Origin of the sequence: Micromonospora sp. NPDC005087 (assembly GCF_042872965.1) — a bacterium.
Taxonomy (GTDB): domain Bacteria; phylum Actinomycetota; class Actinomycetes; order Mycobacteriales; family Micromonosporaceae; genus Micromonospora.
In genome coordinates this window covers 111,188-224,802 of sequence record NZ_JBIALB010000010.1, presented here as the reverse complement: position 1 = coordinate 224,802, position 113,615 = coordinate 111,188, and the positions used below count along the sequence as shown (strand labels likewise).

General features: G+C 73.2%; 102 protein-coding genes, 3 tRNA genes and 4 pseudogenes (2 of these 109 running past the window's edge). 37 read left to right on the top strand and 72 right to left on the bottom strand.

From position 1 onward, the window contains the following. The 6 genes from ACFYPS_RS23535 to rsmD form a co-directional block, all read right to left on the bottom strand. Positions 1–393, bottom strand: partial view of a phosphate acyltransferase PlsX gene (locus ACFYPS_RS23535; protein ID WP_354966944.1) — the 5' portion only. It extends 594 nt beyond the left edge of the window; the window shows 393 of its 987 coding nt (coding positions 1–393); its start codon is at positions 391–393; its stop codon lies beyond the left edge, outside the window. A gap of 114 nt (positions 394–507) precedes the next feature. Next, on the bottom strand, positions 508–681 hold the full coding sequence (rpmF, locus tag ACFYPS_RS23530) for a 50S ribosomal protein L32 (RefSeq protein WP_074317731.1): 174 nt from the start codon (positions 679–681) through the stop codon (positions 508–510). Between the two features lie 5 nt (positions 682–686). Beyond that, entirely contained in the window at positions 687–1,250 is a 564-nt protein-coding gene (locus tag ACFYPS_RS23525) for a YceD family protein (RefSeq protein WP_354966945.1), read from the bottom strand. A 110-nt stretch (positions 1,251–1,360) separates the two neighbouring features. Then, positions 1,361–1,858, bottom strand: a complete 498-nt coding sequence (locus ACFYPS_RS23520) for a hypothetical protein (protein WP_354966946.1) — start codon at positions 1,856–1,858, stop codon at positions 1,361–1,363. Positions 1,859–2,093: 235 nt separating this feature from the next. Continuing rightward, on the bottom strand, positions 2,094–2,576 hold the full coding sequence (gene coaD / locus ACFYPS_RS23515; RefSeq protein ID WP_354966947.1) for a pantetheine-phosphate adenylyltransferase: 483 nt from the start codon (positions 2,574–2,576) through the stop codon (positions 2,094–2,096). After that, entirely contained in the window at positions 2,573–3,136 is a 564-nt protein-coding gene (gene rsmD, locus ACFYPS_RS23510; protein ID WP_354966948.1) for a 16S rRNA (guanine(966)-N(2))-methyltransferase RsmD, read from the bottom strand. The genes coaD and rsmD overlap by 4 nt, the downstream gene beginning before the upstream one ends. Before the next feature lie 305 nt (positions 3,137–3,441). Between rsmD and ACFYPS_RS23505 the strand changes: the two genes are divergently transcribed. Further along, complete coding sequence (locus ACFYPS_RS23505; protein WP_387327002.1) at positions 3,442–4,389, top strand: LPXTG cell wall anchor domain-containing protein; 948 nt, start codon at positions 3,442–3,444, stop codon at positions 4,387–4,389. Between the two features lie 99 nt (positions 4,390–4,488). Here the strand turns inward: ACFYPS_RS23505 and recG are convergent, their stop codons facing one another. Together recG and ACFYPS_RS23495 are read right to left on the bottom strand one after the other, a co-directional pair. Continuing rightward, complete coding sequence (gene recG, locus ACFYPS_RS23500; protein WP_354966950.1) at positions 4,489–6,687, bottom strand: ATP-dependent DNA helicase RecG; 2,199 nt, start codon at positions 6,685–6,687, stop codon at positions 4,489–4,491. Continuing rightward, a complete protein-coding gene (locus ACFYPS_RS23495) occupies positions 6,684–8,297 on the bottom strand; it encodes a DAK2 domain-containing protein (protein ID WP_354966951.1) in 1,614 nt (537 codons plus the stop codon). The genes recG and ACFYPS_RS23495 overlap by 4 nt, the downstream gene beginning before the upstream one ends. A gap of 296 nt (positions 8,298–8,593) precedes the next feature. Between ACFYPS_RS23495 and rpmB the strand changes: the two genes are divergently transcribed. Together rpmB and ACFYPS_RS23485 are read left to right on the top strand one after the other, a co-directional pair. Then, a complete protein-coding gene (gene rpmB, locus ACFYPS_RS23490; protein WP_007456456.1) occupies positions 8,594–8,785 on the top strand; it encodes a 50S ribosomal protein L28 in 192 nt (63 codons plus the stop codon). A 180-nt stretch (positions 8,786–8,965) separates the two neighbouring features. Continuing rightward, positions 8,966–10,222, top strand: a complete 1,257-nt coding sequence (locus ACFYPS_RS23485) for an ATP-grasp domain-containing protein (RefSeq protein WP_354966952.1) — start codon at positions 8,966–8,968, stop codon at positions 10,220–10,222. 38 nt (positions 10,223–10,260) lie between these two features. Here ACFYPS_RS23485 and ACFYPS_RS23480 read toward each other — a convergent pair whose 3' ends face one another. Both ACFYPS_RS23480 and ACFYPS_RS23475 read right to left on the bottom strand, forming a co-directional pair. Then, positions 10,261–10,722 (bottom strand): GNAT family N-acetyltransferase, encoded by a 462-nt coding sequence (locus ACFYPS_RS23480; protein ID WP_354966953.1) that lies wholly within the window; start codon positions 10,720–10,722, stop codon positions 10,261–10,263. 29 nt (positions 10,723–10,751) lie between these two features. Continuing rightward, positions 10,752–11,684 carry a thiamine-phosphate kinase gene (locus tag ACFYPS_RS23475; protein ID WP_354967063.1) on the bottom strand — a complete coding sequence of 311 codons (933 nt, stop codon included), beginning with the start codon at positions 11,682–11,684 and terminating at the stop codon, positions 10,752–10,754. Between the two features lie 153 nt (positions 11,685–11,837). On the opposite strand from ACFYPS_RS23475, the gene ACFYPS_RS23470 reads away from it, so the two are divergent. Then, positions 11,838–12,071, top strand: coding sequence for an Lrp/AsnC ligand binding domain-containing protein (locus tag ACFYPS_RS23470; protein ID WP_013284547.1), 234 nt, complete (start codon positions 11,838–11,840; stop codon positions 12,069–12,071). Positions 12,072–12,080: 9 nt separating this feature from the next. Further along, a complete protein-coding gene (locus ACFYPS_RS23465; protein ID WP_387326999.1) occupies positions 12,081–12,758 on the top strand; it encodes a DUF3515 family protein in 678 nt (225 codons plus the stop codon). A gap of 53 nt (positions 12,759–12,811) precedes the next feature. Here ACFYPS_RS23465 and ACFYPS_RS23460 read toward each other — a convergent pair whose 3' ends face one another. Both ACFYPS_RS23460 and ACFYPS_RS23455 read right to left on the bottom strand, forming a co-directional pair. Then, a complete protein-coding gene (locus tag ACFYPS_RS23460; protein ID WP_354966955.1) occupies positions 12,812–13,912 on the bottom strand; it encodes a D-alanine--D-alanine ligase family protein in 1,101 nt (366 codons plus the stop codon). 197 nt (positions 13,913–14,109) lie between these two features. Next, positions 14,110–14,328, bottom strand: a complete 219-nt coding sequence (locus ACFYPS_RS23455; protein WP_354966956.1) for a hypothetical protein — start codon at positions 14,326–14,328, stop codon at positions 14,110–14,112. Between the two features lie 211 nt (positions 14,329–14,539). Here ACFYPS_RS23455 and ACFYPS_RS23450 point away from each other — a divergent pair. Then, a pseudogene (locus tag ACFYPS_RS23450) lies at positions 14,540–15,334 on the top strand (helix-turn-helix transcriptional regulator); the annotation flags it as partial. Positions 15,335–15,337: 3 nt separating this feature from the next. Next, a pseudogene (locus tag ACFYPS_RS23445) lies at positions 15,338–15,539 on the top strand (DUF397 domain-containing protein). Between the two features lie 8 nt (positions 15,540–15,547). On the opposite strand, the gene ACFYPS_RS23440 reads toward ACFYPS_RS23445, so the two are convergent. The 5 genes from ACFYPS_RS23440 to ACFYPS_RS23420 all read right to left on the bottom strand — a co-directional run bounded on the left by ACFYPS_RS23440 (position 15,548) and on the right by ACFYPS_RS23420 (position 20,882). Continuing rightward, a complete protein-coding gene (locus ACFYPS_RS23440) occupies positions 15,548–16,597 on the bottom strand; it encodes an ROK family protein (protein ID WP_387326997.1) in 1,050 nt (349 codons plus the stop codon). Positions 16,598–17,070: 473 nt separating this feature from the next. After that, positions 17,071–17,859, bottom strand: coding sequence for a putative protein N(5)-glutamine methyltransferase (locus tag ACFYPS_RS23435; RefSeq protein WP_387326995.1), 789 nt, complete (start codon positions 17,857–17,859; stop codon positions 17,071–17,073). A 146-nt stretch (positions 17,860–18,005) separates the two neighbouring features. After that, positions 18,006–19,124, bottom strand: coding sequence for a cystathionine gamma-lyase (locus ACFYPS_RS23430; RefSeq protein WP_354966960.1), 1,119 nt, complete (start codon positions 19,122–19,124; stop codon positions 18,006–18,008). Positions 19,125–19,131: 7 nt separating this feature from the next. After that, positions 19,132–20,151: an NAD(P)H-dependent glycerol-3-phosphate dehydrogenase gene (locus ACFYPS_RS23425; protein ID WP_354966961.1), complete on the bottom strand. Its 1,020-nt coding sequence runs from the start codon at positions 20,149–20,151 to the stop codon at positions 19,132–19,134. Next, the gene (locus tag ACFYPS_RS23420; protein WP_354966962.1) at positions 20,148–20,882 is read right to left on the bottom strand and encodes a lysophospholipid acyltransferase family protein; all 735 of its coding nucleotides are present in this window, start codon (positions 20,880–20,882) and stop codon (positions 20,148–20,150) included. Before ACFYPS_RS23420 ends, ACFYPS_RS23425 begins: the two co-directional genes overlap by 4 nt. Positions 20,883–21,008: 126 nt before the next feature. Here ACFYPS_RS23420 and cofC point away from each other — a divergent pair, with 126 nt between their 5' ends. The 5 genes from cofC to ACFYPS_RS23395 are packed head-to-tail and all read left to right on the top strand — an operon-like array spanning position 21,009 to position 26,707. Next, positions 21,009–21,656 carry a 2-phospho-L-lactate guanylyltransferase gene (gene cofC, locus ACFYPS_RS23415; RefSeq protein ID WP_387326993.1) on the top strand — a complete coding sequence of 216 codons (648 nt, stop codon included), beginning with the start codon at positions 21,009–21,011 and terminating at the stop codon, positions 21,654–21,656. Between the two features lie 23 nt (positions 21,657–21,679). After that, the gene (locus ACFYPS_RS23410; protein WP_354966964.1) at positions 21,680–21,877 is read left to right on the top strand and encodes a cold-shock protein; all 198 of its coding nucleotides are present in this window, start codon (positions 21,680–21,682) and stop codon (positions 21,875–21,877) included. Between the two features lie 54 nt (positions 21,878–21,931). Then, positions 21,932–24,298: an RNA degradosome polyphosphate kinase gene (locus ACFYPS_RS23405; protein WP_354966965.1), complete on the top strand. Its 2,367-nt coding sequence runs from the start codon at positions 21,932–21,934 to the stop codon at positions 24,296–24,298. 25 nt (positions 24,299–24,323) lie between these two features. Next, positions 24,324–25,844: a CYTH and CHAD domain-containing protein gene (locus ACFYPS_RS23400; protein WP_354966966.1), complete on the top strand. Its 1,521-nt coding sequence runs from the start codon at positions 24,324–24,326 to the stop codon at positions 25,842–25,844. Further along, positions 25,832–26,707, top strand: a complete 876-nt coding sequence (locus ACFYPS_RS23395) for an NUDIX hydrolase (RefSeq protein ID WP_354966967.1) — start codon at positions 25,832–25,834, stop codon at positions 26,705–26,707. Before ACFYPS_RS23400 ends, ACFYPS_RS23395 begins: the two co-directional genes overlap by 13 nt. Positions 26,708–26,732: 25 nt before the next feature. Here the strand turns inward: ACFYPS_RS23395 and ACFYPS_RS23390 are convergent, their stop codons facing one another. From ACFYPS_RS23390 to leuC, 4 genes are all read right to left on the bottom strand, one after another. Beyond that, positions 26,733–28,613 carry an endonuclease/exonuclease/phosphatase family protein gene (locus tag ACFYPS_RS23390; protein WP_354966968.1) on the bottom strand — a complete coding sequence of 627 codons (1,881 nt, stop codon included), beginning with the start codon at positions 28,611–28,613 and terminating at the stop codon, positions 26,733–26,735. A 141-nt stretch (positions 28,614–28,754) separates the two neighbouring features. Beyond that, positions 28,755–29,465: an HU family DNA-binding protein gene (locus ACFYPS_RS23385; RefSeq protein ID WP_387326989.1), complete on the bottom strand. Its 711-nt coding sequence runs from the start codon at positions 29,463–29,465 to the stop codon at positions 28,755–28,757. A 172-nt stretch (positions 29,466–29,637) separates the two neighbouring features. Continuing rightward, on the bottom strand, positions 29,638–30,225 hold the full coding sequence (leuD, locus tag ACFYPS_RS23380) for a 3-isopropylmalate dehydratase small subunit (RefSeq protein WP_354966970.1): 588 nt from the start codon (positions 30,223–30,225) through the stop codon (positions 29,638–29,640). 14 nt (positions 30,226–30,239) lie between these two features. Then, on the bottom strand, positions 30,240–31,685 hold the full coding sequence (leuC, locus tag ACFYPS_RS23375) for a 3-isopropylmalate dehydratase large subunit (protein ID WP_387326987.1): 1,446 nt from the start codon (positions 31,683–31,685) through the stop codon (positions 30,240–30,242). 49 nt (positions 31,686–31,734) lie between these two features. On the opposite strand from leuC, the gene ACFYPS_RS23370 reads away from it, so the two are divergent. Then, positions 31,735–32,421 carry an IclR family transcriptional regulator gene (locus tag ACFYPS_RS23370; RefSeq protein WP_036374687.1) on the top strand — a complete coding sequence of 229 codons (687 nt, stop codon included), beginning with the start codon at positions 31,735–31,737 and terminating at the stop codon, positions 32,419–32,421. A 210-nt stretch (positions 32,422–32,631) separates the two neighbouring features. Here the strand turns inward: ACFYPS_RS23370 and ACFYPS_RS23365 are convergent. From ACFYPS_RS23365 to ACFYPS_RS23350, 4 genes are all read right to left on the bottom strand, one after another. Then, positions 32,632–32,704 (bottom strand) — tRNA-Glu (locus ACFYPS_RS23365). Positions 32,705–32,858: 154 nt separating this feature from the next. Beyond that, positions 32,859–32,931: transfer RNA gene (locus ACFYPS_RS23360), tRNA-Glu, on the bottom strand. Positions 32,932–33,065: 134 nt separating this feature from the next. After that, a tRNA-Gln gene (locus ACFYPS_RS23355) sits at positions 33,066–33,137 on the bottom strand. Between the two features lie 108 nt (positions 33,138–33,245). Continuing rightward, a complete protein-coding gene (locus ACFYPS_RS23350; protein ID WP_354966972.1) occupies positions 33,246–34,049 on the bottom strand; it encodes a fumarylacetoacetate hydrolase family protein in 804 nt (267 codons plus the stop codon). 174 nt (positions 34,050–34,223) lie between these two features. Between ACFYPS_RS23350 and ACFYPS_RS23345 the strand changes: the two genes are divergently transcribed. Together ACFYPS_RS23345 and ACFYPS_RS23340 are read left to right on the top strand one after the other, a co-directional pair. Continuing rightward, positions 34,224–35,669, top strand: a complete 1,446-nt coding sequence (locus ACFYPS_RS23345) for a hypothetical protein (RefSeq protein WP_387326984.1) — start codon at positions 34,224–34,226, stop codon at positions 35,667–35,669. Positions 35,670–35,703: 34 nt separating this feature from the next. After that, a complete protein-coding gene (locus tag ACFYPS_RS23340; protein ID WP_387326982.1) occupies positions 35,704–36,570 on the top strand; it encodes a 3-methyladenine DNA glycosylase in 867 nt (288 codons plus the stop codon). Between the two features lie 26 nt (positions 36,571–36,596). Here ACFYPS_RS23340 and ACFYPS_RS23335 read toward each other — a convergent pair whose 3' ends face one another. From ACFYPS_RS23335 to ACFYPS_RS23295, 9 genes are all read right to left on the bottom strand, one after another. Further along, complete coding sequence (locus ACFYPS_RS23335) at positions 36,597–37,193, bottom strand: TetR family transcriptional regulator (protein ID WP_354966975.1); 597 nt, start codon at positions 37,191–37,193, stop codon at positions 36,597–36,599. 73 nt (positions 37,194–37,266) lie between these two features. After that, positions 37,267–38,265, bottom strand: a complete 999-nt coding sequence (locus tag ACFYPS_RS23330; RefSeq protein ID WP_387326979.1) for an aldo/keto reductase — start codon at positions 38,263–38,265, stop codon at positions 37,267–37,269. 114 nt (positions 38,266–38,379) lie between these two features. Continuing rightward, complete coding sequence (arfB, locus tag ACFYPS_RS23325; protein WP_121654221.1) at positions 38,380–38,805, bottom strand: alternative ribosome rescue aminoacyl-tRNA hydrolase ArfB; 426 nt, start codon at positions 38,803–38,805, stop codon at positions 38,380–38,382. Positions 38,806–38,839: 34 nt separating this feature from the next. Further along, positions 38,840–39,136, bottom strand: a complete 297-nt coding sequence (locus tag ACFYPS_RS23320) for a hypothetical protein (RefSeq protein WP_387326975.1) — start codon at positions 39,134–39,136, stop codon at positions 38,840–38,842. Positions 39,137–39,246: 110 nt separating this feature from the next. Next, on the bottom strand, positions 39,247–40,107 hold the full coding sequence (locus tag ACFYPS_RS23315; RefSeq protein ID WP_387326972.1) for a S1C family serine protease: 861 nt from the start codon (positions 40,105–40,107) through the stop codon (positions 39,247–39,249). 39 nt (positions 40,108–40,146) lie between these two features. Then, entirely contained in the window at positions 40,147–41,106 is a 960-nt protein-coding gene (locus tag ACFYPS_RS23310; protein ID WP_354966979.1) for a VWA domain-containing protein, read from the bottom strand. Then, positions 41,103–42,122: a DUF58 domain-containing protein gene (locus tag ACFYPS_RS23305; RefSeq protein ID WP_354966980.1), complete on the bottom strand. Its 1,020-nt coding sequence runs from the start codon at positions 42,120–42,122 to the stop codon at positions 41,103–41,105. The genes ACFYPS_RS23310 and ACFYPS_RS23305 overlap by 4 nt, the downstream gene beginning before the upstream one ends. Continuing rightward, a complete protein-coding gene (locus tag ACFYPS_RS23300) occupies positions 42,119–43,168 on the bottom strand; it encodes a MoxR family ATPase (RefSeq protein WP_354966981.1) in 1,050 nt (349 codons plus the stop codon). The genes ACFYPS_RS23305 and ACFYPS_RS23300 overlap by 4 nt, the downstream gene beginning before the upstream one ends. A 233-nt stretch (positions 43,169–43,401) precedes the next feature. Next, positions 43,402–43,857, bottom strand: a complete 456-nt coding sequence (locus ACFYPS_RS23295) for a hypothetical protein (RefSeq protein ID WP_387326968.1) — start codon at positions 43,855–43,857, stop codon at positions 43,402–43,404. Positions 43,858–44,250: 393 nt separating this feature from the next. Here ACFYPS_RS23295 and ACFYPS_RS23290 point away from each other — a divergent pair, with 393 nt between their 5' ends. Further along, positions 44,251–45,246, top strand: a complete 996-nt coding sequence (locus ACFYPS_RS23290; RefSeq protein ID WP_354966983.1) for an endonuclease/exonuclease/phosphatase family protein — start codon at positions 44,251–44,253, stop codon at positions 45,244–45,246. 55 nt (positions 45,247–45,301) lie between these two features. Here ACFYPS_RS23290 and cimA read toward each other — a convergent pair whose 3' ends face one another. After that, complete coding sequence (gene cimA, locus ACFYPS_RS23285) at positions 45,302–46,885, bottom strand: citramalate synthase (RefSeq protein ID WP_387326965.1); 1,584 nt, start codon at positions 46,883–46,885, stop codon at positions 45,302–45,304. 339 nt (positions 46,886–47,224) lie between these two features. On the opposite strand from cimA, the gene ACFYPS_RS23280 reads away from it, so the two are divergent. From ACFYPS_RS23280 to ACFYPS_RS23265, 4 genes are all read left to right on the top strand, one after another. Beyond that, a complete protein-coding gene (locus tag ACFYPS_RS23280) occupies positions 47,225–47,785 on the top strand; it encodes a peroxiredoxin (protein ID WP_089017338.1) in 561 nt (186 codons plus the stop codon). A 2-nt stretch (positions 47,786–47,787) separates the two neighbouring features. Continuing rightward, positions 47,788–48,318 (top strand): carboxymuconolactone decarboxylase family protein, encoded by a 531-nt coding sequence (locus ACFYPS_RS23275; protein ID WP_387326962.1) that lies wholly within the window; start codon positions 47,788–47,790, stop codon positions 48,316–48,318. 137 nt (positions 48,319–48,455) lie between these two features. Then, positions 48,456–48,914 (top strand): PRC-barrel domain containing protein, encoded by a 459-nt coding sequence (locus tag ACFYPS_RS23270; RefSeq protein ID WP_354966986.1) that lies wholly within the window; start codon positions 48,456–48,458, stop codon positions 48,912–48,914. Between the two features lie 56 nt (positions 48,915–48,970). Beyond that, a complete protein-coding gene (locus tag ACFYPS_RS23265; protein ID WP_354966987.1) occupies positions 48,971–49,711 on the top strand; it encodes a tyrosine-protein phosphatase in 741 nt (246 codons plus the stop codon). Between the two features lie 10 nt (positions 49,712–49,721). Here the strand turns inward: ACFYPS_RS23265 and ACFYPS_RS23260 are convergent, their stop codons facing one another. Continuing rightward, positions 49,722–50,819: a branched-chain amino acid aminotransferase gene (locus ACFYPS_RS23260; protein WP_354966988.1), complete on the bottom strand. Its 1,098-nt coding sequence runs from the start codon at positions 50,817–50,819 to the stop codon at positions 49,722–49,724. A gap of 162 nt (positions 50,820–50,981) precedes the next feature. After that, positions 50,982–52,013 (bottom strand): 3-isopropylmalate dehydrogenase, encoded by a 1,032-nt coding sequence (locus tag ACFYPS_RS23255; protein WP_354966989.1) that lies wholly within the window; start codon positions 52,011–52,013, stop codon positions 50,982–50,984. A gap of 227 nt (positions 52,014–52,240) precedes the next feature. On the opposite strand from ACFYPS_RS23255, the gene ACFYPS_RS23250 reads away from it, so the two are divergent. Together ACFYPS_RS23250 and ACFYPS_RS23245 are read left to right on the top strand one after the other, a co-directional pair. Beyond that, positions 52,241–53,083, top strand: coding sequence for an FAD:protein FMN transferase (locus tag ACFYPS_RS23250; RefSeq protein WP_354966990.1), 843 nt, complete (start codon positions 52,241–52,243; stop codon positions 53,081–53,083). A gap of 368 nt (positions 53,084–53,451) precedes the next feature. After that, positions 53,452–53,808: a hypothetical protein gene (locus ACFYPS_RS23245; RefSeq protein WP_089017345.1), complete on the top strand. Its 357-nt coding sequence runs from the start codon at positions 53,452–53,454 to the stop codon at positions 53,806–53,808. An 84-nt stretch (positions 53,809–53,892) separates the two neighbouring features. On the opposite strand, the gene serA is transcribed toward ACFYPS_RS23245, so the two are convergent. The 5 genes from serA to ACFYPS_RS23220 form a co-directional block, all read right to left on the bottom strand. Beyond that, a complete protein-coding gene (gene serA / locus ACFYPS_RS23240) occupies positions 53,893–55,491 on the bottom strand; it encodes a phosphoglycerate dehydrogenase (RefSeq protein WP_354966991.1) in 1,599 nt (532 codons plus the stop codon). Positions 55,492–55,866: 375 nt separating this feature from the next. Further along, positions 55,867–56,880: a ketol-acid reductoisomerase gene (ilvC, locus tag ACFYPS_RS23235; RefSeq protein WP_354966992.1), complete on the bottom strand. Its 1,014-nt coding sequence runs from the start codon at positions 56,878–56,880 to the stop codon at positions 55,867–55,869. Between the two features lie 56 nt (positions 56,881–56,936). Next, positions 56,937–57,452, bottom strand: a complete 516-nt coding sequence (gene ilvN, locus ACFYPS_RS23230) for an acetolactate synthase small subunit (RefSeq protein ID WP_089017348.1) — start codon at positions 57,450–57,452, stop codon at positions 56,937–56,939. A gap of 81 nt (positions 57,453–57,533) precedes the next feature. Beyond that, positions 57,534–59,417: an acetolactate synthase large subunit gene (locus ACFYPS_RS23225; RefSeq protein ID WP_354966993.1), complete on the bottom strand. Its 1,884-nt coding sequence runs from the start codon at positions 59,415–59,417 to the stop codon at positions 57,534–57,536. A gap of 183 nt (positions 59,418–59,600) precedes the next feature. Beyond that, entirely contained in the window at positions 59,601–61,955 is a 2,355-nt protein-coding gene (locus ACFYPS_RS23220; RefSeq protein ID WP_387327035.1) for a putative bifunctional diguanylate cyclase/phosphodiesterase, read from the bottom strand. 128 nt (positions 61,956–62,083) lie between these two features. Here ACFYPS_RS23220 and ilvD point away from each other — a divergent pair, with 128 nt between their 5' ends. After that, positions 62,084–63,931, top strand: a complete 1,848-nt coding sequence (gene ilvD, locus ACFYPS_RS23215) for a dihydroxy-acid dehydratase (RefSeq protein ID WP_354966995.1) — start codon at positions 62,084–62,086, stop codon at positions 63,929–63,931. A 37-nt stretch (positions 63,932–63,968) separates the two neighbouring features. On the opposite strand, the pseudogene ACFYPS_RS23210 reads toward ilvD, so the two are convergent. Beyond that, positions 63,969–64,463, bottom strand: a pseudogene (locus tag ACFYPS_RS23210) (ROK family protein); the annotation flags it as partial. Here ACFYPS_RS23210 and ACFYPS_RS23205 point away from each other — a divergent pair. Genes ACFYPS_RS23205 through ACFYPS_RS23195 form a run of 3 tightly spaced genes read left to right on the top strand, consistent with a single transcriptional unit; the run spans position 64,445 to position 66,623 of the window. Continuing rightward, positions 64,445–64,849, top strand: a complete 405-nt coding sequence (locus ACFYPS_RS23205) for an ABC transporter permease subunit (RefSeq protein WP_354967064.1) — start codon at positions 64,445–64,447, stop codon at positions 64,847–64,849. The pseudogene ACFYPS_RS23210 and the gene ACFYPS_RS23205 sit on opposite strands and share 19 nt — an antisense overlap. Beyond that, positions 64,846–65,883, top strand: a complete 1,038-nt coding sequence (locus ACFYPS_RS23200; protein ID WP_354966996.1) for an asparaginase — start codon at positions 64,846–64,848, stop codon at positions 65,881–65,883. Before ACFYPS_RS23205 ends, ACFYPS_RS23200 begins: the two co-directional genes overlap by 4 nt. Continuing rightward, complete coding sequence (locus ACFYPS_RS23195) at positions 65,880–66,623, top strand: copper homeostasis protein CutC (protein ID WP_354966997.1); 744 nt, start codon at positions 65,880–65,882, stop codon at positions 66,621–66,623. The genes ACFYPS_RS23200 and ACFYPS_RS23195 overlap by 4 nt, the downstream gene beginning before the upstream one ends. An 86-nt stretch (positions 66,624–66,709) precedes the next feature. On the opposite strand, the gene ACFYPS_RS23190 is transcribed toward ACFYPS_RS23195, so the two are convergent. The 7 genes from ACFYPS_RS23190 to ACFYPS_RS23160 form a co-directional block, all read right to left on the bottom strand. Continuing rightward, on the bottom strand, positions 66,710–67,246 hold the full coding sequence (locus ACFYPS_RS23190) for a hypothetical protein (protein WP_354966998.1): 537 nt from the start codon (positions 67,244–67,246) through the stop codon (positions 66,710–66,712). 148 nt (positions 67,247–67,394) lie between these two features. Beyond that, positions 67,395–69,080: a SulP family inorganic anion transporter gene (locus ACFYPS_RS23185; RefSeq protein ID WP_354966999.1), complete on the bottom strand. Its 1,686-nt coding sequence runs from the start codon at positions 69,078–69,080 to the stop codon at positions 67,395–67,397. After that, complete coding sequence (locus ACFYPS_RS23180; RefSeq protein WP_074317640.1) at positions 69,077–69,415, bottom strand: helix-turn-helix transcriptional regulator; 339 nt, start codon at positions 69,413–69,415, stop codon at positions 69,077–69,079. Before ACFYPS_RS23180 ends, ACFYPS_RS23185 begins: the two co-directional genes overlap by 4 nt. 142 nt (positions 69,416–69,557) lie before the next feature. Then, complete coding sequence (locus tag ACFYPS_RS23175) at positions 69,558–71,999, bottom strand: glycoside hydrolase family 2 protein (protein WP_387326951.1); 2,442 nt, start codon at positions 71,997–71,999, stop codon at positions 69,558–69,560. Continuing rightward, the gene (locus tag ACFYPS_RS23170) at positions 71,996–72,838 is read right to left on the bottom strand and encodes a carbohydrate ABC transporter permease (protein WP_089021695.1); all 843 of its coding nucleotides are present in this window, start codon (positions 72,836–72,838) and stop codon (positions 71,996–71,998) included. The genes ACFYPS_RS23175 and ACFYPS_RS23170 overlap by 4 nt, the downstream gene beginning before the upstream one ends. A 65-nt stretch (positions 72,839–72,903) precedes the next feature. Continuing rightward, the gene (locus ACFYPS_RS23165) at positions 72,904–73,923 is read right to left on the bottom strand and encodes a carbohydrate ABC transporter permease (protein ID WP_387326948.1); all 1,020 of its coding nucleotides are present in this window, start codon (positions 73,921–73,923) and stop codon (positions 72,904–72,906) included. Positions 73,924–74,010: 87 nt separating this feature from the next. After that, the gene (locus ACFYPS_RS23160; RefSeq protein WP_354967002.1) at positions 74,011–75,291 is read right to left on the bottom strand and encodes an extracellular solute-binding protein; all 1,281 of its coding nucleotides are present in this window, start codon (positions 75,289–75,291) and stop codon (positions 74,011–74,013) included. Between the two features lie 412 nt (positions 75,292–75,703). Here ACFYPS_RS23160 and ACFYPS_RS23155 point away from each other — a divergent pair, with 412 nt between their 5' ends. After that, a complete protein-coding gene (locus tag ACFYPS_RS23155; protein WP_354967003.1) occupies positions 75,704–76,723 on the top strand; it encodes a LacI family DNA-binding transcriptional regulator in 1,020 nt (339 codons plus the stop codon). Positions 76,724–76,745: 22 nt separating this feature from the next. Here ACFYPS_RS23155 and ACFYPS_RS23150 read toward each other — a convergent pair whose 3' ends face one another. Next, positions 76,746–79,313 (bottom strand): EAL domain-containing protein, encoded by a 2,568-nt coding sequence (locus tag ACFYPS_RS23150; RefSeq protein ID WP_354967004.1) that lies wholly within the window; start codon positions 79,311–79,313, stop codon positions 76,746–76,748. 218 nt (positions 79,314–79,531) lie between these two features. Here ACFYPS_RS23150 and ACFYPS_RS23145 point away from each other — a divergent pair, with 218 nt between their 5' ends. Continuing rightward, on the top strand, positions 79,532–79,909 hold the full coding sequence (locus ACFYPS_RS23145) for a PH domain-containing protein (protein WP_354967005.1): 378 nt from the start codon (positions 79,532–79,534) through the stop codon (positions 79,907–79,909). 9 nt (positions 79,910–79,918) lie between these two features. Here ACFYPS_RS23145 and ACFYPS_RS23140 read toward each other — a convergent pair whose 3' ends face one another. Continuing rightward, the gene (locus ACFYPS_RS23140; RefSeq protein WP_387326942.1) at positions 79,919–80,845 is read right to left on the bottom strand and encodes a 2-hydroxyacid dehydrogenase; all 927 of its coding nucleotides are present in this window, start codon (positions 80,843–80,845) and stop codon (positions 79,919–79,921) included. A gap of 174 nt (positions 80,846–81,019) precedes the next feature. Between ACFYPS_RS23140 and ACFYPS_RS23135 the strand changes: the two genes are divergently transcribed. The 3 genes from ACFYPS_RS23135 (at position 81,020) to ACFYPS_RS23125 (ending at position 85,721) form a co-directional block, all read left to right on the top strand. After that, the gene (locus ACFYPS_RS23135; protein ID WP_354967007.1) at positions 81,020–82,855 is read left to right on the top strand and encodes a SpoIIE family protein phosphatase; all 1,836 of its coding nucleotides are present in this window, start codon (positions 81,020–81,022) and stop codon (positions 82,853–82,855) included. Positions 82,856–82,918: 63 nt separating this feature from the next. Then, a complete protein-coding gene (locus tag ACFYPS_RS23130) occupies positions 82,919–84,091 on the top strand; it encodes a PQQ-dependent sugar dehydrogenase (protein ID WP_354967008.1) in 1,173 nt (390 codons plus the stop codon). A 61-nt stretch (positions 84,092–84,152) separates the two neighbouring features. After that, a complete protein-coding gene (locus ACFYPS_RS23125) occupies positions 84,153–85,721 on the top strand; it encodes a metallophosphoesterase (protein WP_354967009.1) in 1,569 nt (522 codons plus the stop codon). Between the two features lie 27 nt (positions 85,722–85,748). On the opposite strand, the gene ACFYPS_RS23120 is transcribed toward ACFYPS_RS23125, so the two are convergent. The 6 genes from ACFYPS_RS23120 to ligA form a co-directional block, all read right to left on the bottom strand. Continuing rightward, positions 85,749–88,106: a pyruvate dehydrogenase gene (locus ACFYPS_RS23120; RefSeq protein WP_387326937.1), complete on the bottom strand. Its 2,358-nt coding sequence runs from the start codon at positions 88,104–88,106 to the stop codon at positions 85,749–85,751. Positions 88,107–88,248: 142 nt separating this feature from the next. After that, the gene (gene gatB / locus ACFYPS_RS23115) at positions 88,249–89,748 is read right to left on the bottom strand and encodes an Asp-tRNA(Asn)/Glu-tRNA(Gln) amidotransferase subunit GatB (RefSeq protein WP_387326934.1); all 1,500 of its coding nucleotides are present in this window, start codon (positions 89,746–89,748) and stop codon (positions 88,249–88,251) included. 13 nt (positions 89,749–89,761) lie between these two features. Beyond that, positions 89,762–91,237 carry an Asp-tRNA(Asn)/Glu-tRNA(Gln) amidotransferase subunit GatA gene (gatA, locus tag ACFYPS_RS23110; RefSeq protein ID WP_387326932.1) on the bottom strand — a complete coding sequence of 492 codons (1,476 nt, stop codon included), beginning with the start codon at positions 91,235–91,237 and terminating at the stop codon, positions 89,762–89,764. A 76-nt stretch (positions 91,238–91,313) separates the two neighbouring features. Continuing rightward, entirely contained in the window at positions 91,314–91,619 is a 306-nt protein-coding gene (gatC, locus tag ACFYPS_RS23105; protein ID WP_354967013.1) for an Asp-tRNA(Asn)/Glu-tRNA(Gln) amidotransferase subunit GatC, read from the bottom strand. Between the two features lie 170 nt (positions 91,620–91,789). Then, positions 91,790–94,429: an EAL domain-containing protein gene (locus ACFYPS_RS23100; protein WP_354967014.1), complete on the bottom strand. Its 2,640-nt coding sequence runs from the start codon at positions 94,427–94,429 to the stop codon at positions 91,790–91,792. 148 nt (positions 94,430–94,577) lie between these two features. Then, positions 94,578–96,713 carry an NAD-dependent DNA ligase LigA gene (gene ligA, locus ACFYPS_RS23095; RefSeq protein WP_354967015.1) on the bottom strand — a complete coding sequence of 712 codons (2,136 nt, stop codon included), beginning with the start codon at positions 96,711–96,713 and terminating at the stop codon, positions 94,578–94,580. A 198-nt stretch (positions 96,714–96,911) separates the two neighbouring features. Here ligA and ACFYPS_RS23090 point away from each other — a divergent pair, with 198 nt between their 5' ends. Beyond that, positions 96,912–97,451, top strand: coding sequence for a type II toxin-antitoxin system PemK/MazF family toxin (locus tag ACFYPS_RS23090; RefSeq protein ID WP_354967016.1), 540 nt, complete (start codon positions 96,912–96,914; stop codon positions 97,449–97,451). Between the two features lie 72 nt (positions 97,452–97,523). On the opposite strand, the gene ACFYPS_RS23085 is transcribed toward ACFYPS_RS23090, so the two are convergent. The 7 genes and pseudogenes from ACFYPS_RS23085 to ACFYPS_RS23055 form a co-directional block, all read right to left on the bottom strand. Continuing rightward, positions 97,524–98,531 (bottom strand): ADP-ribosylglycohydrolase family protein, encoded by a 1,008-nt coding sequence (locus ACFYPS_RS23085; RefSeq protein WP_354967017.1) that lies wholly within the window; start codon positions 98,529–98,531, stop codon positions 97,524–97,526. A 30-nt stretch (positions 98,532–98,561) separates the two neighbouring features. Next, complete coding sequence (locus tag ACFYPS_RS23080; RefSeq protein WP_354967018.1) at positions 98,562–98,930, bottom strand: VOC family protein; 369 nt, start codon at positions 98,928–98,930, stop codon at positions 98,562–98,564. Between the two features lie 36 nt (positions 98,931–98,966). After that, the gene (locus ACFYPS_RS23075) at positions 98,967–99,971 is read right to left on the bottom strand and encodes a methionine synthase (protein WP_354967019.1); all 1,005 of its coding nucleotides are present in this window, start codon (positions 99,969–99,971) and stop codon (positions 98,967–98,969) included. A gap of 64 nt (positions 99,972–100,035) precedes the next feature. Further along, complete coding sequence (mnmA, locus tag ACFYPS_RS23070; protein WP_354967020.1) at positions 100,036–101,109, bottom strand: tRNA 2-thiouridine(34) synthase MnmA; 1,074 nt, start codon at positions 101,107–101,109, stop codon at positions 100,036–100,038. 98 nt (positions 101,110–101,207) lie between these two features. Next, positions 101,208–102,383: a cysteine desulfurase family protein gene (locus ACFYPS_RS23065; RefSeq protein WP_387326924.1), complete on the bottom strand. Its 1,176-nt coding sequence runs from the start codon at positions 102,381–102,383 to the stop codon at positions 101,208–101,210. Positions 102,384–102,556: 173 nt separating this feature from the next. Beyond that, entirely contained in the window at positions 102,557–103,213 is a 657-nt protein-coding gene (locus ACFYPS_RS23060) for a class F sortase (protein WP_387326921.1), read from the bottom strand. Next, positions 103,210–104,041: pseudogene (locus ACFYPS_RS23055) on the bottom strand (DUF4397 domain-containing protein). Before ACFYPS_RS23055 ends, ACFYPS_RS23060 begins: the two are co-directional and overlap by 4 nt. Before the next feature lie 231 nt (positions 104,042–104,272). Between ACFYPS_RS23055 and ACFYPS_RS23050 the strand changes: the two are divergent. Both ACFYPS_RS23050 and ACFYPS_RS23045 read left to right on the top strand, forming a co-directional pair. Continuing rightward, complete coding sequence (locus ACFYPS_RS23050; RefSeq protein ID WP_354967023.1) at positions 104,273–104,875, top strand: sigma-70 family RNA polymerase sigma factor; 603 nt, start codon at positions 104,273–104,275, stop codon at positions 104,873–104,875. Then, a complete protein-coding gene (locus tag ACFYPS_RS23045) occupies positions 104,829–105,623 on the top strand; it encodes an anti-sigma factor (RefSeq protein ID WP_354967024.1) in 795 nt (264 codons plus the stop codon). Before ACFYPS_RS23050 ends, ACFYPS_RS23045 begins: the two co-directional genes overlap by 47 nt. A 162-nt stretch (positions 105,624–105,785) precedes the next feature. Here ACFYPS_RS23045 and ACFYPS_RS23040 read toward each other — a convergent pair whose 3' ends face one another. From ACFYPS_RS23040 to ACFYPS_RS23025, 4 genes are all read right to left on the bottom strand, one after another. Continuing rightward, positions 105,786–106,745: an electron transfer flavoprotein subunit alpha/FixB family protein gene (locus tag ACFYPS_RS23040; RefSeq protein WP_121652417.1), complete on the bottom strand. Its 960-nt coding sequence runs from the start codon at positions 106,743–106,745 to the stop codon at positions 105,786–105,788. A gap of 15 nt (positions 106,746–106,760) precedes the next feature. Then, positions 106,761–107,540 carry an electron transfer flavoprotein subunit beta/FixA family protein gene (locus ACFYPS_RS23035; protein WP_354967025.1) on the bottom strand — a complete coding sequence of 260 codons (780 nt, stop codon included), beginning with the start codon at positions 107,538–107,540 and terminating at the stop codon, positions 106,761–106,763. A gap of 200 nt (positions 107,541–107,740) precedes the next feature. After that, on the bottom strand, positions 107,741–108,139 hold the full coding sequence (locus ACFYPS_RS23030; protein ID WP_354967026.1) for a hypothetical protein: 399 nt from the start codon (positions 108,137–108,139) through the stop codon (positions 107,741–107,743). 2 nt (positions 108,140–108,141) lie between these two features. Further along, positions 108,142–108,939: a GNAT family N-acetyltransferase gene (locus tag ACFYPS_RS23025; protein ID WP_387326916.1), complete on the bottom strand. Its 798-nt coding sequence runs from the start codon at positions 108,937–108,939 to the stop codon at positions 108,142–108,144. A 41-nt stretch (positions 108,940–108,980) separates the two neighbouring features. Between ACFYPS_RS23025 and ACFYPS_RS23020 the strand changes: the two genes are divergently transcribed. The 3 genes from ACFYPS_RS23020 to ACFYPS_RS23010 are packed head-to-tail and all read left to right on the top strand — an operon-like array spanning position 108,981 to position 110,137. Further along, complete coding sequence (locus ACFYPS_RS23020; RefSeq protein WP_354967028.1) at positions 108,981–109,373, top strand: DUF202 domain-containing protein; 393 nt, start codon at positions 108,981–108,983, stop codon at positions 109,371–109,373. Further along, positions 109,370–109,699 (top strand): DUF202 domain-containing protein, encoded by a 330-nt coding sequence (locus ACFYPS_RS23015; RefSeq protein WP_354967029.1) that lies wholly within the window; start codon positions 109,370–109,372, stop codon positions 109,697–109,699. The genes ACFYPS_RS23020 and ACFYPS_RS23015 overlap by 4 nt, the downstream gene beginning before the upstream one ends. 27 nt (positions 109,700–109,726) lie before the next feature. After that, positions 109,727–110,137 carry a PLDc N-terminal domain-containing protein gene (locus ACFYPS_RS23010; RefSeq protein ID WP_387326912.1) on the top strand — a complete coding sequence of 137 codons (411 nt, stop codon included), beginning with the start codon at positions 109,727–109,729 and terminating at the stop codon, positions 110,135–110,137. A 78-nt stretch (positions 110,138–110,215) separates the two neighbouring features. On the opposite strand, the gene ACFYPS_RS23005 is transcribed toward ACFYPS_RS23010, so the two are convergent. The 3 genes from ACFYPS_RS23005 to ACFYPS_RS22995 form a co-directional block, all read right to left on the bottom strand. After that, a complete protein-coding gene (locus ACFYPS_RS23005) occupies positions 110,216–111,025 on the bottom strand; it encodes an ABC transporter permease (protein ID WP_354967030.1) in 810 nt (269 codons plus the stop codon). Continuing rightward, complete coding sequence (locus ACFYPS_RS23000; protein WP_354967031.1) at positions 111,022–111,993, bottom strand: ATP-binding cassette domain-containing protein; 972 nt, start codon at positions 111,991–111,993, stop codon at positions 111,022–111,024. The genes ACFYPS_RS23005 and ACFYPS_RS23000 overlap by 4 nt, the downstream gene beginning before the upstream one ends. A 172-nt stretch (positions 111,994–112,165) precedes the next feature. Beyond that, positions 112,166–113,615 carry the 3' portion of an acetolactate synthase gene (locus ACFYPS_RS22995; protein WP_354967032.1) on the bottom strand. 173 nt of this gene lie beyond the right edge of the window, so the window shows 1,450 of its 1,623 coding nt (coding positions 174–1,623); its start codon lies beyond the right edge, outside the window; the stop codon is at positions 112,166–112,168.

Below are 113,615 nucleotides of genomic sequence, written 5' to 3'. Positions count from 1 at the left end.
GGCGACGAGGGCGGGTTGACGGATCTCGGGCCAGCGACCGAGGCCGAGCACGGCAGCGGTGACGGTGGCACCGGTGGCGCCTGCGGAGACCAGGGCGTCGGCGGTGCCGTCGCGGACGGCGGTGACGGCGGCCCGGACGGTGCTCTCCGCGCGGGCGGCGCTGGGATGGTCGGCCATGCCGACGGCGTCGCGGACCGGCCGCACCGTGATCCGGGCACGTTGGGCCGGATCGAGGGCAGCGATCAGCTCGTCGGCGACCTCAGCCGGGCCGACGAGAAGGAGATGCAGGTCAGGGTCGGTGCGCACGGCTCGCAGAGCGCCGTCAACCACGACGGCGGGAGAGTCGTCCCCGCCGAGGAGGTCAACGGCGATCCGCGCGGTGCCCGGCTCCACTGGAACGCCGACCGGAGTGGGCCGGCCGGCGTCGGAGGGAGCCGGGGCACCGGGCGAATGCCAGGGTGCGCGCGCCGCCCGACCTGGGATCGGGGGCGTCACTCGGCGTCCAGGTCAGACCTCGATGACCTGGCGGCCGTTGTAGGTGCCGCAGACGGAGCAGGCGGCGTGCGGCAGCTTCGGGGACTTGCACTGCGGGCACGCGACGGTCGCGACCACGGTCGCCTTCCAGTTCGCCCGGCGGGACCGGGTGTTGCTGCGCGACATCTTGCGCTTCGGGACGGCCACGGTTCTTACTCCTCTGTACGGGTCAGTTGCGACAGGCCCACCCAACGCGGGTCGATCTGCTGGTGACTGTGGTCGGCCGGCAGATCGTCCCAGTGCGTCCCGCATTCGGGGCACAGTCCTGGGCAGTCCTCCCGGCAGAGCGGGTTGGTCGGCAGCGTGAGCACCAACGCGTCCCGCAGCGCCGGCTCCAGGTCGATCAGATCGCCCTGCATCCGGCCCACCTCGTCCTCTTCGGTCGTGGCGTCCGTGGTGCTGTTCTCGTACGCGTACAGCTCCTGGATCGTCACGGCCATCGAGTCGTTGATCTCGCGCAGGCAGCGCCCGCACTCGCCCCGGACGGGACCGGTGATGGTCCCGGAGACGAGCACGCCCTCGGACACCGACTGCAACCTCAGGTCGAGGTCGAGGTCCGCGCCCTCCGGAACGCCGATCAACTCCACACCGAGGTCCGCCGGTGCCGGCACGACCCGCTGGACCGTACGCAACGCGCCAGGCCGGCGCGGCAGGTCCCTCGTGTCGAGGACCAGCGGCGACCTGGGGTCGAGTGTCGATGGCGAGTGTTTGGGCATAGTCAGACTCCGGCCGGTGTGAGGCCGACAAAAAAGGTTACCTGGACGACCGCCGGACCGTCGAACCGGGGGCGACGCCCGCCCAAGAATGTCGGCTGGTGAGGTGCCGCTCAGAAGGGTAGCGGGCGTTCCGCCTCATCCCCACCGAAGGTGCCGATCTCCCGCAGCGCGTGCATCTTGTCGCGGCCACGCTCTATCGAGGCGAGCGCCCTGGTAAGGAACTGCTCGAAGTTGGCCAGCGCGGTGTCGACGTAGTCGTCGACCTCCTCACGCAGGCGCTGCGCCTCGGCCCGGGCCTCGGCGACGATCCGGGCCCCCTCGTGCTCGGCGGAGACGGTGATCTCGTTCACCGAGACGAGGCGGGCGTGTTCCGCCTCACCCTCGCTGATGATCCGGTCCGCCTCGCGCTTGCCGGCTTCCATGATCTTGTCGCGCTCGTCGAGCAGCGCGCCCGCGCGACGCAGGTCGGCGGGGAGGTCGGCGCGCATCTCGTCGAGGGCCGCGATCATCTCGCCCCGGTCGACCATGCAGTTGTTGCGCGACATCGGGACGGAGCGGGCCTGCTCCACCATGGCGATCAGTTCGTCGATGCGATCGAGCGGGTCCACCGGTACCTCACTCCTGTCGTTCGTCGGCCGACCTCCATGATGCGGGCTACGGCCGGTTCCCCGCTCTACCAATCATGTCGTGCCCGCCCCACACCTGCCCGATCCACCCCGACCCGGCGCGTCGCGGCATCGTCACACGACGCGACCGCGCGGGAAAGGGCCCCGGCGATCCTGCACGCACCGGCCGACAACTGTCACAAAGGCCACGATTCAGGATCGCAACCGCGCCGAATGGTCAGGAGCGGGGGCCGAGGCGGGACTGAAGGGCTTCGCGGACCAGGTCGGGGACGTGGGCGGAGATGTCGCCGCCCCACTTGGCCACGTCCTTGACCAGACTGGAGGAGAGGAAGGAGTAGAGCGGGTTGGTCGGCATGAACAGCGTCTCGACGCCGGCCAGCCCGATGTTCATCTGGGCCATCTGCAGCTCGTAGTCGAAGTCGCTGACCGCCCGCAGGCCCTTGATCAGCACGCTCGCCTGCTGGGCCCGGCAGAAGTCGACCAGCAGCCCACGGAAAGACTCGACCCGCACGTTTCCGTACGAGGCGGTCACCTCGCGGAGCATGTCGATCCGCTCATCGACGGTGAAGAGGCCACTCTTCGACTGGTTTATCAGCACGCCGACGATCACCTCGTCGAAGAGCCGGCTGGCCCGTCCGATGATGTCGAGGTGTCCGTTGGTGACCGGGTCGAACGAGCCGGGGCAAACCGCGCGTCTCATGATCGGCGACCGTACCAAAGGGTGGTCTCGCCGTAACGGCGACTGCGCTCGGCCGTGATCCCGTCCACCCACTCGACCGGCCCGGTGCGGCCGGACCGCTCCACCACCACCAGCGCGTCGCTCGCCAGCCAGCCACCGTCGACCAGGGTGGTCAGCAGCGCGGTGATCTCGGCGTCCGGCACCGCGTACGGCGGGTCGGCGAAGACCACGTCGTACGGCCCGCCGTCCGGGCCGGCGGCCAGCACGGTCGCCACCCTGCCGGTCACCAGGCGGACGGCGGGGCCGGCCCGCAGGGCCGCCACGTTCTCGCGGATCACCCGGGCCGCCCGAGGGTCGGACTCGACCAGCAGCACGTGCCGGGCGCCACGGGAGAGCGCCTCCAGCCCGACCGCGCCGGAGCCGGCGTACAGGTCGGCGAAGCGGGCGCCGTCGAGATCGGCCTCGGCCTGGACGGCGCTGAACAGCGCCTCCCGGACCCGGTCGGAGGTGGGTCGGGTGCCGGCGCCGGGGGGCGCGGCGATCCGCCGGCCGCCGAGCGTCCCGGCCACGATCCGGGTCACCGTCTCCTCCTGCTCATGACCCCGACGCTACGCGAGCCGACGGAGACCGCGATCGACACCGCCCGTATCGCCCCAGCAACCACATGATCACGGTTCGTGTATCGATGATCTCATATTCATAACATCAGTCTTAGCTAATCCTGAGCGCTGTATCACGCACGGCGATCTCGCTAGGGTCTGCCGGGTGCCGGCGGGAATCCACCGGCCCACGGCTCGGGAACGCATCCCTCGATCCGGACGTGCAGTGACCGTCCACTGTCGTTCCCGTGCCACGCCCCTAACGCTTCAGCACTCCGGGAGTACCAGTGATCCGTCCGAAGTCTCCGTTCCGGCGTACCGCGGCCGTCGCCGCCGGCGCGCTGATCGGCATCGGCGCCATGACGACGTTCGCCGCGCCGGCCAGCGCCCACCACCCCGAGCCGTCCGGCACCTACTGCCTGGCCGCCGACGGCAAGGCCACGGTCACGTGGAAGGTCGGCAACAGCGAGAACATCGATGCCGAGATCACCTCGGTCAAGTCGACCATCGGCGACGAGTTCACTGATGGCGACCTGAAGGTCGGCGCCACCCTCCCGGCGAAGGGTGGGGACCTCCTCACCGGAACCCAGACCCACACCTTCACCGAGAAGAACCCGAAGATCGAGCTGACCGTCGAGGCGCGCTGGGAGCGTCCGGACCGGATCGTGACCGAGCACCGGACGGTGGCAGCCACCGAGGCCGGTACCTGCGCCGCGGAGCCCACCCCGACGCCGACCGCCACCCCGACGGAGTCCCCCAGCCCGACCCCGTCCCCCACCACCGCGTCTCCGTCGCCGAGCCAGCCGCCGGCCGAGAGCCCGAGCCCGACGCCGACCGTCACGCCGGCGCCGGCCGAGCCGGTGGGCACCGTCGAGTCGACCTGCGACAGCCTCACCTTCACGATCGAGAACCCGGCCGACGGTGAGACCGTCGTCCTGACGCTGACCTCGAACAAGGGCGATGCCAAGACGCTGACCGTCGAGCCCGGCAAGACCGGCTCCGTCTCCTTCGACGCGACCGAGGGCCTCACCGTCACGCCGGCCGCCGACGGCCTTGACGACACCGAGCCGATCGCGTGGGAGCAGCCGGCCGAGTGCGACGAGGGTGAGGGTGGCGGCCTGCCGCTCACCGGCACGAACACCACCCTGATCGCGGGCGGCGCCGTCGTCCTGCTGGCTGCCGGTGCGGGCCTGTTCCTGGTTGCTCGCCGTCGCCGGCTCCGGTTCACCGTCTGAACCGAACCGCGCTGAACCCCGAGGGCGCGTCGACCACCCGGTCGGCGCGCCCTCGGGCGTTTCATCCGCGTGCCAAGCGCCTCGTGGCGGGTCGAGACGTCAGCCCTTCTCCAGGTACTCCGCGCGGTCCTCGTCGACCAGGGCGGTGACCGACGCGGCCAGCGCCGGATGCCGGGTCAGGTCCGGGTCGTCCTCGACCAGGGCGATCGCCTCGGCGCGGGCGTCGCGGATCAGGTCGGCGTCGCGCAGCAGGGACAGCAGCCGCAGGTGTGAGCGGCGCCCGGACTGGGTGGCGCCCAGCACGTCGCCCTCACGACGCTGCTCCAGATCCAGCTCGGCGAGCTTGAAACCGTCGCTGGTGGAGGCGACGGCGTCCAGCCGTTCCCGGGCCGGCGACCCCTCAGCCGCCTCGCTGACCAGCAGGCAGAGCCCCGCCGCGGCGCCCCGGCCGACCCGACCGCGCAGCTGGTGCAGTTGGGAGACACCGAAGCGGTCGGCGTCCAGCACGATCATCACGGTCGCGTTGGGTACGTCCACACCCACCTCGACCACGGTGGTGGCCACCAGCACGTCCAGGTCGCCGGCGGCGAAGGAGCGCATCACCGCGTCCTTCTCGTCGGCCGGCAGCCGGCCGTGCAGCACCCCGATCCGCAGCCCGTGCAGCGGCCCCTCAGCCAGCAGCGGGGCCACCTCGGTCACCGCCAGCGGTGGCCGGCGGCCGTTGTCGTCCACCGGCGGCGGCTCCTCGTCGCTGACCGGCCCCTCTCCGATTCGCGGGCAGACCACGTACGCCTGATGGCTGGCGGCCACCTCCTCGCGCAGCCGGCGCCAGGCCCGGTCCAAAAAGGCCGGTTTCTCGGCGGCCGGCACCACGTGCGAGGCGATCGGCGAGCGCCCCCGGGGCAGCTGGGAGAGGGTGGAGACCTCCAGGTCGCCGTAGACCGTCATCGCCACCGTGCGCGGGATCGGGGTGGCCGTCATCACCAGCACGTGCGGCGGCTGCTCGGCCTTGGCCCGCAGCGCGTCGCGCTGCTCCACCCCGAAGCGGTGCTGCTCGTCGACCACCACCAGGCCGAGGTCGGCGAAGTCCACACCCTCGTAGAGCAGCGCGTGGGTGCCGAGCACGATGCCGGCGGCGCCGGTGGCCACCTCGCCGAGCGCCCGGCGGCGAGCGGCCGCGCCCAGCGAACCGGTGACCAGCTCCACCCGGGTGGCGTGCTCGGCGGAATCCAGTTCGCCGGCCCGCCCGAGCGGCCCGAGGAGGTCGAGCATGCCGCGGTGGTGCTGTGCGGCCAGCACCTCGGTGGGCGCCAGCAGCGCCGCCTGGCCGCCCGCGTCCACCACCTGGAGCATCGCCCGCAACGCCACCACCGTCTTGCCCGAGCCCACCTCGCCCTGCAACAACCGGTGCATCGGGTGCGGGGCGGCCAGGTCGGCGGCGATCTCCACGCCGACGTCGCGCTGGCCGGCGGTCAGCTCGTACGGCAGCCGGGCGTCGAAGGCGTCCAGCAGCCCACCCGGGTGCGCCGGGCGGGGTCGGGCCGGCCAGTCGGCGGCCCGGTGCTTGCGCTGCACCAGCGTCAGCTGGACGGCGAACGCCTCGTCCCACTTGAGCCGGTGCCGCGCCCGGTAGAGATCCTCCTTGCTGCTCGGCCGGTGGATCTCCCGCAGCGCGCTGCCCAACCCGACCAGGTTGCGGCTGGCCCGCACCGTGGCCGGCACCGGATCCTCCGGCGGGGTGAAGGTGTCCAGCACGACCCGCACACAGCGGGCGATCACCCAGGTCGGCACCGCCGCCGCGGCCGGGTAGACGGGGATCAGCGCGCCGGCGAACTCCTCGATCTCGTCGCTGACCGCCGCCTCGCCGTCGCCGCCCTCGCCGAGCAGGACGTACTCCGGGCCGTTGAGCTGGCGCTTGCCCCGGAATTCGGTGACCTTGCCGGCGAACAACCCCCACCGGCCCGGACGCAGCTCCCGCTCGCGCCACGCCTGGTTGCCGAAGAAGGTCAGCGTCAGCAACCCGCCGGAGCCGTCGCCGACGGTCACCTCCAGCAGGTTGCCCCGGCGTTGGCGCATCGGGCGCACCGCGGTGCGCTGCACCTGGGCCAGCACGGTGACCTGCTCGCCGACGTCCAGCGAACGGATGTCGGTGTGCTCGCCACGCTCGTCGTAGCGGCGCGGGAAGTGGTAGACGAGGTCACCCGCGGTGTGCAGGTCGAGGTGAGCGGCCAGCGCCTTGGCCGTCTTGTCCCCGACCAGCTTCTTCAGCGGGGTGTCCACCGTGGCCGGTTCGCTCATTCGACCCCCACCAGGAGCGGATAGTGCGGTTGCCCGCCCGGGAACGCCTGCACCTCGACGAACGGCCAGCGCCGCGCGACGTGCGCGCGGACGGCATCGGTGAGCCCGGCCGGCGCGTCCACCCCGGCCAGCAGGGTGACCAGCTCCCCGCCGCCGCCGAGCATCCGGTCGACCACCGCCGCGCAGATGTCGGTCAGGTCGGCGCCGATGAGGTGCACCTCCCCCTCCACCAGCGCCAGCACGTCCCCCGGGCGGCACGGGCCGGCGACGGTCAGCGCCTCCCGGCTGGCGTGGCAGACCTCGGCGTAGCGGCAGGCGCCCGCCGCCTCGGCCATCGCGATCACGTCGTCCTCGAAGCGGCGGGCGCCGTCACGGACCGCGAGGGCGGCCAGCGCCTGCACCGGCGAGCGCGTCGGCACCACGCTCACCTTGATGCCGTAGCGGTGTGCCTCGCGGGCCGCCGCGCTCGCCACCGCCTCGGTGTTCGGGTCGTTGGGCAGCACCACGACCCGCGCCGCGCCGGTGCTGCGCACCGCGTCCAGCAGTTCCCCCGTGGACGGGTTGCCCGGCACCACGGTGGCTCCCTCCGCGGCGAACAGCCCGGCGATCCCGACGCCGGTGGCCACCACCACGGCGGCCCGACCGTCCGTGGCCGGGCCGGGCGACGGCTCGGGCTGGTCGGCGAAACGGGTCACCGAGATCCGGTACGGGCGGCCGGCGGCGACCCCCGCCTCGACCGCCGCGCCCACGTCGTTGACGTGGACGTGGACGTTCCAGGTGCCCTCCGGCTCGCGCCCGTCGCCGACGACGACAAGCGAATCCCCCAGCGCCGCCAGCGCCCGGCGCATCCCGGCGACCGCCTCGGCCGGGGCGTCGAGCAGGAACTGCACCTCGTAGGCGTACTCCTCGGAGCCGGTCTCCCGGGCGACCGTGGCGGCGGGCCGGGCGGCGCGCGGCGCCGGCGCGGCGCGCACGGCGATCTCCCCGGTGAGCACCTCGACCAGGGTGTCGAGCAGCACGCAGAGGCCCCGGCCGCCCGCGTCGACCACACCGGCGCGGGCCAGCGCCGGCAGTTGCTCCGGCGTGCGGGCCAGCGCCTCGGCCGCCGCCCGCGCGGCGGCCCGGGCCACCACCGGCAGGTCGTCGCTGTCCGCCCGCTCGGCCGCGGCGGCGGCCGCGCCGACCACGGTGAGCAGAGTGCCCTCCACCGGCCGGGCGACCGCGGTGTACGCGGCCACGGTGGCGGCGCGCAGCGCGGCGGCCAGCTCCCGGCCGCGTACGGACGGCACGGCGGCGGCCGCGTCGGCGAAGCCGCGCAGGATCTGCGAGAGGATCACCCCGGAGTTGCCGCGCGCGCCGAGCAGCGCGCCCTGGGCCATCAGCCGCAACGCGTGCCCGTGCGCGGTCGGACCGCTGTCGGGGAGCGTGTCCAGGTCCATGGCAAGGGCCTGCTGGGCCGAGGTGAGGGTGAGCACCAGGTTGGTGCCGGTGTCGCCGTCGGGCACCGGATAGACGTTGAGCTCGTCGATCTCGCCCTGGTGGCGCTTCAGCGCGGTCAGCCCGGTCGCACACCACCGGCGGACCGCGGCGGCGTCGAGGGTGTCCAGCACGGCCAGAAGCCTACTGGCGCACGCCGACAGCCGTCGGACTCGTCCGGCGTGTCCGTTCGCCCCGGCTCCGGCGCCGATCCCGGCTCGGGCGGCCGGGACGGTGGCCTCGGGTATTGTTGCCGCCGGACCGGCCCACCACCCGGCGGACGGGCGCACCAGCACCTGCCGGCCGAGCCGCGGGCGATCGCCCGACCGGGCCGGTTGGCCGGGTCGGCGGGTCATCGGGTAACCTGACCAGGTTGCCCGGGCAGCGCCTGCCGGCGACCTCATGAACGTTTCAATCCCAGGAGTATCCCGTGGCTAGCGTGTGCGACGTCTGTGGCAAGGGACCGGGCTTCGGCCACAACGTGTCCCACTCGCACCGGCGGACCAACCGCCGCTGGAACCCGAACATCCAGTCGGTGCGTACCCCGGCCGGTGGCGGCAACACCAAGAAGTTGCAGGTCTGCACCTCGTGCATCAAGGCCGGCAAGGTCACCCGCGCCTGACGCGGTAGCACCCACCTTCTCGTACGGCTCAGCCGGCGGACCCCTACGGGTCCGCCGGCTCTGTCGTGTCCGCGCCAGGGTCGCTGACGACTACGCGACGCGGCGGCCGCCCCGGCCGCCCGCCCGGTTAGGGTCGCGCTGCGCCGGCCGTCCGGTCCGGCCCGGGTGAAGGGGTGACGGGTGCAGCTGGACCTGAGCCGGGACGAGATGGTCATGGTGGGTTTCGCGCTGGATCTGCTGCGCGGGCTCGGCGACCTGCTGCCCGCCGGCAGCGTGGTCGTGGTCGAGGAACCCGACCTCATCCGCCGCCGTGACGTTGAGCGGCGCTGCGCCGCGCTGCCGTTCGTCTCCCGGGTGGTGGCGGCCGAGTACCAGACCGGCCTTGACGCGGCGGCGCTGCTGGCCCGGGAACCGGGGCTGACCGCCGCGCGGCTGGTGGTGCCCGGTCAGGAGTACGGCGTGCTCGCCGCGGCCCGGCTGGCCGACGCCCTCGGCCTGCCCGGCGCCGGTGTGCAGGCCGCCGAGATCTTCACCGACAAGCACCGGATGCGGCTGCTCGCCGCGGCGGCCGGCCTGACCAACCCGGCGTTCGCGGTGGTCGACACGGCCGCCGAGGCGACCGGGTTCGCCCACCGGCAGGGCGGGCGCTGCGTGCTGAAGCCCACCCGCCGCGCGGGCAGCCTCGGCGTGCAGATCGTCACCGACTCGGCGCTGGTCGCCGCCGCCTGGGCCGCCAGCGCCGATCCGGAGACGCCGCCCGACGCCATCGCCGAAGGCCTGCCCACCGCGGTCCTCGCCGAGCAGGTGCTGACCGGCACCGAGCACAGCGTGGAGTTGCTCATCTCCGAGGGCGAGGTGCGCTTCTGCAACGTCACCGACAAGCGGGTGCTGGCCGGTGGGCGGCCGGTGGAGACCGGGCACACCGTGCCGTCCGCGCTGCCCGAGGACGCCCGACGGGAGCTGCTCGACGTGGCCACCCGGCTTGCCGGCGCCGCCGGCTTCCGCACCGGCGTGCTGCACAGCGAGTGGATCCGCACCGACGCCGGCCCGGCGCTGGTGGAGTGCGCCGCCCGGCTCCCCGGCGACCTGATCGCCGTACTGATCTCGGTTGCCTACGAGTGCGGTTTCGTCGCCGCGTACCTGCGCACGCTCCGGGGGGAACGCCCGGCGCTGCCGGCCGGCCCGCGCGGCGCGGCGGCCGTGGAGTTCCTGCTCGCTCCGCCCGGCGCCGTCACCGCCGTGGACGGGGTACGCGCGGCCAGCCGGGTGCCCGGCGTGCTGGACGTCGGGGTGGGCGTGACGGTGGGTGACCGGGTGGCCGAGGTCACCTCGTCGGCGCGGCGCAGCGGCCAGGTGCTGGCCTGGGGCGCCGACCCGGCCGAGGCGACCGCGGCGGCCGCCCGGGCCGCCGCCCAGATCCGGATCACCACCGGCTGAACGTCGGCCACCGGGCGCTCGGTCGGCGACCGTCCGGGTCAGAGGGTGCGGCCGAAGGAGACGCAGCCCTCCGCGTCCTTGTAGAAGCCGAAGTTCGGGATCTGCTCGTAGCCGGCGGAGTTGTACATGGCGATCGCCTCGGGCTGCCTGTCCCCGCACTCCAGGACCATCCGCTTGCGGCCCTGCTCACGGGCCGAGCGCTCGACGGCCGCCAGCACCCTCCGGGCAACGCCCCGCCCACGGGCCGCCGGGGCGGTGTACATCCGCTTCAGCTCTGCGGTGTCCGCGCCGTGGCTGCGCCAACCGCCACAGCCGACCGGCTCGCCGGCCAGGTAGGCGACGAGGAACGCGCCGTCCGGCGGCACGAACTCGGCCGCGTCCACCGGGGTGTCGTCGCCGGTACCGCCGTAGCGGGCGCCGAGGTCGGCCAGCGCGTCGCGGATCAACTGCTGCGCCACCGGCGCGTCGAACCGCACCACCCGGATCTCGATCTCACTCACGGTATCCAGGGTACGGCGGGCGCGGGACCTCACCGGAAGTGGTCCCAGCCCCTCGGCCCCTCGTAGGGGCCGCCATCGACGGTGACCCCGGCACCGGCCGTGACCAGGCCGATCGCCCGCCAGTCCGCCGGCAACGCCACCGCCGGGGGGAAGGTCGCGGCCAACGCGTGATCCTCGCCGCCGGCCAGGATCCAGGTGTACGGGTCGACGCCGAGCGCCTGCGCGGCGTCGGCCATCTGCCGGGGCACCTCGAACGCGTCCCGGCGCACGTCGATCGCCACCCCGCTGGCCGCCGCCACGTGCCCGAGGTCGGCGAGCAGCCCGTCCGACACGTCGATCATCGAGGTGGCGCCGAGCCTGGCGGCCTGCGGTCCGGCCGAGTACGGCACCTGCGGCCTCCGGTACGCCTCCACCAGCAGCCGGGGGGTGCGGAAGCCGCGGGTGAGCACGGTCAGGCCGGCCGCCGCGTACCCGGTGCGGCCGGCCAGGGCCAGCACGTCACCGGGGCGGGCGCCGGAGCGCACCACGGGCGGACGGCCGCCGAGGTCGCCCAGCGCGGTGACCGCGACGGTCAGGGTCGGGCTGGACGACATGTCCCCGCCGACCACGCTCGCGCCGACCGTGGCCGCCTCCGCGGCCAGCCCGTCGGCCAACTCCTCGGCCCAACTGGTCTCCAGGTCCGCCGGCATGCAGAGGGCGACCAGCAGGGCGGTTGGTGTGGCGCCCATCGCGGCGATGTCAGCCAGGTTGGCCGCCGCGGCCCGGTGTCCGACGTCCCGGGCGGAGCACCAGTCCCGCCGGAAGTGCCGGCCGTCGACCAGCACGTCGGTGGAGGCGGCGACCCGGGCGTCCGGGGCGGCCACCACCGCCGCGTCGTCCCCTGGGCCGAGCAGGGTCGTCGGTCCGACCGACAGGCGGGCGGTGATCCGCCCGATCAATCCGAACTCGCCGATCCCGCCCACGCTGGCGACACCGCCGGCGTTCCGTCCGTTCTGCCCGGCACCGCCGTGCTCGCTCACTGCTGCTCCTTGACCACCGATAGGGATCAGACCTGGTCCGTAAGGTAGTTTCACCCTTCGGGCCGCCCCTGGGCGGCGACGGACGGAGGTCGAGTCGTGGTACAGGCGTACATCCTCATCCAGACCGAGGTCGGCCGCGCACGTGACGTGGCCGGTCTCATCGCGGACCTTGCCGGCGTGGTACGCGTCGACGCCGTCACCGGGCCGTACGACGTGGTCGTCCTCACCGAGGCGAACACCGTCGACGAGCTCGGGAAACTCATTGTCAGCAAGGTGCAGATGGTGCCCGGCATCACTCGCACCCTCACGTGTTCGGTGGTGCGGCTGTAAGTGGACGAGATGGCTACCTCCTCCGCCGCTGAGAACGACGACCGGCTCGACGGGACGCGCGACGGTACGCCCGAGCCGGCTGACGGTATCCGCGAGCCGGCCGAGCCGGCCGGCGACGCGCCGGCTGGCCGGGACCGGACCATCCGAGGCGCGGCCCTGCTGGCCACGTTGATCGCGTTGCCGGTCACGCTGCTGGTGGCCGTGCTGGCCTTCACCAGGCTCTCCCCGGCCGAGCCGGCCGCCGCGCCGAGCCCCACCGCCGCCCGGGTGCAGTCCACCGCTCCGGTGGAGATGGCCGCCCCGGCGCTGGCCGCCCGCCCGGCCACGGTGTGCCGTGCCCTGCTCTCCCAACTGCCGCCGACCATCCGCGACCGGGCGCAGCGCCCGGTCACCGCAGGTCCGGAGCAGAACGCCGCGTACGGCGATCCCGCGATCACCGTGGCCTGCGGCGGCACCGAGCCGGCCATCCCGCCCACCGACGAGGTCTGGACGGTCAACCGGGTCTGCTGGCACTCCGTCGAGCAGGACGACGCAACCGTGCTCACCGCGGTCGACCGGGAGACGCCGGTGACGGTGCGCGTCCCACGCTCCTTCGAGCAGCCGTTGCAGTGGGTGGCGCCGGTCTCCAGCGCGATCGTCGCCTCGGTGCCCTCCGGCGGCGACGTTCCCGCCGGCTGCCGGGCCTGACCCGACGACGTTCCGCCTGAGCGGGGCGTCGCGGGCCGGCCGGCGGCCACGGCTCAGTGCAGGCCGACGCCGCGCCGCTGGGCGGTGCGGATCAGGCGGTTGACCAGCTTCGGATACTCCAGGCCGGACGCCGCCCACATGCGCGGGAACATCGACGTCGGCGTGAACCCGGGCATGGTGTTGATCTCGTTGAGGTAGACGTCCAGCTCGGGGGTGACGAAGAAGTCGGCCCGGGCCAGGCCGGCGCAGTCCAGCGCGGTGAACGCGCGGACGGCGTACTCCTGCACCTGGCGGGTCACCCTCTCCGGGAGCCCGGCCGGAATGTCGTACTCGCAGGAGTCGTCGAGGTACTTCGCCTCGAAGTCGTAGAAGTCGTGGTCGGCGACGACGCGCACCTCGGCCAGCACGGACGCCTCCGGCGAACCGCCGGCCTCCCCCTCCAGCACGCCGCACTCGATCTCGCGGCCGACGATCGCGGCCTCGATGATGACCTTCGGGTCGAACTGCCGGGCGGTGGCGACCGCCTCGTCCAGCTGCGCCCAGTCGGTGACCCGGGTGATGCCGAACGACGAGCCGGCCCGGGAGGGCTTGACGAAGACCGGCAGGCCGAGCCGCTCCCGGTCCTGGTCGCTGAGCGTCATCCCGTTGCGCAGCACCGCGTACGGGCCGACCGGGATGCCCTCGACCGCGCAGAGCTTCTTGGTGAACTCCTTGTCCATCGCGGCGGCGGAGGCGAACACGTTCGCCCCGACGTAGGGGATGCCGGCCATCTCCAGCATTCCCTGGATGGTGCCGTCCTCGCCGTACGTGCCGTGCAGCACCGGGAAGACCACGTCCACGTCGGCCAGCGCGCGAGGGCCCTCGGTCGGGTCGAGCACCATCAGCCCGTTGCCGGTCGGGTCGGCACGCAGCACGATGTCCGCTCCGGACTCGGCGGTGATCTCGGGCAGTTGGCGGGAGTTGATCGCGAGCTGCGCGGGGTCGCCGTTGGTCAGCACCCACTGGCCGGCCCGGGTGATGCCCACGGGCACCACCTCGTACTCGTCGGGGTCGAGCGCGCCGAACACGCTGCCGGCGCTGACGCAGGAGATGCCGTGCTCCGGGCTGCGGCCGCCGAAGACGATCGCCACGCGGGTCTTGCCTGGGGTGGTCACTCCGGTCACCTCTTCGTACGCGACTGCGGCTGGTCGTGCTCGCCGATGGCGCTCACCCGGTTGACCTTACTGTGCGTGGCGGTAGGGCGAGGCGATACCCGGCGAGCCGCGGCTCGACACGGCAATCGGTCAACAGAGGATATACGGTGCGTGATGGGATGTTGACCGGCGGCGCGACGCCGGCCGGTGCTGGCGCGTCAGTCCCGGGCGTGCCGGCGACCGACGGCGATCACCTTCACGCGCTGGCGGCCGGCCCGCACCATGCCCAGGGCCATGAACGCGCCGGCGATCCGGTCGGCGGCCTCCCGACTGCTGGCACCGACCACCTGCCGGCGCCGCTCGGGTGCCGTCCGCTCGTTGCGCTCGATGCCCTCGACGGCACGCACGTCGGTGAGCACCACCAGGAAGCGGGTCATTGTCGGCCGTCCGGGTGTACGGCGGGGGGCTCCGGACCGGTACGCACGTCGTCTCCTTCCGGCGGGCCGGGATGGCGGCGGCACGCGACGATCGGGTACGGCGGAGAAACCCGATCGCCGCGCGCCCCATCCCCTCCGGTCGCTCACCGCCACCGTCGCCACGACAACCGGCAGTGAGGACGCGATGACAGATTGACACGTGTAGAGCCACCACCGGGAAGCCGCCGGGCTGACGCTCGAGACCGCCGCGGATGAGATCAACAGCACCCGCAGCACCCTCTCGCGGTACGAGAACGCGCAGACACTGATCAGCCCGGCCACCGTGCGCGCCCTGCTCACCTCGTACGGGGTGGGCGCCGACGAGGTGGCCGCCGCGGTGCAGCTCGCCAAGGACGCCCGCAAGCCGGGCTGGTGGGTGTCGTACTCCTACCTGCTGGACCCGCGCACCATCGACTTCATCGCTCTGGAGGCCGAGGCCACCGCCATCGCCAACTTCGAGCCCTCGGTGGTGCCCGGCCTGCTGCAGACCGCCGACTACATCCGTGGGGTGATGCGCGGCGGCCCGCACACCCTCGGCGACGACCTGGTGGAGCAGCGGGTCAAGGTCCGCCTCGATCGGCAACAGCGGCTCACCGGCGACGACCCGCCCATCCTCGACGCGATCATCGACGAGGGCGCGCTACTCCGCCCGGTCGGCGACCAGTCCGTGATGGACGGGCAGTTGCGCCATCTGGTGAAGATGGCCGAGCTGCCGAACATCTCCGTCCAGGTGATCCCGCTCTCGGCCGGCTACCACCGGGGCACCCGGGGCTCGCTGCACATCCTGGAGTTCGCCGACCCGGAGGACCCGATCATCGCCTCGGTGGAGACCGTCGCCGGCCAGATGATCCTCGACCGTGCCGGCGAAACGCGTACCTGCACCAAGATCATGGAGCACCTAAGGAGCGTGGCGCTCAGCCCGGCGGACAGCCGCAAGCAGCTCCTGACACTCCTGAAGGGACGGTAGGACATGACACCGACGATCACAGCGGCGCTGGCCGCGGCGGCGTGGCGCAAGAGCAGCCGCAGCGGCGACCAGGGCGCCCTGCGTGGAGGTGGCCGCGATCCCGCGGCTGGTGGCCGTCCGCGACTCCAAGGACCCGACCGGCCCGGCCCTGCTCTTCCCGCCGGCCGCCTGGACCGCCTTCGCCCAGGCCCCGCCCCGGCGCTGACCGGCGGCTCACGCGACCAGCGGGCTGGACTCCGGTACGGCGCGCAGTGCCTCCAGGGCGGCGATGGCCACGCCCCGGGCGCCGGCCATGTCCCGCTCCGGCACCAGGGCGAAGGTGGCCACGGCGGCCTGCTCCTCGCGGAGCACGGTGTGCTCGCGGACGGTCGCCAGGAACCAGTCGCGGAACTCCGGCGCCGCCTCCACCACCCCACCGCCGACGAAGTACGCGTGCGGGTCGGTGAAGTTGGCCGCCACGGTGAACAGCCGACCCAGCGCCATCGCCTGCTGGGTGAAGAGGTCCCGGGCCAGCGGGTCCCCCTGCTCGCCGTAGCCGCGGACCAGCTTCGCCGCGCGGGCGACCGGCTCGGCGGCGAGCGGGTGGTCGGGGTACCGGGTCAGCCAGTACGGCAGCAGGTTGCGTTCGATGCCGGTCAGCGAGGCGACGCTCTCGACGTCCCCGGTGAAGCCGCAGGCGCAGGTGGGCTCCGGCTGCTCCGGGCCGAGCAGCCCGGTCAGCGGGATGTGCACGTGACCCAGCTCGCCGGCCATCCCGGCCGCGCCGGCGATCACGCGCCCGCCCTCGACAACGCCGCCGCCCAGGCCGGTGCCGACGATCGCGGAGACCGACGACCGGTTCATCGCCTCGGCGCCGAAGTACACGTGGTGGGCGTAGAGCGCGGCCGCGTTGCCGTCGTTGTGGTAGACCACCGGCAGGCCCAGCCGCCGCTCCAGCGCGCCCCGCACGTCAAAGCCACGCCAGGCCGGCTGGGAGAAGTTGGTCGAGCCACGCGACGAGATGACGCCGGTGGCACTGGCCGGGCCCGGAGTGTCCAGCCCCACCGCCCGGACCAGCTCGCGGGGCACGCCGGTCTGCGCCAGAGCGCCGTCCAGCGCCCGGGCCAGCGCCTCGATCGCGGCGTCCGGGCCGGCCCGCACCTCGCTGGGGATCTCCAGCAGACCGTCCACCAGGAACCGGCCGTCCACCGTCAGCACGGTGGCGTTGTTGCTGGTCCCGCCGTTGTCCAGCCCGACGACCACCGGCACCCCTGCGCTGCCCACCGAAACCGCCCTCCGCCGTCATGAGTGTGAGCCGAGGCTAGTGCCAACACCGCTCCCCCGCCACGCCCGGCCTCCCCGGCCGGGTGGGGACACCCGCTGGCATCGCTGATCGCGGCGAGGTCGCATGTCGCGGGACTTCGCCTCGGTGCCGTTCGTTGGCGGCTCCGCTGCCGGACTGCTCTGCTGCCCGCGCTGCTGTCCCGGTGCCCCCGAGGTGCTTCCGCGCATCCTTTGCTCTGCTTCAACCGGCGCGACACTGTGGGTGTCTTTCTGTTGCGCCCGTTGAAGCAGAGCAAAGGACGAACAAGGGGTACGGCCAGCCCGCGCCCTCCGACGAGGGCCGGCCGCTGCGATGGGCTGAGCGACGCCACGTGCCCGGGCCGCGGAGGCGGTCAGCGGGCCGTGGTCAGCGGGCTACGGCGGGCGGGTTCAGGCGGGGCGGCGGGCGGGTTCAGGCCGGGCGGCGGGCGGGTTCAGGCCGGGCGGCGGGCGGTCACGGCGGTGGCATCCAGGTCCTCGTCGTGCCGCACGCTCGGCTCGAGACCGAGGGCGTCGAACGCCGCGCAGAGCGTGTCCGCCTGCCCGGCGCTGACCTCCACCGCGAGGTGTCCACCGGGCGCCAGCCACCGGACCGCGCCGGCGGCCACCCGGCGCAGCACGGCGAGCCCGTCCGGCCCGCCGTCGAGGGCCACCGGGGCCTCGTGCAGCCGCGCCTCGGCGGGCATCAGCGCCACCGCGGCGGTCGGCACGTACGGGGCGTTGGCCACCACCAGGTCCAAACGGCCCCTCCAGTGCGGGGGCAACGGCGCGAACAGGTCACCCTCGAACACCTCGGCGGCCAGTCCGGCGAGGTTGCGGCGGGCGCACGCCACGGCCGCCGGGTCGATGTCGGCGGCGGCCAGCCAGCGCGGCGCGAGCCGGTGCGCCAACGCGACCGTGGTGGCCCCGGAGCCGCAGCAGAGGTCGACCACGGCCGGCGCCGGACCGGTCACCGCGGCGGCCGCCTCGACGAGCAGCGCGGTGCGCCCCCGAGGCACGAAGACGCCCGCGGCGACGGCGATCCGCAGACCGCAGAACTCCGCCCAGCCGAGCAGATGCTCCAGCGGTTCGCCGGCCACCCGACGCTCGGTCAGGTCGGCCAACGCCGCCGGGGTGTCGGCCGCAGCCAGCAGCAGGTCGGCCTCGTCCTCGGCGTAGACGCAGCCGGCGGTGCGCAGCCGGTGCACGAGGGCCGGCCGGTCGGTGGAAAACGGTGCTGCCATGGGATACCTCCGGGAAACGCTCACCGGCGCTCCCGTGGCCGCTACCGCGGCGGGGACACGGGAGGAAGCGCCGGTCCTGTCGACTGACGGATCGGACTCACCTCCTCCGGTCGCGGCCCGCCGGTGCGGGCCGCCGACACGATATCTCAGGCCCGTCCGGCGGTGTCCAGCGCGGCGGCGATGTCGGCCACCAGATCGACCGTGTCCTCCACCCCGCAGGAGAGTCGAACGAAGCCGGGGGCGGTGTCGTCGCCCCACTGCGCCCGCCGGTCCGCGGTGGTGTGCAGGCCACCGAAGCTGGTGGCCGCCACCACCAGTCGGGCAGCCTCGACGAAGCGGCTCACCCGGTCGGCGTCGCCCAGGTCGAACGAGAGCACCCCCGGCATCCGGCGCATCTGCGCCGAGGCCACCGGGTACGCCGGGTCGTCGGTACGCCCCGGCCACCGCAGGCCGGTCACGTCCGGCCGGCCGGCGAGCAGATCGGCGACCGCGGCGGCGTTCGCGCTCTGCCGGGCCAGCCGCAGGTCGAGCGTGCCCAGCGAGCGGTGGGCCAACCAGGCATCGAACGCGCCCGGCACCGAACCTGTGGTGGTACGCCAGCGCGTCACCGCCTCGATCAGTTCGGCGGACCGGCTGGCCACGTAGCCCAGCAGCAGGTCGGAGTGGCCGGTGAGCGCCTTCGTACCCGAGGCGACCACCAGGTCGGCCCCGAAGTCCAGCGGACGCTGGCCGAGCGGGGTCGCCGTGGTGTTGTCCACCGCGAGCAGTGCGCCGGCGGCGTGCGCCCGTTCGGCCAGGGCGGCCACGTCGACCACGTCCAGGCCCGGGTTGGCCGGGGTCTCCACCAGCACCAGCCGGACGCCCTCCAGCGACGGGTACGGCCCGACGGTCGGGACGAACAGCACCCGGACGCCGATCGCCTCCAGCACATCGGTGGCGAACGCCCGGACCGGGAAGTATCCGTCGGTGGGCAGCACCACGGTGTCCCCCGGGCGCAGCAGGGTCAACAGCACCCCGGTGATGGCCGCCTGACCGGTGGCGAAGACCCGGCAGTCGCCGCCTTCCAACTCACCCACGGCCGACTCCAGCAGCCGCCGGGTGGGGTTGTCGGGGCGGCCGTAGCCGTTCGGTGAGCCGGCCGGGCCCTGCCACGGGTCGAGGTGGTACGGCGCGGCGAAGACCGGCCCGGGCAGGAAGGGGTCACCTGGTGCCGGCTCGGGCAGCCCGGCGTGCACACAGCGGGTGCCGTCTCCCAGATCGCTCATCGGGTCCTCACTCGTACGACTCGGGTTTGGCTGTCCGGCTCATCAGGGTGTCCACGGCGAGGCGGGGATCCATCCCCTCGTGGCAGATCCGCTCGACCTGCTCGGTGATCGGCATCTCGACACCGTGCGCCCGCGCCAGGTCGCGGATCGCCAGGCAGCTCTTCACGCCCTCGGCGGTCTGCCGGGTGGCGGCCTGGGCCTGCTCCAGCGTCTCGCCCCGGCCCAGATGCTCCCCGAAGGTGCGGTTCCGGGCCAGCGGGGACGAGCAGGAGGCGACCAGGTCGCCCATGCCCGCCAGGCCGGCGAAGGTGATCGGGTCCGCGCCGAGCGCCACACCCAGGCGGGCCGTCTCGGCCAGCCCGCGGGTCATCAACATGGCCCGAGTGTTGTCACCGAAGCCCATCGCGGTGGCGATGCCGTACGACAGGGCGATCACGTTCTTGACCGCCCCGCCCAGCTCGCAGCCGATCACGTCGTCATTGGTGTACGGGCGCAGGTAGGGAGTCCGGATCGACGCCTGCACGAGCGTGGTGCGGTGGCTGTTCGTTCCGGCGACCACGGTGGCGGCCGGCTGCTCGGCGGCGATCTCCGGGGCCAGGTTCGGACCGGAGACCACGACCACGCGGTCCGCAGCCACACCGGCGGTCTCCACGATGACCTCGCTCATCCGGCTGGTGGTGCCCAGCTCGATGCCCTTCATCAGCGACACGAGGGTGGCGTCCGGGTGCAGGTGCCCGGCCCACTCGGCGAGGTTGCCGCGCAGGGTCTGCGACGGCACGGCCAGCACCACCAGCTCGGCGCCGGTGATCGCCTCGACCGCGTCGTGGGTGGCGGTGACCCGGGCCGGCAGCAGCAGGTCCGGCAGGTACTCCGGGTTCCGGCGCTCGGTGCGGATGCTCTGGGCCACCGGCGCGCGCCGCGCCCACACCGTCACGTCCCGCCCCGCGTCGGCGAGGATCTTGGCGAACGCGGTGCCCCAGGAGCCGGCGCCGAGCACCGCGACGTGGCCCGTGCTGTGCCCGTTCACGCAACACCACCCTGCTGGCGCTCGGCGGACGGTCGGGCCGGCCGTTCCCAGAGCGGCGGCGGGGTGCCGCCACGGATCTCGGCGAGCATGTCCCGCAGCCGCAGCATGATGGCGTCCGACATCCCCTCGAGAGTGGCTCGCGTCGGCGGGGCGTCCGCCCACCGGCTCAGGTCGACCGGTTCGCCGGCGACCACGGTCACCGGGATCCGCGGACGCAGGCTGAGCCGGGTGGTCCGCGGGTCGAAGATCCGCTCCGGCCCCCACATCACCAGTGGCACCACGGGCGCACCGGTGGCCAGCGCCAACCGGGCCGCGCCGGTCTTGGCCTTCATCGGCCACAGCTCCGGCTGCCGGGTGGTGGTGCCCTCCGGGTAGATCACCACCGCGCCGCCCTCGTCGAGCGCGGCGACCAGCGCGTCCAGCGAGCGGACCGCGTCCACGGTGCCCCGCTCGACCGGAATCTGCCGGCACCGGCGCAGGATCCAGCCGACCACCGGCACCCGGAACACGCTGGCCTTGCCCAGGTACTGCGGCCACCGCCCGGAGTCGAAGATGAAGTGCGCGGAGACCAGCGGGTCGGCGTGCGAGATGTGGTTCGCGACGATGATGACGCCGCCGTCCCGGCCGAGGTGCTCCATGCCGCGCCACGTGCGCCGGGTCCAGACGGTCATCACCGGCTTCACCAGCGCCACGGCGAACCATTGCCAGAACCCCAGCCTCCGCCGTGCCACTGTGCCTCCTCGTCCCGCCCGACCCCGCCGCGAACCCCGTTCACGACGCCCGCAGCGGAAATCATGCCTGCTCGCCCCCGGTACGGCCAGCGAGGGTCCCGCCGTCCGGCTGGCAGGATTGCCGACGTGAGTCAACCGGGGTGGGCCGTGGTCGTGCCGGTGAAGCGTCTGACCGCAGCCAAGAGCCGGCTGCGGGGCGCCCTTTCCGGCGTACCGCACGAGGAGCTGGCGCTGGCGCTGGCGGCCGACACGCTCCGCGCGGTGCTGACCTGCCCGGCGGTCGCCGAGGTTCTGGTGGTGACCGACGACGCCCGGGTGGCGGTGGCGGCGCGGACCGCCGGCGCGCGGGTGCGACCCGACGAGCCGGACGCCGGTCTGAACGCCGCGTTCCGGCACGGCGCGGCGGGCGTGCCCGCCGGGTGGGTGGCGGGGCTCACCGCCGACCTGCCGGCGCTGCGCCCGGCCGAGCTGGCCGGCGCGCTGCTCGCGGCGCGGGCCGGCCGAGCGCGGGTACGCCGGTTCGTGCCGGACGCACCGGGCGAGGGCACGGTGCTGCTCACGGCGCCGCCGGGCATCGCCCTGGACCCGCGGTTCGGAATGGGCTCGGCGGCGGCGCACACGGCCAGCGGGGCGCTGCCCCTGAACGGCGACTGGCCCAGCCTGCGCCGGGACGTGGACACCGCCGCCGACCTGGCCGCCGCCGCCCGGCTCGGGCTGGGACCGCGTACCGCCGCGCTGCTCGCCGCCGGCTGCCCGGCCCGCTCCGCGGGCTGACCCGCCGGTGTACGGTGCCAAGCATGCAAGGCACGGTGGCCAGCTACGACGCGGCGACGCGCAGCGGAGTTCTGCTGCTCGACGACGGCACCGAGCTGCGCTTTCCCGCCCGGGCCTTCGACGCCTCCGGGCTGCGGCTGCTCCGGCTCGGCCAGCGGGTTCGCGTCGACACGGATTCAGACGGCGAGGTCGTCCGGGTGACATTGCCGACGATGAGCTGAACCGGCGAGGCCAAGTTCATTTTGCGTTAACCCGGATCGGGTGATTATGAGCGGGTGAGCACCCCTCGCGAGCACCCGGCCGGCACGCCCGCCACCGACCCAGCCGTCCCCCGCAACGGCGCCCGCACACGCGGCGGCGACGGCCGATTCCGGCAGGTCCGCGCCGAGCGGGCCGGCGCCGCCCGCGCCGACGCGCACGACACCGACCCGGCCGCGGCCTCCTCCGGGCTGGACGAGGTCCTCGACTCCGCCGTCTCGTCCACCGAGACGGACGGCCCGGCGGCCGGTGGGCTGCGGCCGACCAGGCCCGAGGGACGGCCGGCCGGCGGCGAGCCGGACGAACCGCCGGTTCCCGCGCCACTGCCGGAGGACCGGTTCCTCAACCGGGAGCTGTCGTGGCTCGACTTCAACGCCCGGGTGCTCACGCTCGCCGAGGACCAGCGCACCCCGCTGCTGGAGCGGGCCAAGTTCCTCGCCATCTTCGCCAGCAACCTCGACGAGTTCTACATGGTGCGGATCGCGGGGCTGAAGCGACGGCTCTCCGCCGGCCTTCCGGTACGCGGCGGCGACCGGCTGCCCCTGCGGACCCAGCTGGAGCTGATCGCCGAGCGGACCGCCGAGCTGGTCGCCCGGCACGCCGCGTGCTTCGTCGACGACGTGCTGCCCAAGCTGGCCGACGAAAGCATCCGCATCCTGCGTTGGGGCGACCTGGGCGACGCCGAGCGGGAGCGGCTGCGCACCTACTTCCGGGAGCACATCTTCCCGGTGCTGACCCCGCTCGCGGTGGACCCGGCGCACCCGTTCCCGTACATCTCCGGGCGGTCGCTGAACCTGGCGGTGGCGGTCCGCGACCCGGACGGCGGTTCGGAGCTGTTCGCCCGGGTGAAGGTGCCCAACAACGTCCCCCGCTTCGTACGCGTGGACCGGGACCAGCCGGGCGTGCGGATGGTGCCGGTGGAGGACCTGATCTCGGTGCACCTGGGGCAGCTGTTCAGCGGCATGCAGGTGGTCGAGTGTCACCTCTTCCGGGTCACCCGCAACGCCGAGGTGGAGGTCGACGAGGACCGCGACGAGGACCTGCTCCAGGCCCTGGAACGGGAGCTGGCGCGGCGTCGGTTCGGCCCGCCGGTCCGGCTGGAGGTGGCCGCGTCGATCTCCGATCACATGCTGGACCTGCTCGTGCGGGAACTGGACATGGACGACCAGGACGTGCTGCGGGTCCCCGGGCTGCTGGACCTCTCCGCGCTCTGGCAGGTCTACGGCGAGGCGGACCGGCCGGACCTCAAGGACCCGCCGTTCGTGCCGGCCACCCATCCCCGGCTCGCCGAGGGTGAGGTGCCGCGCAGCGTCTTCGCCACCCTGCGCGACGGGGACATCCTGGTGCACCACCCGTACCACTCGTTCGCCACCAGCGTGCAGCGCTTCATCGAGCAGGCCGCCGCCGACCCGAACGTGCTGGCCATCAAGCAGACCCTGTACCGCACCAGCGGCGACTCGCCGATCGTCGACGCCCTGGTCGACGCGGCCGCCGCCGGCAAGCAGGTGGTGGTGCTGGTGGAGGTGAAGGCCCGCTTCGACGAGGTGGCCAACATCGGCTGGGCGCGCACCCTGGAACGCGCCGGGTGTCACGTCGTGTACGGCCTGGTCGGCCTGAAGACGCACTGCAAGACCGCGCTGGTGGTCCGGCAGGAGGGCAACCAGATCCGCCGCTACTGCCACATCGGCACCGGCAACTACCACCCGAAGACCGCGCGGCTGTACGAGGACTTCGGCATGCTCACCGCCGACCCGGAGGTCGGCGCCGACCTCACCGACCTGTTCAACGTGCTCACCGGCTACAGCCGGCAGACCGCGTACCGGCGGCTGCTGGTCGCCCCGCAGGGCATCCGCAGCGGCCTGATCGAGCGGATCGAGCGGGAGATCTCGCACGTCCGGCTGGGCATGCCCGGTCTCGTCCAGTTCAAGGTCAACTCGCTGGTCGACGAGGGCGTGACCGACGCGCTGTACCGGGCCTCCCAGGCCGGCGTGCACGTCGACCTGCTCATCCGGGGAATGTGCACGCTGCGTCCGGGGGTGCCGGGGCTGTCGGAGAACATCCGCGTCCGCTCGATCCTCGGCCGGTTCCTGGAGCACTCCCGCATCTTCCGGTTCGGCAACAACGGCAACGCCGAGTTCTGGATGGGCTCGGCGGATCTGATGCACCGCAACCTGGACCGGCGGGTGGAGGCGCTGGTGCAGGTGAGCGACCCGGTGGCCCGAGCCGAGCTGGACCGGGTGCTGACCATGGCGATGAGCCCCGACGTGGACGCGTTCGAGCTGGCCGGTGACGGCTGTTGGAGCCGGCGTGCCGGCGGGGACGAGGAGACCCGGGAGCATCTCCAGGAACTGCTGCTGCACCGGGTCGGTGGCACCGCCGGCTGACCGGGTCGCGGCATAGGCTGACCTGATGGTGGAGGAGGAGCAGAAGCACGAGGTGGACGACGCCTACGTGCTGCCGGACCTGTCCGCCACCTCCCCGGCCGGTGGCGAGGTCCGCGCGCTGCCGCCGGTGACGCTGGTCGCCCGCTACCTCGACACCGTCGACCTGCGGCTTGCCCGGGCCGGCGCCTCGCTGCGCCACCGCCGGGGCGACGATCTGCCCTGGACGGTGAAGCTGCCCACGTCGACGCCCGGTGTCCGGCACGAGATCTCCCGTCCCGGGCCGGTCGGACAACCGCCGCCGGAGCTGGTGGAGCTGGTCACCGCCCTGCACCGGGGCGCGCCGCTGGCGCCGGTGACGGTGGTGCGTACGGTCCGGCACGCCCACGAGGTGCGCGACGGCGCCGGCACGGTGCTCGCCGAGGTGGTGGACGACCGGGTGACCGTGCTCGACGACGCCGGCGCCACCACCGACACCTTCCGCGAGCTGGAGGCGGAGCTCAAGGCCGGCGACCGCGAACTGCTGGACCGGATCGGCGTGGTTCTGCGGGAGGCCGGCGCGCGGCACGGGGCGTTCATTCCGAAGCACGTGCGGGCGCTGGGCGCGGCGGCACAGGCCGAGCCGGACCTGGTCGCGCCGTCCGGGCTGCCGGCCGACCCGAGCGCCGGGGACGTGGTGACCGAGGCGGTCCGAAAGGAGGTACGCCGCCTGCTCGCGCACGACCCGCTGGTGCGGCTGCACGCCCCGGGCGGCGGCGGTGACAGCGCCGTCCACCAGATGCGGGTCGCCTGCCGGCGGCTCCGCACCGACCTGCGCACCTTCGCGCCGCTGGTCCGCAGGAGCTGGTCCCGCCCGCTGCGGGCTGAGCTGCGCTGGCTGGCCGGCGTGCTCGGCGCGGCCCGCGACGCCGAGGTGCTGCGCGACCGGCTGCGGCGCACCGCGACCACCGATCCGCTCAGCCCACTCGACCCGCGCGCGGTGGACCGGCTCGACGAGGCGCTCGCCGAACGGCAGCGGCAGGCCCTGGCCGCGGTCCACGAGGCGCTGCGCTCGGCGCGCTACCTGGCCCTGGTGGACGCCCTGGTGCTGGCCGCCCGCGCCCCCCGGCTCACCCGCCGGGCGGCCGCCCCGGCCGCGCGGGCGCTGCCCGGGCTGGTGGCACGCGCCTGGCGACAACTGACCGGGCCGGACGGCGTCGACGGCCTCGACCCGCTGGCGCCGGACGACCGCTGGCACGCCGTGCGCAAGGAGGGCAAACAGGCCCGGTACGCGGTCAACGCGGTCGCCCCGGCGCTCGGCAAGGATGCGCGCCGGCTGTCTCGCGCCCTTGCCGGGGTCCAGGATGTGCTGGGCGAGCACCAGGACGCCGCCGTCGCCGCGGACACCTGGCTGGCCCTCGCCGCCGACCGGCCGGACGACCACGAGCTGGCGGTCACCGCCGGTCGGCTGGCCGAACGGGAACGCGAGACGGTACGCCGGATGCGTGCCCGCTTCCCCGCCGCCTGGCACCGGGCAACCCGGCGACGGCGGACCCGATGGCTGCCGTGACCGGCATCCGGGCGGCCGGTGGGGTGGCCTGGCGACCGTCCGCCGACGGTGTGCAGGTCTGCGTCGTGCACCGCCCGCGCTACGGGGACTGGACGCTGCCGAAGGGCAAGCTGGAGCCGGGCGAGCACCCGCTGGTCGCGGCGGTACGCGAGTTGGCCGAGGAGTCCGACGTGCGGGGCGTGCCGCAGGTGCGGCTGCCGTCGGTGCGCTACCGCAGCGAGGGCCAGCCGAAGCTGGTCGACTACTGGTCGATGCTCGCGATGGGCTCCGGCGGCTTCCAGCCCGGCACCGAGGTGGACGACGTGCGCTGGCTCGCCGTGGACGACGCGATCCGGTTGGTCAGCTACCCGCACGACGCTGAGGTGCTGGGCGCGTTCGCCGCGCTGCCACCGGTGACCGGGACGATCGCGCTGATCCGGCACGGGCACGCCGGCAAGCGGGCCACCTGGACCGGCCCCGACACCGGACGGCCGCTGGACGCCGAGGGATGGGCTCAGGCGCAGGCGCTGGCCGGGCTGGTCGCCCTGGTCCGGCCGGCCCGTCTGGTGTCGGCGTCGCCGCGCCGCTGTGTGCAGACCCTGGACCCGGCCGCCGCGCTGCTCGACCTGCCGATCGAGATCTGCGGCGACCTGGACGAGCCGCAGCCGGGCCAGCAGCTCGACGAGCAGGTCCTCGCCACCGCCGCCCGGCTGCTGGAGCTGGCCGGCGGCGGGCGGGTGGCGGTGTGCGGGCAGGGCAAGGTGCTGCCGGGCGCCCTGGAGCAGCTGTCCGGCCGCGCCGACGAGGACTTCACCACGCCGAAGGGCGGCGGCTGGCTGCTCGCCTTCACCGCCGACCGGATGCTCGCTGCGGACCGCCTGTAGGCCGCGGCCGCCCTGAGCCGGCGGGTCAGCGGGCCGTGAGGGTGACGGCGACCGGCAGGTGGTCGCTGGACGTGCCACGCGGCGCGACCGGGCCGGTGGGTGCCAGGCCGGGTGAGACGAAGACGTGGTCGATCTGCTGGCGCGGATCGTCGGCCGGACTGGTCGCCAGCGGCCGGGCGGCCGCCAACGCGTCGACTAGACCGGCCGCGGTGAACTGCCCGAACGCCTCGTCACCCGGTTCGGTGTTCAGGTCGCCGGCCACCACCAGCGGCCGGCCGGCCGCGTACCGGGTGGCGAAGTCGGCGACCGCGCGGGCCTGGACCACCGGACCCCGGTGGGGCGGCGGTTGCAGGTGGGTGCTGACGACCGCGGTGCGAACGCCGGCACCGAGGTCCAGGGTGACGGCGAGGGCCTGCGCACCGGTGGGCGCCCCGACGGCGGGCAGCGGCAGGGTCCGCGGATCGGTCACCGGCCAACGGCTGAGCACCGCGTCGCCCCAGACGGGGTCGGCGGCCGGCCCGAAGAAGTACGGCATGCCGAGCTGGTCGGCCAGCAGGTCCAGGGTGTCGTGGCCGCCGTTGAGCAGCCAGCCCCGGTCCACCTCGCTGAGCAGCACCACGTCGGGCCGCTGCCGGTCGACGGCGGCGGTCAGCCCGGCCAGGTCGAACCGCCCGTCGAGCCCGAAACCCATCCGGACGTTGTACGCCACCACGGTCAGCCGCTCCGGCGGGCCGTCCCGGTTGTCGGCCACCGGCACCTCGTCGGCGAGCAGCGGCGCCAGCAGAGCCAGCGCGGTGACCGCGGCCGTGGTCCGCAACGGCGGCAACGGTGCCGGGGCCGGGCGGCCGACGGGACGGGCGGCGAGGGCGACGACGGCGACCAGCGCGGCGACCACCACCGGCACCGCGCCGTTGGGGTAGCCGAGGTCGTAGGCGGAGTAGTACCCGACCGCCCCCAGCACGAAGACGAGCATGCCGACGGCGACCGCGTATCCCCGACGGCCCGCCCACCGCACGCTGTCCTCCGCGCCCTCGACGCGGCCGGCGTCGTCGGTGTGGGCCAGGCAGGCGCCGAGACCGACGGCGGTGAGCAGGACGGCCGCGACGAGCAGATCGCCCCGGTCCAGCGCGAAGAGCAGCGCACCGGCCAGCAGTGCCGCCGGTCCGAGTGCCCGACCCCACCGCCGGGGCGCACCGACCAGTGCGGCCAGCAGGAATCCGGCGACCGCCACCGGCAGCGGGGCCAGCCCGAACAGCGGCGAGCGGGCCACGCCGTCCCCCGCGACCAGGTACGAGGTTCCGGTCCGGGCCAGCGCCGGACTGAGCGCCACCATCCCGGCCAGCAGCAGTGCCGGCCCGGCCAGCAGCCAGGCCCTGGCGCCACCGGGGCCGGCGGGCACGGACGGCAGCGCCGTGCCGAGCAGGAACACCGCCACCGCGACGGCGCTGAGCAGCCAGGCCACCCAGTCACCCCGCCAGACCAGGTCATACGTGTCCAGCACCGCGTGCGCGGCCGCGTTGGCCGCCAACCCCAGCGCCAGCCCGGGCACCGGTCGGTCGGTGGCGGCGGCGACGCCGACCAGCCAGACCAGCCCGGCCAACAGCCCGGCGGTGGCCAGCCAGAGCTGCGTACGCCCGCCCGGAGCGGCGGTGAGCGCGAGCCGGGCGGCGGCCAGCACAACGGCAGCGGCGACGGTGACCGGGCGGGCGCCCACCCGGCGGACCAGCGCCGGTGCGGCCAGCGCGAGCACGAACCAGCCGAGGGCGAACGCGCCCATCAGCTCGGCCGGGGTGGACGCGGCCTGGCCGAAGATGGTGATGATGCCGGGCAGCCACACCCGCAGCACGTCGATGAGCAGGATGACGCCCAGCGCGAGCCATCCGGTGGTGAGCTGGCGGTAGCGCACCGGCGCCCTCTTCCCGTCGGCGGGCCGGCAAAGGGGGGCCGGCACGGCGATTCTGCGCGTGCCGGCCCGTCCGGTCAACGGTCCGGGCTACGCCGAAAAGGGCGCCCACCCCACGGGTAGACGCCCTTTCCTGCGGGTCGGTCAGCGCTTGCTGGCCGCCTTCTTGGCCGGGGCCTTCTTGGCCGGGGCCTTCTTCGCCGCCGTGCTCTTGCTCGCCGCCGTGGTGGTCTTCTTCGCCGCAGCGGACCTGGTCGCCGCGGCGCTCTTCTTCGCCGGGGCGGTCTTCTTGCTGGCGGCCGCCTTGGTCGCCGTGGCGGTCTTGCTCGCCTTGGCCGGGGCGGTCTTCTTGCTGGCCGCCTTGGTGGCCGTGGCGGTCTTGCTCGCCTTGGCCGGGGCGGTCTTCTTGCTGGCCGCGGTGGTCTTCTTGCTGGCCGCCTTGGCCGCGGTGGCCTTGGTGCCCGCGGCCTTGGTGCCCGCCGCCTTGGTGCCCGCCGCCTTGGTGCCCGCCGCCTTGGTGCCGGCGGTCTTGGCCGTGGTGGTGGCGGTCTTCTTCGCCGCCGCCGTGGCCCTCGGCACCTTGCCGCTGGCCACCATCTCCTTGAATCCGGCGCCGGCGCGGAAGGTGGGGACAGATGTCTTCTTGACCTTCACCGCCTCGCCGGTACGCGGGTTGCGCGCTGTTCGCGCGCCACGCACACGCTTTTCGAATGCTCCGAATCCGGTGATCGCCACCTTCTCGCCCTTGGTGACCGCCGCCTGGACCTCAGTGAGGACCGCGTCGAGCGCGGCCGTCGCCGTTTTTCGGTCCCCCAGGCGAACAGCGAGCGCCTCGATGAGCTCGGCCTTGTTCACGACTTCCTCCCGATTGTGCAACTGACTCGACGCGAGCCATTCTGCGCGCACGGTATGCCCTGTGCTGCCGGGACACAAACATTCGGTGGAAAAAAGCCCTTGTGTCGCAACGGATTCACCCCCACCGGTTGGACCGATGGGGGCGGAATCCGGTGTGCGGTCGGGCGTACGGCTATGCCACCGAGGGCAGGAACGGCAGTCGGCCCGCCTCGTAGGAGTCGATGTCGGCGGCGTGCCGAAGGGTGAGTCCAATGTCGTCCAGGCCCTTCAGCAACCGCCACCGGCTGAAGTCGTCCAGCGGAAACGACCAGCTGGCGTCCCCGGCCCGGAGCTGGCGAGCGGTCAGGTCGACGGTCACCGGAGTGCTCGGATCCGCCTCGACGAGGCCCCACAGTTCTTCGACGGCTTTCAATGCCAACTCGACCGGCAGCAGACCCTCCTTGAGTGCGTTGCCGCGGAAGATGTCGCCGAAGCCCGGGGCCACGACTGCGCGAAAGCCCCAGTCCCGGAGAGCCCAGACTGCGTGCTCGCGGGAGGATCCGGTGCCGAACTCCGGACCGGCGATGAGGATCGACGCCCCGGAATACGAATGATCGTTGAGCACGAATGCCGGATCTTCGCGCCAGGCACTGAACAGTCCGTCGGCGAAGCCGGTCCGAGTCACCCGCTTGAGGTACACGGCCGGGATGATCTGATCGGTGTCCACGTTGGAACGCCGCAGCGGCACGGCGGTGCCGGTGTGGGTGGTGAACTTGTCCATCTCCTCGGTCCCTTCTACAGGTCGGCGGGGGCGGCCAGCCGGCCGACCACGGCGGTGGCGGCGGCGACCGGCGGGGAGACGAGGTGGGTACGCCCGCCCGGACCCTGACGGCCCTCGAAGTTGCGGTTGGAGGTGGAGGCGGAGCGCTCGCCCGGCTTCAGCGTGTCGGGGTTCATCCCCAGGCACATCGAGCAGCCGGCGAACCGCCACTCGGCGCCGGCATCGGCGAAGACCTTGTCCAGCCCTTCGGCCTCGGCGGCCTCCCGCACCGCGGCGGAGCCGGGCACCACGAGCATCCGTACCCCGTCGGCGACCGTGTGGCCGCGCAGCACGTCGGCGGCGGCCCGCAGGTCCTCCAGGCGGCCGTTGGTGCAGGAACCCACGAAGACCACGTCGATGGGCAGCTCACGCAGCGGCGTGCCGGCGCGCAGGTCCATGTACTCCAGCGCCCGGCGGGCCGCGGCACGTTCGGAGTCGGTGGCGAACTCCTCCGGGTCCGGCACCGGCGCGCTCAGTGGCGCGCCCTGACCGGGGTTGGTGCCCCAGGTGACGAACGGGGTGACCCGGCTGGCGTCCAGGGTCACCTCGGCGTCGAAGCGCGCGCCCTCGTCGGTGGGCAGCGACCGCCACCACGTGACCGCCGCGTCCCAGTCCGCGCCCTGCGGCGCGTTCGGCCGACCCTTGAGGTACGCGAAGGTGGTCTCGTCCGGCGCGATCATGCCGGCCTTGGCGCCCCACTCGATGGACATGTTGGCGATCGTCATCCGCCCCTCCATCGAGAGGGCGCGGATGGCCTCGCCGCGGTACTCGACGATGTGCCCGCGACCGCCGCCGGTGCCGACCTGGGCGATCAGCGCGAGCACCAGGTCCTTGGCGGTGACCCCCGGGGCGAGCCGGCCGATGACGTTCACGGCCATGGTCTTCGGCCGGCTCTGCGGCAGCGTCTGGGTGGCCAGCACGTGCTCCACCTCGCTGGTGCCGATGCCGAAGGCGAGCGCGCCGAACGCGCCGTGGGTGGCGGTGTGCGAGTCGCCGCAGACGATGGTCAGGCCCGGTTGGGTGAGCCCGAGCTGCGGGCCGATGACGTGCACGATGCCCTGGTTGTCGTCGCCGAGCGGGTGCAGCCGCACGCCGAACTCGGCGCAGTTGCGGCGCAGCGTCTCGATCTGCGTCCGGGACGTGGGGTCCGCGATGGTGAGCAGGTCACCACGGCGGGACCGGAACGCCGGATCGGCGTACCCGGTCGGGGTGTTGTGGTCCTCGGTCGCGAGCGTCAGGTCGGTACGGCGCACCCGGCGACCGGCGAGCCGCAGCCCGTCGAACGCCTGCGGGCTGGTCACCTCGTGCAGCAGGTGCAGGTCGATGAAGAGCAGGTCCGGCTCACCAGCGGCGGACCGTACGACGTGCGCGTCCCAGACCTTCTCGGCCAGGGTCCTCGGCTGAGGAGTGACTCCCACCATCTGGACATCCTAAATTCTGGGAGGTAAGTTTCGGCTTGTGGGACACAGTATGAGCGGTGTCGGCGTTCTCGACAAGGCGGTGGTCATCCTGGCCGCCTGTGTCGACGGCGCCAGCCTGGCCGAACTCGTTGAGCGCACGAAGCTGCCCCGGGCCACCGCGCACCGGCTGGCACAGGCACTGGAGATTCACCGGATGCTGGTCCGGGACACCCAGGGTCGCTGGCGTCCCGGCCCGCGGCTGGGCGAGCTGGCCAACGCCGCGCCGGACGTCCTGCTGACCGCCGCCGAACCGCTGCTGGCCGCGCTGCGCGACGCCACCGGCGAGAGCGCACAGCTCTACCTGCGCCGCGCCGACGAACGGATCTGCGTGGCGGCGGCCGAGCGCGCCAGCGGCCTGCGGGACACCGTTCCGGTCGGGTCGGTGCTGCCGATGACCGCCGGGTCCGCGGCCCAGATCCTGCTCGCCTGGGAGCCGCCGGAGGCGGTGATGCCGCTGCTGCCACGCAGCAAGTTCACCGGCCGCACCCTGGCCGAGGTACGGCGCCGCGGCTGGGCGCAGAGCGTGGCCGAGCGGGAGGCCGGTGTGGCGAGCGTCTCCGCCCCGATCCGCGACCGCACCGGCAGAGTGATCGCCGCCGTCAGCATCTCCGGCCCGATCGAGCGCCTCGGCCGCCGCCCCGGCGAACGCCACGCCATGGCCGTGGTGAGAGCCGGCCAACGCCTCTCCGGCCTCTAACCCCCACCCCACCCCACCCCGACCCGGGCCCCGCCTGGGCCCCACCCCCCGCCGGCGTGATCAAGAGGTTTGCGTCAGTCCACCCGGCGTGGCATGACGCAAAGCTCTTGATCACGCGGACGGGAGGGGGCGGGAGGGGGACGCGGGCGGGGGGTGGGACTGGGTATGCAGGAAGGCTCGCCTCGCGGAGCGAGACGAGCCTTCGGTTTGTAGCCCCGACCGGATTCGAACCGGCGCTACCGCCTTGAGAGGGCGGCGTCCTGGGCCACTAGACGACGGGGCCAGAACTTTCCTGCTTCACCGCCCTCGCGAGCGGTGCGGCTGTAGTCTAGCGGCACCGTATCCCGGGGGGCAGCACGGGGTGCGGGCCCGGCGGGGCGCGCGAGGTGGACACGAAACAGCCCGCCTCACCAGGTGAGACGGGCTGTGCGCTGATGTAGCCCCGACCGGATTCGAACCGGCGCTACCGCCTTGAGAGGGCGGCGTCCTGGGCCACTAGACGACGGGGCCAGAACCACTTCTGCTCCTCCACCGTCGCGGGCGGAGGAGCTGCACTCTACCAGAGACCACCCTCCGCCCCCGCGGGGGCGGAGTCGCACTCCGTCAGAATCCAGCGTCCGGGATTCTCGCGAATCCCAGCTGCGCTGGGGTACCAGGACTCGAACCTAGACTAACTGAACCAGAATCAGTCGGGCTGCCAATTACCCCATACCCCATTGGCCCCTTGCGGCGCCGGGAGTGAACATTACCCTCCCGGTGCCGGCAGGCCAAATCCGATCCCCCCGAACCGCCCGTGAGCTGCGGAAACAGGGGCATCGGACGGATCAGGCGACCGGGACCACCGGGTTGGTGAGCTCCCCGATGCCCTCGATCCGCACGGTGACCGCATCCCCCTCGACGAGCGGGCTAACCCCTGCCGGCGTGCCGGTGAGCACCACGTCGCCGGGCAGCAGCGTCATCACGTGCGAGATGTACGACACCAGGCCGGGCACGTCGAAGACCATGTCCTTCGTCCGGCCGAGCTGGCGTACCTCCATCTCCTCCGGGTTGCGGCCCACCTCGCACCGGATCTCCAGGTCGGAGACATCCAGACCGGTGGTGATCCACGGCCCGATCGGGCAGAACGAGTCGAAGCCCTTGGCCCGGGTCCACTGCCCGTCGGAGCGCTGGAGATCACGGGCGGTGACGTCGTTGGCGCAGGTGTAGCCGAAGATGGCGCGTTCGGCGGCGGCCCGGTCGGCTCGGCGCGCCCCCGGCGCCCCGATCACCACCGCCAGCTCCGCCTCGTGCTCCACCTGCTTGGAGAAGATCGGCAGCCGGATCGCGTCCCGGGGACCGATCACCGAGGTGGACGGCTTGAGGAAGAGCAACGGCTCCTTGGGCACCTCGCTGCCGTGCTCGGCGGCGTGGTCGGCGTAGTTGCGACCCACGCAGACCACCTTGCTGGGCAGGATCGGCGAGAGCAGTCGGACGTCGGAGAGGGCCCAGCGGGCCCCACTGAAGGAGAGCTTGCCGAACGGGTGGCCTTCGATCTCGGCGATGGTCAGGCCCTGCGGCCCGGCCTCCGGCTCGCCCTCGACGACCCCGAACGACATTCCCTTGGCATGAGCGAAACGAGCGATACGCACCCGGCCAATCTATCCCCGCCGCCAGGTTTACCGACCAGGACCGGCTGCCGGGTGTGCTCAAGCCGTCAGGTGGGGGCACCCTAGCCGAGGCGGCGACGGCCCGGGCCGGCTTCCCGACTTCGTACCCGCACGGAGGCAGCGCGCCCCTAGCGTCGGCTCCGGAGGTTCGTTCGTATGCCTGCATCGACACGACACCACAGAGCCCTCGCAGTGCTCGTGCACTGCCTCGGCATCCTCGCCGCCGTGCCGGCCCTGCCCACGGCGGCCCCGGAGGCGGCGGCCACGCCACGACCACCGGCCGTCACGCCACAACCAACGGCGGCCCCGCCACGACCAGCGGGGGCCCTGCCGCCACCGGTCGCCAGCACGCCGCCGCCGGTGGCGGTGGCCGCGCGGGCACCCGCCGCGGCGACCGCGGAGCCCACGCCACCGTCGGCGCCGCCAGCGATGGCGCCACCCTCGCGGAAACCGGCGAAGGCGCTCCCGCCCCCGGTCACGGTGGCGGTCGCGCCGGAGAGCAGCCCCGCCCCGCGGTACCGGATACACGTCCGCAACGTGGGCAACTCGCCGGTCGACACGACGGTGCGCCAGGAGCTGCCGCCCGGCGCCTCGGCCACCTCGATCAGTTCCGGCGGACGAGCCACCCGCGCCGGCGGGTCCGCCACCGAGGTGACCTGGCGGTTGAGGCTGCCCGCGCACAGCAGCACCACGCTCGGCACGGCGCTCGCCGCGACCGCGCCGGGCCAACCGATGACCGCGCCGGCCTGCGCGTTCACCAGCGACGGCAGCCGGCCGTACGACTGCGCCACAGCCACCTGGCAGGCGGCGGCGACGCCGGCGGCGGCCGAGGTCACCGAGGCGCCGGCCTGGCGGCGGATCCCGGTGCTGCTGGCCGGGCTGGCCGTCCTGCTGCTGCTCTGCGCCGGTGCGTTCTGGGTGTGGCGTCGCCGCCGGCGTGGGCGGCGGATGACGGCCGCCGCCCTGGCCGCCGGCGGGGCGCCCGACGACGGACGCGGGACGGTCTATCCGCGTCCGTCGTCCCCGAGCCCGGCGCGGCGTCGGCGTACCCCGCCGGTCTGGTTGCTGGTCGGCGCGGCGGTGGTCGTGCTGGCCGGCGTACTCGGTGCTGCCGGCTGGACAGCGACCCGGCGGGTGGCGGCGATCGACACCCAGAAGCAGCCGACCAGCGGCGCGTGGATGGGCACCGCGGTGTCCGGCCCGGTCGGCATGCCGCTGCGCGAGTCGGCGTTCGAGTTCACCGTGTACCGGATGTCGTGCGGTGCGGCCGGCTCCGCCGGGCCGGCCGACGGCGGCGGTACGGCGCCGGCCGCGGGTCGGCGGTGCCAGGCCACGGTCGGTGTGCGCAACGTCACCGGCGATCAGCAGCCCTGGCACGGCCAGCTGCAACGGGCCTACCTGCCGGGCGGGCGCTGGGTGAGCACCGACGAGCCGGCCACCCAGGCGGCCAACCTGGGTCGGGACGTCTTCGCCGATCCGGTGGCCGCGGGCACCCGGGTGGTGCTCCCGCTGGTGTTCACCGTCGACGGGCGGGACCCGCCCCGGCAGCTGGAGCTGCGCAGCGGGGTGTTCTCCGCCGGCGTGCGGGTGGACATGCCCTGACCGGCGGGCGGGCGGCGGTCGTACCCTGGGGTCCGTGACCGCCGCCCTCGCCCCCGCCGTGCTCGACGTGGCGGCCTGGCAGGCCCGCCGCCGGGCCCACGAGGAGCGGGTGGACGGCTGGCTGACCCCGCACCTGGCCCGCCGGCGCCGCGGCGAGCGGCACCCGGTGGCCGATTTCCTCTTCACCTACTACTCGCACCGTCCGGCCCAGCTGCGTCGCTGGCACCCGGGCGCGGGGGTCGAGCTGCGTGGCGCGGATCCGGCCGATTTCGGCCGGGACTACCGCGCCACCACCGTCGGGGTCACCCTCGACACCGAGGCGGTACGGGCGCGACGCAGCGACTCGATCGGCTGGATCCGCTCGCTGCTGGCGGCCACCGCCGGGCGGACGCCGCACTTCGGCTGCTTCGGGATGCATGAGTGGGCGATGGTCTACCGGCAGACCCGTGAGGAGCTGCGGCACAACGCCTGGCCGTTGCGGCTGGACCCGGAGCGGACCGCCGCGATCGTCGAGGAGCGGGGCGTGCGGTGCAGCCACTTCGACGCGTTCCGGTTCTTCACGCCGCCAGCCCGGCCGTTGAACGTGCTCACCCCGACCCGGGAGACCCAGCACGCGCACGAGCAGCCGGGCTGCCTGCACGCGAACATGGACCTCTACAAGTGGGCGTACAAGCTGTCGCCGCTGCTGCCCTCGGAGCTCGTCGCGGACTGCTTCGAGCTGGCCCGGGAGATCCGCACCCTGGACATGCGGGCCTCCCCGTACGACCTGGCGGCGTTGGGTCATCCGCCGGTGCGGGTGGAGACGCCGGAGGGCCGGGCGGAGTACGCCGCCGCGCAGCGCGGCTTCACCGATCGGGCCGCCGTGCTGCGCGACCGGTTGCTCGCCGCCGTGCCAGCCTGACCTGCTCGCCGCCGAGCCAGCCCGACTCAGCTCTCCGGGCGGGTACGCAGGCCGTCGATGAGCAGCGCGACCACCGCTGCCATGTCATCGTCGAGGCCCGGTTCGCTCCACTCGGTGCGGTGGGACGGGTGGTGGAAGCGGGCGGTGGCCTGCAACAGCGCCCGGCCGGCCACCGCCGGGTCGGGCACGCTGAACTCGCCGGCCGCCAGCCCGTCCGCGACGATCAGGGTGAGCTGGCCGGCGAGGACCTCAAGGTGCTTGGCGACCGCGCCCTCGGAGAGGGTGGCGAGCTGGTGGAAGTTGTCGAACAGCTCCGGGTCCTCGCGGGCGATCCGGCGCTTGGTGCCGCTCAGCTCGGCGAGCCACCGGCGCAGCCGCTGCGGGGCCGGACCGGGGCCGGTGGCCACCTCGATCAGCGGGGTGGAGACCCGCGCCAGCCAGCGGTCGGCGACCGCATCGCGCAGCGCGGCCTTGCTGGCGAAGTGCCGGTAGACGCTGCCGTGGCTGACGCCCAGCGCCCGGGCGACGTCCAGCACGGTGGCCTTGGCGGGCCCGTACCGGCGCAGCACCTCCTCGGCGGTGTCGAGGATGCGGTCGGCCGTCAGGGCGGTGGCGTCGCTCATCCCTCCAGCCTTCCTGACCGCGCGGACGGCCGTGGCGCGGCCCCCGGCCGGCGGTCGCGCCACGGCCCGGCGGTCATGCCCGCTCGCTGTCCAGGAGCGCCATCTGCGCCTCGTCGTAGCGGCTGCCGGAGGCCGCGCCGGCCGGGACGGCGGCCTCGATCGCGGCCAGGTCCGCCGCGGTCAGGGTGATCGCGGTCGCACCCAGCGCCTCGGTCAGCCGGTCCCGACGCCGGGCGCCGATCAGGGGCACGATGCTCTCGCCCCGGGCGAGCACCCAGGCGATGGCGATCTGCGCCACGGTGACGCCGCGAGCCTCGGCGATCGCGCGCAGGGCGTCCACCAGGGCGAGGTTGCGGTCCAGGTTGGCGCCTGCGAACCGGGGCAGGTGGCCTCGGAAGTCGGCGCCGACGGTCTCCCGCTGCGCCGTCCAGTGGCCGCTGATCAGGCCCCGGGACAGCACCCCGTACGCGGTGATCCCGACGCCCAGCTCGCGCGCTGTCGGCAGGATCTCGGCCTCGGGGTCGCGGGAGATCAGCGAGTATTCGATCTGGAGGTCGGTGATCGGGTGCACGGCGTGCGCCCGGCGCAGCGTCTCTGCGCTCACCTCGGACAGGCCGATGTGCCGGACGTGACCGGCCTTGACCAGCTCGGCCAGGGTGCCCACCACCTCCTCCACGGGCACGTCCGGCGTGAGCCGGGCGGGGCGGTAGATGTCGACGTGGTCGGTGCCGAGACGGCGCAGGGTGTACGCCAGGAAGTTCTTGATCGCGGCGGGTCGGACGTCGACGCCGTTCCAGCCGCCCTCGGCGTCGCGCAGCGCGCCGAACTTGACGCTGATGACGGCGTCGTCCCGGTTGCGACCGCGCAGCGCGTCGCGCAGCAGCATCTCGTTGTGCCCCATGCCGTAGAAGTCACCGGTGTCCAGCAGGGTGACGCCGGCGTCGAGCGCGGCGTGGATGGTGGCGATGCTCTCGGCCTCGTCGGCGGCGCCGTAGAGGTCGGACATGCCCATCAGGCCGAGCCCGAGTGCGGAGACGGTGGGGCCGGTGGTGCCGAGGATGCGGGTGTTCATGGGTCTTCCTCTCCTGGGTGACCCGTTGAGCGTACATCCTTTGGCTGACAGATTCCAGATTCTGTCATCCAGTAGCTGGAAGGACCCGAAGCCTGCCCAGGGAATTGGGACGAACTACTCGCCGTCGACGCGGCGGTCGCGCTTGCGCTGGGACTGACGCTTCTTCTCGGCCAGCCGGCGCTCCTTGGCTCCCCGGGACGGGCGCGTCGCCCGGCGCGGCGGAGGTGGGGGCGCCGCGGCCTCGCGCAGCAGCGCGGCCATCCGCTCACGGGCCGCCTCCCGGTTGGCCAGCTGCGCCCGGTGCTCACTGGCGGCGATCGTCAGCACCCCGTCCACCAGGCGGTTGGCCAGCCGGGCCAGCGCCCGGGACCGGACCGACTCGGGCACGGCCGGCGAGTTCGCCAGGTCATAGCTCAGCTCGACCCGGGAGTCGGCGGTGTTCACGCCCTGCCCACCGGGCCCGGACGAGCGGGAGAAGCGCTCCCGCAGCTCCCCGGCGGGGACGACCCACCGGTCGGTCACCCGCAGTCCGTCGTCCACGCCCCGAGGCTAACCCGCACCGCCGCTCCCGAGGTCACCGGTGCGGTGGTTCACTCTGCGTCGTCGACGGGCTGGGCGCCGGGCCCGCGGTCTCGTCGTCGGAGCCGACCGCGGCGTAGGCCGCCGCGCCGACCAGCAGCAGCGCGATCACCCCGGCCTTGGTGGCGACGGCCCGGATCAACAGCCACGCGCTGCGCCGGACACCCGGCACCGACTTCTTGACGGTCTGATAGTCACTCCACCCACGCCGCGCCCGGGTGTACGCCGACCCCACTGCAATTCCGATGACCAGGCCCACCAGCAGGAGGACCACGAGAAGAGGACGCTCCACCTCAGCCAGTATCCATACCGAGCGTCATATTTCCATGGCCCGATGCTCTCCGGCCGGATATCCGACAGTGGCGGCGATCCCACGGGCCCCCGAAGGGCTGTCCGGGCAGCTCAGCCGCCCTTGCCGATGATCGTGTCGGCGGTCTGCTGCACCTGCTCGATCGGAATGGCGAAGCCGATGCCGATCGAGCCATTGCCGTCGATGGTGGCTATCGCGGTGTTCACCCCGACCACCTCCCCACGGGCGTTCACCAACGGTCCACCCGAGTTGCCGGGATTGATCGACGCGTCGGTCTGCACCGCGCTGTGCCGGTTGTTGCCCAACCGCACCTGACGGTCCAACGCGCTGACGATTCCCGCGGTTACCGTCCCGGACAGACCGAGCGGCGAGCCCACCGCGAGCACCGGCTCACCGACCCGCGTGGCACCCGGCTTGGCCAGCGGCAACGGGGCGAGCCCGGCCGACGCGGGCACCTTCAGCACCGCCAGGTCGCTGCGCGGCTCCCGGCCGACCACCTCGGCGGCGTACCGGCGGCCGTCGGGCAGCTCCACCGTCACCGGTCCGCCGCCACCCTTGGCCAGGATGTGGTCGTTGGTGATGAGGTGCTGCTCGTCGTCGACGGCGAAGCCCGAACCGGTCGCGGACGAGCCGTTCGCGCCGCCGGCGAGCACCGACACCACTCCGGGTACGGTCCGCTCGGCGGCGGTGACCAGCTCCGCCGGCACCGGGGCGGCGGACGCCGCCGCCTCGCCGGGAGCGCCGTCCCGACCGGCCACCACGCCACCGGCCACGGCGCCCGAGACGGCGGAGAGCGCCACCACCGCCAGCGCGGCGAGCAGTCGGCCCGGCCGCCGTCCGCCGGGGTCCCGCCCGGTGCCGGGGGCGTCCCAGAACCCGCGGCCGTCCGGGTCGAGTTCCGGCGAGATGAACCAGGGACCGCGCGGTTCGCCCAGTCCGGTCTGCACTGCCATGCGTACTCCTCACGGTCGAAGTCCGTTGCGCGCGGCGGATCAGGGAAGTCGGGAGAACCAGCGCATCGAGCCGGCGGCGGCACCCATGGCGAAGACCAGCCCGAGGCCGATGAACCGGGCCGAGACGTCCTGCCGTTCGGTGCGGTAGCCGACCGAACTGCCGATGTCGTCGTAGACGGCGCGCAGTTCCTCGCTGGTGCTGGCCTCGTGGAACATCCCGCCGGTCTCGTCGGCGACCGCCTTGAGGGTCTGCCCGTCGACCGGCACCTGGATCGGCCGCCCGCCCCGGTCCACGAACCCGGACGGGGTGCCGAAGGAGATCGCGTGCACCGGCACCTCCGCCGCCACCGCTTCCGCCGCCGCCTCCATCGGGTCCATCCCGGAGGTGTTCGCCCCGTCGGAGAGCAGGATGATCCGGGCCGGCGGGGTCTCCGTGGCAGCCTGGCTGTCCAGGCTCTTGACCGCGCCGAGCGAGGTGTTGATGGCCTCGCCGATCGCGGTGCCCTGCACCCCGGTCACCCCCTCGGCGAGCCGGCCGATCCCCTCCTCCAGAGCCTCCCGGTCGGTGCCGGGCGGCACCAGCACGGCCGCGCTGCCGGCGAACGCGACCAGACCGACGTTGAACTCGTCGGGCAGGCCGTCGACGAAGCGCCGCGCCGCCTGCTTCGCCGCGGTCAGCCGGTCCGGGTCGACGTCGGTGGCGAGCATGGAGGTGGACACGTCCACCGCCACCATCACCGTGGCGCGTTCCCGGGGCACCTGGACCTCTGCGGTGGGCCGGGCGAAGCCGACCACGAGCAGGGCCAGCATGGCCAGGAACAGCCCGGCGGGGACGTGCCGACGCCACGCCGGCCGATCCGGAGCCACCCGGTCCAGCAGCCGCAGGTTGGTGAAGCGGACCGCGTACCGGCTGCGTCGGCGCTGCATCACCAGGTACGCGACGACCAGGGCGAGCACGCCGAGCAGCAGCCAGAGTCGCAGCGGCGACTGCCAGATCACGCGGCACCTCCCCGGACGACTCCCGCCGGCGCGGCGGCCAACCGACGCTGGGCGTGCACGTGCCGGACGATGTCCGCGCTCCAGTCCCGGTCGGTGCGCAACGCCAGGTGGGTGGCCCCACTGCGCCGCAGCGCCTGGTGGACCTGGTCACGCTGGGCGGCGGCCGCCGCGGCGTACCGCTCCCGCAGCCGACGGTCCGATGTGCACACCTCGCGTCGACGGCCGGTCTCCGGGTCGACCAGCGTGATCAGGCCGACGTCCGGCAGCTCCAGCTCACGCGGGTCGGTCACCTCGATCCCCAGCACCTGGTGCCGGACGGCCAGCCGGCGCAGGGTCCGCTCCCAGGGCGGTGGCTCGTCGGGGTCGTCGGGCAGGCCGTCGAGGAAGTCGGAGACCACCACGACCAGACCGCGTCGGTTGGCGACCCGGTGCAGGGCGTCGAGCCCGTCCGCCAGCTCGGGCGACCCGACCGGCACCCCGACCGACGGCCCGGGCCGGTCGCCGGGTGCGGTGCCGCGGGGTACGGCCAGCAGCGCGCGGAGCAGGCCGAGCAGGTGGGTACGCCCACTGCGGGCCGGGAAACGCCGGACCCCGTCGGCGCGCAGCACCTGGGCCCCGAGCCGGTTGCCGACCCCGGCGGTCAGGAAGCCGATCGCGGCGACCGCGGCCACCGCCAGCTCCCGCTTGTCCAGGTCCGCGGTGCCGAACTCCATGCTGGCGCTGGCGTCGACCAGCAGCCAGGTGGTCAGTTCCCGGTCGGCGTCGACCTGCCGGACGTGCGGCACGGCGGTCCGGGCGGTCACCGCCCAGTCCATCCGGCGGACCTCGTCCTCGCCCGGCCGGTACTCGCGACTGCCGGCCGGTTCGCTGCCCGGCCCGGGCAGCAGGCCGCGGTACTGGCCGTGCAGCAGGCCGTTCAGTCGGCGTGTGACGGTCAGCTCCAGGCGGCGCAGCCGCTGGTCCGGAGCCAGCTCGGCGAGGCCGGGATCGGCCGGCGCGACGACCGCGCGCCTCATGCCGCCGCCAGGTCGGGGGCCTGCTGCGGGTGGCTGTCGGCCAGCCGGGGCGGTGGCACGGCCTCCACCAGCCGGCGGACCACGCCTTCGGCCGAGACCCCGTCGGCCACCGCGTCGAAGGAGAGCACCAGCCGGTGCGCGAGGACGTCCACCGCCAGCTCGCGGACGTCCTCGGGCAGCACGTACTCCCGCCCGCGCAGCAGCGCCCGGGCCCGGGCGGCCGCGACCAGGCCGAGGGTGGCCCGCGGGCTGGCCCCGTACGCCAGCAGTGACGCGATCTCCGGTAGCCCGAACCGGCCCGGGTCGCGGGTGGCGAGGATGAGCCGGACCACGTACTCGGCCAACGCGTGGTGGACGAAGACCCGCTCGGCGTGGGCCTGGAGGTCTTGCAGCCGTTGCGCGTCGAGCACCTGGCGCGGGCTCGGCCGGTCGGTGCTCATCCGGTAGAGGATCGCCAGCTCGTCGGCGTCGCTCGGGTAGTCCACGACCACCTTCATCATGAACCGGTCGCGCTGCGCCTCCGGGAGCTGGTAGACCCCCTCGGACTCGATCGGGTTCTGCGTCGCCAGCACCAGGAACGGCGTCGGCACCGGCCAGCTGCGGCCACCGATGGAGACCTGCCGCTCCGCCATCGCCTCCAGGAGCGCCGACTGGACCTTGGCCGGGGCCCGGTTGATCTCGTCGGCGAGCACGAGGTTGGCCATGATCGGGCCCAGCTCGATGTCGAAGGTCTCCTTGGAGGCCCGGTAGATCCGAGTGCCGACGATGTCGGAGGGGACCAGGTCCGGAGTGAACTGGATCCGCGAGAAGGTCCCGCCGACCACGGTGGCGAGGGTCTGCGCGGCCAGCGTCTTGGCCACGCCGGGGACCCCCTCGAGGAGGCAGTGCCCGTTGGCGACCAGGGCGGTCAGCAGGCGTTCGACGAGCCGATCCTGCCCGACGATCACGCGTTTGACCTCGAAGAGGGTCTGTTCCAGCTCGACGCCGGTCGGCTCGGCTTCGACCGGGCTGGGCACGCTGGCCAGGGTGTCCGAGATGTCCGTCACGGTGCTTGCTTCCCGGGGCGGCCGCCCGGCAAACGTCGGATTATCAGCGCGCAAGTGCCCGATGGCGCCCCGACCCGGGATGAACGGTCCGGTCGGGTGACAACCGCCCCGGGACGACACGAGCCACGCGTGCGGCAGCAGACCGGGTGCAGAGCGAAGCCGCCGGGGCGGGCCGGCGGCCTCATCGGGACAACCCGGGTGCCGGCCCCTGTCCGGGGCCGGCACCCGGACCGTCAGGAAATGTGGACGACCAGGTGGAAGCCCAGGTCCGCCGCAGCCCCCGCCGAGTTGCGGGTCTGCACGAACACCCCGTTCGGCGTGCCGAGCCGAGGCGCGACCGAGACCTCGCCGGACGGCGGGACGCAGCAGGAGTCAGCGCGGCCGACGGTGGCCGCGAAGGTGCCGGTGGTGACGATGTGACCGAACTGGACCTCGTACTGGCCGACGCCGTACTTGATCACGATGCCAACGCCGCGCGCCTTGGTGCCGTTGGCGTTGACGACCACGATGCTCGTGCTGGCGGCGAGTGTGGTTGCGGCGCCGGACTTCAGTGCGGCCTTCGCCTTGCGTGCGGACTCCGCCGTCACCGGCGGCTGGGCGTTCGTGCTGCGGGCCGCCGGCTGGACGGTCTCCGCCGGCGCCTTCGCGGTCGGCTGGGCGACGGCGATCCCGCCGCCGGCCAGGCTCAACCCCAGGACAGCGAACGTGATTGCCGCCGCCTTACGTCGGAAAGATGTGCTTATGACAGGTCCCCCTTGTGTGACCGTGCGAATGCGGCCGACCCGCAGGGCGGGACGGATGACTGCCTGTAATAGGTGGACGACGACAATGAGACCGGAGGAAGTTATCTCACGCGCACCTGGTGCGGTTGATTTCTCAACGATCCACATCCGGTCTGAGCTGGGATCACTACTCAGAGTTGCGTCGTTTAGGCCAGGTGGAACGTAGCATCGGAAAAAGCCGAACGTCAATAGTTAATCTCGCTTTATCGAGCTGTCGGTCAGCCGTCAGATAATTGTGAAATGTGAGAGCATCACCATTCATGAAAATGGGATCCGGGGGTTACCGCTAGGCTCACCGCCATGATCGTCGACGCCCCGTCCGCACCGGCCCGACGCCGCGCCGACCGGATCGGTACGGTGCTCTGCTGGCTGGCGGTCGTACCGACGGCCGCCTGGGCCGCCGCCCGGCTGGCCGGCCTGGACCGGGGGCCGCTGGTGCAGGCGCTCGCCTTCACCCCGTACGTCGCGGGCTGGAGCCTGCTGGCCCTGACCCTCACCCTCGCCCTACGGCGCTGGTGGCCGGCGGCGGTCGCGGCGCTGGTCGCGGCGGCGCTGCTCAGCGTGGTCGCACCCCGGGCCCTGGCCTCTCCGCAACCCGCGACAGGCGGGCCCACCGTGCGGCTGCTCACCGCAAACCTGCTCGCCGGCTCCGCCGACGCGCGGACGCTGGTCGAGCTGGTCCGGCGGCACCGGGTGGACGTGCTCACCGTGCAGGAGTTCACCCCGGACGCGCAAGCCGCCCTCGATCGGCTCGGTCTCGACCAACTGCTGCCCCACCGGCAGCTCAACGCGCAGGTCGGCACGCCCGGCTCGGGGCTCTACTCGCGCTGGCCGATCACCGACGCCGGTGTCCGGCACAACCGCCGCGGCTGGGGCTTCAGCCAGGCGTACGGCACGCTGGCCGTCCCCGGCGCGCCCCCGGTCCGCGTCGAGTCGGCCCACCCCTCGGCGCCATACGCGCTGGACCAGGTCGGCGCCTGGCGTGACGACCTGACCGCCCAGCCACCGGCCACTCCGGACGGTGGCCTGCGGATCCTCGCGGGGGACTTCAATGCCACCCTCGACCACGGCCCGCTACGGGCCCTGCTGCGAACCGGCTACGTCGACGCCGCCGACGCCACCGGAGCGGGGCTGACCGGCACCTGGGGCCCGTACGACGGCGACCTGATCCCGCCGGTCACCATCGACCACGTGCTGATCGATCGCCGGATAGCCGCCCGGACCGTGACCGTGCACGACCTACCCGGCACCGACCACCGTCCCGTGCTGGCCACCCTCCGCCTCCCGGCCACCTGACCCCCGGCCCCCACGCCCCGCCCTGCCCCGATCCGGGCGGGGGTGGAGATCCGGGTCAGACGGGGGCGGGGGCCAGTCCGTAGGTGAGGGCGTCGACCAGGGCGTGCCAGCTGGCTTCGACCACGTTGGGATGCACGCCCACGGTGGTCCAGTCCCGGCCGCCGCTGTCGGCGGTTTCCAGCAGCACCCGGGTGACGGCGCCGGTGCCGTGGCTGCCCTCCAGGATGCGCACCTTGTAGTCGGCCAGCTCGAAGTCGCGCAGCTGCGGGTAGTGCCGGGCCAGCCCCACCCGCAGCGCCTCGTCCAGCGCGTTGACCGGACCGTTGCCCTCGGCGGTGGCGATCACCCGCTCGCCGCGTACCCGGATCTTGACGGTTGCCTCGGAGACCACCGCGCCGTCCTCGCGGTGCTCGACCAGAACCCGGTACGACTCCAGCGTGAACGGCCGGGCCGGGCCGCCCTCCGGAAGCTCCGAACGGACCAGCAGCTCGAAGGAGGCGTCCGCGGCCTCGAAGGACCAGCCGCCGGCCTCCAGTTCCTTGACCCGGTTGGTGACCCGGGTCAGCGCCTCCGGTCGGCCGGCCAGGTCCAGGCCGAGCTCACGACTCTTGAGCTCGACGCTGGCCCGGCCGGCCATCTCGGTTATCAGGATCCGCATGTCGTTGCCCACCACCGACGGGTTCACGTGGTTGTAGAGCAACGGGTCGACCTTGATCGCACTCGCGTGCAGCCCCGCCTTGTGGGCGAAGGCCGCGGCCCCGACGTACGCCTGGTGGGTGTCGGGGGCGATGTTGGCGATCTCGGCGATGGCGTGCGAGACCCGCACCATCTGCGCGAGGCAGCCCTCCGGTAGGACGGGCATGCCCAGCTTGAGTTCGAGGTTCGCGACGACCGCGAAGATGTCGGCGTTGCCGGGCCGCTCGCCGTACCCGTTGGCGGTGCCCTGGACGTGGCGGACCCCCGCCTCGACCGCGGCGATCGTGTTGGCCACCGCGCAGGCGGTGTCGTTCTGCGCGTGCATGCCGAGCAGCCCCGCGTCGATCCCGAGCCGGTCGGTCAGGTCGGCGATCACGGCGGTCACCTGGGATGGCAGCATGCCGCCGTTGGTGTCACAGAGCACCATCCGCTCGGCGCCGGCGGCCAGCGCGGTCTGCACCACGGCCGCGCCGTACGCCGGGTCGTGCCGGTAGCCGTCGAAGAAGTGTTCGCCGTCGACGAAGACCCGTCGGCCCTCGCCGACGAGGTGGCTGACGGTGTCGTGGATCATCGCCAGGTTCTCCGCGCCGGTGGTGCGCAGCGCGCGCTCGACGTGCCGGGTGTCGGCCTTGGCGACCAGGGCCACCGCCGGGGTGTGCGCGTCCAGCAGGCCGCGTACCTGGGGGTCGTCGGCGACCGCCACACCGGCCTTGCGGGTGGCGCCGAACGCGACCAGCACGCCGCGCCGCAGATCCAGCTCCGTGCGTGCCCGGCGGAAGAACTCGGTGTCCTTGGGCACCGCGCCCGGCCAGCCGCCCTCGATGAAGCCGACGCCGAACTCGTCGAGCAGCCGGGCCACCGCCAGCTTGTCGACCACCGAGTAGGTGAGCCCCTCGCGCTGGGCGCCGTCGCGCAACGTCGTGTCGTAGACCTGGAACGTCATCAGGATCCTTTCTCGGAGCAACAAAAAGACCCCCCGCGGCTGCGGGAGGTCTGCGCGCTCGGCGGAGGGAGGGCCGGCGCGCTAGGTCGCAATAATCAGGGCGGTGCTGGTCACGATCGCTACTCTGCCACCGCTCCTCTGATTTTGGGAGGAACAGTCCACATCGCGGGATGGTGACGCACCGTTGGCCGACCCGGACCCTCCTCCGGTCTCGGGCACAACCCCCCGCTCGTGATCGGCTTCACAAGTCACCTGCCCGCCCACCGGCGAAAACTCGCCTACGGAAGCATCTGGAACCGATCCAGTTATCGGGCCCAGTGCCGCTCCCAAGGAGGACCCTTGCTCACTGTCGGTGACCGCTTCCCCGAGTACGAACTCACCGCCTGTGTGTCGCTGGACGCCGACAAGGCGTTCGAGACGCTCAACCACAAGTCCCACGAGGGCAAGTGGCGGGTGGTCTTCTTCTGGCCGAAGGACTTCACCTTCATCTGCCCGACGGAGATCGCCGAGTTCGGCCGGCTCAACGGCGAGTTCGCCGACCGGGACGCGCAGGTCCTGGGGGCGTCGGTGGACAACGAGTACGTCCACTACGCGTGGCGCAAGGACCACCCGGACCTGCGGGAGCTGCCCTTCCCGATGCTCAGCGACATCAAGCGTGAGCTGGCCGCCGCCTGCGGCGTGCTCGGCGAGGACGGCGTGGCCCAGCGCGCGACGTTCATCATCGACCCGAACAACGAGATCCAGTTCGCCATGGTGACCGCCGGCTCGGTCGGCCGCAACGTCTCCGAGGTGCTGCGGGTGCTCGACGCGCTGCAGACCGACGAGCTGTGCCCGTGCAACTGGAACAAGGGCGGCGAGACCCTCGACGCCAGCGCGCTCCTCGCCGGCGCCGGAGCCTGACCATGGGTCTGGACGCGATCAAGGCGGCCCTGCCCGAGTACGCCAAGGACATCAAGCTCAACCTGGGCTCCACCGTCGGCACCTCGACGCTGACCCCGGTGCAGGCCTGGGGCACCGCGCTGGCCTGCGCGGTGGCCGCCCGCAACCCGGTGGTGCTGCGCGAGATCGCCGCCGAGGCGCTCGGTCACCTCATGCCGGAGGGTGTCGAGGCGGCCAAGGGCGCCGCGGCCATCATGGCGATGAACAACGTCTACTACCGGGCCAAGCACCTCATCGGCGACGAGCAGTACGCCTCGATGCCGGCCCGGCTGCGGATGCAGATCATCGCCCGGCCGGGGGTGGACAAGGGCGACTTCGAGCTCTGGTGCCTCGCCGTGTCGGCGATCACCGGCTGCGGGGTGTGCCTCGAGTCGCACGAGAAGACGCTGCGCGGCAGCGGCTTCACCCGGGAGCAGGTGCACGAGGCGCTGCGAATCTCCGCCGTGGTGCACGCCGCGGCGGTCACCCTGGACGCCGAGGCCGCGCTGGCCTGAGCAGGTACGCCCCGACGGGCCGACGCCGCACCGCGGCGTCGGCCCGTCGCCGTTTCCGGCCCCCGGCGACCGGGTAGCTCCTGCGGGGACGCACTCACCTACGCCGTGCGCATCGGCGACAGTCAGGAGTGAACGGCATGGACAGGATCGACCCGCACGCGACGCACGCCGCGCCGGAGCCGCTGCGCGGAGGCGACCAGGGCACCGTGCCCGGGGGCGCCCCGGCCGGCGCCTTCGACCCCTGGCGCTACCGCGACCAGGCCGGGGTGGCCGACGCCGACCTGGTCGGCTACGCGGTCGAGGCCACCGACGGTGGGATCGGCAAGATCGACAGCGCCAGCCACGAGGTGGACGGCAGCTACCTGGTGGTGGACACCGGCCCGTGGATCTTCGGCAAGAAGGTGATGCTGCCGGCCGGCACGGTCAACCAGGTCGACCACGACCAGCGCACCGTCTCCGTGGACCGGACCCGCGACCAGATCAAGGCCGCCCCGGAGTACGACGAGACCAGCCACAGCGACCCGCACTACCGCAACCAGCTGGGTGGCTACTACGACGAGACATACGGCGCACTCCCGCCCGGCACCGGGCGGTAGCCGATCGGACCCGACGGCCGGTGGGGCCTTGTCCCACCGGCCGTTACCGTGTCAGCGTGGACGCCATCGAGGACAACCGAAACATCTCGCTGCCCGCGACCTTCAACTTCCGCGACGTCGGTGGCTACCCCGGTCACGACGGCCGCACCGTGCGCCGGGGACGGCTCTACCGCTCGGACTCACTGCACCGCCTCAACGAGAACGACCGGGACGCGTTCGCCGCGATCGGCATCCGCACCGTCATCGACCTGCGCCGCCCGCACGAGGTGGAACGGGACGGCCGGGTGCCGTCGTACCAGGGGCTGACCTACCGGAACATCCACCCGGAGCACGCGGAGTGGGGCGAGCAGCCGTACCGCGAGGGCGACAGCCTGGCGCGCTACCTCGCGGACCGGTACGCCGCCCTCGCACAGACCGGCACCGGCGGGTTGGCCGAGGCGATCGGGTTGATCGCCGACTCGGCCAACGCCCCGGTGGTGGTGCACTGCGTGGCCGGCAAGGACCGCACCGGCATCGTGTGCGCGCTGACCCTCGCCGTGCTGGGCGTCGACGACACCGACATCGTCGCGGACTACGCCCTCAGCACCGAGGCGTCCGCCCGGTTCAGTGCCTGGCTGGCCGCCAACAACGTGGTTGTGGGGGACGTGCCGGCACCGTTCCTGGCCTCGCCCGCCGAGACGATGGAGCTCTTCCTCGCCGAGCTGCGCGAGGGGTACGGCTCGGTGGAAGGCTACCTACGCCACGCCGGGGTGACCGACGCGCAACTCACCACCCTCCGCGACCACCTGCTCGACTAGGGCGGAGGCGTCAGAGGACCCGGTGCACCCAGCCCTGCGGGTCGGTGGCCTCGCCACGCTGGATGTCGACGAGCTGTTGGCGCAGCGCCATCGTGACCCGGCCCGGTTCGCCGCCGCCGATCAGGAACTCGCCGTCGGGGAAGCGGACCCCGCCGATCGGGGTGATCACGGCGGCGGTGCCGCAGGCGAAGACCTCGCGGAGCCGGCCGCTGGCCGCGTCGGCCTGCCAGTCGGCGAAGGTGACCGGCCGCTCCTCGACCCGGTGCCCGGCCGCGCCGGCCAGCGTGAGGACCGCGTCCCGGGTGATGCCCGGCAGGATCGTGCCGGTCAGCGGCGGGGTGACCACCGTGTCGTCGTCGTAGACGAAGAAGACGTTCATGCCGCCCAGCTCGTCGACGAAGCGGCGCTCCACCGCGTCCAGGAAGACCACCTGGTCGCAGCCGGCCTCGATGGCCTCGGCCTGGGCCGCCAGTGACGCGGCATAGTTGCCACCGCACTTGGCGGCACCGGTGCCACCGGGCGCGGCCCGGGTGTAGTCCGGCGAGACCCAGACGGTGACCGGCTTGACGCCGCCGCTGAAGTACGCCCCGACCGGCGAGGCGATCACCATGTAGAGGTATTCGTTGGCCGGGCGGACACCGAGGAAGACCTCGCTGGCGAACATGAACGGCCGCAGGTAGAGACTGCCGTCCGCGCCGGTCGGGATCCACTCCCGGTCGACCTCGATGAGCTTGTGCAGCGAGTCGATGAAGACCTCGGCCGGCAGCGTCGGCATCGCCATCCGCTGCGCCGAGGCGGCGAACCGGGCGGCGTTGGCGTCCGGCCGGAACATGGTCACGCCACCGTCGGCGGTCCGGTACGCCTTCAGCCCCTCGAAGATCTCCTGCGCGTAGTGCAGCACCGCGCTGGCCGGGTCCATCGGGATCGGCCCGCGCGCCTCCACCCGGGCGTCGTACCAGCCCTTGCCGTCGGCGTACCGGACGGTGACCATGTGGTCGGTGAAGACCCGGCCGAACCCGGGGTTGACCAGCAGGGCGGCCCGGTCGGTGGCGGATACCGGCGCGGGATTCGGACGGATCTCGAAGTCGAGCTTGTCACCACCGCTCATCGCGCTGACCTCCCTGCGGGACAACGGCATGCGGGATCGCACACCGACATGGCTGTGCCAGAAACTTACCCCGAACGGTCGTTCAGCGGGTAGCGCCGCCCGGGGCATGGACGACCCCGGATGGCTCCTCGCCGGACCGACCGGCGCGCGGCCGTGGGCGGCTCAGGCTACGGCGTGTGCGGCGAGCCGGTCGCCGACCTCGGCGGTACGCAGCGCCACACCCGGCGTCCGGCCGGCCAGCTCGGCGGCGACCGCCGCGTTGACCCGGGCCGCGGCCTCCGCGTGCCCGAGCTGCTCCAGCAGCAGCGCGGCGGAGAGCACCGCGGCGACCGGGTCGGCGATGCCCTGCCCGGCGATGTCCGGCGCCGAGCCGTGCACCGGCTCGAACATGGAGGGGTACGCCCCCTCGGGGTTGATGCAGCCGCTGGCGGCCAACCCGATCCCACCGGTGACCGCGGCGGCGATGTCGGTGAGGATGTCGCCGAACAGGTTGTCGGTGACCACCACGTCGTAGCGCTGCGGCTGGGTGACGAGGAACATCGCGGCCGCGTCGACGTGCTGGTACTCGGTGGCGATGTCCGGGTGCTCGGCGGCGACCGCGTCGAAGGCCCGCGCCCAGAGCGAACCGGCGTGGGTGAGCACGTTGGTCTTGTGCACCAGGGTGACCTTGCGCCGCTCCCGGCGGCCGGCCCGGGCGAACGCGTCGCGGATCACCCGCTCCACGCCGTGCCGGGTGTTCAGGCTCTCCTCGGTGGCGACCTCGGCGGGTGTGTCGCGGTGCAGCGAGCCGCCGGCTCCGGCGTAGAGCCCCTCGGTGCCCTCACGCACCACTACGAGGTCGACCTCACCCGGCTTGACGTTGCCCAGCGGGCCGGCGACCCCGGGCCAGAGCCGGGACGGGCGCAGGTTGACGTACTGGTCGAAGGCGAACCGGAGCTTGAGCAGCAGCCCCCGCTCCAGCACTCCCGGCGGGACGGTCGGGTCGCCGACCGCGCCGAGCAGGATCGCGTCGTGGCCGGCCAACTCCGTCAGCACCGAGTCGGGCAGCACCTCTCCGGTACGGTGCCAGCGGGCCGCGCCGAGGTCGTACTCGGTGGCCTGCACGCCGGGCAGCACGGCGTCGAGGACCTTGCGGGCCTGCGCGACCACCTCGGGCCCGATGCCGTCCCCGGCCACCACCGCGATCCGCGCCACGCCCGCACTCCTCTGTTCGACTGCACCGTCGCCGCAACGGTACGTCTCCGTCCCGCCTCCCGGTACGCAGCTTCCACGATGTGGGAAGGACGGATACACAGCACCCTCTCAGGCGGGACCCATGTGGCGGTCATCTCCGCTGCCTACCGTGGGGATCAGCGGGTCACGGGGGCCTGCGAACCGGGGGTCACCGACGACGCGACCCCAACTGCGAGGGGGCAGATGCCATGCGCATCGACGAGCAGCCGCGGACCCGCTGGCCGGACCCGTCGGCGTTCCGGAACCGCCGGCCGGACCTCCGGCTCGGCAGCCGGCGGCAGCGGATCGACCCGGCGGCCGCCAGCCAGGGCCGGATCGCGGTGCAGCACACCGTGCGCACCCCGACCGCCGAGTACACGCTGCTGCTCAACGCCCCCGAGCGGCTCGGCCGCCGGGGCGTCGGCGAGGCACTGCGGGACAGCGTCGCGGAGCTACGCGCCATCGACCTCACCTACGGCCCGAACCGGCCGGAGAGCCTGGTCTCCAGGCTGCGTCGTGGCGAGATCAGTCCCGACTCGTACCCCCCGCTGGCCGACCTGGTGGACCGCTGCACGGCGATGCGCGCCGCCACCGACGGGTGGTTCGACGCCTGGTCGGTGCCGGGCGGCTTCGACCCGGGCGGCCTGCTCGGCGGCTGGGCGGTGGAGCGCGCGGCCGCCCGCCTGCGCGCCGCGGGCATCCACGACTACGCCGTGCTCACCGGCGCCGACCTGGTGGTCCGCGGCCGGGCGCCGCACGGCGGGCCGTGGCGGGTGGCGGTGCACCACCCGACCGCGCCCGAACGCGCGCCGCTGCTGCTGGAGATGACCGCCGGCGCCGTCGGCACCTCCGGGGTGACCGGACGACAGGGGCACGTGGTGGACCCGCACACCGGCGAGCCGGCCAACCACCTCGTCGCCGCCACGGTTGTCGGCCCCGACCTGACCGTGGCCGACGCCTACGCCACCGCGCTCTACGCCGCCGGCCCCACCGGGCTGGCCTGGTTCCGCGGCGGCTCCGACTATCGCGCGCTCTTCGCCCACCGGCGCTGAGCGGGACGTCGTCGCACCGAGCCCGCCTCCCCGCGGTGCTCCGGCCCGGTTGGCACCTCGGCCGGTCGGGCTGCGATCGGCCCCCACAGCCTCGGCAACGGCCGTGGGGGCCGGTCAGCGACGAGTGCGCGTGGCTCGCACAATCGAGGGGTGCGGACCGGTCGGGGCCGGACGTCGACCGCGCCACCCGAAGACGGGCCGACGCCGCGAACTCGGCCAGTGACCGCAGTCGGTACGCTAGCGAATCGACGCAACTCGACGCAAGAGTCTCCACAGCGGACCGTCGCGGCCGGAGCGTGGCAGATCAGTGATTGGCCTGCGGCGAGGCAGTTTCGACATGGTGAACGACGGATGGCACGCTGTCCGCCGTGAGTTTCGATCTGAGCGTGTGGGCCCTGGAGGACGGGGCGACGCCCGAGGACGTGCGGGCCGCGGTCGAGGGTTGCCGGCAGGGGCGGCACGTGGACCGTTACCCGGACCCCCGAGTGGTGGCCTTCTACCGGGCGATCACCGCCTCGTACCCGGACCGGCACCCCGGCCCGGACAGCCCGTGGGCGGTGGCGCCACTGCACGCCGCCCACGACCATGTCGAGCTGAACCTGCATCCGACCTGCGCGGACCAGGTGCTGCTGGACATCGAACGGCTGGCCGGCGAGCACGGGCTGATGCTGTTCGACCCGCAGGACGGCTCGGTCTACCCGCCCCCGGCCCGGCTGCCCGGCTGACCCGGGCGGGCGGCAGGACCACCCGAGCCCGGGTACGACAAAGGGGCCCAGCGGATCGCCGGGCCCCCCGTGGTGCTGCCGTGACTACTCGTCGCGCAGGTCCGCCGCGCTGGCCGCCGTCGCGCCGATCGAGTCGGCCGCCGAGGTGAGCAGGTCCGCGCCGAGCGCCTGGTCGACGGTGAGCGTCATCAGCGTCTCGCCACCCGCCTCGCGCCGGGCCACCTGCATCGCGGCGATGTTGATGCCCGACTCGCCGAGCAGGGTGCCGACGGTGCCGACGACGCCGGGCCGGTCGGCGTAGCGCAGGAAGAGCAGGATGCCCTCCGCGCCGATCTCCACGTCGAAGCCGTCCACCTCGGTCAGCTTCAGGACGTCGCGAGCGCCGGAGTGGGTGACCGTGCCGGAGACGCTGACCGTCCGGCCGTCCGGCAGCGCGCCACGCACCGTGACCAGGGTGGGCTGCTCCGCCGTCTCGGCCAGGCTGGCCAGGGTGACCTCGACGCCACGCTCGGCGGCCAGGTGCGGGGCGTTGACGTAGGTGACCTGCTCCTCGACGACCGAGCTGAACATGCCCTTGGTGGCGGCGAGCTTGAGCACCGACACGTCGTGGCTGACGATCTCGCCGCGGACCTCGACCGTGACGCTGGCGGCGACGCCGCCGGCGACCGCGGTGAAGGCGCGGCCGAGCTTCTCGGCCAGCGGGAGCAGCGGCCGCACGTCCTCGGCGACCACGCCACCGGCCTGCACGTTGACCGCGTCCGGGACGAACTCGCCCTGCAACGCCAGCTTCACGCTCCGGGCCACCGCCAGGCCGGCCTTGTCCTGCGCCTCGTGCGTCGAGGCACCCAGGTGCGGGGTGGCCACCACGTTGTCGAAGGCGAACAGCGGGGAGGAGGTGCAGGGCTCCTTGCTGTAGACGTCGACGCCGGCGCCGGCGACCCGGCCCTCGGCGATGGCGTTCGCGAGCGCCTGCTCGTCGACCAGACCGCCGCGGGCGGCGTTGACGATGCGCACGCCCGGCTTGACGATCGCCAGTTCCTTCTCACCGATCAGGCCCACGGTCTCGGGGGTCTTCGGCAGGTGGATGGAGATGAAGTCGCTCTCCCGGAGCAACTCCTCCAGGCCCACCAGGCGTACGCCGAGCTGCGCCGCCCGGGCCGGCTGGATGTACGGGTCGTACGCGATCAGCCGGGTGCCGAACGCGGCGATGCGCTGCGCGAAGAGCACCCCGATGCGACCGAGCCCGACCACGCCGACGGTCTTGCCCTGCACCTCGACGCCGGTGTACTTCGACCGCTTCCACTCCCCCGCCTTGAGCGCGGCGCTGGCGCTGGCGGTGTTGCGGGCCACGGCGAGGAGCAGAGCGACGGCCTGCTCCGCGGCGGAGACGATGTTCGAGGTGGGCGCGTTGACGACCATGACGCCCCGCGCGGTCGCGGCCGGCACCTCGACGTTGTCCAGCCCGACGCCCGCCCGGGCGACCACCTTGAGTCGCGGTGCGGCGGCGATCGCCTCGGCGTCGATCTGGGTCGCGCTGCGCACGATGACGGCGTGGGCCTCGGAGAGCGCCGAGAGCAGGGCCGGACGGTCGGTGCCGTCGACGTGCCGGACGTCGAAGTCGTGGGCGAGCACCTCGATGGCGGCGGGGGCGAGTTCTTCGGCGATCAGTACGACAGGATTCATCGGTCCTCGTAGAGGTCGTGTTTACGATCGGCGCGGGCGGCGAGGCGCCGCACTGCGCCCTGCGCTGATCCGTGCCGTGGCCGTCAGGTGCCGGCTGCGCACCTACCCGCGATCGTAGGGGCCCCGCTGGTCGGCATGTTCGGGTCTTCGGGGTGAGGGCCCTCACACGCCGGGGCGGACGCCGGACATCGCCCGTTCACCCGACCGTCATCGCTGCCGGGCCCGGCGGGTCGCACGCTCAACGGACATGTCCCGGGCGGCCGACGCCACCGGCTCGGTGCTCAGCGTCACTCGGTCCAGCATGTGAGCATCGACAAGCTGGACGCGCGGGGCCGTCCGGCCGCGTCAGGACGACCGGACGGCCCCGCGGCGGCGTCAGGCGGTCTCGGTGATCGGGCGGTCGACCCAGCTCATCATGCCGCGCAGCTTCCGGCCGGTCTCCTCGATCGGGTGCGCCGCACCCTCGGCCTGCCACTTGGTGAAGTTGGGCCGGCCCGCCTCGTCCTCGGCAACCCACTCGCGGGCGAACTCGCCGGACTGGATCTCCCCGAGGATCTTGCGCATCTCGTCCTTGACCCGGGAGTCGATGATCCGCGGGCCACGGGAGAGGTCGCCGTACTCGGCGGTGTCGGAGATGCTGTACCGCATCTTCGCGATGCCGCCCTCGTACATGAGGTCGACGATCAGCTTCAGCTCGTGCAGGCACTCGAAGTAGGCCACCTCGGGGGCGTAGCCCGCCTCGGTGAGCACCTCGAACCCGGTCTGCACCAGCGCCGCCGCGCCGCCGCAGAGCACCGCCTGCTCGCCGAAGAGGTCGGTCTCGGTCTCCTCGGTGAAGGTGGTCCGGATCACGCCGGCGCGCGTGCCGCCGATCCCCTTGGCGTATGCGAGGGCGAGCGCGAGCGCGTTGCCGCTGGCGTCCTGCTCGACGGCGACCAGGCAGGGCACGCCCTTGCCGTCGGCGTACTGGCGGCGGACCAGGTGGCCGGGGCCCTTCGGGGCGACCATCGCCACGTCGACCTCGGCCGGCGGCTTGATCAGCCCGTACCGGATGTTGAAGCCGTGGCCGAAGAAGATCGCCTTGCCCGGGGCGAGGTGCGGGGCGATCGACTCGGTGTACAGGGCACGCTGGGCGGTGTCCGGCGCGAGCACCATGATCACATCGGCCTCGGCGGCGGCCTGCGCCGGCGTGACGACCCGCAGGCCCTGCTCCTCGGCCTTGGGACGGCTCTTCGAGCCCTCCGGCAGACCGATCACCACGTCGACGCCGGAGTCGCGCAGCGACAGCGCGTGGGCGTGGCCCTGGCTGCCGTAGCCGATCACCGCGACCTTCTTGGCCTGGATCAGGCCGAGGTCGGCATCGTCGTCGTAGTACACCTCAACGCTCATGAGACTTCCCTTTCGTACGACGGCCCGGACGGCCCGTCGTGGTCTGTGCGGATGGGTCAGGCGGCCCGCAGCGCGGGACCGGCGGTGATCGAACGCGAGCCGCGCCCGATCGCCACCAGCCCGGACTGGACCATTTCCTTGATGCCGAAGGGCTCGAGGTCGCGCAGCAGCGCGTCGAGCTTGTCCGGGGTGCCGGTGGCCTCGATGGTCAGCGTGTCCGGTGCCACGTCGACCACCCGGGCGCGGAACAGGTTGACGGTCTCCAGCACCTGGGTCCGCGCGGACCGGTCGGCGCGGACCTTCACCAGCAGCAACTCCCGGGCGACCGAGACCTGCGGGTCCAGCTCGACGATCTTGAGCACGTTCACCAGTTTGTTGAGCTGCTTGGTGACCTGTTCCAGAGGGGACGACTCCGCGTTGACCACGATGGTGATCCGGGAGACGTCCGGGTTCTCGGTCTCACCGACGGCGAGGCTGTCGATGTTGAATCCGCGCCGGGAGAACAGGCCGGAGACCCGGGCGAGCACGCCGGGCTTGTTCTCCACGAGCACGGACAGGGTGTGCATCGTCATGCCACGACCTCGCTTCGCCCGGTCGCGCCCTGACGACGCGCAGCACTGAGCCTGCTGATTCGTTCGCTTCGCTCACTCATGTCAGATGTCATCCTCGTCGAAGGCCGGGCGGACGCCGCGGGCGAACATGATCTCGTCGTTGCTGGTGCCGGCGGCGACCATCGGCCAGACCATGGCGTCCTTGCCGACCACGAAGTCGATCACCACCGGGGCGTCGTTGATCTCCATGGCGGCGGCGATGGTCTTGTCAACGTCGTCGGCGTTCTCGCAGCGCAGCCCGACGCAGCCCAACGCCTCGGCGAGCTTCACGAAGTCGGGGATGCGGTGCTTGTGGGTGCCGAGGTCGGTGTTGGAGTAACGCTCGTTGTAGAACAGCGTCTGCCACTGCCGGACCATACCGAGGTTGCCGTTGTTGATCACGGCGATCTTGACCGGGATGCCCTCCAACGCGCAGGTGGCCAGCTCCTGGTTGGTCATCTGGAAGCAGCCGTCGCCGTCCACCGCCCAGACCACCGCGTCCGGCTTGCCGACCTTGGCGCCCATCGCCGCCGGCACCGCGTAGCCCATCGTGCCGAGCCCGCCGGAATTCAACCAGGTCTGCGGCTTCTCGTAGGAGATGAACTGCGACGCCCACATCTGGTGCTGGCCCACCCCGGCCACGTAGATCGCGTCCGGGCCGACGATCTCGCCCAGCCGCTTGATCACGTACTGCGGGGAGAGCGTGCCGTCGGCCGGCTCGTCGTAGCCCAGCGGGTAGCGGTTGCGCAGGTCGTCGAGCTGGGTCCACCAGTCGCCCAGGTCGCTGTCGTGCCCGGCAGCACGTTCGACGGTCACCGCCGCGATCAGCTCGTCGATGACGTGCCGGGCGTCGCCGACGATCGGCACGTCCGCGTGCCGGTTCTTGCCGATCTCCGCGGGGTCGATGTCGGCGTGCACCACGGTCGCGTCCGGGGCGAACGAGTCCAGCTTGCCGGTGACCCGGTCGTCGAACCGCGCGCCCAGCGCGACGATCAGATCCGCCTTCTGCAGGCCGTAGACCGCGGCGACCGTGCCGTGCATGCCGGGCATCCCCAGGTGCTGGGGATGCGAGTCGGGGAACGCGCCGAGCGCCATCAGCGTGGTGACCACCGGGATGCCGGTCAGCTCGGCCAGCCGGCGCAGCCCGTCGGTGGCACCGGCCTTGAGCACCCCGCCACCGACGTAGAGCACCGGCCGGCGGGCGCCGGCCATCAGCCGGGCCGCCTCCCGGATCTGCTTGCCGTGCGGGTGCAGGGTGGGCCGGTAGCCGGGCAGGTCGAGGGTGGGCGGCCAGGCGAAGGTGGTCGGCGCCTGGAGCACGTCCTTGGGGATGTCGACCAGCACCGGGCCGGGCCGGCCGGTGCTGGCCAGGTGGAACGCCTCGGCCAGCACCTGCGGGATCTCCTCGGCGCTCTGCACGAGGAAGTTGTGCTTGGTGATCGGCAGGGTGATGCCCTGGATGTCCGCCTCCTGGAAGGCGTCCGTGCCGATCGACTGGCGGGCCACCTGACCGGTGATCGCCACCATCGCCACCGAGTCCATGTACGCGTCGGCGATCGGGGTGACCAGGTTGGTCGCGCCCGGGCCGGAGGTGGCGATGCAGACGCCCACCTTGCCGGTGGCCTGCGCGTACCCGGTGGCGGCATGACCGGCGCCCTGCTCGTGGCGGACCAGGATGTGCCGGACGGTGGAGTCGTAGAGCGGGTCGTACGCCGGCAGGATCGCGCCGCCCGGGATGCCGAAGACGACGTCCACGCCGAGCGCCTCAAGGGACCGCACGAGCGAGCCGGCGCCGGAGACCTGCGCCGGAGCGGGTGTCCGTACCGCCGGGACGGCCGGGGTGGCCGCGGCGCGCGCGGCGGTGGAGTCGACGTCGCCGCCCGGCTCGGCGGCGGCGCGGGCGCGCCGGGCGGTGTGGGCGAGGGTCTCTGGCGTGGGTCTCGTCATGGCGGTTCTGGCCTTCGGCTGGAATGGCTGGGGCTTGTCAAGCGAAGCGACGCGGGCGGGCCCGCCCCGACAGGTTCCGATGGCAATAAAAACGGCCCTCGTGCAGATGCACGGGGCCAGCGCACTCTCGATGAGGGAGAGTGCGCTCAGGTAAGTACTCGCGACCGGTACGACGACATGTGGCTAAGCCTGACGCATCTCACGCGATGAGTCAACTGATCCCACATGTTGGTTAACGGAGCGCGGCGAGTCGGGCGGCGACGCGCCCTCGGCGACCGGAATGACCTGCCCGGACCCCCCGGAAACCCGGCGTGGTGTGGGCAGCGGGGTGGGCCTCGCACCCGGCGAGGTCGCCGCCTCCAGCATCGCCTCCAGGTGCTCGGCGGGCACGCCCCAGCCGAAGAGCGCGCCCTGGCCGAACCGGCAGCCGGCGGCCACCACCGCGGCCAGCTCGGTGGGGGTGGTCACCCCCTCGGCGATCACCTCCAGCCCCAGCTGGTGGCCCAGTCGCATGACGATGTCGACCATCGGCGCGAACGCCGGACCGTCCGCGCCGACCGGGCGGACCGGCTCGTGCTCGGCGACCAGACTGTGGTCGATCTTCAGGATGTCGATCGGCAGCCGGCGCAGCTGCCCCAGTGAGGAGTAGCCGGCGCCGAAGTCGTCCAGCGCGATCCGGACACCGGTCAGCCGCAACGCGGTCAGCCGCCGGATCAGCTCGTCCAGGTCGGTGGCGACCGCGTGCTCGGTGACCTCCAGGACCAGCCGCTGCGGCGGCACGTGGTGGGCGCGCAGCGCCTCGGCGACCTGGACCACGTACTCCGGGGCGTGCAGCTCGCGTGGGGAGACGTTCACCGAGACCCACACGTCGTGCCCGTCGGCCAGCCAGCGGGAGAGCTGATAGCAGGCCTGGTGCAGCACCCAGGCACCGAGGGTGGCGATCATGCCGCACTCCTCGGCCAGCGGGATGAACTCGTCCGGGCGGACGTTACCCAGCTCGGGGTGGTGCCAGCGGAGCAGCGCCTCGGCGCCGACCGGCCGCACCGACGGCAGCGAGGCCACCGGCTGGAAGGCCAGCCGCAACTCGTCGCGTTCGATGGCGCCGCGCAACTCGTGCTCCAGCGTGGTGCGCCGACGCAGCAGCTGGTCGTACGTGGCGTCGTAGCGCTCGATCCGGTTCTTGCCGCGCTGCTTGGCGTAGCGCAGCGCCAGGTCGGCATGGCGCAGCAGCAACTCCACGTCCGGCTCGCCGGCCCACCCGGCCACCCCGATGCTCACCGAGAGGAAGACGGGCCCTTCGGGCTGGTCGTACGGCCGGTTGAGCACCCCGAGCAGCCGCTCGGCGACCCGGTTGGCGTCTGCGGGCCGGCCCGCCATGAGCACGGCGAACTCGTCGCCGCCGAGCCGGGCCGCCACGTCGCCGGGGCGCAGGTTGCCGCGCAGCCGCCGGCCCACCTCGGCGAGCACGGCGTCGCCCACGTCGTGGCCACGCATGTCGTTGACGTTCTTGAAGCCGTCCAGGTCCAGGCCGAGCAGCACACACGGGGTGCCCGCCGCGGCGCTGTCGTGCAGCGCGCGCAGCAGCCCTCGCCGGTTGGCCAGCGCGGTGAGCGGGTCGGTGTGTGCCAGTTCGCGGAAGTGCGCCTCCCGCTCGGCGAGCCGGCCGGCGTAGTTACGGACGTCCTTGAGGGTGAGGTACTGCCGGGCCACCAGGGCGAAGCCCTCCACGCTGCCGGCGACGACGCCCGCCGCGGTGAACCGGCCGTCCTGGAGGAGGTGGTACATCGCCGAGGCGGCCATCGCCAGCATCGGGGCGATCGCGTACTCGCCGTCGCGACCGATCAGGTCCAGGTCGACCTGACCCGGCCGGTCGGCGCGGTGCACCGCGAGCGCGACGGTCAGCAGACCGGCGGCGAGCACCGCCGCGCCGGCCAGGGCCATGTTCGGTCCGGCCTGGCAGAGCCCGGCGGCGAGACCCAGACCGCCGCAGGCCACCGCGCTGATGCCCGCGCCGAGCGCGGCGAGCCGCCGACGCGGGGCGGCGGCCCGGAAGATGACGATCACGCTGAGCCCGGCGCCGAGCGCGGCGCTCACCGTGGCCAGCAGGATCGCCGGGCACGCCATCGGAGTGGCGGCGCCGAGCAGCCGGGTGGGCTCGGAGAAGAGCACCCAGCCGACGAACCACAGCGCGGCGGCCATGATCAACCCGTCCAGGGCGAGCCGGGCGGTCCCCGCCGCGGTGGCCGCCAGCCCGGGCAGTCGGAGCAGGCCGGCGGCGAAGGCCAGCCCGCTCACCGCCGTGCCGATCGCCACCGCCGTGGCCCACCCGGTGCGCTGCCCCTGCTCGTGCGCCCAGTGCTCGCTGCTGGCGAGCACGGTCGCCACCCCGACCAGGAGGCTGAGCAGGGCGACGCCGGCGGCAGCGGCGAGCAGCACGTGCGCCGGGCGGCGGGGCCCGGTGCGCCGCCGGACGACCACGGTCAGCAGTGCGGCGGCGGCAACGGCGACGAGCCCGCTCAACGCCGCCACAGCGACCATGCCCGGGGGAAAGTGCACGCAGTCAAGAGTGCCGGATGCGCGCTCGCCGTGGGGACCGGGTGTGCATCTGTTGGGACACGGCGTCCGCTCCGGACGGCCGGCGCCCCGGCGGTGTCATGCTGGTACGCATGCCTGAGCTGCGGTCGAGGACCTCCACACACGGTCGGACGATGGCCGGCGCCCGGGCCCTGTGGCGGGCCACCGGGATGACCGACGACGATTTCGGCAAGCCGATCGTCGCCATCGCGAACAGTTTCACCCAGTTCGTGCCGGGTCACGTACACCTCAAGGACATGGGCGGCCTGGTCGCCGACGCGGTGGCCGAGGCCGGCGGGGTGGGGCGGGAGTTCAACACCATCGCGGTCGACGACGGCATCGCGATGGGCCACGGCGGCATGCTCTACTCGCTGCCCAGCCGCGAGCTGATCGCCGACGCGGTGGAATACATGGTCAACGCGCACTGCGCGGACGCCCTGGTCTGCATCTCGAACTGCGACAAGATCACGCCCGGCATGCTGCTGGCCGCGCTGCGGCTCAACATTCCGACCGTCTTCGTCTCCGGTGGCCCGATGGAGGCCGGCAAGACGATGGCGATCGAGGGCGTCGTGCACAGCAAGATCGACCTGATCGACGCGATGATCGCCTCCTCGAACGAGGCGGTCACCGACGACCAGCTCGGCGAGATCGAGCGCTCCGCCTGCCCCACCTGCGGCTCGTGCTCCGGCATGTTCACCGCCAACTCGATGAACTGCCTCACCGAGGCGATCGGGCTGGCGCTGCCCGGCAACGGCTCGACGCTCGCCACCCACGCCGCGCGCCGGTCGCTCTTCGTCGAGGCCGGCCGCACCGTCGTGGAGATCGCCAAGCGCTGGTACGACGGCGACGACGACTCGGTCCTGCCCCGCACGGTCGCCTCCAAGGCCGCGTTCGAGAACGCGGTCGCCCTGGACGTGGCGATGGGCGGCTCCACCAACACGGTGCTGCACCTGCTCGCCGCCGCCCGTGAGGCGGAGATGGACTTCGGTGTCGCCGACATCGACGCGATCTCCCGGCGGGTGCCCTGCCTGGCCAAGGTCGCGCCGAACTCGCCGATGTACCACATGGAGGACGTGCACCGGGCCGGCGGCATCCCCGCGATCCTCGGCGAACTGGACCGGGCCGGGCAGCTCAACCGGGACGTGCACGCCGTGCACTCCCCCTCGCTGGCGCAGTGGCTGACCGACTGGGACGTGCGCGGCGGCTCGCCGACACCGACCGCGGTCGAGCTGTTCCACGCCGCCCCCGGCGGGGTGCGCACCGTCGAGCCGTTCTCCACCACCAACCGGTGGTCGTCGCTGGACACCGACGCGGCCGGTGGCTGCATCCGGGACCGCGAGCACGCCTACTCCGCCGACGGCGGGCTGGCCATCCTGCACGGCAACCTGGCGCCGGAAGGCAGCGTGGTGAAGACCGCCGGCGTGCCCGACGACTGCCTGACCTTCCGCGGCCCGGCCAAGGTCTACGAGTCGCAGGACGACGCGGTGACCGCGATCCTCGCCAAGCAGGTGGTCGCGGGAGACGTCGTGGTGATCCGGTACGAGGGGCCCAAGGGCGGCCCCGGCATGCAGGAGATGCTCTACCCCACCTCGTTCCTCAAGGGACGTGGGCTGGGCCGATCCTGTGCGCTGCTCACCGACGGCCGGTTCTCCGGCGGCACCTCCGGGCTCTCCATCGGGCACGTCTCCCCCGAGGCCGCCTCCGGCGGGCTGATCGCCCTGGTCCGCGACGGCGACGAGGTCGTCATCGACATCCCGGGCCGGTCCATCGAGCTGAACGTGCCCGCCGAAGAACTGGAGGCGCGACGGGTGGCCGAGGAGAAGCGCGACAAGCCGTACACCCCGACCGACCGGCAGCGGCCGGTGTCGGCGGCGCTGCGCGCGTACGCCTCGATGGCCACCTCGGCCAGCGACGGCGCCTACCGCCGCGTCCCCGAGTAGGCCCGGGGGCACACCGTGTGATCAACACGCGAGCGAGTCAGCTGGCCGCGACGACGTGGTCGATCACCAGGTGGGCGGCGCCGGTGATGCCGACGTCCTGGCCGGTGGTGACCCGCTCGATGAGCAGGGTCTGGGTGGCCAGTGGCAGGCACCGCTCGTAGAGGGTGGCCCGCATGCTGGCCAGCAGCGGTTCACAGTCGGCGAGTCGGCCGCCGATGGCCACCACCTGCGGGTTGAAGAAGTTGACCACGACGGCCAGGATCTCGCCGATAGCCCGGCCGGCCTGCCGGGCGAGCGCCGTGGCGTGGCGGTCGCCGTCGTCGATCAGGCGGATGACCCCGGTCAGGTCGGAGACCGGGACTCCCTGGTCGCGTAGCGCGGTGACCAGGGCGGCGCCGCTGGCCACCGCCTCCAGGCAGCCGGCATTGCCGCAGCTGCACGCCGGCGCGGGGTCAGCTACCACCCGGCAGTGACTGATGTCCCCGGCCGACCCCTGGGGCGGCGTTCGGAGAGATCTTCCGGTCCGGCATCCTGGCCCTGGACCGTGGACAGACCGAGGCCGGCCTCGCCGTCGGGCTGCGCCGCGGACAGGTGATGGCGCTGGTGGTCCTGCCCCAGGCGCTGCTCCAGCTCACCCCGTCCCTGGTCAGCCAACTGGTCGGGTTGCTCAAGGACACCTCGCTCGGCTTGGTGGTCAGCTACACCGAGCTGCTCTACAGCGGGCAGGTGCTCTCCTCGTACACCCACCTACTGATCCAGACGTTCCTGGTGGTGGCGCTGATCTATCTGGTGGTCAACGCCTCGCTGTCGAAGTTCGCCCGCGTCCTTCAGGCCCGCAACGGCCGCTTCGGCGGCCGACGTGGACGAGGCAACGCAGACCTGCCCCCACCACTCATCGAAGGGAGCAGCACCCGGTGACCGCTGCCCGATATGCCGAACTGGCCCGGGTCGTTCGCAACGGCTTTGTCGAGAGCAGGCACTACGGCAGCGTCGTCGTGCTCGCCCCGGACGGCGAGGTCGTCCTCGCCGCCGGCGTACCCGACGAACCGGTGCTCCGCCGCTCCACCCTGAAGCCGGCGCAGGCGTTGGCCTGCCGGGTCGCGGCGGCCCCCGGCCTTGACGGCGCCGACCCGCTGACCGGCCCGGCGCTGGCGCTCGCCGCCGGCAGCCACACCGGCGACGACCGGCACGTCGAGGTGGTCCGGGCGATGCTGGCCGGCGCTGGCCTGACCGAGGACGCCCTCGGCTGCCCGGTGGACTGGCCGGAGGACGAACTGACCCGGGACCGGCTGATTCGCGCTGGCGGGCAGCGCGACCGGATCCGGATGAACTGCTCCGGCAAGCACGCCGCGATGCTGGTCGCCTGCGTCGCCCGGTCCTGGAGCACACACGACTACCTCGACCCCGATCACCCGCTGCAGCGGGAGACCGCCGCGACCGTCGCCCGGCTGGCCGGCACGCCCATCGCGCACCACGCGGTCGACGGCTGCGGCGCGCCACTGTTCGGCCTGCCACTGACCGGCCTGGCCCGCACGTTCCAGGCGTTGGTCACGGCGCCCGCTGGGACCGACGAGGCGCTGGTCGCGCAGGCAATGCGCCAACACCCGGAGTACGTGGGTGGGTGGCGCGGGCACTCGAACACCGACCTGATGCGGGCGCTACCCGGCGTACTCGCCAAGGGCGGGGCCGAGGGCGTGCTCGCGCTGGCCACCCCGGACGGTCACGCCGTGGCGGTGAAGGCGATCGACGGGTCACCCCGCGCCACCACCGTCATCGCGCTCGCCGCGCTCGACGCCGTGGGCGTACCGGTGGATGGGGCCGACGCGCTGCGTCGGGTACCGGTGCTCGGCGGCGGCGAACCGGTCGGCGCCGTCACCGCCGCCATCGATTGGACCGCGGCATCGTCTCGTACCGAAGCGGCATCGTCTCGCACCGAAAAGGAAGAGTCATGAGCACATTCGAGATCTGCATCGACAGCGTCGAGGGGGCGGTAGCCGCCGAGGAGGCCGGCGCCGACCGGGTGGAGCTGTGCTCCGCGCTCTTCGACGGTGGACTGACCCCCAGCCTGGGCACCATCGAGACGGCCCTGCGCGCCGTCACCCGGATCCGGGTGCATGTGATCGTCCGGCCCCGGGCCGGCGACTTCATCTACTCGCCGTTCGAGATCGAGGCGATGGAGCGGGATGTGCGGGCCGCGGTCGCGGCCGGCGCGCACGGCATTGTGATCGGCGCGTTGACCGCCGAGGGTGACGTCGACGTGCCGACCACCCGTCGCCTGATCACCGCCGCCGGCGACGCCAGCATCACCTTCCACCGTGCGTTCGACATGACCCGCGACCCGCACGCGGCGCTGGAGCAGCTGATCGAGTTGGGCGTGCACCGGGTGCTCACGTCGGGTCAGGAGGTCAGCGTGCTGGAGGGTGCTCCGCTCATCGCCGACCTGGTCCGCCGGGCCGCCGGGCGGATCGTCATCATGCCGGGTGGCGGCATCACCCCGCGCAACATCGTCCGGATCGTCGAGGCGACCGGCGCCGACGAGTACCACTTCGCGGCCCTGGTCAGCTCGGACAGCCCGGCCGTGCATCGCAACCCGGCACCGCTGATGGGTGGCAGCCTGAGCCGGCCCGAGTACGAGCGGTCGGGCACGTCCGGCAGCCTGGTCGGCCAGGTGCTCGCCGCCGCCCGGGCCTGACCGGCAGCGGGTTTCGACGAGCGGCGGGCCTGGAGGAATTTCCTTCAGACCCGCCGCTCGCGCGTGTCAGCGGACGGCGACCGGCCTCAGTAGGCCAACAGGGCGATGAGCAGCGAGGACACCGCCGCTGCCAGGAGCACGCCGCCGGTGCCGAGCCCGACCACCGCGCTCACCGCCACGGCGCGTGCCCGGGCCACCGGGACGGCCGCGACCGCCACCACGGTGACGAGCGCGGCGACCAGGTGAATCAACGGGTAGTCGATCAGCGCCGCGACCGGGAAGAGGTGCACGCCCACGACGAGGGCGATCCAGGGGGCGGTCAGCTCACGACGCCGCAGCAGGGCGAGCAGCCCGGCACCGAGCGCGGCGGCGGCGAACTCGATGCCGACGACGATGCCGAAGGTGGGGCTGGTGTCGGCGTCGAACGCCGTACCGTCCGACCAGTGACGCCAGGCGAGCAGGGCCCCGGCGGCCGCCGTGAGCAGCGCGAGAACCGAACCGACGATGAGCACCGGCCGCCACCTCTTCGGGGGCGCCTCCTGCGCCCAGCCGAACCAGCTGGTGGCGAAGAAGCCGAAGACGAACGCCGTCGCCGCCGCGTCTCGGACATGTTCGGTGATCATTTGCGCTCCCCGGGGTACCGCCTGGGCGAGACGTCTGTCTTCGCCTCTTCGGTCGGCCGCGTTGTGAGGCGACGGCCACGGCGGTAGATCATGCCGTAGCGGGGCGGGCTGCCCTACCCGCACCGGCCCCGGTCGCACTTCTCAACCGTCACGTCCGGCCGGCCGGGCCGCCGGTCACGGGCAGCGCAGCCCCGCGGGCGTGCCGGATCGCCGCCGGGGTATCGGAGAAGACCAGCCCCTCGCGGCGCAGGTCGTCGGCCACTCCGAGGGTGGCGAGGACCTGGTCGTGGGCGGGGGTGATGCCGGAGAGCAGGACGGTGATCCCGCGTCCGCGTAGCCGTCGGATCGCGTCGCCGAGGACGTGCGCGCCGGTGGCGTCCATGGTGGTCACCCGGGACATCCGCAGGATGACGACACGGACGTCGGCGACCTCGGACAGTTCGAGAAGGAAGGTGTGGGCCGCGGCGAAGAAGAGCGGCCCGTCCAGCCGGTACGCGACGATGTGTTCGCTGAGCAGCGCGTACTCCTCGGCGCTGTGTTCCTCGGGGTCGAGGGGCACCTGTTCCAGCCGGGCGCTGCGGGCCACCGCGCGTAGGGCGAGCACCACGGCGACGCCGACGCCGACCGCGACGGCGGTGACGAGGTCCCAGATCACGGTGACGGCGAAGGTGAGCACCAGCACGACGGCGTCGCCCCGGGTGGCCCGCGCCAACGCCCACAGCGACCCGGCCTCCACCATGCGGACCGTGGTGGCCAGCAGCACCCCGGCCAGGGCGGCGAGCGGGATCCGGCCGACCAACGGCGCGGCGGCCAGCACGATCGCCGCGAGGGCGACGGCGTGGGTGAGGGCGGCCAGCTTCGAGGCCGCCCCGGCGCGGACGTTGACCGCCGTACGGGCGATGGCGGCGGTCGCCGGGATGCCGCCGAAGAGCGGGGCCGCGAGGTTGGCCAGCCCCTGACCGAACAGCTCCCGGTCCGGGTCGTGCCGTTCACCGACCGTCATGCCATCGGCGACCGTGGCGGAGAGCAGGCTCTCCAGGGCGGCGAGCGCGGCGACGGCGAGCGCGCTGGGCAGCAGCACGCCGAGCGCGCCGAGGTCGAGGAAGCCGAGCGAGGGGGCGGGCAGGCCCTGCGGCAGCGCGCCGATCCGGACCAGGTCGACCGGGACGATCTCGGCGAGGACGGTGGCCGCTGCCACGCCGAGCAGCGAGAACGGCAGGCCGGGTCGCCACCGGGCGCCCAGCAGCATCAGCGCCGCGACGGCGAGGGCCACCGCGAGCGCGACCGGCCGCGGGTGTACGACGAAACGGGCGACCGCGTCGGCGGCGACGGCCCAGACCTTCTCCCCGTGGGCGTCGGTGACGCCGAGCGCGGCGGGCACCTGTTGCAGGGCGATGACCACGGCGATGCCGGCGGTGAACCCCTCCAGCACCGGAGTGGGCAGGTAGCGGACGTACCGGCCCAGGCGGGCCACGGCGAGCGCGATCAGCACCAGGCCGGCCATCGCCCCGACCATGAGCACGCCGGTGGCTCCGAACTGCTGCACCACCGGCACCAGCACCACGGTCATCGCCCCGGTCGGCCCGGAGACCTGGAGGTTGGAGCCGCCGAAGACGGCGGCCACCGCGCCGGCGATCACGGCGGTGATCAGCCCGGCCTGGGCGCCCAGCCCGGAGGTGACGCCGAACGCCAGGGCCAGCGGCAGCGCCACCACCGCCACGGTGAGCCCGGCCAGGAGGTCCCGGCGCGGTGAGCGGTGGACGGCCGCCCAATCGGCCCGGCCGGGCAGCAGCCCGAGTAGCCGCTCGCGGACGACAGGAATGGCGCCGCTCACCTGTCCCCGCCGGTGGCGCGCAGCTCGTCGAGGAGGCCATCCCGGTCGGTGAGGACCGCGCCGAGGATCCGCCGCCCGGCGGCCAGCAGGTCGGCCACGTCCGGGGTGCTGAGCGCGTACATGACGAGGGGGCCGTCGCGGTGTGAGGTGACCATTCCGGCGCGGCGCAGCACGGCGAGCTGCTGGGAGAGGTTGGACGCCTCGACCTCGATCACGGCGAGCAGGTCACGGACCGGTTTCGGGCCGTCCTGGAGCAGTTCGAGGACCCGGATGCGCACCGGGTGCCCGAGGGTGCGGAAGAGTTCCGCCTTCGCCTGGTACAGCGGGACCGACATGAACACCCTCCCCGGATCGATGCGAAGACTTTAGCACTTGAAGAAGTCTTCAATCGCTGAGGTGCGAGCGTCCGACGGTCCGCCCCCGTTGTTAAGAAGGGACCCCTCCTCTACCGGAGGCGTTAAGAAGGGGCCCTTCCTTTCAGATGTCGTTGACGGTGCGGAGGACTGGGCGGGTGGTTAGCGCTTGCTCGTTGAGGGGGGCGTCGGCGCGCACCGTGAGGGTGACCGACTCGCCGGGCAGCAGGGTGACGAGCGCCCTGTCCACGGACGCCGACGGGTCCAGACGGTCCGGGAAGAGAGTCAGGTCACGCAGCACCGTGCGGGCCGTGACCCGGACCCGCTGCCCGCCGTCGACCGGCTCCACCGTCGCGTCCCAGGCCGCGGCCGGCCAGTCGACGTCCCGGTCCTCGGCGAAGAACCAAAGCGCCCGTTCGGCGCTCTCCCCCGCCTCGGCGACCAGCAGCTCCCGCCGGGTCTCCTCCGCATCGGCCAGCTCCGCCGGCAGCGCCAGCGTCACCGCCGAGTATGCGGGGACGTCCAGCTCCATCGTCGTCTTCGCCCGGGGCTCACCCGCGACGGTCAGCCGGGTCACCGAGGCCGACGTCCGCCAGGGCGTGCCGCCGTCGTTCACCGCTACAAGCGCCAGGCCCCCGTCACGGGGCTGGACGGTGAGCAGCCGGTCCGCGTACGCGTGGCGTAGCGCGTACCACAGGGGTTTGCGCCGGCCGTCGCCGTCGACGGCCGACCAGGAGGTGACCGGCCAGCAGTCGTTGAGCTGCCAGACGATGGTGCCGGCGCAGACGTCCCGGTGCGAGCGGAAGTGCTCCACTCCGAGCTGGATCGCCCGGGCCTGGTTGAGCTGCGTCAGGTAGTGCCAGTCGTCGAAGTCCGCCGGGGCGGGCAGGTGCGCGTCCAGGCCCCGCTGGAGCTTCGCGTCCCCGTCGGCGGCCTTCTGGTGGTGTGCCATGCCCGGTGAGTCGTGGGCGAGGGGTTCGTCGCTCAGCGCCCGGCGCAGGGTGGCGTACGCCGGCGGGCCCTGGTAGCCGAACTCGGCGACGAAGCGGGGCACGTACTCCCGGTATTTGATGTAGTCGTCGGTGTTCCACACGTCCCAGATGTGTGTGGTGCCATGCGCCGGGTCGTTGGGGTGGATCTCCTCGGTGCCCGACCAGGGGCTGCCCGGCCAGTACGGGCGAGTGGGGTCCAGCTCACCGACGATGCGGGGCAGGACGTCCAGGTAGTAGCCGCGCCCCCAGGTGCGCCCGGCGAGGGCCTCCTGCCAGTCCCAGTCGTGCCAGCCCCAGATGTTCTCGTTGTTGCCGGTCCAGAGCACCAGCGACGGGTGCGGCGCCAGCCGGGTGACCTGTTCGGCGGCCTCGGCGGCCACCTCGCTGCCGAACGGCTCCTCCTCCGGGTACGCGGCGCAGGCGAACAGGAAGTCCTGCTGGACCAGCAGCCCGCGCTCGTCGGCGAGGTCGTAGAAGTCCGCCGACTCGTACCGGCCACCGCCCCAGACCCGCAGCAGGTTGATGTTGGCCTCGGCGGCCTGGTCGAAGCGCGCGGCCAGCCGTTCCCGGGTGATCCGGGTGGGAAAAGCGTCGTCCGGGATCCAGTTGACCCCCCGTACGAAGACCGGGACGTCGTTGACCGACAGCGCGAACGAGGTGCCGTGCTCGTCGGGGGTGGTGTCCAGCCGGACCGAGCGGAAGCCGATCCGCCGGGACCAACTGTCCAGGGTGTCGCCGTCCGGCGCGTGCAGGGTGACCTCCAGCAGATGGCGCGCCTGCTCGCCGTACCCCCGGGGCCACCACAGCGTGGGCTCGCGGACGGCGAGCGTCAGCGCGGCCGTGCGCTGCCCGGCCGGGACGACCACCTCGGCGCGGGCGCCGGCGACGGTGGCGCGGACGGTCAGCGGGACGTCCGCGACCCGCTCCACCTCGACGTGCAGCTCGACCCGCCCGTCCCGGCCGGCCAGGGTGACCAACGGGCGGACGGTGGCCAGCCGGGCGGTGGACCAGGCGTGCAGGCCGATCTCCTGCCAGATGCCGGCGGTGACCAGCGTCGGCCCCCAGTCCCAGCCGAAGTTGCAGGCCATCTTGCGGATGAAGTGGAACGGCTCCGGGTAGGCGTTGGGCCGGTCGCCGAGCCGCTCCTGCTGCGCCTCGGCGTAGCGGTAGGCGGAGTCGAACGCGACCACCAGGTCGTTGTCCCCGTCCCGCAGCAGCGAGCGGACGTCGAACCGGTAGCCACGGTGCATGTTCTCGGTGCGGCCGACCTCGACACCGTTCACGGTGAGGGTGGCGACGGTGTCCAGGCCGGCGCAGACCAGGTCGACCCGGTCGTGGTCGCCCGGTGGGCGGCGAAAACTCGTCCGGTAGCTCCAGTCGGTGCGCCCGATCCAGGCCAGCGCCACCTCGTTGTCGTCGAGGTAGGGGTCGGGGATCAGGCCGGCGTCGAGCAGGTCGGTGTGCACGCAGCCGGGCACGGTGGCCGGCACGGACCGGTCGGCGATCTCCGCCGGGACCTGTGCTCCGGGCGCCGCCCGCAGGGTCCAGCCGTCGTGGAGTGCCTGTCGGCTCAAGATTTCACCGCACCTTCCATGATTCCGCGGACGATCTGGCGTCCACCGATGAACAGCATGATCAGCAGGGGGATGGTAGCCACGAACGCGCCGGCGAGCACCCGCCGGTAGATGACGTAGTTGCCGCTGGCCAGGTCGGAGATGGCGACCATCGAGGTCGGGTAGTCGGTGCCGCCGAGGGTGATCAGCGGCCACTGGAAGTCGTTCCAGGTGGACACGAAGGTGAGCAGGCCGAGCACCGCGAGGGCCGGCCGGATCGCCGGGAGGACGATGTTCCAGTAGACCCGCATCGTCGTGGCGCCGTCCATCCGGGCCGACTCGACCAGCTCGTCAGGGACCGTGTTGAGGATGAACTGCCGCATGTAGAAGACCCCGAACGCGGTGACGAGGCCGGGCACGATGACCGCCAGGAGGGTGCCGTTCCAGCCCAGCTTGCCCATCACGATGTAGAGCGCGACGACGCCGAGCTGGTTCGGCACGGTCAGGGTGAGCACCACGAACAGCATCAGCCACCGGCTGCCGGCGAAGCGCAGCTTGGCGAAGGCGAAACCGGCCAGCGAGCAGAAGAACAGCATCGCGGCGGTCACCACGGTCGAGACGATGACGCTGTTGATCAGCGAGGCGGCGAAGTACACGTCCTGGAGGGAGAAGACCTCGTCCAGGTTGACCAGGAACCGGTCGCCGGGGATCACCGCGGGCGGGATCTGGGCCAGTGCCTCGTCGTTGCTGGTGGCGATGACGAACATCCAGTACAGCGGGAACGCCGCGAACAGCATGGTGGTGGCCAGCAGTAGGTACGTCCCGATGCCGGCCGGGGTGTCCTGCGGCGCGCGACCCATCAGGGCGGCCCGCCTGCGGCGGTTCGTGGTGACCGCCGGCGGCGGCGGTGCGGTGTCGACGACGCTCACCTGGATCGCCCTCCGGAGATTCGGTTGGTCAGCAGCGTGTTGATCCCGGCCACGACCAGGATGATCAGGAAGAGCGCCCAGCTCATCGCGGCGGCGTAGCCCAGGTTCAGGTCCTTCCAGCCGACCTTGTAGATCAGCTGGGCGATGGTCTGCCACTCGCCGTTGGGTCCGCCGGTGGCGGCCTGGGAGTTGAGGTCGAACAGCATCGGCTCGATGAAGAGCTGGAACCCGCCGATGGTGGAGAGGATGACGGTGAAGACGATCACCGGCTGGATCATCGGCACGGTGATCCGCCAGAGCTGCCGCCATGGGCCGGCCCCGTCGACCGCGGCGGCCTCGTAGACGTCGCGCGGGATGGACTGCATGGCGGCCAGGTAGAGCAGTGCGTTGTAGCCGATCCACTTCCAGTTGACCATCGTGGTGATGGCGATCCAGGCGTGCAGCTTGTCGGCCCGCCAGTTGATCGGTTCGTCGCCGCCGATGCCGAAGAGGCCGAGCACCCAGTTGGCCATCCCGAAGTCGCGGGAGAAGAAGACGCTGAACACCATCGTCGAGGCGACGATCGGGGTGACGTACGGCAGCAGCACGCCCACCCGCCACCAGGTCTGCGCCCGCAGCCGGCGGTTGAGCAGCGAGGCCACGATCAACGCGAGCAGCAGCTGTGGCACCGACGAGAGCAGGAAGATGCCAAAGGTGTTGTAGAGGGCGTTCCAGAAATCCTCGTCGCCGAAGAGCTGGCGGAAGTTGGCCAGGCCGGCCCAGCCGGTCAGCGTCGGGTCGTCCAGTCGATAGTTACGCAGCGCGACGACACCGTTGAAGACGAGCGGGAACAGCCCGAAGACCAGGAAGATCAGGAAGAAGGGCGCGATCAATACGTACGGCATGTAGCGCATGTCGAAGCGGTACAACCGGTCCCGCCAGCTGAGTCGACGGTGGTCCGGGTCGGTGCCGTGGCCGTGCCTCCCGGCGGCGGCTCGGCGGCCCGACGACGCGGGCGCGGCGCGGGTGGTGGACATCGGGACACTCCAGGGCCGAAGAGACGGGGTACGCGCGCGGGCGGCGCGGGGGCGGCACGGTGCCCGGCGCGCCCCCGCGCCGACGGCTCAGGACTTGCTGGCCTTCTCGGCTTCCTTGATCGCCTCGGCCCAGGCGGCCTCCGGCTTGAGGGTCTTGTTCTGCACGCGGGTCAGCACGTTCTCCACCGCCACCCGGGTCGGCCCGTTCTTCTTGCCCAGGTACTGCGGCGTGAGGCCCTGCGCCATCTTCGGGAAGATCTGCCCGACCGGCGCGTTGCTGAAGAACGGGTTCGTGAAGTCGGCGATGGCCGGGTCGCTGTAGAGGGCCGGCTGCGAGGGCAGGTTGCCGACCTTCTTGAAGATCTCGATCTGCTGCTCCGGCTGCACCAGCCACTCCAGCAGCTTGTACGCCTCGTCGACGTGCTTGCTCTGCTTGGGGATGGTCAGGAACGAGCCGCCCCAGTTGCCGCCGCCACCGGGCACCGCGGCGATGTCCCACTTGCCCTCGGTGCCGGGGGCGGTGTCCTTGATGTGCCCGAGCATCCACGCCGGGCAGGCGAGCACGGCGAAGGAGCCGCTGGTGAAGCCCTTGTCCCAGTCGGCCTGGAAGCTGGCCAGGTTGGCGGAGAGGCCGGCCTGGATCGCCTTGATGGTGTAGTCGAAGGCGATCTTCGGACCCTGCTCCATCTGGAGCTGGTCCTGCTCGTTGTAGAAGCCGACCGGCTGCTGGCCGAGGATCGGGTTGAACAGGTTGCTGCCAGCGTCGATGAACTTCTTGTTGGTCTTGCCGGTGTACTGCTGGCCGACCTCGATGAACTTGTCCCAGGTGGGCCAGAGAGCGGAGACCTGGTCGCGCTCGGTGGGCAGCCCGGCGGCCTTGAACAGGTCGGTGCGGTAGCACATGGCCAGGCCGCCGGTGTCGGTGCCGAGGCCGATCTGGGTCTTGCCGTCTGCGGAGAGCGACTGCTTCCACTTCCAGGGCAGGTACTTGCTCTCGTACGAGCCGGCACCCTTGTCCAGCAGGTTGACGAACTTGTCCGACTGGCTGCGGAACTGCACCATGAAGCCCTCGTCGATGGCCGCGATGTCGGCCGCGCCGGAGCCGGCGACCAGCTTCTTCTGCAGGTCCTCGTGCTGGGCGTTGTACTCGCCGGAGTTCAGCTGGATCTTGACGTTCGGGTTGGCCGCCTCGTACTTCGTCTTGAGGTCCTGGAGGCCGAAGTCGCCCCAGAAGTTGATTTTCAGGGTGACCTGACCGTCCGTCGCGCCGGAATCCTGCCCGCTCTTGCCGCTGCACGCGGCGACCAGCGCGAGGCCGACCGTGCCCGCGGCGACGGCGCGGGCCCATCGGGTCCAGGACCGTTTCATGGCATCCTCCGAGCAAATGGGAACGCTCCCGGGATCGAGAGACGTTGACTGAACCGGATAAGTGGGGCCACCGTACGGGCCGGTTCCAGGGGTGTCAACGGCTTGTTACAACATGCGCGTCCGACGTTCTAAAGGACCCGTGGGAGCGCGAACATGCGTGGTAGAACGCCTTCCGCCGCAGCTCGGCGCGCCGGCCCCCACCCCGACATCGAGCAACCATCGGTACGCTGAACCGTGCAAGCACGTCGCACCGAGCGACGACGTTGAACGTGGACGCCGGTCATCGGCCGCCGGCACCGGTTGCGCTAGGTTGATGCCGCCGACACGCCCCGCGCCCCGCTGGCCGGGCCGAGCGTGTGACGGCAGGCCAGAAGACCCGGCCCGTGGGGGCGGAGAGCAAAGGAGCACGCCGGTGAAGCGGCCGACCATCGCCGACGTCGCCCGACGCGCCGGGGTGTCCAAGGGCGCCGTGTCGTACGCGCTGAACGGGCAGCCCGGCGTCTCCGAGGCCACCCGGCAGCGCATCCTGGCCATCGCCACCGAGATCGGGTTCAGCCCGAGCAGCGCCGCCCGGGCGCTCTCCGGCGCCACCGCCGAGGCGGTCGGCCTGGCCCTGTGCCGGCCGGCCCGGATACTGGGCATCGAGCCCTTCTTCATGGAGTTGATCAGCGGCGTCGAGGCCGAACTCTCCGCCCGCTCGTACGCGCTGACCCTGCAGGTGGTGGCCGACCAGGACGCCGAGATCGCGGTCTACCGACGCTGGTGGGGCGAACGCCGGGTGGACGGCGTACTCGTCTGCGACCTACGCACCGACGACCACCGCATCCCCGCTCTCGAACAGCTCCAGCTACCCGCGGTGGTGATCGGCGGGCCGGGCGGCACCGGCGACCTGGCCAGCGTCTGGTCCGACGACGCGGCCGCACTGACCGAGGCGGTGGAGTACCTGGTCGCGCTCGGGCATCGGCGCATCGCCCGGGTCGGCGGCCTGCCCGACCTGCGGCACACCGAGATCCGCACCGAGGCCTTCGCGGCGGTGTGCCGGCGACTCGGCCTGTTCGACGCGGCCACCGTCTGGTCCGACTACACCGGCGAGGAGGGCGGCCGAGCCACCCGCCGCCTGCTCAGCTCCGCACAACGGCCCACCGCGGTCATCTACGACAACGACGTGATGGCCATCGCCGGGCTCTCCGTGGCCCAGGAGATGGGGCTCACCGTGCCGGGCGATCTGTCCATCGTGGCCTGGGACGACTCCCCGCTCTGCCGGCTGGTGCACCCGTCACTAACCGCGTTGGGCCGCGACATCCCGGCGTACGGCGCGCACGCCGCCCGGCAACTTCTCGCCGTCATCGCCGGAGAGCCCGCCGCCCGGGTCCAGGACGAGACGCCGCACCTCACCCCGCGCGGCAGCACCGCACCGCCCCGCCACAGGTGAACCGGTTCACCCCAGGGAGTCGTCAGCGGGACGCCGCGGGAAACTCCTCGAAGTACGCCTCGACCCGCTCCGCCGTCGCCGGGCGGGCCAGCGCGAAGCCCTGCCCGTACCGGCAGCCGGCCCGGTGCGCCCCCTCGACCTGGCCCGTTGACTCCAACTCCTCGGCGACGATCTCGACCCCCAGCCGCTCGCCGACGTTGACCACCACGTCGATCAGCGGCGGCTGCCCGTCCGGTCGGGCGCCCACCAGCTCCGGGCCCACCTTGAGCAGGTCGATCGGCAGCCGGCGCAACTGAGCCAGCGAGGCGTGTTCGGCCCGGAAGTCGTCCAGCGCGGTGCGCACGCCCAGCGACCGCAGGCCGGCCAGCCGGGCCACCACGGTCGGCAGGTCGGCGGCGACCCTCGGCTCGGCCACCTCCACCACCAGCCGCTCCGGCGACACCCCGTACGCGGCCAGTACGGCCGCGGCACGCTGCACGAAGTCGGGTGTGGTCAACTCCCGGGTGGTGACGTTGACCGCCATCCACAGCTCGCGGGTGCCCGCCGACCAGTCGGCCAACTGGCGGCAGGCCCGGTCCAGCACCCACCACTCCAGCTCGCCGACCAGGTCCAGGTCCTCCGCGACCGGCAGCAGCTCGGCCGGGAGCACCGTGCCGAGCGCCGGGCTGCGCCAGCGCAGCAGCGCCTCGGCACCCACCGGCTGCCGGCTGGCCAGGTCGAGCACCGGCTGGTAGACCAGATCCAGCTCGCCGCGCGCCACCGCACCCGGCAGCTCACGTTCCAAGTCGAGCCGGCGGACGAGCTGCTCCTCGAGGAACGCGTCGTACCACTCGACCCGGTCCCGGCCCAGCTGCACGGCCCGCCGCCGGGCCAGCTCGGCCTGGCGGAGCACGTCCGCCGGCCCGGCGCCGCTCACCTCGGCCAGCCCGATGCTCGCCTGCACCCGCAGCACCGTCCCGGCCAGCCGGTAGGGCGGGGTGAGCGCGGTCAGCAGTCGGGTGCCCAACGCGTACGCCACAACCGGGCCGGCGGCGGTGACCACCGCGAAGCCGGCACCCGCGCAGCCGGCGACCAGGTCACCGGGGGCGACGACCGCGCGGGCCCGGCGGACCGCCTCGGCCAGCAGGTCCTCCCTGGCCGCCGGGCCGATCCCGTCCGCGCCGTGCAGGTCGACCAGCAGCAGCGCGCCGGCCGGCGCCGGCACGTCGCCGATCGAGGCGAGGGCATCCAGCAGGGCCGCCCGGTCGCCGGGACCGTCGCCAGCCGACACGGACCGGGGGCTGAGCGCCGACCACGACACCTCGCCGTCGGGCGGCCAGGTCGAGCCGGCGCCGTTCGAGGTGGCCGGCCCGTCGTCCGGCCCGCCGAGCCAGCGGGTCGCGCGGCGGTGCCGGACGGCGCGGCCGGCACGCCGGCGGTGTGCGGCACGGCGGTCGGGGGTGGCCGCGTCACCGGAGCGCAGCAGCTCACGCAGCACCAGTGGCGGCACCGCGGCCACGGCCAGCAGCACGCTCATCCGGTCCGGTGAACGGCCGGCGCCCAGGTGCAGACCCGCCGCCAGCAGCAGCAACGCCGCCGGGAGCACCGACCGGGGCCAGGCGGACACGTGCTCACCCGCCGCCGGCCGCACACCGCCCGCATCCGTCGCGTCGCCCGCGCCAAGCGCGGTGAGCAGCATTCCGAGCACCAGTGGCGGTACGGCCAGCAGTGCCGCCCGACCGGCCGGCGCGGGCGGCAGGGTCGCCAGCAGCGCCAGCCCGGCCAGGGTGAGCAGAACGCCACCCCGGCAGATGGCGGCGCCCGAGCGCCGATGCGGGCCGGTGAACGCACTGAGCGCGGCCATGCCCAGCCCGCCGAGCCCCAGGGCGGCGACGAGCCGGCCGGGCAGCGGCAGGATGTCGCGGGGCAGCAACAGCCAGGCGGCGAGGGCCAGCCCCACCGCCGGGCCGGTCGCCTCGATCAGGTGACGCAGCCGGACCCGGGCCGGTGGCCGCGCCCGGCCGGGGAGCCGACGCAGTCCGGCCGTGGACAGGACGGCCGAGACCAGCAATCCGGTCAGCGTGGCGGTCCGGTGCCCGGTGGCGGCCAGCGGCAGCACGGCGGCGGTGAGCCCGGCCGCCACCACCGCCGCGTCGAGCAGTACGCCCACCGCACGCCGGGCCGCACGCCGCCGGGCGGCTCGCCCGGCCGCACGTGCCGCCGGCACCCCGCCGGACGCCCCCACGCCCGGCGTGGGCATCCCGGCAGCCGGATGGGCTGCGGTCGGCCCGCCAAGCGGTGGGTCGGCGCGCCAAGGTTCGGCGGTCGACGGGTCGGCGGGCGACAGCTCGGTGGGCGACAGCTCGGTGGGCGACGCCTCGGTGGGCGACGCCGGGGTGGGCGACGCGTCGGCGGGGCGGCGGGTCGCCAGCCGGGAGAGCCGCACCCCGGCGAGCGTGGCACCCGCGCCACCGGCCAGCGCGATCACCACCGAGGTCGGGACCAGGTCAGCGGCACCGGCGAGGACGAGCAGCGCCACCGCCGCGGAGACGGCGGCCTCCGGCGCCGCCCGGCGGGGGACGAGGAGGCGGAACGGGTACGCGAGGAGCACGGCGGTCGCCTTCGTGAGGGGGCACGGGGGCGGTGCGGCGGTGTGGGCGACCGGACGTTGCGGGTCCGCTGCCCAACAATCGAGAACGAACGACGGCCAGATCGGTTACGGGTCGATCACCCGAAGGAGCCAGTGACCCGTGTCACTGTACGGCCTGACGGGCTGGCCGGGCACCGCCCGCCGCGAGCCGGACCGGCCGGTGGTGGGATCATCAGAGGGTGAGTACGCCCGACACCGTCCGCTTCCGGTACAACCAAGCCATCCTGGTGGCCTCGGTCATCGCCTTCATCGGCGCACTGCCGCTGGCCAACGCCCGGGCGTACCTGCTGCCGGTGCTGCTCGTCCCGCTCGCCGTCGCGGTGTGGGCCTGGCGGGCCGGCACCGACGCCGACGCCCGGGAGCTGCGCCTGCGGGCGCTGGCCGGGCAGCGCCGGATCGGCTGGGACCGGGTCGTCGAGCTGGCCACCGACCCGCGCGGGCGGGCGGTCGCCCGGCTCGACGACGGCCAGCAGGTCGTCCTGCCGGCGGTACGCGGCGCGGACCTGCCCCGCCTGGTCGCCGCCACCGGCCAGCCTCTGCCCGACGCGGCCGGCTGAGACCCCCCGTCAGTACCCGTCGACCACCGTGTTGATCAGCGGCTGGCCGGCGGCGAACCGCCGCACCTGATCGCCGACCAGCCGGTAGGCCCGCGGCAGCAGCCCCCGCACCGACCCGGCCACGTGCGGGGTGAGCAGCACGTTCGGCATCGTCCAGAGCGGAGAGTCGGCGGGCAGCGGTTCCGGGTCGCTGACGTCCAGCGCCGCCGAGATCCGGCCGGTGCCCAGCTCGGCGACGAGCGCGTCGGTACGGGCCACCGGCCCCCGGGCCGCGTTGACCAGCAGCGCCCCGTCCGGCATCGCGGCGAGAAACTCCTTGTCGATAAGGCCGCGGGTCTGGTCGGTGAGCGGCACCAGCACCACCACCACGTCGGCCTCGGGCAGCAGCCCGGGCAGCTCGTCGACGCCGTGCACCCCCTGCCCGGGCCGCGCGGTCCGCGCGACCAGGGTGAAGCTCACCTGGAACGGGGCGAGCCGGTCCCGTACCGCGGTGCCGATCGACCCGGCCCCGACGATGAGCACCCGCTTGCCGGTCAGCTCGTCGGTCGGGGCGGCCTCCTGGAACGCCCACCGCCGGTCGGCCTGCGCCCGGACGAAGACCGGGAACGCCCGCAACTGGGCCAGGATCGCGGTGACGACCCACTCGGCGGTGGACGGGTCGTGCACGCCCCGGGCGTCGCACAGCGTGACGCCGGGCGGCATCCGGCCGACCCAGGCGTCCGCCCCGGCGGAGAGCAGCTGCACGGCCGCCAGATCGGGCAGCTCGTGCAGCAGAGCCGTCGCGTCCGAACCGGCCAGGAACGGCGGCACCCAGAACCGCACGTCGGCCACCGCCGAGGGCAGCCGGTCGGCGTGCTCGACGACCTCCACCGTCACGTCCGGGGGCAGCTCGCCGATGAGGTTCAGGCCGACCTGGTGCGGGATCCATACCTTCACGTCCGCCGACGATAGCCGCCGCCGCGGCGGCGGGTGCGGGCACGGCGGCAAACGGGGGGGGTGGCGCCGGGGGGTTAGCGAGCCTCGGCACAGCGATGTTAGACCCGGGCGCGCGCGAGGTATAACGAAGGCTCGGAGCCCAGTTCGGCCTCCACCCCGGCAGACAGGTTCGCGATGACCGACGGCTCCCCCGCCCGCCCCCGGCGCGTGATCGCCCCACCCGCGGCGCTCAGCGACCCGGCACGGTTGCGAGCGCTCGCCGACACCGGGCTGAGCGCCACCCCGGACGAGGCGTTCGAACGGTTCGCCCGGCTGGTCAGCGACCTGTTGGACGTCCCGGTCGCGCTGGTCTCCCTGGTCACCGCCGACCGGCAGTTCTTCCCGGGCGCGGTCGGGTTGCCGGATCCGTGGGCGGAGCGCCGGCACACCCCGTTGAGCCACTCGTTCTGCCAGCACGTGGTGGACATCGAGGTGCCCATGGTGCTGCCGGACGCCCGGCTCTACCCCCGGGTACGGGACAACCTGGCAATCGACGACCTCGGCGTGGTCGCGTACGCGGGGATGCCGCTGACCGACCTCTCCGGCCGGGTGCTCGGCTCGCTCTGCGCCATCGACAGCAAACCGCGGGTGTGGACCGCCGGGCAGCTGCGGACGCTGGCCGACCTGGCCGCCGCCTGCTCGTCCGAACTGCGGCTGCGGATCGCCCTGGACGGCGCGAAGGAGGACCGCCGGCGGGTCGTGCAGGCGCACGAGCGGCTGGAACTGCTCGCCGGGGTGAGCGAGACGCTGGCCGGCACGCTGGACGTGGGCACCGCGTTGCGCCGGCTCGCCGCCACCATGGTGCCGCTGCTCGCCGACTGGTGCCTGCTCACCCTGGTCGGGCCGACCGGCCTGCCCCGCGAGGTGGTCGCGGTGCACCGCGATCCGGCCCGCGCGGCGGACATCGACCGCTTCGCCACGCTGCTGCGTACCGGGCTGAGCCCGGAGTCGATCATCCGGGCGGTGCTGCGGACCGGTCAGCCCCGACTCGGTGGCGTGGCGTCGCTGGCCGACGTGACGCGGGGGACCACGAACCCGGAGATGGCGTCGATCGCCGACCGCCTGGGCATCGCCTCCTACCTGACCGTGCCGGTGCGGGCCGCCGGCGGAACCGTGCTGGGCGCGATCACCCTCGTCAACGACCCCAGACGCCAGCAGTTCGACGACCGCGACCTGCTCACCGCGGTCGACATCGGCCGCCGGGCCGGGCAGGCGATCGGCAACAGCTCGATGTACGGCGAACAGCGGCACGTCGCCGAGGTCCTCCAGCACAGCATGCTGCCGCGGCTGCCGGTCGTACCGGAGCTGGAGCTGGCGGCCCGCTACCAGCCGGCGGCCGACCGGGTGGAGGTGGGCGGCGACTGGTACGACGCCTTCGTCCAGCCCGACGGGGATCTGATCGTCGCGATCGGGGACGTCGCCGGGCACGACATCGAGGCGGCGGCGACGATGGGTCAGCTGCGCAACCTGGTGCGCGGCAACGCGTTCGGCCGGCCGGACACGGTCGGCGAACTGATGACCCACCTGGACGGCACGATGCGCGGCCTGCGGCTGCCGATTCCGGCCACCGCGACGCTGGTCCGGATCTGCCCCGAGCACTCCGGCACCCGGGAGATGACGTGGTGCAACGCCGGGCACCCGCCGGCCCTGCTCGTCCGCGCCGGCGGGGCGGTGGAGATCCTCGAAGCGCCGCCGGAGCCGCTGCTCGGCCTGGCTCGCCCGTCGCGGCGAACCAGCCGGTCGACCAGCCTGGCCTCCGGCGACACCCTCCTGCTCTACACCGACGGGCTGATCGAACGGCGGGACCGGCCGATCGACGACGGGCTGGCCGAGCTGGTGACCCGGCTGACCGGCACCGACACGCTGCCCCTCGACGACCTGTGCGACCTGCTGCTCACCTCGATCCGGCACCGTGAGGACGACACCGCGCTGCTGGCCGCACGGGCACGCGGAGCGGGCCACCCGGGCTGACGGCACCGCCGGTCGGATCCCGTCGGGCCCGGCCGGGCCGGCCTTCGGGCTACCCTGGGCCGGGTGAGCGTCCGTCCCCCGTACTTCCGCACCCGCCGCTTCCGGGCGGCCCTCGCGGCGTCCTGCGCGGCACTGCTCCTCACCGCCGGTTGCAGTTTCGGCGAGCCGGAGCCGGACCCGGCCGGTGAGCCGCCCAACCTGCCGACCCCATCGACGTCGGCGAGCCCCGGCGCCGCCGGCCAGCAGGCGGTGGCGACCGTGCTCGCCAAGGGGCTGCGGGTGCCCTGGGCCATCGCCTTCCTCCCGGACGGCGGGGCGCTGGTCACCGAGCGGGACAGCGGCCGGATCCTCCAGGTCGGCCCCGAGTCCGGGCCGGACGGGCTGCGGGTCCGGGTCGTGCAGACCATCACCGACGTCGCGGCGGCCGGCGAGGGCGGCCTCCTGGGCATCGCCGTCTCCCCCGGCTACGAGCGGGACCGGACGGTGTTCGTCTACTACACCGCCGAGCAGGACAACCGGGTCGTCCGGTTGCGACTCGGCGGGCAGCCCACCTCGATCCTCACCGGCATCCCGAAGGCCAACGTGCACAACGGCGGCGGGCTCGGCTTCGGCCCAGACGGGCAGCTCTACGTCAGCACGGGCGACGCCGGGCAGCGCCCGAATTCGCAGGACGTGAAGAGCCTCGGCGGCAAGATCCTGCGGATCACCCCGGACGGCAAGCCCGCCGCGGGCAATCCGTACCCCGGCTCCCCGGTCTGGTCCCTCGGGCACCGAAACGTGCAGGGCTTCGCCTGGGACGCCGCCAAACGGATGTACGCCGTCGAGTTCGGCCAGAACACCTGGGACGAGATCAACCAGATCACCAAGGGTGGCAACTACGGCTGGCCGCAGGTCGAGGGGCGGGCCGGCGACAAGCGGTACACGGACCCGATCAGCCAGTGGGCGACCTCGGACGCGTCCTGCTCCGGTCTGGCCGCCACCGACCAACTACTGGTCACCGGCTGCCTGCGCGGCAAGCGACTCTGGGTGATGGAGCTGACCGACACCGGCACGCTGCTCGGTCAGCCCAGCGAGTTGCTCACCAACCGGTACGGCCGGCTGCGAGCGGTGGCCGCCGCGCCAGACGGGTCACTCTGGGTGAGCACCTCCAACCACGACGGGCGGGGCGACCCGGCGGCCGACGACGACCGTCTCCTGCGGGTGGTCTTCGCCGGCGGCGACGGCGGCCGCAGCTGATTCGCGTCACCATCCGGTCAGGTTCGCCAAGATCCTCCGACGGGCAGGTCAGACTCTCAGCATGGACGGGCAGCACGACGACCAGCACGACGGCACCGGCGACCGGGACGAGCCGGTGACCGACGCCGCGCCGCGCCGGTCGGTGGGTCGGTCGGCCAACCGGCCCGGCCCCGTACGCCGCACCGGTGTCATCCTCGCCGTGCTCGCCGTGGCCCTGGCCGGAGCGGTGCTCGGGGTGCTCGCCGGCGGTCGGGTGGACACCGACATCGGGCCGTTCCGGGCCAACCTCACCCTCACCCCCGCCAGCGCGGGCGGCACCACCGTCGACGTACCGCCGCTCGGCGCGCTGCTGCTCGACAGCCACGACGGGCCGACGCACCTCACCGTGCGACTGGGCGCACTGGACCAGGGGCGCACCGAGGCGCTGCTCGACGACCCGGCGAGCATCAGCCGGGCCAGCCAGAGCGCCGTCGAGGACGTCCGGTCCGGGGTGATGCGACTCGGCCTGCGGACCCTCGCCTCGGCGGTGCTGGTCACCCTGATCCTGGCCGGGCTGGCCTTCCGCGACGTACGACGCACCGCCTGGGCGGGCGGGCTGGCGCTGCTGGTCACCGCCGGCAGCCTCGGCACAGCGGCGGCCACCCTGCGCCCGCAGGCGATCGAGGAGCCGCGCTACGAGGGGCTGCTGGTCAACGCGCCGGCCATCGTCGGTGACGCCCGCCGCATCGCCAACGACTACACCAAGTACGCCGAGCAGCTGCAACGCATCGTCGGCAACGTCAGCCAGCTCTACACCACGGTGTCGGCGCTGCCGGTGTACGAGCCGGCCCCGGGCACCACCCGGGTGCTGCACGTCTCCGACATGCACCTCAACCCGACCGGCTGGCAGCTGATCCGGACGGTGGTGGAGCAGTTCGACATCGACGTGGTGATCGACACCGGGGACATCACCGACTGGGGCAGCGAGCCGGAGGCGTCCTTCGTCGGCTCGATCGGCCTGCTGAAGAAGCCGTACGTCTTCATCCGGGGCAACCACGACTCCGGCCGGACCGGCGCCGCGGTGGCCCGCCAACCGAACGCGATCGTGCTGAACAACACGACGACCACCGTCGCCGGGCTGACCATCGCCGGCATCGGCGACCCGCGCTTCACCCCGGACAAGAACACCTCCCCAGCCGGCAGCGGGCTCACCCAGCAGGTGGCCGACCAGGTGATCGGAGCCGGCGAGCAGCTCGCCACCACGGTGCGCCGCTCACCGCGGCCGGTGAACATCGCGCTGGTGCACGACCCGGCCTCGGCCGGTCCGCTCGCCGGCACCTGCCCGCTGGTGCTGGCCGGGCACACCCACGCCCGGCAGGTCTCCAAGCTGCCCCAGGCCCCCGGGCAGCAGCCCACCACGCTGATGGTGGAGGGCTCCACCGGCGGCGCCGGGCTACGCGGCCTGGAGGGTGAGAAGCCGACCCCGCTGTCGATGAGCGTGCTCTACTTCGATCAGCAGAAGATGCTCCAGGCGTACGACGACATCACCGTCGGCGGCACCGGGCAGGCCCAGGTCAACCTGGAACGGCACGTGGTGGACGGCCCGACCGCCGGGCCGTCCCCCTCGGTCACCCCCACCCCGACCCGCTGAGCACGGGCCGGAGCGTGACCTCGGGGTTCAGCGCAGGGCGATGGCGGCCAGGGCGGCGTTGACGATGCTGCCGGGCAGCAGGTCGTGCAACTCGTACAGCTCGGCCACGCTGCCGGACTGGCCGAACTCGTCCACCCCGAGCGGCACCGCCGGCGCGCCGAGCGCCGAGCCGAGCCACGCCATCGCGTGCGACGCGGCGTCGTGCACGGTCACCACCGGCACCCGGTCGGCGAACGCCGACCGCAGCGCGCCCGGGACGCTCGGCACCGTCGCCGTGCGCACGCCCTGGCGCAGCGTGCGCTGCCAGGCGCGGTAGAGCCGATCCAGCGAGGTCACGTCCACCACGTGCGCGGCGACGCCCTCCTCGGCCAGCTCCGCGGCGGCGGCCAGCACCTCGGGCAGCACCGCGCCGGAGGCGGCCAGCTGCACCACCGGGGCGTCGGCCAGGTGCGGGTACGCCTGGTGAGCGTCGACCAGCCGGTACGCCCCGGCCACCACCTGCCGGCGCAGCACCGCGTCGCCGAGCCGGGCCCGGGCCGCCTCGAACGGCGCCTGCTCCAGCGGCCGGGTGCTCAGCCGGAAGTAGTACGCCCCGTCCTCGGCCGGCGCGGCGGTCGCGGCCGGGGCCGACCCGCCGGCGATCTGCCCGAGCGCGTCGCAGAGCAGCCAGTCCAGGCTGGTCGCGTACGCCGGCTCCAGGAAGGTCACCCCGGGCAGCTCCAGCCCGACGGAGGCGGTGATGGTGGACTGGTGGGCGCCACCCTCCGGGGCCAGCGTGATGCCCGACGGGGTGCCGGCGACCACGAACCGGGAGCCGGAGTAGGTGCCGTACAGGAACGCGTCCAGGCCGCGCAGCACGAACGGGTCGTAGACCGTGCCCACCGGCAGCAGCGGCTGCCCGGACAGGTCCCACGACAGACCGAGCTGGCCGAGCAGCAGGAACAGGTTCATCTCCGAGATGCCCAGCTCGATGTGCTGCCCTGCGGGGCTCTCGGTCCAGCGCAGCATCCGGTCCTCGGTCCAGGAACGCTGCTCGGTGGGGGCGAACACCCCGGTCTTGTTGATGAACCCGGCGAGGTTGGTGGAGGTGGCCACGTCCGGTGCCGTCGTCACCAGGTAACGGCCGACCTCCCGGTCCCGGGCCAGGTCCACCAGCACCCGGCCGAAGACCTCCTGTGTGGAGATCGGCTTGTTGGCGCGTACTCCCGTGCTCTCCGGAACGGTGACCCCCAGCGCCCGCTCGCGGGGCGCGCGGGACAGCGCCTCCCGGCGAGCGCCGGCCCGGATGCCGGCGGGTGACGCCGGGTCGATGCGGTCCCACTCGGTCTCCCGGGTCAGGCCCTGCGCGGCGCGCAACGCGTCGACCTGCTCGGTGCTGAGCAGCGCCGAATGGTTGCGCGGGTTGCCGGCGAGGGGCAACCCCCACCCCTTGACCGTGTACGCGAAGACGACGCTGGGCCGGTCGGTGACTGCGTCACACTGGGCGTACGCGTCGAGCATCGCCTCCAGGTCGTGCCCGCCGAGGTCGGTGACGAGCGGGCCCAGCTCCTCGTCGCCGATGCCCTCCACGAAGGTGCCCACCTCAGCCGGCGCGCCGTCCAGGAACTGCTTGCGCAGTGCCGGGCCGGCCAGCCCGAACAGCGACTGGTACTGCTCGTTGGGCATCGCGTCGATCCAGTCGCGCAGCGCCTCGCCGCCCGGCCGGGCGTACGCCTCAGCGAGCCGGCGGCCGTACTTGACCTCCACGACGTGCCAACCGGCAGCCTCGAACTGGCCGCGCCACTGGTTGATCCGGATGCCGGGCACCACCCGGTCCAGCGACTGGCGGTTGAAGTCGACCAGCCACATGACGTTGCCCAGACCGGTGGTGGCGGGGTCGGCGACCGCCTCCCAGATGTTGCCCTCGTCCAGCTCCGCGTCACCGATCAGCGCGACGAACCGGGAGTGCGGGCGGGCGCCGAAGTGCGCGTCGACGTAGCGCCGGGTGGCGGCGGCGAAGAGCGGCGCCGCCGCGCCGAGGCCGACCGAGCCGGTGGAGAAGTCCACCTCGTCGGGGTCCTTGGTGCGCGACGGGTACGACTGGAGGCCGCCACGGGCCCGCAGCCGCGGCAGGTACGAGCGGTCCAGGTTGCCCAGCAGGTACTGGATGGCGTGGAACACCGGGGAGGCGTGCGGCTTGACCGCCACCCGGTCCTCGGCGTCCAGGTGCGCGAACCAGAGCGCGGTCATCGCGGTGACCAGTGACGCGCTGGACGCCTGGTGCCCGCCGACCTTCACCCCGTCGCCGGTTGCCCGGTCGTGGTTGGCGGCGTCCACGATCCGGGTGGCGAGCCAGAGCACCCGCCGCTGGATCACGTCGAGGACATCGAGGTCATGCTGGTACACGGTGACTCCATCCGGGCGTCGCCGTTGACGCCCTCGCGAGGGGTGTGGGTTCACGTCGCCCGGCGCCCGGCGCGGGGTGAGATGTTAGGAAGGGCCCCTTCCTATGCACGAGGCGTTAAGAAGGTGCCCTTCCTTCCATCGTTCAGCCCTGGACGCCGAGGCGCTCCAGGACCAGCTCGCGGACGGTCTTCGCGTCGGCCTGACCGCGCGTGGTCTTCATGACCGCGCCGACCAGCGCGCCGGCCGCGGCGACCTTGCCGCTACGGATCTTGTCGGCGATGCCGGGGTTGGCCGCGATCGCCTCGTCCACGGCGGCGGTGAGTGCGCCGGTGTCCGACACGACCTCCAGGCCGCGGTTGGTCATGATCTCGGTGGGCGAACCCTCGCCGTCGACCACGCCCTCCAGCACCGCGCGCGCCATCTTGTCGTTGAGCTTCCCGGCGTCGACCAGGCCCTGCAACTCGGCGACCTGGGCAGGGGTGGCGCCGATGTCGGCCAGCTCCCGGCCGCTCTCGTTGGCCCGGCGGGACAGCTCACCGAGCCACCACTTACGGGCGGCGGCCGGCGTGGTGCCGGCGGCGACGGTCGCCTCGATCAGCTCGACCGCGCCGGCGTTCAGCACCGACTGCATGTCCAGGTCGGACAGCCCCCACTGCTCCTGGAGCCGGCGCCGGTGCACCCGGGGCAGCTCCGGCAGGGCGGCCTTGAGCTCGGCGACCCAGGCCGGGTCCGGGGCGATCGGCACCAGGTCCGGCTCCGGGAAGTACCGGTAGTCGGTCGCGGTCTCCTTGGAACGCCCCGGCGTGGTGTCGCCGGTGTCCTCGTGGAAGTGCCGGGTCTCCTGCGTGATCCGGCCGCCGGCGTCCAGCACCGAGGCCTGCCGCAGCATCTCCGAGCGGACCGCCCGCTCCACCGACCGCAGCGAGTTGACGTTCTTGGTCTCGGTGCGGGTGCCCCACTCCTGCCCCGGCAGGTTGAGCGAGGTGTTCACGTCACAGCGCAGCGAACCCTCCTCCATCCGCACGTCCGAGACGCCGAGGGTGCGGATCACGTCCCGCAGCTCGGTGACGTACGCCCGGGCCACGTCGGGGGCGAGCGCGCCGGTGCCCGGAATGGGCTTGGTGACGATCTCGACCAGCGGAATGCCGGCCCGGTTGTAGTCGACCAGCGACTCGGTCGCGCCCTGGATGCGACCGGTGGCGCCGCCGACGTGCAGCGTCTTGCCGGTGTCCTCCTCCAGGTGCACCCGCTCGATCTCGATCCGCACCGTCTCGCCGTTGACCTCGACGTCCAGGTAGCCGTCGACGCAGATCGGCTCGTCGTACTGGCTGATCTGGAAGTTCTTCGGCATGTCCGGGTAGAAGTAGTTCTTCCGGGCGAACCGGCACCACTCCGCGATGGAGCAGTTCAGAGCCAGACCGATCCGGATGATCGCCTCGATGGCCGCCTTGTTGGCCACCGGCAGCGACCCGGGCAGGCCCAGGCAGACCGGGCAGACCCGGGTGTTCGGCTCGCCACCGAAGTCGGTCGGGCAGCCGCAGAACATCTTGGTGTTCGTGCCCAGCTCGACGTGGGTCTCCAGGCCGATCACCGGTTCGTAGCGCGCGACGACCTCGTCGTACGCGGGCAGCGTCGTCGTCATCTGGGCTCCTGCCTCACAGTGCCGGTGGGGTGAACGTGCCGACCGCGGACTCCAGCGCGGCGGCGACCCGGTACATCCGGTCGTCGGCCAACGTCGGGGCCATCACCTGCAGGCCGACGGGCAGCCCCTCGGAGAGGCCGCAGGGCACCGAGATGCCCGGCCCGCCGTACAGGTTGCTCGGGATGGTGAACAGGTCGGCCAGGTACATCTGGTACGGGTCGGCGGTGCGCGCGCCCATCGGGAACGCCACCGACGGGGTGGTCGGCGAGATCAGCGCGTCGACCTGCTCGAACGCGGCGGTGAAGTCCCGGGTGATCAGCGTCCGGACCTTCTGCGCCTGCCCGTAGTACGCGTCGTAGTAACCCGACGACAGGGCGTACGTGCCGATCATGATGCGGCGCTTGACCTCCGGGCCGAAGCCGGCCTCCCGGGTCAGCGACATGACCTCCTCCAGCGACCGGTTGCCGTCGTCGCCGACCCGCAGGCCGAACCGGACGCCGTCGAACCGGGCCAGGTTGGAGGAGCACTCGCTCGGGGCGATCAGGTAGTACGCGGGCAGCGCGTAGGCGAACGTCGGGCAGGACACCTCGACGATCTCCGCACCCAGCTTCGCGAGGGCGTCCACCGCCTCGCGGAACGCCGCCATCACGCCCGGCTCGGCGCCCTCGCCGACGAACTCGCTGACGATGCCGAGCCGCACGCCGGTCAGGTCACCGGTCGCGCCGAGCTTCGCGGCGGCCACCACGTCCGGCACCGGCTGCGGGATCGAGGTGGAGTCGCGCGGGTCGTGCCCACCGATCACCTGGTGCAGCAGGGCCGCGTCGAGCACCGTACGGGCGCAGGGGCCGGGCGTGTCCAGCGACGAGGAGAAGGCGACCAGCCCGTAGCGGGACGTGCCGCCGTAGGTGGGCTTCACGCCGACGGTGCCGGTGACCGCGCCGGGCTGGCGGATCGAGCCGCCGGTGTCCGAGCCGATGGCCAGCGGCGCCTCGTACGCGGCCAGCGCAGCGGCGCTGCCGCCACCCGAGCCGCCCGGGATCCGGCTGAGGTCCCACGGGTTGTGCGTCGGGCCGTACGCCGAGTATTCGGTGGAGGAGCCCATCGCGAACTCGTCCATGTTCGTCTTGCCGAGCATCACCGTGCCGGCCTCGCGCAGCCGCTGCACGATGGTCGCGTCGTACGGCGGGCGCCAGCCCTCCAGGATCTTCGAGCCCACGGTGGTCGGCACGCCCCGGGTGGCGAGCACGTCCTTCACCGCGACCGGCACGCCGGCCAGCGGGCCCAACTCCTCGCCGGCCGCCCGACGCTCGTCCACGGCGCGGGCGGTGGCCAGCGCGCCGTCGGTGTCCACGTGCAGGAAGGCGTGCACCCGGTCGTCGACCGCGGCGATCCGGTCCAGGTGGGCCCGGGTCACCTCGACGGCGGAGGCCTCGCCGCCAGCGACCAGGGCGGCGATCTCCACCGCGGTCATTCTGGTCAGATCGCTCATGCCGTCACTCCGCTTCGCTCCGTGACGCCATGAGGCACCACCGCGCTGCACTGCTGATTCGCTCGCTGGCGCTCACTCATGAGGCCACATCCTCGCTCAGGATCCGCGGTACGCGGAACCGCTGGTCCTCGGCGTCGGGCGCGCCCGACAGCACCTCCTGCGGGGTCAGACACGGCGTGACGACGTCCTCGCGGAAGATGTTGGTCAGCGGCACCGAATGCGACGTCGGCGGGATGTCCGCCGCGGCGACCTCGCCGACCTGGGCGACCGCCTGGAGGATCACGTCGAGCTGGCCGGCGAAGATGTCCAGCTCCTCCTCGGTGACGGCGAGCCGCGACAGGCGCGCCAGGTGCGCGACCTCCTCGCGGGAGATGGCGGCCATCCGTGCCCCCTTCTGATGTCCTGCTGGTCGGGCGGTGTGCCGATCGCGCGACGGGTGGAGCGTGACGCGCGGTGACCGGAGCGAGTCTATTGTTCCGCTCCGGTGCCGCGTCCACGACTCCCCCTCCGCCAGCCTCTCGCGTCGGATCGGCGGGCGGGTCAGCGGGTGGGTCAGCGGGTGGGACGACGGCCGGCGTCCGGCTCCGGGCCGCCGCTCGGACGGACCGGCCGGTACCGGGCCAGCCAGGTGACCAGTTCCTCGGCGGGCATCGGTCGGGCGTAGAACCAGCCCTGCGCGGCGTCGCAGCCGGCGGCGTGCAGCATCCGCCAGGTCCGCTCGTCCTCCACGCCCTCGGCGACCACCCGCAGCCCCAGCGCGCCGGCCAGCTCGATCATCGACCGGACGATCGCCGCGTCGTCGGCGTCGTCGGCCATGCCCAGCACGAACGAGCGGTCCACCTTCACCTCGGACAGCGGCAGCCGGCGCAGGTGCTGGAGGGACGAGTAGCCGGTGCCGAAGTCGTCCAGCGCGATGGCCACCCCGATGCGGTGCAGCCGGGAGATGGTGGCCAGCACCCGGCGCGGGTCGGCCATCAAAGCACCCTCGGTGATCTCCAGTTGCAGCCGCTCGGCCGGCACCCCGTAGCGGGTCAGCCGGTCGGCGATCTGGTCGGCGATCTCGCCGGTGTGCAGGTCACGCACGCTCACGTTCAGTGCCGCCCGCAGCCCGATGCCGGCCGCCGACCACTTGGCGAGCTGCTCCACCACGTCGTCGACGACCCGGCGGGTGAGCAGTCGCATCACCGCGCTCTGCTCGGCGACCCGGATCAGCTCCTCCGGGTCGACCATCCCCCGCCGTGGGTGCCGCCAGCGCAGCAGGGCCTCGACGCCGACCACCTCGCCGGTGGCGATGGCGATCTGCGGCTGGTAATACATGGTGATCTCGCCAGCGTCGTCGGCCGGTTCGGCGTCGGAGTGTGCCCACCCGGTCGACCCGGGCGGCTCGTCCGGGGTGCCCGGCCCGACGTCGCGTCGCGGGCCGGCGCCGCCGCCGGCCAGCGCGGGCGCGCCGTTCGGCGATCGCCGCCCGTGCCCGCCGGCACGCCGGCCCCGGTCCGGGCGGGTGCCGGTGACCGTGGCCCGGGTGTTCCGGCCACGGATCGGGTCGGCGCCGGTGGCGATCCGGTTGATCAGCTCGTCGGCGTGCATCAGCTCGGTGCCCGGCCGCCGGCGGCGACCCCACCACCGGCCGCCGGCCGGCGGGGCCCCGGCGACCACCGGCGACGCGCCCGCGTGCGACGCCGCCTCGGCGGGGTGCAGGTCACCGCTGGGCAGCGCCGCACCATCCCCGCCGCGCACCTCCGCCGCCGCGCCGAGGGGTACGTCGACCGGCCGCTCGGCGCCATCCGGCTCGGTCAGCCCCGCATCCCGGCCGTCCCCGTCGGCCGTCCCCGTCGGCCGTGCGGGTCCCGCCGGCTCGGCGTCCAGCGGGTCGTCGACCGACGGGCCGGACTCCAGTACCCGGCGCAGATCGGCGAGCAGGCCGAGCCGCTCGGCGGAGTTGTGATCGGACTCCGGGGCGTAGACTGCGACCGTGTCGTTGCGGTGCTTGGCGTCGTACATGGCCACGTCGGCGTGGCGCATCAGGGTGGCGAAGTCCTCGCCGTGCTCGGGGAAGAGAGCGATCCCGATCGAGCCACCCACATCCAGCGGCAGCCCGTCCAGCGGCACCGGCTCGGCCAGCGCCCCGACCACCCGGTCGGCCAGGTCACGCGCCTGACTCGCGTCGGTCAGCCCGGTCATCACGATGGCGAACTCGTCCCCGCCGAGCCGGGCGATCATCTGCGGGCGGGGCTCCACATCGGTGAGCCGGGCGCTGACCTCGACGAGCAGCCGGTCGCCCACGGCGTGCCCGAGCGCGTCGTTGACGTTCTTGAAGCGGTCCAGGTCGATCAGCAGCAGCGCCAGGTGCCCGTCAGGTTCGCCGCGCGCGGTCCGCTCGGCGTGCAGGTGCACCTGCTCGGCCACCTCGGCCAGGAGCGCCTTGCGGTTGGGCAGCCCGGTGAGCGGGTCCGCAGCGGCGAGGTGCTGCTGCTCGACGGTCAGCCGGGCCATCCGGTACACGGCGAAGAGCGGCACCAGCACCAGCGGGATCAGCGCCGCGCTGACCCGCGCGGCGGCCACCAGCACCGGGGCGAGCAGCAGGAGCGAGCCCGTGGAGAGCAGTTCGAAACCGAGGCCCTGCCGGACCGTGGGCCACCACCGGTCGCCGAAGCGCAGCCGTACCGCCCAGCTCACCAGCCCGTAGTTGACCACGAACCAGGCCAGCGTGGCGCCGCCGACGGCGACCACGTCGGTCCAGTGCAGCCGGCCGCCGGAGAAGACGATGCCCGGCCCGAGCTGGAGGACGCCGTACGCGGCGGCGAGGGCGCAGGCGTACTGGCCGACGTTGAACGCCGTCCGCCACGCGGCGTGCCGCATCCGCCAGCCGGAGACGACCACGCCCGCCGCCTGCACGGCCACCGCCGGGCCGAGCCCCCAGCCGAGCAGGATCGCGAAGGTGAAACAGGTGGACGGGAAGACCGCGGAGGACTGCCGGCGGCCCGGATGCACGAACGGGCGGGCGTCGCAGACCAGCGCGAGCGCGGCCATCGTCCAGAACGCCACCGGCAGCCGGGACAGCTCGGCCGGGAGTGTCGCGAGTGGACCGGCGGCGGCCAACACGGCGACCACCAGGATGCTGACGATGAAGGCGGTGAACGGCGCCACCCGTCCGGGCGGGACGGAGTTTCGCGGGTCGGCGACCTCCATCACACCTCCCGAGCGACGACTGGCGTGCCGTGTGCACGCCCGTGACCCAATGAAACGCCCTCAGCCCCGGGTTTCCCGGTATGACAGTCACGAATCGGTCGTAGTCGTAATTAAGTTGGTATGCGCGGCCAGCGGACGCCGGAGCCGGTCAGCTCTCCAGCCGGGCGACGTCCCGTGCCGCGTCCGGACCCGCGTCCAGCAGCACCCGGAACCCGTCCTCGTCGAGTACCGGCACCTTGAGGCTGGCCGCCTTGTCGGCCTTGGACCCCGGGTTGTCGCCCACGACCACGAAGCTCGTCTTCTTGGAGACCGAGCCACTGACCTTGCCGCCCCTGCTCTGCACGGCCTCGGCGGCCTGGTCCCGGGAGAAGCTGGCGAGCGTGCCGGTCACCACCACGGTCAGCCCCTCCAACGGGCGCGGCCCCTCGTCGCCCGCCTCCTCGGCCATCCGTACGCCCGCCTCGGCCCACTTGCGGACCACGTCGCGGTGCCAGTCCACGGCGAACCACTCCCGGATGCTGGCCGCGATCGTCGGACCGACCCCGTCGACCGAGGAGAGCTCCTCCTCGCTGGCCGCGTCGATGGCCTCCATGGAGCGGAAGTGCCTGGCGAGCGCCTGGGCCGCCGTCGGGCCGACGTGCCGGATGGAGAGCGCCACCAGCACCCGCCACAGGTCGCGTTCCCGGGCGACCGCCAGATTGTCCAGCAGCTTGACCGCGTTGCTGCCCAGGCTGCCGTCCTTGTTGACGAAGAACGGGGACCGGGACAGCTGCTCGGCGTCGAGCTGGAAGAGGTCCCCCTCGTCGGCGATGATCTCCGCGTCCAGCAGAGCCGCCGCGCCCTTGTAGCCGAGCACCTCGATGTCGAACCCGCCGCGACCGGCGAGGTGGAACACCCGTTCGCGTAGCTGGGCGGGGCAGCTGCGGGTGTTGGGGCAGCGGATGTCGATGTCGCCCTCCTTGGCCGGCGCGAGCGGGGTGCCGCAGGCCGGGCAGGTGGTCGGCATGACGAACGGCCGGGCGTCGGCGGGGCGCAGGTCGACAACCGGGCCGAGCACCTCGGGAATCACGTCGCCGGCCTTGCGCAGCACCACCGTGTCGCCGATCAGCACACCCTTGCGCTCCACCTCACGGGCGTTGTGCAGGGTGGCGAGCGCGACGGTGGAGCCGGCCACCCGCACCGGTTCGAGAACGGCGAACGGGGTGACCCGCCCGGTGCGCCCCACGTTGACGTCGATGTCGAGCAGCTTGGTGGTGACCTCCTCCGGCGGGTACTTGAAGGCGATCGCCCAGCGCGGGGCGCGGCTGGTCGACCCGAGCCGGCCCTGGATGGACACCGGATCGACCTTGACCACCACTCCGTCGATCTCGTGCTCGACGTCGTGCCGGTGCTCGGCGTAGTAGGCGATGTATTCGGCCACGCCGGCCAGATCCGGCACCACCCGCCACCGGTCACTGGTCGGCAGGCCCCACGCCTTGAGCGCCGCGTACGACTCGGACTGCGCGGTGGGCTGGAAACCACGGCGGGCGCCGATGCCGTGCACCACCAGGCGCAGCGGCCGTGACGCGGTGACCCGTGGATCCTTCTGGCGCAGGCTGCCGGCGGCGGCGTTGCGGGGATTGGCGAAGGGCGCCTTGCCCTGCTCCACCAGGCCCGCGTTGAGGTCGGCGAACGCGGCGATCGGGAAGTAGATCTCGCCCCGGACCTCCAGCAGCTCGGGAATCTCCGGGAACTCGGCGGACGGGGTGAGCTGGCCGGGCACGCCACGGATGCTGCGCACGTTGGCGGTGACGTCCTCGCCGGTGCGGCCGTCACCGCGGGTGGCCGCCCGAACCAGCCGGCCGGCCTCGTAGGTCAGGTTGATCGCCAGCCCGTCGACCTTCAGCTCACACAGGTAGGGCACCGGGCCGCCGGCGTCCCGCTCGACCCGCTCGGCCCAGGCCGCCAGCTCCTCGTCGGCGAAGGCGTTGTCCAGAGAGAGCATCCGCTCGGCGTGGGTGACCGGGGTGAAGTCGGTGGAGAACGTGCCACCGACCCGTTGGGTCGGCGAATCCGGTGTGCGCAGTGCCGGGAACTCGTCCTCCAGCGCCTCCAGCTCGCGCAGCTGCCGGTCGAACTCGGCGTCCGCGATGATCGGCGCGTCCAGCACGTAGTAGCGGTACTGATGTTCGGTCAGCTCGCGGCTGAGCGTGGCGTGCCGTTCCCGCGCATGCGGCGTCGGCTCGACGCCGGCCGCCGCCTCCTGCGCCGGGCTGACCTGCTGACCGATCTGCTCCTCGGACACACCGCCACCTTCGGACACGCCTGCGACCTCCCTGATCACGCTACTCCGGCACGGTATCCGCCCGGTGGGACAAACAGTCGCCCACCCACGCACCGCGTTCTCGCGATCACGATCGGCGGCGCGCGCCGCGGTGATCGGCATGCGAGGATCGCCGGACGACGGGGGCCGGTGGGCCTCCGGACGACGGCGGAGGTGGCGATGCCCGAGGCCCTGCTCTGGGCGGTGGCGATCCTGCTGGCGGTGGCGGCCGGTTGGGCGTGGAGCGCCTGGCGGCACCGGGTGGCGAGCCGGCGCCCGGGCAGCCGGCCGGGCCGGGGCCCCGCGACCGGCGGACGTCGTCCCGCGCCGCCGCGACCCCGCGCCGCCGACCGGCCGCCCACCAAACCCCGGGCCCGCGACGCCGACCGGGGCGCGGGCACGCCGGCGCCGGGTGAGATCTGGTGGGCCGACGTGCCGTACGCCGACGGCAGCGGGTCCAAGGTCCGGCCCTGCCTGGTGCTGCGCGCCGACTCCCGGGGCGCCGACGTACTGAAGATCACCAGTCAGGACAAGAGCGACCGGGACGACCACGTCCGCATTCCCACCCGGAACTGGGACCCCGGCGCCGAGCACGACAGCTACCTGAGCCTCACCGAGCCGACCCGGATCAGCTCGGCCGCCTTCGCCGACCGCGCCGGAAACTGCGACGCCGACCTGTGGCGACGGGTCCGCAGCCTGCACCACCTGCCCACCCGCTGACCGTCCCCCGCCCCGTCCGGCTCCCGTCGGTCACCCAACTCCTGCTGACGGGATCGGCAGCGGGGACCTGGATCAGTCCCAGGCCGCGCCGAGCGTGGCGAGCTGGTCGGCGTACTCGATGCGGTCGACCCAGCCGGGCGGCCAGGCGGTCATCCCGGCGGCCGCACCCACGAAGGCGCCGGCCAGGGCGGCGATCGAGTCGGAGTCCCCGGCGGTGGTCGCACCCCGGGCCAGCGCCGCGACCGGGTCGTCGGCGTGCCTTACGGCGCAGAGCAGAGCGGTGGCCAGCGCCTCCTCGGCGACCCAGCCCTCCCCGGTGGCCCGGCACGGATCGCCACCGTCGTCCGGCTGCCCCAGGGCGTCCGTCAGCCGGGCCAGCACCGCCAGGCACTCGTCCCAGCCCCGGGCGATGAAGTCCTCCGCGGTGCCGGCCCCGGCGCGCTGCCAGAGGTCACCCAGCCACCGCTCCCGGTACACGCGGCGCTGGCTCCGCGCCCGCTCGGTGAGAATCGCGGGAAGAGCGGGCAGCCCGGCGCCCCCGCGCAGGGCGAAGACCGCGTACGCGGTGAGCTCGCTGGCCGCCAACCCGGTCGGATGGCCGTGGGTCAGCCCGGCCTGCAACTGCGCCAACCCGGCCAGCGTGTCCAGATCCACGTCGAGCAACCCGACCGGCGTGACCCGCATGTTGGCCCCGCACCCCTTGGACCCGGCCACCGTGGCCTCCTGCCAGCGGAGCCCGCGACCCAGGTCGGCGCAGGCGCGCAGGCAGGTCATGCCGGGGGCGCGGTTGTTGTCCGGGCTGACCGCCCAGGCCAAGAAGCGCCGCCGGAGCAGCGGCTCCACCCCCTGCGGGGTGAGCGACGGAGCCTCGTGCAGCGCCCAGCCCACCGCCAGCGCCATCTGGGTGTCGTCGGTGACCAGCGCCGGCTCGCCGGTCAGCTCGCGCGGACCGGCCGGCCCGTACCGGTGCTCGATCTCGGCGACGGTCAGGAATTCCGTCGGCTTGCCGAGCGCGTCACCATAGGCAAGGCCGAAGAGCGAGCCAGAGGCACGCAGAGGGTCGTGGGCCACGGCGGCCATGATGCCCGGCCGCCGCGACCCACGCCAGGGTCAGTCCCAGCAGAGACAGAACGGGTGGCCGACCGGGTCGGCGTAGACCCGGAAGCCCTCGCCCTCGCCGGGCAACCGGCGGGCGCCCAGTGCGAGCGCCGCCTTCTCGGCGGCCTCGATGTCGTCCACCGTCACGTCGAGGTGGAACTGCTGGGGGCGCTCCGGGTCCGGCCAGGCCGGCGGACGCAGGTTGAGCGCACGCTGGAACGCCAGGCGGGGCTGGTGCCCGGGCGGACCGCCCAGCACCACCCACTCGTCGTCATCGGAGTCACCCTCGGCCAGGGGTACACCGAGCAGCTCCGCGTAGAACGCCGCCAGTGCCCGCGGATCGGGGCAGTCGATCACCACTGAACGTAGCTGTCCAATCATGTCCTTCATCCTGCCCAGTGGGTACGACAGGAAACCTCACTCCTCGGCGAGCCGCCGGCCGGCGTCCCGGCACGCGGCCAGCACCACCCGGGCGTACTCCGGGCTGGCTCCGGCCAAACCGCAGGCCGGGGTGATGACCACCTGCTGGGCGAGCTGCCGGCGCGGGAACCCGAGCCGGTCCCAGAGCTGGCGCACCCGGTCGGCCACCTGCGCGGACGTCGGCGCCTGGCCGGTCGACGGCGGTCGGGTCGGCACGGCCCCGGCCAGCAACCCGAGGCCGGCGTCGATCGCCTCGCCCAGCGGGTCCAGCTCGGTGAGCAGGTCCAGGTCGAGGGCCACCCCGGCGGCGCCCGTCGAACGGATCAACTCCAGTGGCACGTCCGGGGCGCAGCAGTGCACCACCGTCGGCACGCCAGCGGCCTCGACGACGGTGCGCAGCAGCGCCGCCGCGTCCGCCGACTCCACCGCCCGGTACGCGCCCAGCCCGCTTTCGGTGGGCACCCGCCCGGCCAGCACGGTCGGCAGCGACGGCTCGTCCAGCTGGAGCAGCACCGAGGCGCGGGGCAGTCGTCGGGCGACCGCGGCGACGTGCGCGCGCAGCCCCTCGGCGAGGGAGCCGGTCAGGTCACGGACCGCGCCGGGGTCGCGCAGCAGCCGGCCGCCGATCGGCAGCTCCAGGGCGGCGGCCAGGGTGAGCGGGCCGCCGGCCTGCACCTTGATCGGGCCCGCGTACTCCTCGGCCTGCTCGGCGAGCTGGTCCAGGTCGCGTTCCATCAGGTCGCGGGCCCGACGCAGGTCGCGACCCGGGCGCGGGGCGACCCGCCAACGCCCGCTGTACAGCTCGACGGGCAGCTCGACCAGCAGCCCCGCGCTGCGACCGATCAGGTCGGCTCCCGGGCCGCGGGCCGGCAGCTCGGGAAGGTGGGGCAGCGCGGGAAGCTCACCGAGGACCACCCGCTGGGCCTCGGCGATGTCGGTGCCGGGCAGCGAACCGATGCCGGTCGCGGCGCCGGCCGGCCAGGGCCACACCTGATCTGTCACGGCGGAAGGGTATCCGGTACGCCGGCCGCCCGGGCCGCGACGGCCAGGGCGATGGTGTGCCAGGTCAGCCGGTGATGGTGGCGGAGCCGAGGACCACGTCGCCGGCCGGGTCCGGCCGGTACGCCACCACGGCCTGGCCTGCGGCGACGCCGCGTGCCGGCCGGCGCAGCTCGGCGTGGAGCGTGGCGCCGTCGAGGGCGACGGTGGCCGGCACCACGTCGCCGTGCGCGCGCAACTGCACCTCGCACTCGACCGGCGCGTCCGGGCGTGGGCCACCCGTCCAGACCGGCCGTTCGGCACGTACCCGGGACACCTCCAGCGCCTCGGCCGGGCCGACCGTCACAGTGTTGGTTTTGGGCGTGATGGAGAGCACGTAGCGCGGCCGGCCGTCCGGGGCGGGCCGGTCCAGGTGCAGCCCGCGACGCTGGCCCACCGTGTACGCGTACGCCCCGGTGTGGCTGCCGACCACCGCGCCGGTGCTCGCGTCCACCACGTCGCCGGGCGCCTCGCCGAGGCGGCCGGCCAGGAAGCCGCGGGTGTCGCCGTCGGCGATGAAGCAGATGTCGTGCGAGTCCGGCTTGTCGGCCACCGCCAGGCCACGCTCGGCGGCCTCGGCGCGGACCTGCGCCTTGGTCGAGTCGCCGAGCGGGAAGATCGAGCGGTCCAGCTGCTCGCGGGTGAGCACGGCCAGCACGTACGACTGGTCCTTGGCCACGTCGACACTGCGGCGCAGCAGCCCGTCGGGGCCGAGGCGGGCGTGGTGGCCGGTGACCACCGCGTCGAAGCCCAGGGCCACCGCCCGGTCCAGCACCGCGGAAAACTTGATCTTCTCGTTGCAGCGCAGGCAGGGATTCGGCGTACGACCGGCGGCGTACTCGGCCACGAAGTCGTCCACCACGTCCTCGTGGAACCGGTCGGCCATGTCCCAGACGTAGAACGGGATGCCGATCACGTCGGCGGCCCGCCGGGCGTCCCGGGAGTCCTCCAGCGTGCAGCAGCCGCGCGCCCCGGTCCGGTAGGTCTGCGGATTGCGGGCCAGCGCCAGGTGCACCCCGGTCACGTCATGCCCGGCCGCCACCGCCCGCGCCGCCGCCACGGCCGAGTCAACCCCGCCCGACATCGCCGCCAACACCCTCACCAGCTGACTCCCTTCCCTCCTCCAGCCTATCCACCCCGTCCGGCGACCCTTCGCGCCCGCACCCGACCCAGCCCCATCCCTGCCCTGGCCGGGGGGTGTCAGCGGGGGGTGCGGAGGGCGGCGGCTCGGCGGGCGCGGTCGACGGCGGCGGGGAGGGCCGCGATGAGGTCGTCGATCTCGTCCTGCGTGCTGGTGTGCCCGAGCGTGAAGCGCAGCGAGGAGCGGGCGCGGTCGTCGTCGGCGCCCATCGCCAGCAGTACGTGCGAGGGCTGGGCCACCCCGGCTGAGCAGGCCGAACCCGTCGAGCAGGCGATGCCCTGGGCGTCGAGCAGGAGAAGCAGGGCGTCGCCCTCGCAGCCCGGGAAGGAGAAGTGCGCGTTGCCGGGCAGCCGGTCGACCGGGTCGCCGTTGTAGACCACCTCGGGCACCGCCCGGCGGACCCGCTCGATCAGGTCGTCGCGAAGCGCGGCCACCCGGGCCGCGTACTCCTGCTGGCCCTTCACCGCCGCCTCGACAGCGACCGCGAAGGCGACGATGCCGGCGGTGTCCAGGGTGCCGGAGCGGACGTCGCGTTCCTGTCCGCCGCCGTGCAGCAGCGGCGTGGCCGCCACGTCCCGGGCGAGCAGCAGCGCGCCCACCCCGGTCGGGCCACCCAGCTTGTGTCCGGTGACGGTCAGCGCGGCGACGCCGCTCGCGGCGAAGTCGACCGGCACCTGCCCGACCGCCTGGATGGCGTCGGTGTGGAACGGCACGCCGTGCTCGGCGGCGACGGCGGCCAGTTCGGCCACCGGCTGGATGGTGCCGACCTCGTTGTTCGCCCACATGGCGGTGACCACGGCCACCCGGTCGGCGTGCGCGGCCAACTCGGCGCGCAGGTCGTTCGGGTCGAGTCGACCGGCGGCGTCCACCGGCAGCCAGCCGACCTCGGCCCCCTCGTGCTGGGCCAGCCAGTCCACCGCGTCCAGCACCGCGTGGTGCTCGACGGCGCTGGAGATCACCCGCCGGCGGTCGGGGCCGGCCCCGCGCCGCGCCCAGAAGATGCCCTTGACCGCGAGGTTGTCGCTCTCCGTGCCGCCGCCGGTGAAAATCACCTCGGACGGCCGGGCACCCAGCACGGCGGCGACGCGCTCGCGCGACTCCTCGACCCGGCGGCGGGCACGGCGACCCGCCGCGTGCAGGGAGGACGCGTTGCCGACCTCGCGGGCGGTGGCGACGTACGCCTCCAGTGCGTCGTCGAGCATCGGAGTCGTCGCCGCGTGATCCAGGTATGCCATCACCGTTCAGCCTACGGCTGACCGGTCAGGGAGCGGACGCGGGAGGGGACCCGGCCGACAGCCGGAACCCGCGACCCTCCCTGGGCGTGGCGCCGCCGGGGCGGGAAGGGCGCGACCCTCCCCACCCCGACCCCCGGGTCCGCCCGTCGAACGGCCGCGGGCGAGCCATCCGGTCAGGCCGGCACCGCGGTGACGACGATGTTGTCCCGGTACCTGCGCGCGGCGGCGTCGAACGGCCCTCCGCAGGTGATCAGGGTCAGCCGTGGCTTGCCGTCCCGGGCGAAGTACCGGTCCAGCGGGATCCTGGTCTTGGCGTACTCCTCCCGGGCGACGACCCGGTACCGCCGGGCCTTGCCGTCGCTGCCGGTCGCGGTCAGGGTGTCCCCCTGGCCCAGCTCGTGCAGCCGGAAGAACGCTCCCCTGCCCTGCCTGGCGCTGTCCACGTGGCCGGCGATGACCACCGAGCCGGCGTCCGCCTCCAGGCCGGGGCCGTACCGGTACCAGCCGATCCGGTCGACGCTCGGCGGCACCTCGAACTCGTTGGTCCGCCGGTTGATGCCGACCGCGTCGACCGTGGCGGTGACGCCGATCTCCGGGATCACCAGGCGGACCGGCGGGACGGTCACCGCGCCAGCCGGCAGTCCCCCGGCGGTGACCGGGACCGACGGGGCGGCCGCCGGCGGCGCGGCGGTGGCGGTGGCCAGCGCGCTCGCCTCCTCGGCGCCGACGTCGTCGGCGGGCTGGGAGCCGCACGCCACCAGGGTCGCGACGGTGAGCGCGGCAACGCCGGCGGCCAGGGCCGCCAGCGCGCCGCGGTTGCGCACCGTCACGTGCGGCCGGTCCGCGCGGTGGCCATCCGCACCCCGCCGCCGAGCAGCAGGAGTACGCCGGCACCGGTGAGCACGTACCACCAGGTGTCCACACCCGTGCCGGCCTGACCACCGTCACCGCTGGGCACGCCGCCCGGGGCGAAGTGCAGGCCGGTGATGGTCTGGGCGACCACGTCGAGGTTCTTGGCCTCGGCCGAGCCGATCGCGTAGACGATCGTCGCGGTGCCCTCCTTGAGGTTGAGGTCCGCCGGGCCGATGGCCACGGTGTCGGTGCCGGCCAGCACCACGTCCGCCTGCACGCTGCCCGCGTCGACGTCGCCCTTGGCCTCGTTCGGGTTGGTCAGGCCCTCGAAGACCGGGGTTCCACCGGCACGGACGTCCACCTCCGGGACGGCGGCGGTGTGCCGCACGATCAGCCGGGCCTTGCCGGCGTCGACCTTGGAGACGTCGTTCGCGAACGGGGTGATCTTCGGCTGGCCGGCGGCGTCGAGGTGTGCCGCGATGCTGATGTTCGCCCCGCCCGGCACCGCGGCGTCGTCGACCTTGAGGATCGCCTTGTCGATTGCCTCACCGGGCTTGGTGAGCGCGATGTCGTACTCGCCCTCCTCCAGGTTCAGCGGGCCGGCCACGTCACCGGGCTTGAAGTTGTCGAGGGTCTTCTTGCCGTTGACGTAGACGTCGACCGGGGTGTCCGGGATGCCGTGCACGACGGAGACCTTCGACGTGGCGGCGTACGCGGGGGTGGCGGTGAACGCGCCGACGCCGGCGAAGACCAGCGCGGCGACGGCGCCACCGGCGGCGACCCGACGGAAAGTACGAGAGCTGCATGTCTGCCTCCTGCTGATTGGTGCTGATTCGTCAGGCCTGGCTTGCAGAACGGGTTACGCCGGCTCCGCGACGGGTGGATGCGATCGGACATGGATTTCTTTTTTCGGCCCGGTCCGCATCCGAACCGGGTCCGGGGAACGAAGAGCTTCGTGAGATGACATCGACGGGGAGAGTGGGGCGGAGGCTGTGGGAGTTACAGTCGGGCATGCCCCATCGAAGGCGAGCAGCCCGATGACGGCGTCCGGACAGGAACCCGACCTCCCGGTGGACGACCTCGCCCTCCGGTTCCGCGCTGGCGACGAGGTCGCGCTCCGCGAGGCGTACGACCGGTACGGCCGCGCCGTGCTGCACCTGGCCACCTCGATGCTGGCCAACCGCGGCGACGCCGAGGACGTGACCCAGGCGACGTTCGTCGGCGCCTGGCTGGGGCGGGAGACCTTCGATCCGGCCAAGGGTTCGCTGATCGGTTGGCTGCTCGGCATCGGCCGGCGCAAGGTGATCGACCGGATGCGGGCCACGGCCCGGGAGACCCGGGTGGTCGAGACCGTCCGCCAGGTGCCCGAGCCGGCGCAGACCGGTCCCGATCCGGACCGGGTGGTCGATCGGCTGGTGGTCGCCGACGAGCTGGCTCGCCTGCCGGACGACCAACGACGCATGCTGGAGCTGGCCTTCTACGACGACCTGACCCACCAGCAGATAGCGGCGGTGACCGGCGTGCCGCTGGGCACCGTGAAGAGTCACATCCGGCGCGGCATGGCGAGCTTGAAACGCAGATGGGAGGTGGACGGTGCAGCACCTGGACCACGACCGGCTGGTCTTTCTGGCGCTCGGTGAGAGCGAGGCGGACAACGGGGAGAGCACCCACCTCGACACCTGCGCGCACTGCCGGGTGGAGATGGAGAGCCTCCAGCAGGTGGCCGGGCTCGGCGCGGAGACGCAGGGGTTGGCTGACCTGCCCGACCCGCCGGAGCACGTCTGGCAGGGCATCACGGCGGAGATCAGCGCCGCGGAGGCCCTGCCGTCGCTGACCGAGACGCGTCGACGGCAGGCGGCCGAGCCGGTCAGCGGTACGACGGACGAGCCAGCGTGGCCCGGTGCCGCCGGTCGGACGACCCGCTCCCGGTCCCGCCGTCGCGCTCGCCGGTCGGGCTGGGCGGCCACCGCGGTCACCGCGGTCGCGGCCGCGGCGGTCGGCGTGGTGGGCACGGTGTCGGTGCTGCGCCAGGACGACCCGGAGCCCGCTCCGACGCAGCCGGTGGTGGCCAGCGCGCCGCTCGCTGCCTTCGGTTCGACACCGAAGTCGGCCCAGGGTGACGCGCGGGTGCTCCAGAACGGCCAACTACATCTGCACGTGGCGAATCTCCCGCGCGTGTCGGGGTACTACGAGGTCTGGCTCATCAACCCGACGACCATGGAGATGTTCTCGATCGGCACCCTCGGTGCCGACGCGGACGCTCTGCTGCCACTGCCCCCGAATGTCGACCTGAAGAGCTACACGGTGGTCGACGTCTCCGCCGAGCAGTACGACAACAACACCCGCCACTCCGGCGACAGCCTGCTGAGGGGCACCCTGACGGGCTGATCGGCGGGCCGGCTCAGCTCCCCGGCCCGCCGATCAGCTCCCTTTCCACCGCCGGGACACGGCGGGTTCCACGCGGAAACGACGAGTGGCCGCCCGACACCCGGGCGGCCACTCGTCGTCGTACGGTCCGGGGCGCCACCGTTCGGCGTCGCCCCGGGAGCGTCACTTGCGCTTGCGGATCTCCTCGGCGGCCTGCGGAACGACCTTGAACAGGTCCCCCACCACGCCGAAGTCGGCCAGCTCGAAGATCGGCGCCTCGCCGTCCTTGTTGACCGCGACGATGGTCTTCGAGGTCTGCATGCCGGCGCGGTGCTGGATGGCACCGGAGATGCCGAGCGCGACGTACAGCTGCGGGGAGACCGTCTTGCCGGTCTGGCCCACCTGGAACTGGTGCGGGTAAAAGCCGGAGTCGACCGCGGCGCGGGACGCGCCGACGGCGCCGCCGAGCAGGTCGGCCAGCTCCTCGACCAGCTTGAAGTTGTCGGCGTTGCCGACGCCGCGACCGCCGGAGACGACCACGCCGGCCTCGGTCAGCTCGGGGCGGGAGCCCTTCTGCTCGGCGACCCGGTCGACGACCTTCGCCAGCTTGTCGGTGTCGGTGACCGACACGGTGAGCTGCTCGATCGCCGGGGTGGCCGCCGCCGGGGTCGGGTTGACCGAGTTGGGGCGGACAGTGACCAGCGGCAGACCCCTGGTGACCTTGGACTTGACGATGGTGGAGCCGGCGAAGGCGACCTGCGTGGCGGTGCCGTCGGCGTCCAGTCCGACGACGTCGGTCAGGATGCCGTTGTCCAGTTTGACGGCGAGCCGGGCGGCGATCTCCTTGCCCTCCTGCGCCGAGGCCAGCAGGACGGCGGCCGGCTGCACCCGCTTGACCAGCTCGGCCAGCACGGTGGCCTTGGGGGCCACCAGGTAGCCGTCGATCTCGTCACCCTCGGCGGCGTAGATCTTCTCCGCGCCGTACTCGCCCAGCTTGGCGCTCAGCGCCTCCGCGGCGCCAGCACCGCCGAGCACCACCGCGCTCGGGGTGCCCAGCTCGCGGGCGAGGGTGAGCATCTCCAGGGTGACCTTCTTGACGCCGAATTCCTTGGTGGCTTCGACGACGACGAGAACCTCAGACATGTCCAGACCCCGCTCTCACACGAACTTCTCGGTAGCGAGGAACTCGACCAGCTTGACGCCGCCCTCGCCCTCGTCGGTGATCTTGGCGCCGCCGGAGCGCGGCGGGCGCTTGGTGTGCTCGACGACGGCGCTGGTGGCTCCGTCGAAGCCCACCTCGGTCTGCGCGACCCCGAGGTCGGCCAGGGAGAGCGTCTGCACCGGCTTCTTCTTGGCGGCCATGATGCCCTTGAAGGAGGGGTAGCGCGGCTCGTTGATGGTGTCCCAGACGGAGACCACGGCCGGGGTAGCGGCGGTGACGACCTCGTAGCCCTCCTCGGTCTGCCGCTCGACGGTCAGCGTGGCGCCGTCGACGGTGAGCTTGCGCGCACCGGTGAGCGCCGCGACGCCGAGCCGCTCGGCGATCATGTGCGACAAGACCTGGACCCGGCCGTCGGTGGACTCCGCGCCGCAGATCACCAGGTCGGCGTTGAGCTGACCGAGCGCGGCGGCGAGCACCTTCGAGGTGGCCACCGCACAGGAACCGTGCAGGGCGTCGTCCACCACGTGGACGGCCTTGTCCGGGCCCATGGAGAGCGCCTTGCGGATCGACTCGGTCGCCCGGTCCGGACCCATGGTCAGGATGGTGACCTCGCCGCCGTGCGCCTCCTTGATCTTCAGCGCCTCCTCGATGGCGTACTCGTCCATCTCATTGATCACGTTGTTCGCCGAACCGCGGTCGACGGTGTTGTCGTCATTGCGCAGGTTGCGGTCCGCGCCCGAATCAGGCACCTGCTTGACGAGTACGACGATATTCATCGCGCTTCGACGACCCTCCTGTGTGGTGTTGCGATTCGCTCGCCCGGTCTCGGGCGCAGCCTCGCGCGTCGGTCGACGCCGGGTCAACCGCGGAGTGCTGTGCGGTTGCCCACGGCGCAATGTTACCTGCCAGTAGGTTGCGGCCCCCCGGGGCACTCAGAGTGACACAGCTCACCGACGCCGGCCGCGGAGCAGGCCGGTCAGGCCAGCGCGCCCCGGATCCGGTCGATGACCGCCGCCTCCTCCGGGGCCACCCCGTCGTGCGCCCGCGCCACCCGGTCCGCCGCGGTCAACACCACCGCGCGGTACGCGTCCACGTCCGCCGGTGACTTCTCCCGCAGGATCCGCATCGCCCGGTCGAGAGCCGGCAGCACCACCGACTCGATCTCCAACTGGGAGTCCCGGGGCATCCGGGGCAGCGGACCCGTGGTCAACGCCTCCTTGACCACCCCGCTGGCGCCGGCCAGCGCGCCGGAGGCGGCGACGCTCTCCCGGATCACGCCCAGCATGCCCGGCTCGGCGTTGGAGACCAGGAAGACGGCCCCGAACGCCCCCGTCTTGAGGGTCAGCCGCTCCTCGTCCGTCAACCGTTGCTCCATGATCACGGAGTGTAGACGTACGGGGTGGTGGTGGTGACCGGGACGAGGCCGAGCCGCTGCAGGATCGGCCGGCTGTCCTCGGACGCGTCGACCTGCAGCAGCGTCCGGCCCCGCTGGTCGGCCAGCCGCGCCCGGTAGGTGACCAGCGCCCGGTAGATGCCCTTGCGCCGCCACTGCGGCAGGGTGGACCCGCCCCAGAGCGTGCCGAAGCGGCTGTTCGCCGGGAACCGCACCCAGCCGGCGCTCACCACCGTCTCGTCCGCCTCGGCCACCACCACCGTGATCGAGTGCGGGTCGGCGTCGATCTCCTTGGCCAGCCCCCAGACCAGGTGCGAGCGGTCCGCCTGCCAGACCTCCTCCTCCATGGCGGCGATCCGCTCCAGGTCGGCCCGGGAGGTCACCTCACGCAGGCGTACCCCCTCGGGGGCGACCGGTAGCGCGGCCGCCAGGGGCGCGACCGGCCCGACCACCACGGTCTCCCGCTCCTGCGCCACGAAGCCGGCCGCGCGCAAGCGGTCCGCCAGATCCGCCGGCTCGTCGTGCCCGTTGAGCTTCCACTCCACCGACTCGCCGCGCTGGCGGAACAGCTCCACCTGCCGGGCGATCAGCTCGTCCAGCGCGTCGCCGGTCAACCCGCCCAGGTCGCGGTAGGTGAGGAATCCGCCCGCGTCGAGCCCGATGATCCGGACCAGCGGCCCGTCCCGCTCCACCGTCACCCCGGCCGGGACCGGATCGGGGATCTCCGGGCGGAGCTGGTTGTCGTAGGCGGCGCGCAAGGTCATCACGTCAAGGTCGGTCACCGGCTCAGGTTAAGCGGCAGGACAAGCGGATAATCGGCAGCGTGAGGGAAGCGATCAGGCGGTGGTTCGACCCGGCGGACCTACGCTCGGTCGGCGAGACACCCGACTACCGCTTCTCCCTGGCCAACGAGCGCACCTTCCTGGCCTGGCTGCGCACCGGCCTGGCGCTGGTCGGCGGCGGCCTGGCCACCGCGCAGTTCCTGCCGCCGCTGCCGCTGGCCCACCTGCGGGAGGCGATCTCCGTCGCGCTGCTGCTGCTCGGCGGCGCCGTCGCCGTCCGCGCGGTGGACCACTGGGCGCGGACCGAACGGGCCATCCGGCTCGGTCAGGAGCTGCCCGCCTCCCGTTTCCCCGCCATCCTCGCCCTCGCCGTCGGTGCCGGCGCGGCGCTGCTGGTGGTCGCGGTGCTGGTCCGGGCGATCGGCGAATCGTGACCGGCGAGCCGGGCCGGGCGGTGCACGGCGGGCGTGACCCCGGGCTGCAACCGGAGCGGACCCGGCTGGCCTGGCGACGGACGGCGCTGGCGCTGACCGTGGTGACCGCGCTGGCCGTCCGGCTCGGGTCGACCGGCGACCCGAGCGGCGCGCTGATCGCCGGCGCCGCCGTGCTGCTCTGGGGGGCGGTGCTCGTGCTGTGCTGGTCGCGGGGCACCGGAACGGGACCGGCGCGCACCGGCGGTCGGACACTGCCCCTGGTCGCGCTGGCCATCGCCGGGCTCGCGCTGCTCGGTGCGCTACTGGTGGTTCGCGGACTGTGGTGACGGGACCGGGTGAGCCATGATAGGTGCATGGCCCGGCTGTACGTACTCCTCTTCCTGGCGCAGATCGTCCTCGCCGTCTGCGCGCTGATCAGCTGTCTCTCCGCCGAGGAGGGCCAGATCCGCGCCCTGCCCCGGATCGCCTGGGTGCTGATCATCTTGTTCTTCCCGCTGGTCGGCTCGATCGCCTGGTTCGTCGCCGGCCGGGAGCCCGGCTCCGGCGCCCGCAAGGCCTGGCCGACCGGCAACCGCCCCGCCGAGCGCCGCCGCCCGGTCGCCCCCGACGACGACCCGGAATTCCTCCGCTCCGTGCAGGAGCGCTCGCAGCAGCAGGACCAGGAGCTCTTCCGCCGCTGGGAGGAAGACCTGCGCCGGCGCGAGGACGACCTGCGCCACCCCGACGGCGAGCCGCCGCGCGAGGGTGACCGGCCGGAGGTGTGAGACCCACCCGCGCCTGGCCACCACACCTTGGCCACCGCGCCCGAGCAGGTCACGGCGGCCCAGGCCGACAGCCGCGGGTCACACCCGACGCTTGAGCCCACGCACCGCCAGCGGAGCGAAGATCACCGCGATGCCGGCGCCCCAGAGCAGCGTCTGGAGCACCGGGCCGGCGACCGGGCCGCCGACCAGGAGGCCGCGTAGCGCGTCGGCCACCACGGTCACCGGGTTGACCTCCACCCAGTTCTGCAGCCAGCCGGGCATGCGGTTGGTGGGCACGAAGATGTTGCTGGTGAAGGTCAGCGGGAAGATCACCATGAAGCCGAAGATCTGCACCTTGTCCGGCTCGCTCACCAGCACCCCGACCAGCACCGAGATCCAGGACGCGGCCAGCGTGAACGCCAGCAGCAGCGCGAACGCCCCGACCACCCCGAGCAGCCCGTTGCCGACCCGGAAGCCCAGGATCGCTCCGACGCCGAGCAGCAGCGCGATCGACCAGGCCTGCTTGACGGTGTCGGCGAGGATCCGGCCGGCCAGCGGCGCCCACCGGGCGATGGGCAGCGCCCGGAGCCGGTCAAAGACGCCCTTGGTGAGGTCGTTGTTCAACCCGAACCCGGTCGTCATGGTGGCGAAGAGCGCGTTCTGCACCATGATGCCGGGCAGCATGAAGGTGAGGTACTCGCCGGAGGACCCGGCGATGGCGGTGCCGAAGACGTAGGTGAACAGCAGCACGAACATCACCGGCTGGATGCTCAGGTCGAGCAGCTCCATCGGGTTGTGCTTGATCTGCACCAGGCTGCGCCAGGCCAGCGTGAAGGTATGCCGCAGCCCGGCGGCGGGACTGAGCCGGCGGGCCGGCGTCAGAGCAGGGGCGAGAGTGGCGGCGGTCATGCGGGGGTCCTTTCCAGGTCGGTGCCGGCCGGGGCGTCCTCGGCCCGGTGGCCGGTGAGGGAGAGGAAGACCTCGTCCAGACTGGCGCCGCGCAGCGCCAGCTCGGCGACCGCGATCTCGGCCGCGTCGAGGCGGCTCACCACCGCGGGCAGCACACCGGGGTCGTTCACCGCGACGGTGACCGCGTTCTGGGCAACCTCGGGAGACGCGCCGGACACCGCGTGGGCGATGGCGGTCACGGCGCCCAGGTCGGCGAGGTCGGCCGGTCGCACGGTGAGGGTCTGACCGCCGGTCTTGGCCTTCAGCTCCTCCGGCGTGCCCTGCGCGATCACCCGGCCGTGGTCGACCACCGCGATCTCCCCGGCGAGCTGGTCGGCCTCCTCCAGGTACTGGGTGGTGAGCAGCACCGTCACCCCGTCGGAGACCAGGGCGCGGACGATGTCCCACAGGTCGTTGCGGCTGCGCGGGTCCAGGCCGGTGGTCGGTTCGTCGAGGAAGAGCACCTGCGGCCGGCCGACCAGGCTGGCGGCGAGATCCAGCCGGCGCCGCATACCGCCGGAGAAGGTCTTGGCGGCCCGGTCGGCGGCGTCGCTGAGCTGGAAATCGGCGAGCAGTTGACGGGCGCGCTGCTTGGCGTCGGCCCGGCTCAGCCCGAGCAGCCGGCCGATCAGCAGCAGATTCTCCGCGCCGGTCAGGGTCTCGTCGACCGATGCGTACTGGCCGGTCAGACCGATCAGTTGACGCACCTGATGGGCGTCGCGGACGACGTCGAAGCCGCCGACCGTGGCACGGCCCTCGTCGGCGCGCAGCAGGGTGGCGAGCACCCGCACCGCGGTGGTCTTGCCGGCGCCATTCGGCCCGAGCAGGCCGAAGACGGTCCCGGTCGGAACCGCCAGATCAACGCCGGCGAGGGCGGTGGTGGCGCCGAAACGCCGCACCAGGCCCTCGGCGCGGATCGCGTAGTCCATCGCAACTCCCTGTCGTCTCCGGTGGTGACACCACCATGGGCGACAGGTCTGACATCCCCGCCGATCCCCGGCTGACGTTACGACGACCGGCGCCGACATTCCGCTGATTTAGCTGCCGGACGACGCCGCGCCGCCGCCCGCTGGGGGGCGACGGCGCGGCGGCGGGTGCGACTCAGGCCAGGTTCGACGACCGGGGGTACGCGTCGGTCGGGTCAGTGAGCACGTTGACCAGGTACGGCACTCCGGCGTCGAACGCCCGCTGCAGGGCCGGCCCCAGGTCGGCGGCCTTGGCGACCGTCTCCCCCGCGCCGCCGAGCGCGCTGACCACCGTGTCGTAGCGCAACTCCGGCTGGAGGTCGGCCGCGACGTCGTAGCCGTACATGGCCCGCATCGGATGCTTCTCCAGACCCCAGATGCCGTTGTTGCCGACGACGATCACGACCGGCAGCTTCTGGCGGACCAGCGACTCGACGTCCATCAGCGAGAAGCCGGCGGCCCCGTCGCCCATCAGCACGCAGATCTGCCGATCCGGGTGACTGACCCGGGCGCCCATCGCGTAGCCCATGCCGGTGCCCAGGCAGCCGTACGGGCCCGGGTCCAGCCAGGTGCCGGGCTGCGCCGGCTCCAGGTACCGCCCGGCGTACGAGACGAAGTCACCGCCGTCGCCGATGGTGATCGCGTCGCGGGCCAGCACCCGGCGCAGCTCGCCGTAGATCCGCGCCGGCCGGATCGGGTCGGTCTCGGCGGCCATCTCGGCCGCGTCGCGGGCCCGGGCCGCGTCCTCGGCGGCGCGCAGGTCAGCGATCCAGCCGCTGTGGTCGGCCCGGTCACCCGCGTGGTCGGCCAGCGCGGAGAGGATCAGGCGCAGGTCGCCGGCGGGTGCGGCGGCCGGCTGCACATGCCCGGCGCGCTGGCTGGGCGCGTCGACGATGTGCACCACCTTGGCGTCACCGAAGTCACCGAAGCTGAGCCGGAAGTCCAGCGGGGTGCCCACCACCACGACCACGTCGGCGCCGGAGAGCGCGGCCCGGCGGGCCTTGGCGAAGGCGAGCGGGTGCTCCGGCGGGAGCGAGCCACGGCCCATCCCGTTGGTGAAGACCGGCACCTGCAACGCCTCGGCCGCCTCCCGCAGCGCGGCGACCGCGTCGCCGGCGTACACGTCGGAGCCGGCGATGATGACCGGCCGCTGCGCCCCGGCGATCAGCGTCGCGGCCCGGGCGACCTCCTCCGGGTCCGGCTCGACCGGGTCGATGCCGGTCGGCGCGGGCACGTCGGCCTCGGCGACCGAGAAGACCGTCTCCAGCGGGAAGTCGAGGAAGGCCGGCCCGCGGTGCGGCGTGAGCGCCGCGGTGAGCGCCGCACCCACCGCACGTGGGATGTCGTCGGTGCTGAACACCGTCTCGGCGTGCTTAGTGACCGGGGCGACCAGCGGCAGGTGGTCCATCTCCTGGAGGCTGCCCGAGCCCCAGCGGAACGCGGGCGCCCTGCCCCCGAGCACCAGCACCGGGGAGGCATTGAAGAAGGCACTGGTCATGCCCGAGATGCCGTTGGTGACGCCGGGCCCGGCGGTGAGCACGGCGAGGCCGGGACGACGCTGAAGCTTGGCCACCGCCTCGGCGGCG

Coding starts and splice junctions, on each gene's coding strand:
- ACFYPS_RS23525 (WP_354966945.1), bottom strand. CDS start 1,250: ATGCCCAAACACTCGCCATCGACACTCGACCCCAGGTCGCCGCTGGTC.
- coaD (WP_354966947.1), bottom strand. CDS start 2,576: ATGAGACGCGCGGTTTGCCCCGGCTCGTTCGACCCGGTCACCAACGGA.
- recG (WP_354966950.1), bottom strand. CDS start 6,687: ATGAGCGAACCGGCCACGGTGGACACCCCGCTGAAGAAGCTGGTCGGG.
- ACFYPS_RS23465 (WP_387326999.1), top strand. CDS start 12,081: ATGGCTACCTCCTCCGCCGCTGAGAACGACGACCGGCTCGACGGGACG.
- ACFYPS_RS23455 (WP_354966956.1), bottom strand. CDS start 14,328: ATGACCCGCTTCCTGGTGGTGCTCACCGACGTGCGTGCCGTCGAGGGC.
- ACFYPS_RS23435 (WP_387326995.1), bottom strand. CDS start 17,859: ATGGCAGCACCGTTTTCCACCGACCGGCCGGCCCTCGTGCACCGGCTG.
- ACFYPS_RS23430 (WP_354966960.1), bottom strand. CDS start 19,124: ATGAGCGATCTGGGAGACGGCACCCGCTGTGTGCACGCCGGGCTGCCC.
- ACFYPS_RS23410 (WP_354966964.1), top strand. CDS start 21,680: ATGCAAGGCACGGTGGCCAGCTACGACGCGGCGACGCGCAGCGGAGTT.
- ACFYPS_RS23400 (WP_354966966.1), top strand. CDS start 24,324: ATGGTGGAGGAGGAGCAGAAGCACGAGGTGGACGACGCCTACGTGCTG.
- ACFYPS_RS23395 (WP_354966967.1), top strand. CDS start 25,832: ATGGCTGCCGTGACCGGCATCCGGGCGGCCGGTGGGGTGGCCTGGCGA.
- leuD (WP_354966970.1), bottom strand. CDS start 30,225: ATGGACAAGTTCACCACCCACACCGGCACCGCCGTGCCGCTGCGGCGT.
- leuC (WP_387326987.1), bottom strand. CDS start 31,685: ATGGTGGGAGTCACTCCTCAGCCGAGGACCCTGGCCGAGAAGGTCTGG.
- ACFYPS_RS23370 (WP_036374687.1), top strand. CDS start 31,735: ATGAGCGGTGTCGGCGTTCTCGACAAGGCGGTGGTCATCCTGGCCGCC.
- ACFYPS_RS23345 (WP_387326984.1), top strand. CDS start 34,224: ATGCCTGCATCGACACGACACCACAGAGCCCTCGCAGTGCTCGTGCAC.
- ACFYPS_RS23335 (WP_354966975.1), bottom strand. CDS start 37,193: ATGAGCGACGCCACCGCCCTGACGGCCGACCGCATCCTCGACACCGCC.
- ACFYPS_RS23330 (WP_387326979.1), bottom strand. CDS start 38,265: ATGAACACCCGCATCCTCGGCACCACCGGCCCCACCGTCTCCGCACTC.
- ACFYPS_RS23315 (WP_387326972.1), bottom strand. CDS start 40,107: ATGGCAGTGCAGACCGGACTGGGCGAACCGCGCGGTCCCTGGTTCATC.
- ACFYPS_RS23305 (WP_354966980.1), bottom strand. CDS start 42,122: ATGAGGCGCGCGGTCGTCGCGCCGGCCGATCCCGGCCTCGCCGAGCTG.
- ACFYPS_RS23290 (WP_354966983.1), top strand. CDS start 44,251: ATGATCGTCGACGCCCCGTCCGCACCGGCCCGACGCCGCGCCGACCGG.
- cimA (WP_387326965.1), bottom strand. CDS start 46,885: ATGACGTTCCAGGTCTACGACACGACGTTGCGCGACGGCGCCCAGCGC.
- ACFYPS_RS23275 (WP_387326962.1), top strand. CDS start 47,788: ATGGGTCTGGACGCGATCAAGGCGGCCCTGCCCGAGTACGCCAAGGAC.
- ACFYPS_RS23270 (WP_354966986.1), top strand. CDS start 48,456: ATGGACAGGATCGACCCGCACGCGACGCACGCCGCGCCGGAGCCGCTG.
- ACFYPS_RS23260 (WP_354966988.1), bottom strand. CDS start 50,819: ATGAGCGGTGGTGACAAGCTCGACTTCGAGATCCGTCCGAATCCCGCG.
- ACFYPS_RS23250 (WP_354966990.1), top strand. CDS start 52,241: ATGCGCATCGACGAGCAGCCGCGGACCCGCTGGCCGGACCCGTCGGCG.
- serA (WP_354966991.1), bottom strand. CDS start 55,491: ATGAATCCTGTCGTACTGATCGCCGAAGAACTCGCCCCCGCCGCCATC.
- ilvC (WP_354966992.1), bottom strand. CDS start 56,880: ATGAGCGTTGAGGTGTACTACGACGACGATGCCGACCTCGGCCTGATC.
- ilvN (WP_089017348.1), bottom strand. CDS start 57,452: ATGACGATGCACACCCTGTCCGTGCTCGTGGAGAACAAGCCCGGCGTG.
- ACFYPS_RS23225 (WP_354966993.1), bottom strand. CDS start 59,417: ATGACGAGACCCACGCCAGAGACCCTCGCCCACACCGCCCGGCGCGCC.
- ACFYPS_RS23220 (WP_387327035.1), bottom strand. CDS start 61,955: ATGGTCGCTGTGGCGGCGTTGAGCGGGCTCGTCGCCGTTGCCGCCGCC.
- ilvD (WP_354966995.1), top strand. CDS start 62,084: ATGCCTGAGCTGCGGTCGAGGACCTCCACACACGGTCGGACGATGGCC.
- ACFYPS_RS23195 (WP_354966997.1), top strand. CDS start 65,880: ATGAGCACATTCGAGATCTGCATCGACAGCGTCGAGGGGGCGGTAGCC.
- ACFYPS_RS23190 (WP_354966998.1), bottom strand. CDS start 67,246: ATGATCACCGAACATGTCCGAGACGCGGCGGCGACGGCGTTCGTCTTC.
- ACFYPS_RS23180 (WP_074317640.1), bottom strand. CDS start 69,415: ATGTCGGTCCCGCTGTACCAGGCGAAGGCGGAACTCTTCCGCACCCTC.
- ACFYPS_RS23170 (WP_089021695.1), bottom strand. CDS start 72,838: ATGGGTCGCGCGCCGCAGGACACCCCGGCCGGCATCGGGACGTACCTA.
- ACFYPS_RS23165 (WP_387326948.1), bottom strand. CDS start 73,923: ATGTCCACCACCCGCGCCGCGCCCGCGTCGTCGGGCCGCCGAGCCGCC.
- ACFYPS_RS23160 (WP_354967002.1), bottom strand. CDS start 75,291: ATGAAACGGTCCTGGACCCGATGGGCCCGCGCCGTCGCCGCGGGCACG.
- ACFYPS_RS23135 (WP_354967007.1), top strand. CDS start 81,020: ATGACCGACGGCTCCCCCGCCCGCCCCCGGCGCGTGATCGCCCCACCC.
- ACFYPS_RS23125 (WP_354967009.1), top strand. CDS start 84,153: ATGGACGGGCAGCACGACGACCAGCACGACGGCACCGGCGACCGGGAC.
- gatB (WP_387326934.1), bottom strand. CDS start 89,748: ATGACGACGACGCTGCCCGCGTACGACGAGGTCGTCGCGCGCTACGAA.
- gatA (WP_387326932.1), bottom strand. CDS start 91,237: ATGAGCGATCTGACCAGAATGACCGCGGTGGAGATCGCCGCCCTGGTC.
- gatC (WP_354967013.1), bottom strand. CDS start 91,619: ATGGCCGCCATCTCCCGCGAGGAGGTCGCGCACCTGGCGCGCCTGTCG.
- ACFYPS_RS23100 (WP_354967014.1), bottom strand. CDS start 94,429: ATGGAGGTCGCCGACCCGCGAAACTCCGTCCCGCCCGGACGGGTGGCG.
- ACFYPS_RS23090 (WP_354967016.1), top strand. CDS start 96,912: ATGCCCGAGGCCCTGCTCTGGGCGGTGGCGATCCTGCTGGCGGTGGCG.
- ACFYPS_RS23085 (WP_354967017.1), bottom strand. CDS start 98,531: ATGGCCGCCGTGGCCCACGACCCTCTGCGTGCCTCTGGCTCGCTCTTC.
- ACFYPS_RS23080 (WP_354967018.1), bottom strand. CDS start 98,930: ATGATTGGACAGCTACGTTCAGTGGTGATCGACTGCCCCGATCCGCGG.
- ACFYPS_RS23065 (WP_387326924.1), bottom strand. CDS start 102,383: ATGGCATACCTGGATCACGCGGCGACGACTCCGATGCTCGACGACGCA.
- ACFYPS_RS23050 (WP_354967023.1), top strand. CDS start 104,273: ATGACGGCGTCCGGACAGGAACCCGACCTCCCGGTGGACGACCTCGCC.
- ACFYPS_RS23040 (WP_121652417.1), bottom strand. CDS start 106,745: ATGTCTGAGGTTCTCGTCGTCGTCGAAGCCACCAAGGAATTCGGCGTC.
- ACFYPS_RS23035 (WP_354967025.1), bottom strand. CDS start 107,540: ATGAATATCGTCGTACTCGTCAAGCAGGTGCCTGATTCGGGCGCGGAC.
- ACFYPS_RS23030 (WP_354967026.1), bottom strand. CDS start 108,139: ATGGAGCAACGGTTGACGGACGAGGAGCGGCTGACCCTCAAGACGGGG.
- ACFYPS_RS23010 (WP_387326912.1), top strand. CDS start 109,727: ATGGCCCGGCTGTACGTACTCCTCTTCCTGGCGCAGATCGTCCTCGCC.
- ACFYPS_RS23005 (WP_354967030.1), bottom strand. CDS start 111,025: ATGACCGCCGCCACTCTCGCCCCTGCTCTGACGCCGGCCCGCCGGCTC.
- ACFYPS_RS23000 (WP_354967031.1), bottom strand. CDS start 111,993: ATGGACTACGCGATCCGCGCCGAGGGCCTGGTGCGGCGTTTCGGCGCC.